A 111903-nucleotide genomic window follows, 5' to 3' on the forward strand; every position below is an offset into this window, starting at 1 on the left:
GGTTGGAGCGCAACAGAAGGCTTGTGATGCACCACGACCGCAAGCCGTTCTATGCACAGGCATGGGTTTGGCTCGCGCAGGCCCGGATGCTGCTGGGGCGATTGAAATAGATTTCTTCTACACCCTCCATGAAGTGCGCTACAAGCAGCCTAGGTACTGCATACGCACCCCACGTTCATGTCGCACTGCAGCATGACCGCGTGGGTTAGAGTAGCCATCAGAGACAACGCAACAACGACGTCAAACGACGCGAAGGGGCCCGCACACATGGTGAAGAAAGCGCCACGCCGCACCGCAGAACGCATTCTGGAAGTGACGCTGGACCTGTTCAATCGGTTCGGCGAACCCAACGTCTCCACCACCCTGATCTCGGCCGAGCTGCGCATCAGCCCCGGCAACCTGTACTACCACTACCCGGCCAAGGACGAGCTGATCAACGCGCTGTTTGATCGCTACGAAAGCTCGCTCACCGAACTGCTGGCCGCCGCCGATGGTGTGCGCAATGTGGAGGACGCCTGGTTCTTCATGCACTCGCTGTTCGAGCTGATCTGGCAGTACCGTTTTCTGTACCGCGATCTCAACGACCTGCTGTCCAAGAACCGGCGCCTGGAAACCCACTTCCAGGCCATCCTCAAGAACAAGACCCGCGCCGTGCGCGCCATGCTCGATGGCATGGGCCGCGCGGATACCCTGCACATCGACTCGCGCGAGCTGGAAGCCACCGCCACCAGCATGGTCGTGGTGCTCACCTACTGGCTCAGCTTCGAGTACGTGCGCGACCCGCGCCGCGCGCTGGAGCCCGAAAGCGCACAGGCGGCGCTGCTGCGTGGCGCCCACCACGTGCTCAACCTGCTCATGCCCTACCTCGAAAGCGGCCAGCGGGCCCACCTGCTGGAGCTGGTGGGCGCCTACGCCACCACGCCAAGCTGACGGCGTGCGCAGCTGCGCCCCCAAGCCACTCGCCAACAAAAACTTCCGGAGACATACACCATGGCCAAATGGACCCCCTTCCCCCACGCAGGTGACTACACCTTCGACGCTGCGGGCGTCAAGAAGCACTGGGCACGGCTGCATGGCGGTGATGCCGAACCCTGCCCCAAGGACGCTGCCGTGCTGGAAGCCTGGGCACTGTTCCACAACGGTGATTTTGAAAAAGCCGCCGCAGCGGGCCTGGCGGCCGGAGGCGCAGGCATTACCGCAGCCAACAAGGCCACCTCCATCTACGCCAACTACCTGGAGCCCAAGGAAAAAACCCGTCTCGATTTCTTCACCCAGGTGGCCGAGCGTGCCGAGACCCAGGCCGCCAAAGAGCCCGACAACGCCAACGCCTGGTACTGGCACGCCTATGCACTGGGCCGCTATAGCCAGGGCATCAGCGTGGCCAAGGCCCTGGCCCAGGGCCTGGGCGGCAAAGTGAAGGAATCCCTGGAAAAGGCCATTACCCTGTCACCCAAACATGCCGATGCGCGCATTGCGCTGGGGGCCTTCCATGCCGAAGTGATCGACAAGGTGGGCTCGCTGATTGGCGGCATGACCTATGGCGCCAAGAAGGACACCGGCCTCAAGCTGTTCCAGGAGGCGCTCAAGCTCAACCCGGGTTCGGCCATTGCGATGATCGAGTACGCCAATGCCCTCGTCATGCTGGAAGGCGACAAGAAAATGAAGGAAGCCACCGCGCTGTATGAAAAGGCCGCCGCCGCCGAACCCATGGACGCCATGGAACGGCTGGATGTGGAGATGGCACGGGCGGAGCTGGAAGAAGAGTAAATTCGGTACATCCCCCTGAGGCGCTTCGCGCCTTCCCCCTTCTCTCGCCTCGCTGGCGCGATGCGGGAAGGGGGACACCGCCAGCGCGGCGGGGCGGCCCTTGCGCGGCGGTCGCTGGCTTGGGCCGCGCCAGTTTATGCAGCAGCGCCAAGAGCAACCACTGAATCAGCGGTAGTCACAACACTGCATTGGCGCTGACCTGAGCCCTCAACCCCCAAACCGCTGCGAGGCAATCTCCAGCAACCCATCAAAAATCAGGTTGTCCACCAGCTCGAACGGGCGCGTCATGCTGGGCGCCATCTTCCAGCCCGCGCCGCCGGTCATCAGGCAGGCAGGCTCCTCGCCGCAGTGCTGGATGACGTGCTGGACCATGCGCTCTACAGCCCCCGCGATGGCATAGGTGCCACCGCTGGTGAGCGCATCGCTGGTGTTGGTGGGGAACATGCGCACCTCGCCCGTGGGTACATGCAGGCCAGCAGTGCCGGATTCGAGCGCACGCAGCATGATGCCGTGGCCCGGCAGGATGAGCCCGCCCATGAAGCGTCCCTCGGCGTCGATGCACTCCACCGTGACCGCTGTGCCCACCATCACCACCACCAGCGGCCGTGCAGGCCCCTGGGCCAACACACGGTGGCGCGCGCCGACCATCGCCACCCAGCGGTCGGAGCCCAGGCGCGAGGGGTGGTCGTAGCCATTGGTCAGCCCGGCCTCCTGCGCCGACGACACCACCCACGAAGGTGCGACGTCCCAGAGTTCCATCTGCTCTTGCACACGGCGCTTGACGGCGTCCCCCGCCACCACGCAGCCCAGCATGCGTTCGGGGTGGGGCAGCGCCGCCCAGCTGCCTTCGGCCAGGCGGTCGATGTGGTCCAAAAACTCGGCGCCATGCGCAATGAGCACAGCCCCGGGGCGGGGAGCGTCGTACAACGCCCATTTGAGACGGGTGTTACCGACGTCGATGGCCAGAAAAGTCATGCGGCGGATTATCCCGAGTTTTGCGATGCGACCCTGCCCGAGGGCGACAGCCCACCGCCGCATTACTCCTCCCCGTCCACAAATTGTGAAAAATCGTGTCGCGCCCACGTCCGACACGTTGCAGCCGCCCATTGCCGCTACAGTGGTCCTTCCTGTTTCTGCAACATTAGGAGGTACGACATGGGTCTTTTCAGTTTCATCAAGGAAGCCGGCGAAAAGCTGTTCGGCGGCAAAGAAGCACAGGCCGCCACGGCAGCCGCCCCCACGCGGGATGAACTCAACGCCAAGGCGTCCAAGGCCATCGAGACCTACATCGCTTCCCAGAACCTGGGCGCCAGCAATGTGCAGGTGGCCTTTGAAGGCCCCGAAGGCAAAGTCACCGTGAAGGGCACGGCCCCCACGCAGGCCGCCAAGGAAAAAGTCACCCTGTGCTGCGGCAACGTGGCCAGCGTGACCAGCGTCGAGAACCTGATGGAGGTGACCAATCCTGAGCCCGAAGCCCAGTACCACGACGTGGTGCGCGGCGACACGCTCAGCGCTATTGCCAAGAAGTTCTACGGCGACGCCAACAAATACCCTGCGATCTTCGAGGCCAACAAGCCCATGCTGAGCCACCCCGACAAGATCTATCCCGGCCAGAAGCTGCGCATCCCGGCGCTTAAGTGATCCCCCTGAGTCGCCTTCGGCGCCTTCCCCCGAGGGGGACGCACCCGGTGGCCCGGCGTGGCCGGTTCCACGGGTGCACTGGCGGGGACGGGGGTGACGTGACAGCCTGTGGAAAAGGGACTGCAACGAATGCGGCTCCCATGCCGTCGCAAGGCAAAATTTAAATCAAAATAGCTGCTACCGCTTGATAGACAAGCGCTGGCAGCTATTTTTTTAGGAGTATCAGCCCTGCTTCCACGGCAGGCCGTGGAAGCGCCAGCCGCCGCGTTGGCCGCGGTGGCCCTGGGCGTCCGCATCGCCTTCGAAGCCTTCGAGGATGTTGTAGGCGGTCAGGCCCAGTTCCGTGGCGCGGCGGGCGGCGGCGATGGAGCGCACGCCGCTGCGGCACAGCAGCACGGCGGGAGTGCCGGCAGGGACGGCGGCGCGCATCTGCGCATCAAAGTCGGCGTTCATCGCCATGCCTGGCCATTGTTTCCAGGCCACGGCGGCGGCGCCGGGCACCTGGCCCACCCATTCGCGCTCTGCATCGCTGCGCACATCGACCAGCACGGCCTGGCCGTTTTGCACCCATTGCCAGGCCTGCTGGGGTGTGATGTCGCCTGCATAGCCTTCGGCCGGGGGAATCGTTGGTTCGGTCATCGTCATGGTCCTTTCAATCCCACAAAGGGGCCGGTTCGTCACGCAAGCGGCTGCGCAGCTGCGCATAGTCCGGCACCACGGTGGCCACGGTGTCCCAAAAGCGCGGGCTGTGGTCCATCACGCGCAGGTGGGCCAGTTCGTGCGCCACCACGTAGTCGATGACAGCCGGGCGGTAGTGCAACAGGCGCCAGTTCAGGCGGATGGAGCCATCGGCCTTGGCGCTGCCCCAGCGGGTCTGCGCGCTCGACAGCCGCAGGCTGGCCCAACGCACGCCCAGCAGCGGGGCAAAGTGGTCCAGCCGGGCCGTGAAGTGGCGCCGTGCATCGCGCATCAGCCAGGCCTGCACGGCGTCGCGGATCTGCACCGGATTGGCACTGTGGGGCAGGCCGATCTGCAGGGTGGGCATGGCGGCACCACTTGGCTCGGCAGCCGCCACCAGCGCCCCGCCCTTGCCCGCAAAGCCGTGGCTGGGGTCCAGCACCACCGTCAGCGGTTCACCCAAATAAGGCAGCACGGCTCCGTTGGCCCAGACGATGCGCCCGCCCTCCAGGCGCTGCTGGCGCTCGCGCGCGTCCGACAGCTTGCGCAAGATCCAGTCGGACTTCTCGCGCAGCGCAGCATCCACCGCACCCAGCGTGACCCAGCTGGGCGCACGCACCGCCAAGCCATCGGCCCCCACGGTGAAGCCGATGGTGCGGCGGCGTGCCCGCGTCAGTGCATAGGCCACCACGGCGTCGCCCAGCAGCACTTCGCGGCTGGCCTGCGGGTGGCGAAATTCGGCGGGGGACAGCAGCGAGGGCCGAGGCACTGCGGGCGCCGCCGGCCGATTCACTATCGTTTTAGGAGCTACCAGCGCTTGTCCATCCAGCACTGGTGGCATTTTTTGCTTGAGATCTGCAGCATTCACGACCGGTGCTGCTGCCGGAGCCACAACCGGTGAGAGGGGCGGGTCGAAAAGGTCGAGCGCCAACTGCACAAGCCGCTGCATCACGGTGGGCTTACTTTCCGTTGGCCGCGTCGGTGGCCCGGGCGGGCGGGATGACCACGGCGGGGTATGCATCAGGGTCCAGGCGGCGCATCTCGGCCTCGATCCAGGCCTCCACCTCGCGCATCAGTTCGTCGGGCTTGCGGCCTGCACTGGGAATGGGCTTGCCGATGGACACATCCACCACGCCCGGGCGCTTGATGAAGGCCTTGCGCGGCCAGACCTTGGCCGAAGTAACGGCAATCGGCACCACGGGTGCGCCGGTGTCGATAGCCAGGCGGGTGCCGCCGGTCTTGTAGTTGCCCTTTTGGCCGCGCTCGATGCGCGTTCCTTCAGGGAACATGATGATCCAGATGCCCTGGGCCAGCAGGTCCTTGCCCTGCTGCACCACCTTGTGGAAAGCCTGCGTGCGCTGGTCGCGGTCGATGTGGATCATGTCCAGCCGGCCGATGGCCCAGCCGAAGAACGGTACACGCAGCAGCTCCTTCTTGAACACGTAGGCCAGGGGGTGGGGCATGATCGCGGGCATCAGAAAGGTCTCGTACGTGGACTGGTGCTTGACCAGCAGCACCGCCCCCGCGTTCTCGCCCTGCGGCAGGTTCTCCATGCCCATCACGTTGGTGCGGATGCCGAGGATCACGCGGGCACCGCTGATGCACAGCGAAAGCCACGCGCGCGCGATGCGGTACAGCGGCTTGCCGCGCACCCCCAGCAGCGTGCCCAGCATGATGGTCAGCGCGTAGGGCACCACGGTGATGCCCATCCAGAGAAGGTGAATGACAGAACGGATAAAGGCCATTTTTATGGTTATTTTGGCCGCCAGCGCTTTTCTACCAAGCGCCAACAGCTATTAAATGAATAGCATCAAGAAGTGGCGCCACCCGGCGTGGGCAGGGGCGTCGCAGCCAGCGGTGGCGCGGCGAACTGCACGGCGGGCAAAAGCTGGTCCACAAAATCCCTCAGGCTGGCATACACCCGCGTGCCCGGCGGGACCCCCGCAGGCAGGGGTCCGCCCGGGTGCACCTGCGCTGACTGCCCCGTGCACACCAGGTGCAGTTGTGCGCCCAGTGCGGCGCCTGCCTGCAAGTGCGCGATGCAGCTACCCACCACCTGCACATCGTCACGTTCGACCCCATAGCGATCACTGATCTGCTCAAGCAGGCCGGGGGCGGGCTTGCGGCACGCACATTCTTCATCGGCCGCGTGGGGGCAATAGAAGACGGCGTCGATGCGCCCGCCCACCGCCGCCACCTGCCGGTGCATCTTGGCGTGGATGGCATTGAGCGCCACCACATCAAACAAGCCCCGGCCCAGGCCCGGCTGGTTGGTGGCCACCACCACATGCCAGCCCGCATGGTTGAGCCGCGCAATGGCTTCGAGCGCACCCGGCACGGCGGTCCACTCGTCGGCAGCGGTGACATAGTCGTCCGCCAGCGGGTTGAGGGTGCCGTCGCGGTCGAGAATGGCGAGTTTCATAGGAGGGGTTTGCCTTGTGAGAACCGCCAGCCTAGCAGCTTGTGCAAACCGGTCAAACCGCCAGGCGCGAAAGGTCGGCCACGCGGTTCATGGCCTCGTGCAGGCTCTTGAGCAGACCCTGGCGGTTCAGGCGCAGGTCCATCTGCTCGGCGTTGACCATCACGTCGTCAAAGAACGCATCCACCGGTGCGCGCAGCACTGCCAGGGTCTGCAGGCTGGCGGTGTAGTCGCCTGCGTCGAACTGGACATTGGCCTCGGGCACGAAGCGCTGCAGCGCGGCGTAGAGGTCCTGCTCGGCCTTTTCCTGCAGCAGGTCGGGGTTGACGTGGGCATCCACCGGGCCTTCGACCTCGGCCTTTTTCAGGATGTTGCCCACGCGCTTGTTCGCCGCGGCCAAGGCCGGGCTTTCGGGCAGTGCGGCAAAGGCGCGCACGGCCGCGAGCTGCTTTTCGACCAGGGCCAGGCGCTGCGGGCGCAGGGCCATGACAGCGTCGACCTCCTGTGCGCGGTAGCCCTGCTCGCGCAGGCTACCGGCGAGGCGGTCGTAGATGAAGTCCTCAATTTGACCGACAACTTGCTCTTGAAATGGTGCTCGTGCCTGAAAAAGGCCCAAACCATCGCCAATCGATGCTTTAAATGCGGCCAGCTGTATTTCCGAGTCGTTGTGAACTTGCACAACGCTCGCCAGCAGGGCTCTCAAATCCAGCGACAAATCCTTCTCAACCAGCATGCGGATCACGCCCAGCGCATGGCGGCGCAGCGCAAACGGGTCGCGGTCGCCCGTGGGCAGGTTGCCGATGCCGAACATGCCCACCAGGGTTTCGAGCTTGTCGGCCAGCGCCACCACCACGCCGGCAGTGTTGCGCGGCAGCGTGTCGCCCGCAAAGCGGGGCTTGTAGTGGTCTTCGATGGCGTGGGCCACGGTCTCGCCCAGGCCGTCGTTCAGGGCGTAGTAGCCGCCCATGATGCCCTGCAGCTCAGGGAACTCGCCCACCATGTCGGTCACGAGGTCGGTCTTGGCCAGTTGTGCGGCTTTGTCGGCATCAGCGACCAGAGCAGCATCACCCAGTTGCGTGGCAATGGCCTTCGCGATGGCGCGCACGCGCTCCACGCGCTCACCCTGCGTGCCGAGCTTGTTGTGATAGACCACCTTGCCGAGGCCCTCGACGCGCGAGGCCAGGGTCTTCTTGCGGTCCTGGTCGAAGAAGAACTTCGCGTCGGCCAGGCGCGGGCGCACCACGCGCTCGTTGCCGCCGGTCACGAAGCTCGTGTCTTCGGGGCTGATGTTGCTGACCACCAGGAACTTGTTGGTGAGCTTGCCTGCGGCGTCCAGCAGCGGAAAGTACTTCTGGTTGGCCTTCATCGTGAGGATGAGGCACTCCTGCGGCACGTCGAGGAACTCGGTCTCGAACGAGCAGGTGACCACGTTGGGACGTTCGACCAGCGCGGTCACTTCGTCGAGCAGCGCCTCGTCTTCGATGGGGCGCGCGCCGTTGCCCACCTGGGCGGCGGCCGCGGCCAGCTGGCGGGCGATCTCGGCCTTGCGCTCGGCAAAGGAGGCGATCACGGCGCCGTCCTGCTTGAGCGTGGCGGCGTAGCTGTCGGCGTCTGCCAGCACCACGGGCGACACCGCGGCCTCAAAACGGTGTCCCTGCGTGCTGTTGCCCGCCGACAGGCCCAGGGCCTTCACCGGCACCACGGCGCTGCCGTGCAGCGCGACCAGGCCGTGCGCGGGGCGCACGAAGTTCACGCTGCTCCAGCCGGGCAGTTCGCAGTCGGTCTCGAGCTGGTAGCTCATGACCTTGGGAATGGGCAGCTTGGCCAGGGCTTCGAGCAAGCCCTTTTGCAGGCCTTCCTGCAGCGTGGCACCGGGCACCACGCTGTCGTAGAACAGGGCCTCGGCCTTGCCGTCTTGCGCGCGCTTGAGCGCCGCCACGGCGGCTGCCGGGTCGGACACATCCGCGCCCAGGGCCTGCAGCTTTTTCAACAGCGCCGGGCTGGCATTGCCGCTGGCGTCGAGCCCCACGGTCACGGGCATGAGCTTTTGCTGCACGGCCTTGTCAGCCGCCTTGTCGGCCACGGAGGTCACATGCGCGGCCAGGCGGCGGGGCGATGCAAAGGGCGTGACCACCGAGGCAGCCGTCGCCAGGCCCTGGGCCTTGAGCTGGTCGCCCAGCACGGTGGCAAAGGCATCGCCCAGCTTCTGCAGCGCCTTGGGCGGCAGCTCTTCGACAAACAGTTCTACGAGGAGATTTTGGGTCGTCATGTTCTTGTTCTCTTTCGTCCGCTCAGGCTGCTTTTTTGACCATCTGTTCTACCCATTCGCGCGGCGCCATGGGGAAGCCCAGGCGCTCGCGGCTCTCGTAGTAGCTTTGCGCCACGGCACGGGCCAGGTTGCGGATGCGGCCGATGTACGCGGCGCGTTCGGTCACGCTGATGGCGCCACGCGCGTCCAGCAGGTTGAAGCTGTGCGCGGCCTTGAGCACCTGCTCGTAGGCGGGCAGCGCCAGCTGCTGCTCCATCAGGTACTTGGCCTGCTTTTCGTGCGCATTGAAGGCGGTGAACAAGAAGTCCGCATCGCTGTGCTCGAAGTTGTAGGTGGACTGCTCCACCTCGTTTTGCTTGTAGACGTCGCCGTAGTTCAGGGTGTCGGTCCACTTGAGGTTGTAGACGTTGTCCACGCCCTGCAGGTACATGGCCAGGCGCTCCAGGCCATAGGTGATCTCACCCGTGGCGGGCTTGCAGTCGATGCCGCCGACCTGCTGGAAGTAGGTGAACTGTGTCACTTCCATGCCGTTGAGCCACACCTCCCAGCCCAGGCCCCAGGCGCCCAGCGTGGGGTTTTCCCAGTCGTCTTCGACAAAGCGGATGTCGTTCTTCTTGAGGTCGAAGCCCAGGGCTTCAAGGCTGCCCAGGTACAGCTCCAGGATGTTGGCTGGTGCGGGCTTGAGCACCACCTGGTACTGGTAGTAGTGCTGCAGGCGGTTGGGATTCTCGCCATAGCGGCCGTCCTTGGGGCGGCGGCTGGGCTGCACGTAGGCGGCCTTCCAGGGCTCGGGTCCGATGGCGCGCAGGAAGGTGGCGGTGTGCGAGGTGCCGGCGCCCACTTCCATGTCGTAGGGCTGCAAAAGAGCGCAACCCTGCGCGTCCCAGTAGGACTGCAGCTTCAGAATGATTTGCTGGAATGTCAACATGGCGTCTGTGGCGCTGGCAAGCCAGGGCCGGCAAGTAAGGGGGAAAGAAAAAGCGGTGCGTGTGCCAGGCCCACTGCCTGCAGCCACCAAAGGTTGCAAGCGCGGGCGTCGCGCGCGCAACCGGTCATTTTACGGCGCTGCGGCTAGGGCTCGACAAACAAGCAGCATCCGCCCTCCCATGAAAAAAGGCCGGAGCCCTTTTGGAGCCCCAGCCTTCCCAACCAGTCACGCGGGCTATAAGCCGGTGCGTACCGGTGACCACCTTTGCGGGCAGCCCGTCGGCGCACCTGTCGTGCGCCAAGTCTCGTTTCAAATATTCGCTGCGCGGTTCATCACCTATGGCGCTTCCAGAGGGCATGCCTTCAAGCCGGTGCACCCGTGGAACTGGCTCTGCCAGGCCACCGGGTGCGTCCCCCCTCGGGGGGAAGGCGCCGAAGGCGACTCAGGGGGGCTCAATACTCCCAGAAGATCCGTTGCAGTTCTTTGCTGTCGTTGGTCTTGGTAAGGGCCACCATGGCCAGGATGCGCGCCTTTTGGGGGCGCAGGTCGTGGGCAACCACCCAGTCGTACTTGTCGTCAGGCTGCTCGGCATTGCGCAGCACAAAACCGTCGGGCACGCGGGCCGAGCGCACGATCTGCACACCAGCCGCACGCAGCGCCTTGAGCGAATCCACCGCCTGCGCAGCCACCGAGCCGTTGCCCGTGCCGGCGTGGATCAGCGCCTTGACGCCCGCCTTGCCATAGGCTTCGATGCCCGTGGTGTTCATGTTGCCGTAGCCATAGACAATGTCCACCGCAGGCAGGGCCTTGATGTCGTCGATGTTGAACTCGGACTGGGCGGTATGGCGCTTGACGGGCGCGCGGAACCAGTAGTTCTTGCCTTCCACCACCATGCCCAGCGGGCCCCATTGGCTCTTGAAGGCCTCGGTCTTGATGTTGATGGTCTTGCTCACGTCGCGGCCGCTCTGGATCTCGTCGTTCATCGTGACGAGCACACCCTTGCCGACAGCGTCCTTGCTGGCGGCCACGCTCACGGCGTCGTACAGGTTCAGCGCGCCGTCGGCCGACAAGGCCGTGCCAGGGCGCATGGAGCCCACAACCACGATGGGCTTGGTCGTGCGCACAACGAGGTTCAGGAAGTAGGCGGTTTCTTCGAGCGTGTCGGTGCCGTGGGTGATCACGATGCCGTCCACATCGGCCTGCTTGGCCAGGGCCGAGACACGCTGGCCAAGGCGCAGCAGGTGCTCGTTGGTGAAGCTCTCGGAGGCGATCTGGAACACTTGCTCGCCGGACACCTTGGCCACACTGGCCAGCTCCGGCAGGCCTGCCAGCAGCTTGTCGACCGGCACCTTGGCGGCGGCATAGGTGGCGCTGTTGGCGGCCGAGGCGCCCGCACCGGCAATGGTGCCGCCGGTGGCCAGCACGACCACATTGGGCTTGGCAGCCTGGGCCATGGCCACGGCCGACGCAGCCGACAGCAACAGGCCCGCGAGCCAGCGGCTGGCGGTGGGGGAAGAGGAAATGCGCATGAAGATGTCTCCTGATTTTTGGGTTGGCAGCGCGCGTTGCGCCGCTCTGTGCAAACCCCGCCGTCGAAGCGGTGCCGCATCCTATGAGAAAGCAGAACACAGTCATGCGGAATAATTGACCCACCCTTATGAACTTCACTCACACCCCAGACGCCTCCGCCGGGCCCCAGTTTTTAGGCCACACAGGCAAGCACCCCGGAGCAGCGCCGAAATGAACCTGCGGCAACTGGAAGTTTTTCAGGCCGTGCTGCAGACCGGCAACATGAGTGCAGCGGCGCGCCTGCTGTGCATCACGCCTTCGGCGGTCAGCAAGGCGATTGCGCACACCGAGCTGCAGCTGGGCTACCGGCTGTTCAACCGCACGCCTTCGGGCCTGACACCCACACCCGAGGCCCAGGTGCTGGCGGCCGAATCCACCGGCATCTACCGGCAGCTGGACGCGCTCAAGCGCACTGCCCGCAACCTGGCCACCAGCGATTCGGGCGATGTGCGCCTGGGCGCCATCCCGTCGATCACCCACGAATTTCTGCCGCGCCTGCTGCAGCACCACGCCGAGCAGCACCCGCAGGTGGGCGTGGAAGTGCGCACCATCCACCAGGACCAGATGACACAGGCACTGCTCACGCGCAGCGTGGACTTCTGCCTGGGCTTCTACAAACACCCCCACCCCCAGATTGCCAGCGACCTGCTGGTCAGCGGCAGGCTGTATCTGGCGGTGGCGACCAGCGTGTGGGCCCGCGCGCCCCGCGCCGCCACCCCGGGGGCGCGGCTGGCGCAAGTGCCCGTGATCCGCCTGGTGGGCGACGACCCCATGCGCCAGGCCATTGACGAGATTGCGCAACGGCTGGGATCGCCCGCCGGACCAGGGATTCAGGTGCAGACCTCGCGCTTGGCGCTGGAGCTGGTACGCCGGGGCATGGGCTGGACGGTCGTGGACTTCCTCACTGCCAAGGGACTCGACCCCGCGCAAATGGTGGCGCAGGAGCTGCACGAGCTGGCGCCCATGTCGCTGTACAGCTACCACGCACGGGCCTTGCCGCCGGGCCTGCAGGCCACGCGCATGCTGGCCATGCTGCCCACCCTGCTGCACGAAGCCCTGCAACCCAACCCCAAGCCCGCACGGCGCTGACGGCCCGGTAGCCCATGACATGACTGGTGCAAAACAGGGCTCAGGCCAGCGGTTCGCCCCAGGGCGAGGCTGGTGCCACATCCCAATTTGCGCAAGTCCCACGTGAAAACGGCCTGCCTGTCCGGAGACAGGCAGGCCGTTTGGTGTGGGAAGGCTGCGGTCAGTCGTTCCAGCGGCGCAGCACCAGGCTGGCGTTGGTGCCACCAAAACCGAAGCTGTTGGACAGCACGGTGGTCAGCTGCGCGTCGCGCGTCTGGGTGACCAGGGGCATATCGCCCAGTGCCGGGTCGGGCGTCTCTACATTGGCAGAACCGGCGATGAAGCCCTTGTTGAGCATGATCACGCAGTAGATCGCCTCTTGCACACCCGTCGCACCCAGCGAGTGGCCGGTGAGCGACTTGGTGGACGAGAACGGAGGCACCTTGTCGCCAAACAGGGCACGCATGGCGCGCACTTCCTGCATGTCGCCCACCGGCGTGGAGGTGCCGTGGGTGTTGATGTAGTCGATGGGGGCGTCGAGCCCTTCCATGGCCTGCTGCATGCACGCAATGGCACCGTCGCCCGAAGGGGCCACCATGTCCTCGCCATCGCTGGTGGCGCCAAAGCCCACCACTTCGGCCAGGATGGTGGCGCCGCGCGCCTGGGCGTGTTCGAGGCTTTCCAGCACCACGGCGCCGCCGCCGCCCGCGATCACAAAACCGTCGCGGTTCGCGTCGTAGGCGCGCGAGGCCTTCTCGGGCGTGGCGTTGTATTTGCTGGACATGGCGCCCATGCCGTCAAACAGCAGCGACATACCCCAGCTCAATTCTTCGCCACCACCCGCAAACATCACATCCTGCATGCCCCAGGCGATCTGCTGCGCGGCCACACCGATGCAGTGGGCCGAGGTGGAGCAGGCCGAGGTGATGGAGTAATTGATCCCCTTGACCTTGAAGTTGGTGGCCAGGCACGCGGACACGGTGGAGCTCATGCAGCGCGTGACCTGGTAGGGGCCGACGCGGCGAATGCCCTTTTCGCGCAGGGTGTCGGCTGCTTCGATCTGGTTGGCGGGAGAGCCCCCACCCGAACCCATGATGAGGCCGGTGCGCGGATGGCTCACCTGTTCGGGCGCAAGGCCTGCCTGGGCAATGGCGTCTTCGAGCGCGATCTGCGCATACGCGGCCGCATCGCCCATGAAGCGCAGTTGCTTGCGGTCGATGCGCGTCTCGATGTCGATCTCGGGCACGCCACCCACCTGGCTGCGCAGGCCCAGCTCGGTGAATTTTTCGACGGCCTTGATGCCGCTTTTGCCTTCACGCAGTGAGGCTTCCACGGTGGCCAGGTCGTTGCCAATGCACGAGACGATGCCCGCGCCGGTGATGACTACGCGCTTCTTGGTGCTCATGCTGCGTCCTTGCCGTCTTCCTCGCGCTTGAACAAGCCCACGCGCAAGTCATTGGCTACATAGATTTCCTTGCCATCGGCCAGCAGGCGGGCATCGCCAATGGCCATGACCAGCTTGCGCTTGATGACACGCTTGATGTCGATTTCGTAGGTGACCAGTTTCACATCGGGGCCCACTTCGCCCGTGAACTTGACCTCACCCGCACCCAGCGCCCGGCCACGCCCTGGCAGCTGCAGCCAGGTCAGGTAAAAGCCGATCAGCTGCCACATGGCATCCAGTCCCAGGCAACCGGGCATGACCGGGTCGCCCTGGAAGTGGCAGGCAAAGAACCAGAGATCGGGCTTGACGTCCAGCTCGGCGCGGATCCTTCCCAGCCCGTGCGCGCCACCATCGCTGTCGATGTGCGTGATGCGGTCAAACATCAGCATGGGCGGCAGCGGCAGGCGCCCGCTGTCAGCGCCGAACAGCCGGCCCTCGCCCGAGGCGATCAGTTGTTCGTAGGAAAAGGAATCAGCCATCTTCAGTCGTGCTCCAGAACAGCGGTGGGCCCGCTTCAAATCATCGTTGTATGTCAACACAAGCCCCCGCTTGTGGGGCTCCATTATCAAGGCAGAGAAAGACACATCCCGGTTTTGGCCCGGCAAGGCGCCGGGACACCCCGGCGGCGCATGACCTGGATCAATTTCCGCGCAGTGTCTGCAGCCTCCTTGCCACCAGGGCAAAAAACAGGGCCACCCCCCCGAAAATCCACAGGGGCACCAGCCCCCAGCGCGACACCCACCACGCATACGGCGTGATGTGCCAGCCACTTTGCGCATCCAGCCCCCGGCCCTGCACCTCGCCCTTGAGCACCCCCCGCGTGTAGCGGGCCAGTTGCTGCGTCACCACACCCCGGTGGTCGATGATGGCCGTGGCGCCGGTATTGGTCGCGCGCACCATGGGGCGCTCGAACTCCAGGGTACGCATGCGGCTGATGTTCAGGTGCTGGTCAATGGCCACGGTGTCGCCGAACCAGCCGATGTTGCTGAAGTTGACAAACACCGTGGGCGCCTGCGCCGGGTCGATGAAACGCGCCCCCAGCTCTTCCCCAAAAAGGTCTTCGTAACAAATATTGGGCGCAATGCGCTGGCCCGCCCAGGCAAAGGAGGGTTGCCCCACCAGGCCCCGGTTGAAGTCCCCCAGCGGGATATTCATCATGGCCGTGAACCACTTGAAGAACGGCGGAATGAACTCGCCAAACGGCACCAGGTGGTGCTTGTCGTAGCGGTAGGGGGTGGCCTGGGTGGCGGGGCTCAGGCCGAGCACCGAGTTGGTGTAGCCCAGCGCTTCATTGCCCAGGGGAATGCCCAGCAGCGCGGCCTGCGGGCCCTGTGCATAACGCTGCTGGATGCCCTCCAGGTAGCCCGGAATGAGCTGCTGGGGAAGCAGCGGGATGGCGGTTTCGGGCGCCACCACCAGGTCGGCCTTGGCGTCGCGCAGCGCTTCGGCATACCACTTCAGTGCCAGTGGCACACCGCTGCCCGACTGGAATTTCTCGTCCTGCGGGATATTGCCTTGCAGCAGTTCCAGGGTCATCGGGGGCACCTTGCTGCGGACAGTTGAACTGCATGCACAAAGTAGCTGCGGACTTAACCCAGCGGAGACCACAACCAATACCAATACCCAGGTGCGCCAGCGACCAAGATCCGCGCCACGCAACTGCACCCCATACATCGCCAGCACCGCAGCCACGGCCCCGATGCCGTAAACGCCGACGTAGCGCGCCAGCGCCGCCAGCGGCCCGTCAACATGGGCGTAGCCACCAGCCCCCCAGGGGAACCCCGTCCACCAGATGCCGCGCGCCAGCTCGGCCAGGAGCCAGAACGCTCCAAAAATGATAGCTGCTAGCACCCTATTGGCAAGCGTCAGGCGGCAAAAAAGCCCCACCATCGCCGCGTAGTAGCTGGCCAGGAACGCGGCCAGCCCCAGCACCGCGGCCACGGCCAAGGGAGCGGCCAGCCCGCCGTAGGAGTGCATGGAGATGAACAGCCACCAGAAGGTCCCGGCGAGCCAGGCCGTGGCAAACAAGCCTCCGATGACCACGCCGCGCTGCCAAGGGACAGACACCGTGGCACGTGGGCGCACCAGCCAGGCCAGTACCACCATGGATACGATCTGCAGCCACCACAGGGGTTCGCCGCCCCAGGGCCAGGCCAGCGAGGCCGCCTGCGCAACGCCGGCAGCCACGGCCAGCAGCGCCTGCAGGGCCAGTGGCAGCCCCGGCGTCGAGGAAGCGCGGGTCATCAGTCGCTGGCGCTGGCTTCTTCGATCCGCGACACCTTGAACCAGCGCACGGCGCCGCCCTTGGTGTGCAGCACGACGAAGTGCAGGCCGCCCAACTGCAGGTGCTCGCCGCGCTTGGGCACATGGCCCATTTCGTGGGCAATCAGGCCGCCGATGGTTTCGAAGGTTTCGTCGGGGTCGCTGCCCTGAACCAGCACATCAAATGCCTCGCAAACCCGCTCCACCGAGGTGTCGCCGCTCACGCGGTAGGTGCGGTCGGCCAGGCCAAAGATGTCGCCGTCGTCCTCGGGGATGTCGAACTCGTCCTCGATCTCGCCCACGATCTGTTCGAGCACATCTTCAATGGTGATGAGCCCGGCCACGCGGCCAAACTCGTCGATCACGATGGCCAGGTGGTTGCGGTTGCCGCGGAATTCGCGCAACAGGTCGTTCAGGCCCTTGCTTTCGGGCACGAAGACGGCGGGGCGCAGCAGGGCGCGGATGTTCAGCTCGGGCGCCCGCTGCAGCTTGAGCAGGTCCTTGGCCATGAGGATGCCGATGATGTTCTCGCGCTCGCCCTGGTACACCGGAAACCGCGAGTGCGCGGTGTTGATGACAAGGTGCAGCATCTCGTCAAACGGTGCATCGATGTTGACGAGGTCCATGCGGGGTGCAGCCACCATCACGTCGCCCGCCGTCATGTCGGCCATGCGGATGACGCGCTCGAGCATCACGCGCGACTCGGCCCCAATGACCTGGTTGTCTTCGGCTTCGGCCAGGGTTTCGATGAGTTCTTCCGTGGAGTCCGGCCCCGGATGGATGAACTCGGCCACTTTCTGCAGGAAGGTGCGCTTGTCTTCCCTCTCGGGCGGGCGCCCGGGGTGCGCGGGGTGCGGGTCAGACACTGTCTTGACGTGCGGTAGTGGATCAGTCCCCTAGGATAGCGGATTGTTGTGACGGCCCGCTACGCAATCCCCGCAGCCCGCACACCGCGAGCGTGGGGATGGATGGATTATTCGGCCGACTGGTGGCGCGCGTGCTGCACGCCACTGCGCACTTCCTGCACACCGGCCAGGAAGTCCCAGAACTGCTTGGCCTGCTTCTTGAGCTGGTAGTCCACCTCGGCAAACTGCTGTTCCACGATCTCGGCCATGCGTGTGTCCAGGCTGGCTGGCTCGATCTGGAGGTAGGCCTCGGACTCTGAGCCGTCGCGGCGCACGGTGGCTCCCGCCTTGCGGGCAATTTTGAGCATCGCGGTGTTTTCGGAGAGCGCATGGATAAAGACCATGTTCACGCCTTCATTGCGCGCATGCATCACGGCCCGCTCGAAAAGGCGTGCCCCGAAACCTCGCCCGCGCGCCTGCTTGAGCACGGACACACCGAATTCGGCGCAATGTTTGTACTCAGGGTGCTCCGAGAAAGCCAGGTGCGCCATCGCGATGAGTTCAAGGCGGCGGTTGTAGATGCCAAAGATCTCGTCACGATTGAAGTCGAGCTGCGCGGCATAGCGGCGGATCTGCTCATCATTGGCGGCATAGCCAAAACGCAGGTAACGGTCTGCGGGCTCCAGTTGGAGCAAATGCTGGGTGATCCGCTCCCGGTAGGAAGGGCCCAAAGCGCGAATGGGGACCATCACGGGCACCTCCTTCTTGACGCGAATTTCATGGCCAGACGGGCCACCTGTGACGGGGCGCAGCAGATCCCTGCCTGCATACCAGGAAGCCTTGAGCCAGTCTTTCGTTGCGATCATGGCTACAAATATAAGGGTTTTCCCTCATTATTTCCAGTCCAATTTGCTGCGTTGCAGCAAAATAAGAGGGTGGCATCCAATATGAAAGAAAACAGCTTCCAGCGCTTATCCGAAAACGATTTTTAGCTACCATTTTGATAACAAAGCCCGCCACTCCACGGGGAACGTGGTCGCTTCCGCGACTTTTTTGCGGGGCACCCGGGGCATGGCCCAGACCTGTCCGGGAAGAGGCGCCCCCATCCCCACCCTCTGTGCCCAGGGTATAGCGATGGCACCTTGGCAACAAGCTGAAAAACGAGGCAACCGGGCGTTAGCGGGCGGCAACCAGCTCCAGGGGGCGGGACGCGCCCGGTGCGCTGGCCATGGCTGCCGTGTCTGCACAAGCCTTTGCGTCCGTGGCACCCACCAAGGCCGCACGCCCGGGAGGCAGATCGAGCGCTGCCACGCGGTCCAGCGACAGTGCCACGGTGTCGCCCAGCCGCAGTTCCAGGCGCTGCAACCCTTCGGACCGTTGCAGGCGCACCCGGCCGGTGTGCGCCTGCACGCGCACGGCCCGCATGTTCTCGGCTTGAACCTCCAGGCCATCCTCGCGCGGCCCGTTCCGGTGCTCGCTGGGGCCGCACAGGGACGAGCGCAGATCCAGTTCCCTCACAAAGCCTGCCACCGTAATCTGTTCGCCCAGAATTGCCAGGCTCTCCACAGGCTCCCGGACCTCGATGGAGGCCCGCTCGATATGCAGGTGCCGGAAATGCGCGGGCAATTCGATTTTTTGAATCCATGCCAGGGCCCGATGGCCCTGCCTGGCCTCTGCGCGCGGCGCACGGGCCCGCAGCACCAGCGTCTCTCCTTCGCGAAAGGCGGTGATCCATCGGGCGGGCTCGGGGGCGTCAGGCGCTGTATCCCGGTCGGATACGCGGGGGTGGATGCTGACATCCGAGGCGAACCCCACCCGCACCGAAACGTCAGGCCGGTAGCCCCCGGCCTCCCCGTCTTCCTCCAGGCGCAGGCGCGTCACCCCCACCAGGTCTGCCGCACGAATCAACTGCACCCGCTCGGCGGTCGAGGAGGGCTTGAGCCGGCTCCAGCCGCTCAAGGCCACCAGCGCCCAGAATCCCACAAGCACCAGCGCGAAAAGCCACACACCTTTTTGGCGCTGCACATGGATTTGCAACCAATAGCCCATCAGTGCAGCTCCTTGTCACGGAGGTGGAGATAGGCTTGCAGCCACAGCAGCGTGGGCAAACCCAGCCACAGCACGCCGTTGAGGATCTGCACGCTCGCGGGCGAGGTCACCGGCCTGCGAAGCCACCACGCAAAAAGCACCGCATCGCTGGCTCCTGCCAGGGCGGCGATCAGGAGCGTTGCCAGGAAAAGCACAAAACCCAGGGCCAATGTCTTGAGCATGGCCACACGCTGAAAGTACAACGAGCCCGCGACTGCCAGGGCCTGCAAGGCCCACAGACCAATGAACCAGCCCATCTGCTGGCGCGCCAGCAGCGCAGCCGAAGCCCCGTCGGAGGGCCACAGCGGTACAAACAGCGCGTGGTCCGCGGCGCTAAAGCCCCCTGTCGGCGGGTACAGCGCGCCAATGGCCAGCACGATGTGCTGGACGGGCCACGAGATCGCCAGATACAGCACGCTGTAGCCCAGCGGGTACAGCACGCCCACCACCAGCATGCACAGCAGCCATTTCTCGAACACGGATGCGGGGCGCATGAGCATCAGCAGTGCGGACTCACGCCGCGTCATCGCGTCGAAATAGCGGGCAGCAAACACAAAACCCGTGAGAAGCAGGCCCCAAAAATAGAACAGCTGCTGTGTCCAGGTCTGAAACTCGCGCCCCGACGAGAGCGCGAGCATGAACAACAAGACCACCACATAAAGAATGCCCACGACCAGCAGATGGCCCAGATACTGCCTGCGCTGCTCGGCCCAATGTGCCCGCGCCAGCCGCAAGAAACGCGGTGCGTTGAAGAAGGCGGAGGTGCCCTGGTCCGGGGCTTTTCCGACCGCCGATTTTGCGGACGCTGTCATGCAGCCTCCTTCACATCCGCAGGAAGCACTGCGAGCAAAGCGTCGCGGCCCAGGCTGAGCGCCTTGTACAAAAGCTCCAGCTGCACGGCGCCTTGAGGGCCCGGGCTTTCTGCCCCGCGTGCCGCCACGTAGGCCGTGTGGGCACCAATGGACTCCTGGAAAACGATGCCACGAATGGCATCCAGCTCCTGGGCACTGCGGGCAACCCCCATGTGCAACCACTGCGCCAGATCCTCCATGCGAGCCGACAAGGCCAGCCTGCCCTGATCGATGAACCAGATGTGGCTCAGGATGCTCTCCAGGTCGTGCGCCTGGTGGGTGCTGATGAGCACCACCCGATCGGCATGCTCGGGCCGCTGCATCAGCTGCCGAAACTGGCTCCGCCCCACGATGTCCAGCCCGTTGGTGGGCTCGTCCATCAGCAGCAGCGGCGTGCCGGTGGCCAGCGCGAAGGCAATGGCGGCCTTCTTTTTCTGGCCCAGGCTCATGGCCTCGAAGCGGCTCGCGCTAGGGACCTCCAGCTCTGCCAGGTATTCGCCAAACCGCTGTGCAGAAAACCGAGGGTAAAACACCCCTTGTGTGGCGGCCAGTTGACCGGGGGTCAGATTGGGCAGGTGGAACTCTTCCGGCACGATGCAGATGGACGCCAGCAGCTGCGGCGCACGTTGGCGCGGAACCTGCCCCAACACCTGCACCTGCCCGGCCCAGGGCGTGAGCAGGCCACAGATCAGCTTGAGCAAGGTGGACTTGCCACTGCCATTGCGCCCGAAAAGACCGTAGATGCCGGGCTGATCGATCCGCGCACCAAAGCCTTGGTAAAGCGCATGGCGGCCATAGCCGAATTGCAGGTTATCGATGGCGACCATGAACAATCCGTAAGAACCTGTTCAAGGTCTTTTCGGGGTCGCACAAGTACTTTGCCCGAAGGGTTGGGGTGAAATCGGGCGATTGGACGCCCCGCTGCTTGCATGGGCATGAGCCCATGCGGCGCATCCGAAACATCCACTCATCCCGATTGCACTCCAATGCGATCCCCGAAAAGACCTTGAACAGGTTCTCCCCCACCATCGAGGGCGCGCGGATTGTCACACAGGCACCGCCGTGGTCGCCTTCACACGGTCCAGCACAAAACTGGTCTTGCAGTCCTGCACGCTGGGGTGCTTGAGCAGCGTGTCCATGATGAACCGGCTGTAGTGCGCCATGTCGGCCACCACCACGCGCAGGAGGTAGTCCATTTCGCCAGTGAGCGATGCGCACTCCACCACTTCGGGCCAGGTTTGCACGCTGGCACGGAACAGGTCCATGGGGTTGCGCTTGTGGCTTTCGGTGTGTTTTTCAAGCCGGACGTTGAGGTAGGCGGTCAGCCCCAGGCCCACGGCCTCGGGGGGCACCAATGCAACGTACCGGTCGATCACGCCGCTCTCTTCCAGGCGCTTGACGCGGCGCAACACCGCACTGGGCGACAGGCCCACCTGTTCTCCGATGACGTCGTACGTCTCACGGCCATTTTCTTGCAGGCGGCGCAGGATGGCCCTGTCCAGCTTGTCGAGTGCGTTTAAAGCTTGCATGGCGCAAGATTTTATGAAGTTTTTACTTTTTGCGCTTTTTGAATTGCAGGCTGGGGTATGTCCCGATAGTGACTCCGCACGAAGAAAAGAAGAATAAACCCTGCAAAAACGAACGGTCGTTCTTTTTTGTAGGCACAAAAAAACATATTTATGGAGACAACTGCATGACCGGATTTCTCAGCCGCTTGTCGAGGCGATTTTTTCTGGCCGCGACGGCCGCATTGCTGCTCGTCGGCGCCAGCGCGCAGGCCCAGACGGGCACCACCCAGACCCGCTACCCCATCGTGCTCGTACATGGACTCTTCGGGTTTGATTCGGCCCTGGGCGTCGACTACTTCTACGGCATCCCCGACGCCCTGCGCCAGGGCGGCGCGAAGGTCTACGTGGCCCAGGTGTCGGCCGCCAACAGCACCGAGGTCCGGGGCGAGCAACTGCTCGCGCAGGTGAACACCATCCTGGCCATCACGGGCGCGGCCAAGGTGAACCTGGTGGGCCACTCGCACGGTGGGCCCACGGCGCGCTATGTCGCCGGGGTGGCACCGGGCAAGATCGCCTCGGTGACCTCGGTCGGTGGGGTCAACCGTGGATCGCGGGTGGCCGACATCATGCGCGGCGTGGCGCCCGCAGGTTCAGTCTCCGAAACCATCGCCAGCGGGGCCGCATCGGCGCTGGTCGCACTGATCAACCTGACCTCGGGCGGCTCGGGCCTGCCGCAGATGCCCACCGCAGCGCTGGACTCGCTTACCACGGCCGGCTCCGCCGCTTTCAACCGCCGCTTTCCACAAGGCGTGCCCACCTCGGGCTGCGGCAGTGGCGCAGAACTCGTCAACGGCGTGCGCTACTACTCCTGGACGGGCACCAAGACCCTAACCAACGTGCTGGATGCAAGCGACGCGCTGCTGGGCGTGCTGGGCCTGGTGTTCGGCGAAGCCAACGATGGCCTGGTGTCGGCCTGCTCCTCGCGCCTGGGAAAACACCTGGGCGACTACCGCCAGAACCACCTCGATGAAGTGAACCAGTTGCTGGGCCTGCGCGACTGGTTCTCGACAGACCCGGTGACGCTGTACCGCCAGCAGGCCAACCGCCTCAAGACGCAGGGCCTGTAAGCCGTGAAACGCGCCCGTGCCTTCGCGGCAGGAGCGGCCCTGGTCGTCGCCACGGCCGCCGTGGTCTGGTGGCTGGGTTCGCAGCAAGGCTTGCCGGGCGCGGCGGGCCTGCGCCCGGAGCCCGGCGCCGCTGCCGCGCAGGCCACCGGGGCGGGCCAGCCCCCGTCGGCACGGCCCATGGAGAGCAGCTTCTTTGCCACCCGCCGCGCCTCCGACCCCGACCGCAGTGAAGACCCCTTGCTGGTGCACGGCCTGCGCGACACGCTGGAGGCGCTGCTCACAGAAGCCCTGGAGGACGGCGCGACAGACCCCGCCGCACTCAAACAACGCCTGGCCGGGCTGGTGGGCAAGCACTTCCCCGCAGCCCTGGCCACGCGCGCATTGGCACTGGCCGAGCGCTACGTGGACTACCGCGTGGCGCTGGGCCAGCTGCGCATGCCCCAGGACCCGAACGACCCCGCTGCCCTGCGCGAGGCGCTGGAAGCGCGCCACAAGGTGCGCCAGCAGTTTTTTGACGGCCCCGAGCACGACGCCCTGTTCGCCCGCGAGGCGGAACTGGACCGATACACCCTGGCGCGCCTGGAAATCGAACGCAACCCCCAGCTCACCGCCGAGCAACGCGCCCAGGCCTTGCGCGATGCAGAGAACGAACTGCCCCAAGCACGCCGCGCCGAGCGCGCCGCGACCACCGAACATATGAACGCCGCCGCCCAGACCGCCGCGTTCAACGCACAAAACACCGACGAGCGCACCCGCCATGCAGCACGCAGCGCGCAATACGGCGAGGCCGCTGCCCACGCCATGGCCCAGCTCGACCGGGAAGAACAACACTGGCAGCAGCGGCTTGACCAGTACAACCAGGCGCGCGGCCAACAAGGCGAAGGCCCCGCATTGCAGCAACTGCGCCAGCAGCTTTTCTCCGCCGAGGAGCAGCAACGCATCGACGCCGCCCTGGCGCTGCGGCGCCTGCCACCTGCTGCGTCAGGCTCCTGAGCTCCCCTGGCCCCACGCAAGAGACAGCCGCCACATACCGGGGTAGCGCCCTCGTCTTGCGCTGAAATTTGATCATTCACAACATTCCTGCAAAGCGGAGGCCAAAGCCTCTTGATTTCGCCAGAAACATGAGGCAGGGCGCGCCTACAGTCCATGACATTCCTCAACGAATGCCGGAGACACCCCATGAACGCCGCCTTGCCGCAACAAACCGCCGCCCAGCTCGAAGCCTGGGACAACCCCATGGGCCTGATGGGGTTCGAATTCGTCGAATTCACCTCGCCCACCCCTGGCGTGCTGGAAGCTGTGTTCGAGAAGCTGGGCTTTACGCTCGTGGCCAAGCACCGCTCCAAGGATGTGGTGCTGTACCGCCAGAACGGCATCAACTTCATCCTTAACCGCGAGCCCCACAGCCAGGCCGCCTACTTTGGCGCCGAGCACGGCCCTTCGGCCTGTGGCCTGGCCTTCCGCGTGAAGGACGCCCACAAGGCCTACAACCGCGCGCTGGAGTTGGGTGCCCAGCCCATCGAGATCCCCACCGGCCCCATGGAGCTGCGCCTTCCCGCCATCAAGGGCATTGGCGGCGCACCGCTGTATTTGATTGACCGCTTTGAAGACGGCAAGTCCATCTACGACATCGACTTCGAATTCATCGAAGGCGTGGACCGCCGCCCTGTGGGCCACGGCCTGAACCTCATCGACCACCTCACGCACAACGTGTACCGCGGCCGCATGGGTTTCTGGGCCAACTTCTACGAGAAGCTGTTCAACTTCCGCGAGATCCGCTACTTCGACATCCAGGGCGAATACACGGGCCTCACGTCCAAGGCCATGACCGCGCCTGACGGCAAGATCCGCATCCCGCTGAATGAAGAATCCAAGCAGGGCGGCGGCCAGATCGAAGAATTCTTGATGCAATTCAACGGTGAAGGCATCCAGCACATCGCGCTGATCTGCGACAACCTGCAGGACGTGGTGGACAAGCTGGGTATGGCCGGCGTCTCGCTGGCCACCGCGCCCAACGACGTCTACTACGAAATGCTGGACACCCGCCTGCCCGGCCACGGCCAGCCCGTGCCCGAACTGCAGGCGCGCGGCATTCTGCTGGACGGCACCACCGCCGATGGCACGCCGCGCCTGCTGCTGCAGATTTTCTCCACCCCCATGCTGGGGCCGGTGTTCTTTGAATTCATCCAGCGCGAAGGCGACTACCGCGACGGTTTTGGCGAAGGCAACTTCAAGGCGCTGTTCGAATCGCTGGAGCGCGACCAGATCCGCCGCGGCGTACTGAACACGTAAGACATCAGACATCCAGGGTTAACCCTGAACAGATGCCTATACTGCGCGCTCCCCGGAACTCAAAAGGATCCCGATGTCGCTCCGTAGCACCCTGTTCAGTGTTGGCCTGACCTGTGTGGCCACCATTGCCATGGCCCAAAGCCCCTCTGCCCCGCTCACCATCGTGGTGCCCTACCCCGCTGGTGGTCCGCTGGACATCTCGGCCCGCATCGTGGCCGAAGGTGCTGCAGCCCAGCTTGGCTCCATTACCGTGGAGAACAAACCGGGGGCGGGTGGTAGTACCGGCGCCGACCAGGTCGCCAAAGCCGGGAAGACCAGCAACCAGGTGCTGATGGGCGCCGTGGCCACCCACGCCGTCAACCCCTGGCTGTACAAGAACTTCCCCTACAACGCGCTCAAGGACTTCAAACCCATCGCCCTTGTGGCACGCACGCCCAACGTGCTGGTGGTGAATGCCGAGCAGGCCGCCAAGCTGGGCATCAAGACGACGCCGGAGCTGGTGCAGTACCTCAAGAAGAACCCGGACCAGGCCAAGTACGGCTCGGGCGGCAACGGCAGCATCGGCCACATCTCGGCCGAGATGTTCAAGTCGCTCACCAACACCAGGATGGGCCACACGCCGTTCCAGGGCTCCAAGCCCGCACTGGCTGCGCTGGAGTCCGGCCAGGTGCTGATGGTGTTTGACAACCTGGCATCGGCGCTGCCGCAGATCCAGTCGGGCAAGCTGCTGGCTCTGGGCGTGACCACCTTGAGCCGCAACGAGGCGCTGCCCAACGTGCCGAGCATCAACGACAGCGTGCAGGGCTTCAACGTGTCGACCTGGTTCGGCCTGTTTGCGCCCGCCTCGCTGCCCGACGCAGATGCGCGCCGCTACGCCAACGCGTTCACCGCTGCCATGCACTCGCCAGCCGGCAAAGAGAAGTTCAAGAAGATGGGTATCACGCCCGAAGAGCTCACGCTCGACGGGTTTGCGCAGTTTGTGCGCTCGGAAAACAGCAAGTACGAGTTCCTGATCCGGGCCGCAAAAATCAAGATCGATTAGCAGCCGCGTGGGCTGGTGCGCACCCCCGTCGCGGTGCGCCGACCATGGCGGCAAAGGAGAAAAAAATGGGACAAGCCCCTGTCGTCTATGGCCAATCCACCCGCCCACCGCGTGGCGACTATTCGCGCGCCAACGCGGACTACACCTGCCCGCAGGATTACGCGAGCTACACCGCCGCCGACCACGACACCTACCGCCGCCTGTACGAGCGCCAGCGCGCCCTGCTGCCGGGCCTGGCCAGCCAGGCGTTCATCGACGCCCTGCCTTCCCTGGGCGCGAGTGACCGCATTCCACGGTTTGAAGAGGTGAACGAGCGCCTCTACAAAGCGACCGGCTGGGAGTTGGTGGGCGTGCCCGGGCTGATCCCGGAGGTGCCCTTCTTCACCCTGCTGGCCAACCGCAAGTTCCCGGTGACGGACTGGATCCGCAAGCCCGAGGAGTTCGAGTACATCGTCGAGCCTGACATTTTTCATGACCTGTTCGGCCATGTGCCGTTGTTGTTCAACCCGGTGTTTGCGGACTATGTGCAGCGGTATGGGCAGGGCGGGCTGAAGGCGCAGGGGCTGGGGTCGTGCGAGATGCTCTCGCGGCTTTATTGGTACACCATCGAGTTCGGGTTGATCCGCGAGGCGGGGGAGCTGCGGGCATACGGCGCGGGCATTTTGAGTTCGTCGGGCGAGCTGGCGTATTCGGTCCAGAGCCCGGAGCCGCAGCGGATTCCGCTGGCGCTGGAGAGGACGATGCGCACGAAGTACAAGATTGATACGTACCAGCAGACGTATTTTGTGATCGATAGTTTTGAGCAGTTGTTTGAGATGACGGCGGCGGACTTTGCGCCGATCTATGAGCGGCTGCGGGGGTTGCCGGAGTTTGCGGCGGATGAGCGGGATGCTGTGGCGGCTTGAGTTTTTCGAATGAAATTGGCTTCTACCGCCCTTCTACAAAGGACCAAAAGCTACTATTTTCATAGCATCCCAGCGACCGTGCGGGCTGAACCTCTTGAAGCCTTGGCGTGCTCGTTTGGAGGGCGTGCATGGGTTGAGGGCGGAGGCCGGGTTGTGCGCCCGGCCTCCGCCCTCAACCCGAACATGCTTGCCAAACGAGCATGCCAAGGCTTCGACATGCTCAGCCAGAACGGCTGTTCATACGCCATGAAAATGATAGCAATCAACACCCTACAGACAGGCGGAAGAGGCCAAAACAATCAAAAAATCACCCCCGCCCCATCTCCTCAAGACAAGCCTTCATCACCTCCGGATCAAACGCCATCTGCACATGCGCCACCCCCTCCACCAACCGGTTGTCCGCCCCCGGCAAACTGGCGGTACTCGCGGGAAACACAATGTTGTCGCAGTTCGAATACCAGCACGTAAACAGCACCGCCCGCCCCGCCGGCTCCGCCCGGTGCAACGCCACCACCCAGTCCCCCGCCAGGCTCATCTGCCGCCCATTCACAGCGCGACTGAAACGCCCCAGCCACGTGCCTCCGTGGGGCGTGCCCAGCGTCAACACCCGATGCACCCGCCCATCGGCCTGGTGCGCCCGCAGCCACGCCCGCACCGCCAGCCCGCCCATGCTGTGGCACAACAACACCGGCGCCTGGCCCGTGGCGGCCGTCACCCGCAACACAGCGTCTTCAATGATGTCGGCGTATTCGTCAATCGAGCCCATCACCGGCTCCAGGTTCACCGCCACATGGGCATGGCCCCCAGCGCGCAGACCCGCGAACCAGGGCAGCCACAGCCCCCGGTTGCACATGAAGCCATGCACCAGCACCACACCACGCTTGCCCGTTGGCGTGGCGGGCAGCCAGTCGGGCAGTGACTGGTGGCGAAACGGCTGGCGCCAGCAGAACACCAGCAACGCCACCCACACCTCGGCCCACCAAGCGTCCAGCACCTGCGAGGGGCGCGCACGCGGCGCGGCATCGGCACGGTTGGTGTGGTGCATCAGCACAAACTCCACCGCCATCACAAAGAGGTAAATGCCCAGCGGCAACAGCGCTCCCAGCACGGCGCGCAACGGCGAATGCGGCCATTGCCACACCAGCCAGGCGGCCATGGCCAGCAGGATGAACAGGAGAAGGACTCTTTGCCAGCGCGCGATCATGGTGGTGATGGGCAGATGTTGTAATTCACCAGCCGCATTGTGCTGCCTGGGCTCCGCCCTGGCGCCTCCCGCAAGTAGAAAGGACCCAGCCCCATGGATGCCGCCCAGACCATCCGCGACTGCATTGCCGACGTGACCGCCCTGCGCCTGCACCGCACGGGCGACCCGGCGCTGGGCGCGGCGGTGGGCAGCGTGAAGACCCTGCAAGCACGGCGCTTTCGGGGCACTTATGCGGACCTGATGGGCTCGCCCGCGTTTGGCCCGGCGGCCCGGTTCTTTCTGGAAGAGCTGTACAGCGACACCGACTACACCGACCGCGATCTGCAGTTTGGCCGCATCGCAGGCACGCTGCAGACCATGTTCCCCCAGCCCGTGGTGGCCACGGCCATGGCCCTGGCCGTGCTGCATGCACAGACCGAGGGGCTGGACCAGGACATGGGCCGCGCGTGGCTGCTCCACGCCGACGCAGGCAGCGATGCCGCCCGCTACACCGCTGCCTGGCGCACCGTAGGCCAGCGCCATGCGCGCCATGAGCAGCTGCAGCGCGTGCTGGCCATGGGCACCGACCTGGCGCGGCTGACCCGCACGCCGGGCCTGCGGATGATGCTGCGCATGATGCGCGGCCCCGCGAACGCTGCCGGCATGGGCGCGCTGCAGCGGTTTCTGGAGGCGGGGTTTGACACCTTCGGCCAGCTCGCGCGCCAGCGCGGCGGGGTGGAGCAGTTCCTGGCCACCATCGAAGCGCGTGAACGCAGCCTGATGGAACAGCTGTTCGACGCGGATACTGTCACCTGCGGGACCCAACTCGCAAACACACTAGGACAAGCCCGGTAACCAATCATCCCCACCTGCTTCCACAATCTGTGCCCACCTATCAATGGCATTTGGCGAGCACAAGCGAAGGAAACAAGCGCATGGAAAAGATCTGGCTCAAGAGCTACCCCCCGGGCGTACCGCACGACGTGCAGCCCGAGCAATACCGCTCTGTGGCCCACCTGCTGGAAGAGTCCTTCCGCAAACACGCATCGAGCCCGTTTTCGGTCTGCATGGACCAGTGGATGAGCTATGGCGAACTGGAACGCCACTCGGCGGCCCTGGGTGCCTACTTGCAAAGCCTGGGCCTCGCACCCGGTGCGCGCGTGGCCATCATGCTGCCCAACATTCCGCAATTCGGCGTGACCATGGCCGCCGTGCTGCGCGCGGGCTACACCTGCGTCAACGTGAACCCGCTGTACACCGCCCGCGAGCTGGAGCACCAGCTCAAGGACTCGGGCGCCACGGCCATCGTGATCCTGGAGAACTTTGCGCACACGCTGGCCGAGGTCATTGACCACACGGCCGTCAAACATGTGGTGATGGCGTCCATGGGCGACCTGCTGGGCTTCTGGTTCGGCAAATGGATCACCTTTGCCGTGCGCCATTTGGCCAAGATGGTGCCCGCCTACGAACTGCCACTGACGGGTGGCCGCAAGGTCGTCACGTTCAAGAAGGCGTTGTCGCTGGGCGAGCACAAGTCGCTCACCCCGAGCCAGGCCACGCTCGATTCGATTGCCTTCCTGCAGTACACCGGCGGCACCACGGGCCTGTCGAAAGGGGCGGTGCTGACCCACCGCAACATCGTAGCCGCCACGCTGCAGGCCGAGGCCTGGTTCACCCCGGCGCTGTCCAAGGTGGGTGACCTCAGTAAAGCCAACTCCATCGCCGCGCTGCCGCTGTACCACATCTTCGCGCTCACGCTGTGCCTCTTGGCCATCCGCCAGGGCTCCAGCCTCACGCTGATCCCCAACCCACGTGACATTCCCAAGTTCATTGCCGAGCTGAAGAAGCGCCCCTTCCACATGCTGCCCGCCGTGAACACGCTGTTCAACGCGCTGCTGCAGAACCCGCAGTTCAAGACACTCGACTTCTCGCACCTGTGCGTGTCGCAGGCTGGCGGCATGGCGGCCAGCGAAGGCACGGCCAAGCAGTGGCAAAAGGCCACGGGCAGCACCATGATCGAAGGCTGGGGCATGAGCGAAACCTGCGCCATCGGCACCAACAACCCGGTGACCAACACCGAGTTCAGCGGCACCATCGGCCTGCCGCTGCCGGGCATCGACATCGCCATCAAGGACGACGCAGGCAACAGCCTGGCCCAGGGCGAGTCGGGCGAGATCTGCATCCGCGGCCCCAACGTGATGACGGGCTACTACAACCAGCCCGAAGAGAATGCCAAGGCTTTCACGCCCGACGGCTTCATGCGCACGGGCGACATCGGCATCATGGACGCGCAGGGCTATACCCGCATCATCGACCGCAAAAAGGACATGATCCTGGTGAGCGGCTTCAACGTGTTCCCGAACGAGCTGGAGCAGGTCATCAGCCTGTGCCCTGGCGTGGTGGAATGCGCGGCCATCGGCATCCCCGACGAGAAACAGGGCGAGGCGATCAAGGTGTTCATCATCAAGAACGATCCCACGCTCAGCGAGGAAGACGTGGCCCGCTACTGCCAGGAAAACCTCACCGGCTACAAGCGCCCCAAGTACATCGAGTTCCGCGACGAGCTGCCCAAGAGCAATGTGGGCAAGATCTTGCGGCGCGAGCTGCGCAAAGCATAGCTCCTGAACGGATGAGCGGCTGCACCGCTCCAACTCCGCAGCCGCACGACCCACACAACAGGCCCAGCGGCGAAGGCAGGCACACCGCTTGATCCTGCCGACCTTGTCGGCGAGATGGCTACCCCGGCATCGTCAAAGCAGTGCACGCTGGGCTCCACCAGCCCCTAGCCGCAATGGACTGCCCCCCCTCCCGACCGGACTGGCGTTTGCGGGTCTTGTTTTGAGCCACGCTGCAGCTGGTGGGGAGAACCCGCATGCGGCCCAGGTGACACCTCGCACCCAAAGATAGCCCGCCAACACCACAGGTTCTCGTTGGAAGCCAAGGCCAGACCGGGGCATGCCGATCGGACGCTGCGGCCAAACCCGTCCTTGTGGCTCCAGTGACGCCACCCCTCTCACAAAATCACGCCCCTGCGGCACCTCACGGCGCAACCAATGCTACATTGCGCACGCTTGACGGCGAGTCCCCCGGCATTGTCATCAAGCCCGCTTCGACCACCCGAACCATCCCGCCAGACAAGCCGCAGTCTCCGCATCGTGAAGTTCCTTCTTCTGGACGACCATCCCCTGTTCCGCCAGGCTCTTAAGTCCATCACACAGCGGCTCGACCCCGCTGCGACAGTGTTCGAATGCGCGTCGTACGACGAGGCGCGGCCTTTGCTCGGCGACGATGTGGACCTGGTGTTGCTCGACCTGCGTCTGTCCGGGCTGGATGGGATGCAGGTCCTCGCAACACTGCGATCACAGCACCCGGCTTTGCCGGTGGTGGTGGTGTCGGCTTCGGAGGACAAGCACGAAGTCATGGAAGTGGTGCGCCTTGGCGCCCTCGGCTTCGTTCCGAAAGCATCTTCTGCCGAGGTCATGGAGCATGCCCTGCGACTGGTGCTGTCAGGCAGCATCTACCTACCTTCGCACATCATGCCGGACTTCGAGGTACCAGCCGCCCCGCAGAGGGACAGCGCACTCGACCTGACCGAGAGGCAGATGCAAGTGATGCGGCTGATGGCGCAAGGCGAGTCGAACAAGCAGATCGCGCGCAAATTGAACCTTGCCGAGAACACCGTCAAGGTACATGTCACAGCCATTTTGCGCGAGCTGAACGTCAGCTCGCGGGCCCAGGCCATCGTGGCGCTGTTCCAGCGCGGTGATGGCCCGTCCTGAAAATCGGGGCATGCACAACGCCACTGGGTCAGCACGGATACGCGCCGAGCAGGTGCGGCTGATTTACCGAAACTACCCGTTCACGCTGAGCGCGAATTTTGTCTTGAGCGTGCTCATGATCGGAGCACTGTGGGGTGATGTGCCAGCGGGGGTGCTGCTCGGATGGGGTGCGTTCAGCGGGACCATCACCATGAAAGGCGCCTGGGACTTCCTGCACTACCGGCGCGCACTCTCAGGCCCAACACCGACCGCCGTCGACGTCGCAGCGCGCCGTTTCGGGGAAATCGCGTGGTGCACGGGGGCGATGTGGGGGGGCGCCGGCCTCTCGCCATTTCTTGTGGCATCCCCCCACGTCCACCAGGTCCTTTTCCCGGCCATCACAGGCATGGCCTTCGGCGGTGCTGCGTTCCTGTCCACCGACCGGAGGCTGTTCTATGGCTACATCGTGCCCATGTTGGGACTCACGCTGGTTGGCGTGGCAGGCATGGACGAGGGCAACAGACCGCTTTTCATCGGGCTGACGCTGGCGCTGGCTTTTGCCACGCTGGCCTTCGCACACAACGTGCACGCCATGATCCAACGCTCTCTGGTGCTGCGGTTCGAAAACATGGACCTCATCGACGCCTTGAAGCTGCAGAAGGAACAGGCCGACTACGCCAATTTGTCCAAGTCCCGCTTTCTCGCGGCCGCAAGCCATGACCTGCGCCAGCCAATGCACGCTCTCGGCCTGCTCTTCGAATCATTGCGGCCACACATTGCCGACGAACCCTCGCAACACCTGGTGCAGAGCATCACGACCACCATCCATACGCTGGAGGACCTGTTCAACGCCCTGCTCGACATCTCCAAACTGGACGCCGGCGTGATCCAGTGCGATGTGCAGGCAGTGCTCCTGCATCGCACATTGGCGCGGATCGAGGCCGAGTTCCGTCCTGTGGCCGAACGCAAGGGCCTGCGTTTCGCGATGCACGCACCGGCGCAAGGTGTCGCCGTCCGCAGCGACCCGGCGCTGCTCGACCGCATGGTGCGCAACCTCGTGAACAACGCCATCCAGCACACCAGGCAAGGGACGGTCCTCGTGGCCTGCCGCCCACGGGCAGGCACCGTGCTCGTCCAGGTACGCGACAGCGGGCCGGGCATTCCCCCGGAGCTGCACAAGGAGATCTTCCAGGAGTTCTACCAGATCCAAAACCTTGAGCGGGACCGCAGCAACGGGGTGGGGCTCGGCCTGGCGATCGTGGAGCGCCTCAGCCGCATGCTGAACCACCCGGTATCGCTGCGCTCATCCCCCGGCTGCGGCTCGACCTTCACGGTCGAACTGCCGCGCTCCGCACCAGGCCCGGCGGCCGCAGCAACGCCGATGGCGCAGGCCATCGACAGTCTGCAGTCGCTGCGCGGGAGGTCGATTGCCGCAATCGACGACGACCCCATCGTGCTCGACAGCATGCGCGAGCTCTTCGTGCACTGGGGCTGTTCGTTGACGGCGGCAGCCAGTGCGGACGAGCTACTGGCAAAGTTGACAGCGGAGGGCATCGTGCCCGAAGTCGTGATCAGCGACTACCGCTTGCGCAATGGGGAAACCGGTGCACAGGCCATCGCCAGGGTTGTGTCCTTTTGCGGACACCCCATCCCCGGTGTGCTGGTCACAGGGGATACCGCGCCCGAACGGCTTCGGGAAGCCGCGCAAAGCGGCCACGCAGTCCTTCACAAGCCAGTGCGCCCCGGAAAGCTGCGCGCGCTGCTGCTGCACTTGCTCGATGGCCCATTGCCATGACGTGGTCGGGCTGTTTTTTCAGCCTTGCAAGGGGGCTAAGACTTAAGTAGTAACCGTTCAGTGCAATGGTTTCGCAGGCCGCTTTCGTCTGAAATGCGGGCATGAACAACTCATCCCACGCGCCCCGCTGCCTCCTTGCCCAACTTGACGCTCTGAACGAGAGCCTCGCTGCCGGGCACAGCCCACAAGCCGCAGGGCGTGGCACCGGTGGGGACCGCAGCGCACGTCGACGTCCCACGTACACCATGGGCCGGTGTCTGCCCTCGCAGTCACCAGCGCGCGGCGCGCAATGACAAGCGGCGTGCGCGGCGCTCCCGGGCGCGCGGTGGTCGCCACCAGCCTTGCCCTGACTCTGCTCCAGATCAGCACCATCCACGCCTCATGGTTGCTGGCCATTGTGTTGCCGGTGCAATGGGCGTTGATATTCCGTCCCATCGAACGCAGTGAATGGGCCATGTTCGCCATCGTCGGCCCCTTCTTCATCGCACAGAACTACATGGCGCTGCGCGCGGGCGCGTTCGCATTCCAGCAGCAGGATTTCCTGCTCATGCCCTGGCACGAACCCCTGCTGTGGATGGGCTGGTACCTGCACATCGTCCGCTTCGTGGCCCCGCCTGCTCAGGAGGTCCCGCTCAGCCGGTCCGCATGGTTGGGGTTGCTGGCCACCGTGCTCGCGTTCTCCGTGTTCGGTGGCGACGTCCGCGCCCTGACCATCGCCACTTCGGTCTCCTGCGCGGTCTTGATCGCCTTGTTCCACACCCGCGGCGATTTGTTCTACGGCGTATGTGCAGTGTTGCTCGGCGTGCTGGTCGAAGGGGTCGGCGTGGCGAATGGTCTGTGGTCCTACCCCGATCCAGGGTCCACGCCGATCCCCTTGTGGTCATTCATGATGTGGACGTCGGTTGGCGTGCTGGGCCGCCGCTTCGTCGTGCCTTTGGCCGAATGGCTGGCGTCCAAGGGAGAACGGCATGCACAGCCGTGACGACACCATGACCCTCCAACACTGGGTCCACGCCCTCAAGAAGCGCTGGCAACCGCTGGGGGGCACCGCTACACGCACCCCACCCCACAACCCCGCTGGTGAAGCTCCGCAGAGTACGCTGTTCATGCGTTCGGGATTCTCGGCGGAGCTCAAGAGCAAAGGCTTCAAGATCAGGATCGCCAGACGCCCTTCGGTGCTGCAGGATGCCCTGGGCTTGTTGAATCGCCGCTATCGGCAACGGGGCTACGGATTCCAGACTCTGACCATGTCACCCGAGCGCATGACCATCGTGGCGTATGAAGGCCAACAAGTGATCGGTACGCTCACGGTCCAGCTCGACCACGGCCGGGGCTTGTTGTCTGACGAGTGTTTCCGCGAGCAGCTGGACCGATTCCGCGCCGACGGCGCGGCCCTGTGCGAATTCACCAAGCTAGCCACCGCGCCCCAGGCGCCAGCGCCTGCCACGCTGGCCTCCATGTTTCATGTGGCATTCATCTTCGCGCACCAAGTCAGCGGCGCCACGCACGCGGTGGTCGAAGTCAACCCCAGGCACGTGAGCTTCTACACGCGGGTGCTGGGCTTCGCCCCGCATGGCACACCACAAAGCAATCCCCGCGTGAAGGCGCCAGGCGTCTTGCTGGTCGCCGACTTTCAGCACATCGGCCAACAGCTTCTCGCGCGCAATGCCCACGGCAGCGGCTCGGGCGAGACGCCGCCGTTTTTCTCGCACAGTTTCTCCAATGCGGAAGAAAAGGGCATCCGAAACCGCATCAAGACCTCGCTGACGAGGCTGGAGAACGAAGTATGAGTGCGCTACCGCAGGCCGTGGCGGAGTGGCGCACCTTGCTGGGAGCCAACTGCGTGCTGCCAGCACAGAGCGCGGACGCACTGTACGGAGGGGGCGGCGCGCTGAGGATCCCGGCGGCTTTGCGCCCGACACAGGCGCAAAGCGTGCAGGAGATTGTTCGCATTGCATCAAGGCACCGCATCAGCCTCTATCCCGTCAGCACCGGAAGGAATTGGGGCTATGGGGGCGCCAGCCCCCCTTCGGAGCACTGCGTCATCCTCGATCTCTCCTTACTCAACCGCATCATCGCGGTGGACGCAGAGTCCGGCACCGTCACCATAGAGCCCGGCGTTACCCAAGGGCAGCTGCGCGCGCATCTGGACGGGTTGGGTTTGCCTTTCATGGTTCCCACCACCGGTGCCGGTCCCAGCGCCAGCCTGGTGGGCAATGCCCTGGAGCGGGGGTATGGAATCACCCCGCGCGCGGACCATTTCGACGCGGTGATGACGATCGAAGCCGTCCTCCCGGATGGCCGCCTCTACCGCCCCCGCCTCGCAGCCCTCGGCGGCAAACGCATCGGGCAAGGCTACAAGTGGGGCATTGGCCCTTACCTCGACGGGCTGTTCTCACAGTCGAACTTCGGAGTCGTCACGCAAATGACGATCGCACTGGCTCAGCGCCCCCCGCATGTGGAAGCTTTCTACGTCTTCCTCAACAAGGAAGAACAATTGCAGCCAGCACTGCTGGCGTTGCGCGGGCTGCTGCGCACAACTGGCGGAGTCATGGGGGGCGTGAACATCCTCAACGGCTACCGCCTGGCGTCTATGACCTGCCCCTACCCTGCGGACGTGCTGGCGCGTGGCACACCGCTGCAGGCAGACGAACTGGCCGGACTGCTGCAAGCCCACGGTCTGGGTGCGTACGTGATCATCGGCAGTGTCTATGGTGAAGCGCCCGTCGCCCGCGCGGCCGTCGCGGCGATCATGCGTGGCTTTGCCCATTGCAGCAGCCGCCGCGTCAGCCTGACCCGCCGCAAGGCCGACATCCTCTGCCGCCTGGCCAGCCGCTTCCCGCGGATCGCCTCGCGCCTGGGCTTGGGTCCAGACCATGCATCGCGCATGCTGAGCGCATTGAATTTGATGGAGGGCATTCCCGACGATGTGGCGCTGCGCCTTCCCTACTGGAAATCGGGCGCTGCGCTGCCCGGCGACCTCCCACGCGCCCTGCTGAGCGGCGAACGTGGCCTGATCTGGTATTCCCCGCTGGTCCCGATGACACCCGAGGCCGTCGTCGCCTTTCAGGTCATGGTCACCCGGGTCTGCCTGCTGCACGGCTTTGAGCCCCTGATCACCCTTACCAGCCTTTCTGACCGCTGCTTCGACAGCTCTGTCCCCCTGCTCTTCGACGGCCGCTCAGCCGCCCAGAAAGAACGCGCCCACCGCTGCTTCGACATGCTGTTCGACGAAGGGCGCCAACTCGGCTTTGTGCCCTACCGCATGGGCTCACAGTTCTTCCACAAACTGGAAGCGGAAAACGACCCCGCGCTGGCCCTGGCCCGCAGCCTCAAGCAGTGGCTGGACCCTGACAACATCATTTCCCCGGGCCGCTACAACCTCTGACCCGTCCGTCCTTGCTCAGCGCCGGGCTGCACGGCTGGTGCCCTCTCAAAGAATCATGGATCCATCAATATTCATGCGACCCCATCAGCGCGGCAAGACTCTCTACAAACTCCTTGGAGCGATCGTCGGCCTGTTCTTGATCATCTCGGGCTTCAACGAACGCTCTGCGCTCTCCAGCGTTCAAAAGCATGGCAAGCGAGCCATCGTGGACTCCATCTCGCAGTACACGGAATTCAGGAAAGGCGGCTCATCGACGTACACAGCCGAGTTCCGCTTCAAAACGGAAGATGGCCGACAGATCACGATGAAACACAGTTTTCCGGAGGAGGTTCTGGCGGGCTTCAAGGCATCCAAACCCGTAGAAGTCGTGTACCTGCCGTCTGATCCGAACACCTTTGTCTTTGCGCACCAGAAGGCCTCCTGGACACTCGTGTCCATCGGTACGGCAATTTTCCTGGCCGCACTTCTTTTGGTTTGAGCGACGACGGGATGGCAAGCGGCCGCAGCGTTTTGGCAAGACAAAAGCGCCTTGTGTCTACCCGATCCGCACCAGCTGCGCCAGGCGACGTCTGCGCAACAGGCCGCCGCTGACTGGCTTTTCTTTGGAGCCTCCACCGGCCTGCACATGAACCGCACTCTTCAGATCGCCCCACGGATTCGGGTTTTTACCCATTAGCAAACGTTTGCGCAAACGTTTGCTTTAGATATGATCACCGGGCGACAAGACAACCAGATCGCAAAACCGGTGCTTTTCGTCGGTCAACGCACTGCGCCCGCCGCGGTCCGGCCGCCTTTCTCGTCCACCATTCCAACAGGAGACAACCCATGCAGTTCACCCGCCGTTCCGTTCAGACCGCCGCCGCCCTTGCCGTTGTGGGCAGCCTGCTGGCCAGCCCTGCGTTTGCGCAGGACAAGCCCAAGATCGCGCTTGTCATGAAGTCGCTGGCCAACGAGTTCTTCCGCACCATGGAAGACGGCGCCAAGGCGCACCAGAAGGCGCACGCCAGCGAATACACGCTGGTGGCCAACGGCATCAAGAACGAGACCGACACCGCCGCGCAGATCAAGATGATCGAGCAGGCCATGGCGCAAAAGGTCAGTGCCATCGTGCTGGCCCCGGCCGACTCCAAGGCCCTGGTGCCCGTGGTCAAGGCCGCCATCGACAAGGGCATCATCGTGGTCAACATCGACAACCAGCTCGATACCGATGCGCTGAAGGAAAAGAACATCACCGTGCCGTTTGTGGGCCCGGACAACCGTGCGGGCGCCAAGTTGGTGGGCGACCACCTGGCCAAGACGCTGAAGGCTGGCGACAAGGTCGGCATCATCGAAGGCGTGTCCACCACCTTCAATGCGCAGCAGCGCACCCTGGGCTACCAAGACGCCATGAAGGCCGCGAACATCACCGTAGTGGGCGTGCAATCTGGCAACTGGGAGATCGAAAAAGGCAACACCGTGGCCGCCGGCATGATGCGCGAGCACCCTGACCTTGTCGCCCTGCTGGCCGGCAACGACAGCATGGCCCTGGGTGCCGTGGCCGCCGTGAAGGCTGCAGGCAAGACCGGCAAGGTGCAGGTGGTGGGCTACGACAACATCGGCGCCATCAAGCCCATGCTGGCCGATGGCCGCGTGCTGGCCACCGCCGACCAGTACGCCGCCAAGCAGGCCGTGTTCGGCATCGAGCTGGCCCAGAAGGCCCTGGCCGCCAAGACGCCCCAGGCGCAGTTGCCTGCAGCCGTCAAGACGGATGTGGTGCTGGTGACCAAGGGCAGCAAGTAAGTAGCAACCAGCAGAGAAGCCAGAGAGCGGCGAAAAAAACGCTTCTGGCGTTGTTGCCGTGTCTTGTCGTACTACCCGTACTGACTGCGACACGGTGCCTCGCCAGCACCGTTTCGCTGAGCTTTGTTCGCCGCCCAAAGAATGAACGCCACTCCGCGGCCCGCCTCAGCGAACCCCACCATGCCAATCCCCTCCCCCGCTTCCCAGTCCACGCCCTTGCTCGCCATCCAGGCCGTGGGCAAGGACTACACCGCCACGGTGCTTGATGGCGTGAATGTGGAGCTGTTTGCGGGCGAGGTGCTGGCGCTGACCGGCGAGAACGGCGCAGGCAAGAGCACGCTGTCCAAGATCCTGTGTGGGCTGGAGCAGCCCACGCGCGGCGGCATGTTGCTCGGCGGCCAGACTTACACGCCCACCTCGCGCCGCGATGCCGAGCGCCAAGGCGTGCGCATGGTGATGCAGGAGCTGGGCCTGGTGCCCACGCTCACCGTGGCCGAGAATTTGTTGATGGGCCGCATGCCCCACCGCCTGGGCTGGCTGCAGCGCGATGCGCTGCATACGGCTGCACGCGCGCAGCTGGCCAAGATCGGGCTTGACAGCATCGACCCCGCCACGCCCGTTTCGCAGCTGGGCATTGGCCAGCAGCAGATGGTGGAGATCGCGCGCAACCTGCAGGACGACACACGCATCCTGGTGCTGGATGAGCCCACGGCCATGCTCACGCCCCGCGAGACCAATTACCTGTTCGAGCAGATCGCACACCTCACCGCACGCGGCGTGGCCATCGTCTATGTGTCGCACCGGCTCGAAGAGCTGCGCCGCATTGCCGACCGCGTGGCCGTGCTGCGCGACGGCCGCCTGGTGGACGTGCGCCCCATGGCCGGCATGAGCGAGGACGACCTGGTGCAGCGCATGGTGGGCCGCGTGGTGAGCGACCTGGACCACCGCCCACGCCGCCCCGTCGGCCCGGTGGTGATGAGCGCCGAAGGCTTGGGCCGAGGCAGCGCCGTGCAGGACGTGAGCCTGGAACTGCGCGCGGGCGAGATCTTTGGCATTGCCGGGCTGGTCGGATCGGGCCGCACCGAACTGATCCGGCTGCTGTTTGGCGCCGACCGGGCAGACCGGGGCAACGTCACTCTGCACCCCGAATTTGAACAAAAACAGGCCCTGGCGCTTGATGAACAAGCGCCATCAGCTACGAAAAACATAGCAAACAAAAACCTGAGGGCTTCCCAGGCCGCACCGCGCACGATCCCGCGTGGTTTCGCCTCCCCTCTGCAGGCCATCGCGGCAGGCGTGGGTCTGGTCACCGAAGACCGCAAATCCCAGGGTTTGCTGCTGGCGCAGCCTATTCGCATCAACGCCACGCTGTCCGACCTGTCGGCCGTCTCGCGCGGCGGCTGGCTGCAGCGTGGGCTGGAAAACCGCCTGGTGCAAGGCTTTGTGCGCACGCTGGGTATCCGCTGCCGCAGCGCCGAGCAGCCCGTAGGCCAGCTCTCGGGCGGCAACCAGCAAAAGGTGGTGTTTGCCCGCTGGCTGCACCGAGAAGGCCGCGTGCTGCTGCTGGATGAACCTACGCGCGGCGTGGACGTGGGCGCACGCGCCGAGCTGTATGGCGAGCTGGACCGCATGGCCTCCGAAGGCCGCGCGCTGCTCATGGTGTCATCCGACCTGCGCGAGTTGATGGCCATGGCCGACCGCATCGGCGTGATGAGCGCCGGCCGCCTGGTGGCGGTGTTCGAGCGCGGTGAGTGGTCTGAACAATCCCTGCTGGCGGCGGCGTTTTCCGAGCCCGGTGGCCGCACCGGCACAACCCCGCCAACCCCTTCCACCCCTTCTCCTGTCACCGCATGAACGCCCCCACAACGTCTGCCGTACCCGCCACGGCACCTTCGTCCGCCTCGGTTTGGCGCAGCCAACTGGGCACCTACCTGGGCCTGCTCGCCGTGCTGGCAGGCATGGTGGCGCTGTTCTCGTCGCTGTCCGACTACTTCTGGAGCGCCGAGACCTTCATCACCATCGCCAACGAGATCCCGGCCCTGGCCGTGATGGCCGTGGGCATGACCTTTGTGCTCATCATCGCGGGCATCGACCTGTCGGTGGGCTCGGTGATGGCACTGGCCGCCGCCACCTCAGCCGCCGCCATCCTGCAATGGGGCTGGACCGTGCCTGCCGCCGCCGCCCTGGCGCTGGCCACGGGCCTGGTGTGCGGCACCATCACGGGCGCCATCTCGGTGGCCTGGCGGCTGCCGTCGTTCATCGTGTCGCTGGGCATGCTCGAAGCCGTGCGCGGCAGCGCCTATGTGGTCACCGATTCGCGCACGCAGTACGTGGGCGACGCCATCTCGTGGCTGTCGGCACCCTTCTTTGGCGGCATTTCGTTCGCGTTTCTGCTGGCCGTGGTGCTGGTGGTGGTGGCGCAGCTGGTGCTGTCGCGCACCGTGTTCGGCCGCTGCGTGGTGGGCATCGGCACCAACGAGGAAGCCATGCGCCTGGCGGGCGTGGACCCGCGCCCCATCCGCATCATCGTGTTTTCCATGACCGGCCTGCTCGCGGGGCTGGCAGGGCTGATGCAGTCGGCCCGGCTCGAAGCGGCCGACCCTAACGCAGGCACCGGCATGGAGCTGCAGGTGATCGCCGCCGTGGTGATTGGCGGCACCAGCCTCATGGGCGGGCGCGGCTCGGTGATCAACACCGCCTTTGGCGTGCTCATCATCGCGGTGCTGGAGGCAGGCCTGGCCCAGGTGGGCGCCAGCGAGCCCAGCAAGCGCATCATCACGGGTTTTGTGATCGTGGCGGCCGTCATCGTGGACACGCTGCGCCAGCGCCGCGCCGCCAGCTGAACCTGTTTCAACACACCGATTTTTCTTCTTCCTGCATGGCTACTATCAAGGACGTTGCGCGCCACGCCGAGGTGTCGGTCACCACGGTGTCGCACGTGGTCAACGGCACACGCCGCGTGAGCCCCGAGGGGCGCGAGCGGGTCGAGGCCGCCATCCGCGCCCTGGGCTATGTGCCCAGCGCCATTGCGCGCAGCTTGAAGAGCAACAACACGCGCACGCTGGGCATGCTGATCCCCAACAGCTCCAATCCCTACTTCGCCGAGATCGTGCACAGCGTGGAAGACCGCTGCTTTGGCGCGGGCTACAACCTCATCCTGTGCAACACCAACGACGAGGCGCACCGCCAGGGCACGTATTTGCAGGTGCTGGCCGAGCGGCGCATCGACGGGCTGATCGTCGTTTCCACCGGGCACGACGCCACGCTGCCCACGCAACTGGCGGGCCTGTCCATCCCCACCGTGCTGGTGGACCGCGAGATCGAACTGGCCGAGCAGCAGCCCTGCGACCTGGTGGAAACCGCCCACATGCAAGGCGGCCTGCTGGCCACGCGGCACCTGCTGTCGCTGGGCCACCAGCGCATTGCCTGCATTGGTGGCCCGGCCGGCATTGCCCCCAGCGAGCAGCGCATTGCAGGCTGGCGCACCGCATTGGCCGACGCAGGCTGCGGCACGGGCGACGGCCTGCTGTGGCATGGCAACTTCACCAGCCAGGGCGGGTATGAAGCCATGCACGCGGTGCTGCGCGCGCCCGAGCCGCCCACCGCCGTCTTCGTGTGTAACGACCTCATGGCCATGGGCGCACTGTGCGCGGCGCACGAACGCGAGCTGCGCGTGCCCGAGGCCCTGTCCATCGTGGGCTTTGACGACATTGAACTGGCCGCCTTCACCAGCCCGCCGCTCACCACCGTGGCCCAGCCCAAGCAGCGCATCGGCGCGCTGGCGGTGGACATGTTGCTGGAGCGCATCGACGGGAAGCGCCAGGACGCGCGCAAGGTGATGCTGCAGCCCGAGCTGCGCGTGCGCTCTTCCACGGCCCCCGCCACCACGGTCGCCCCCGATGCCCGCCGTGGAGGGAAGCCTGCATGACCGCCGTGACTGCTGTGACCGCCAACCTCCCGCCCCCCCGCATCGCCGTGGTCGGCAGCCTGAACATGGACCTGGTGCTGCAGGTGCAACATGCCCCCGGCCCCGGCGAGACCGTGCTGGCCGATGCCCTGCTCCTGGTGCCTGGCGGCAAGGGCGGTAACCAGGCCGTGGCCTGCGCCCGCCAGGGCGCCCAGGTGTTTCTGTTCGGCCGCGTGGGCGACGATGGCTACGGCCACACGCTGCGCGCCGGGCTTGACGCCGATGGCATTGACCACCGTGGCGTGCAGACCGATACCGAAGTCACCACCGGTGTGGCCGCCATCACCGTGGAAACCACGGGGCAAAACCGCATCGTGGTAGTGCCCGGCGCCAATGGCAGGTTTATGCTGAATGCAGAGGCCTTGCGCGGCAGTGTGCAAGGCGCGGGCGGCCTGGTGTTGCAGCTGGAAATCCCGATGTCGCAGGTGCTGGCCGCCGCCGACGTGGCCCATGCCGCAGGCTGCCCGGTGCTGCTCAACCCCTCTCCCATCCAGCCTCTGCCCGATGCGCTGTGGCCGCTGGTCAATATCTTGGTCGTGAACGAAGTGGAGGCCGCAGCATTGGCAGGCCAAAGCGTCGCCACCCCCGCAGACGCCGCGCAGGTCGCACAAGCCCTGCGCTCCAAGGGCCCCGCCCAGGTGGTGGTGACCCTGGGCGCCGCCGGCGCCGTGGCGGCGGATGCCACTGGCTGCCGCTACCACCCCGGCCTCGTCGTGCAGGCCGTGGACACCACTGCCGCAGGCGACACCTTCCTGGGCGCACTGGCTGTGGCGCTGGCACGCGGCGAGCCGCTTGATGCCGCCGTGCGCGATGGCATCCGCGCGTCCGCGCTGTGCGTCACGCAGCCCGGCGCCCAGCCCTCCATTCCCGCCCGCGCCGCCGTCGCGCACAGCCCGCAACCACCCGCCTGGAGCCCCCTGTGAAACGCACCTCCCTGCTGCACGCCGAACTCTCCCACGCCATCGCCAGCCTGGGCCATGGCGAAATGCTGGTGATCGGCGACGTGGGCCTGCCCATTCCGCCCGGCCCGCGCCGCATCGACCTGGCGCTCACCCCGGGCATCCCGGCCGTGGCCGATGTGCTTCGGGTGGTGCTGGAAGAAATGCAGGTCGAAAAAGCGCTGATCGCCACCGAAGCCGTGGAGCGCAACGGGGGGCAGCTGCCCGCCTGGTGCCACTTGCCGGTGGAGCCCCAGGCCGTATCGCACGAGGAGTTCAAGCGCCTCACCCAGCAGGCCCGCGCAATGGTGCGTACCGGCGAGTGCACGCCGTATGCCAACGTCATCCTGGTGGCGGGCGTGACGTTCTGACGCCATGGCGTTGAGCCACTCTACGGCGCTCGGTAGGCCAACACGCTAAACCCGGGCTGGAGTTGCGGCAGCGGAAAAAAGCACAGCCTACATTCCGCCAACCCATACGCTTCCCCATGACTGCGGCGGCGCCTTTTTCCCGACCGGCTCCTGCGGCCTTGCACCACGGCTGGCTTTGGCCTGTGTAGTTAGTCGGCGCGACCCGGAACGACGGGCCAGGGGGCTGGCGCTGCATTTGCAACTGGTTGAAACAAAGACGCACTTTCATGCTCGGTACGCATAATCAAACGGCAGCGAGAAAGGCCCATCCTTGGCGCAGGTCCGCTTCCAGTTCGTCAGGGAGGAACTACGTATGAAACCCATGTCGCGACCACCTCGGCCTGCCCGCTTCTGGCTGGCAGGTTTACTCAGCCTTTCCATCTTTGCCACGTCCTGCGGGGGTGGTAGCGGGGGTAGTACGGGCGCAGGCAACCCAGTTACGCCCGCCCCCGAGCCTACGCCTGCACTCAGTCTGCTGGCCGGTGCCTCCCACGGTTCCGGTTACCTCGATGGCGCCGCTGCCGACGCACTTTTTTCCGGGGCACCCGCGCTCTCGCTTTCACCCACAGGTGACTTGCTGATGGCAGATGCAGGCAACCATGCCGTCCGGAAATGGACAACCTCTGGTCTCGTCAGCACCGTCGCAGGCGGCCAAAGTCCGGCCCCTGCACCTTCCGTCAATGTCCATTACGCCGATGGCATGGGACCAGCTGCACGTTTTTTCTATCCATCAGCGGTCGCAGCAGACGCTTCGGGCAATACCTACGTGGCGGATACAGCCAACCACCTGGTGCGCAAGATTGACAGCATCGGTGCCGTCACCACCATCGCAGGCAAACCCGGCGTGTGTGGCAATGCCGACGGTCCCTCCCAGGACTCCACGCTCTGTGCTCCTCGCGAAATAAGGCTGGACAGCGCCGGAAATCTCTATGTCGGCCCGGGCAACTACGCCTATCCGAAGATTCGCAGGATCACCCCTGCCGGCGTCACGGGCACCCTGCCCATGGAGCTGCCGGAGCCGGAGCGCTCCAAGTTCATTGTGGATGCCTCCGGCACCGTCTACTTCACACACGGGAGTTCTATCAAGAAATCTACCCCCACCGGCGAAGTGACCCATGTCGCTGGCAACCAAGACATCCAGGGTGCTGCCGATGGCGACGCAGTGACTGCCAGGTTCAGCATCCTCCACGATTTGGCACTGGATGCCACCAACGAGCTGTATGCGCTGGATGGACATGACCCGGTCACCATTCGCCATATCGCCAAGAGCGGGGCCGTGTCCACCCTGGCCCACACAGCCCCTGCGGCTTCGGGGGGTAGCAGCCTGGTCGTTGATCGCAGCGGCAACTTCATCGTCAGCCTCGCCAATTTCCAATCCACGTGGATTCAGAAATACCACCGCGATGGCACCCGGTCCACCTTGGTCGGGAAGCCCACGGTGGCCAATCCAGAGGCCGTCGCTGCAGACGGTCCGGGCACAGAGGCGCGGTTCAAGGCTCCTCAGGCAATGGCTCTGGCGAAGTCAGGAGCGCTGTACGTGAGCGACTACGACGCTGGCAGGGTGCGCATCGTCCGCCCAGACGGCACCACAAGCACACTCCCGCTCCAATGGCCTGCAGGTTTTGCGAACCCCTCCTGGCGGGCCATGGCGGTAGATGGGCGGGACAACATCTACACGGCCTCCACGGCAATGTTCCCCGGTGAGCCCAATCTGGTTTTCAGGATCAGCCCCACCGGCCAAGCCTCGGTTCTGGCAGATGTGTCCAAATGGGTTCCCCCATTCGTCCATGGTGGCAACACCTACAGATATGCCGCCGCCATCAATGGGGTTGCCGCCGACGCTGCAGGCACTGTCTATGCGGCAGGCGTCAATGGCGCGGTCCTCAAGATCACCGCTGCAGGCGAGGTCACAGTGCTGGCCGGCAGTCCCGGCGCTTTGGGCCACGTGGACGGACAGGGCAGCGCCGCACGCTTTGCCATTCTGGGGAATATGACGCTGGACCAGACGGGCAACCTGTACGTGGTGGATGGGCTCAATGATGCGTTCACCGGGATTGGCCCCACCATCCGCAAGATCACCCCTGCCGGCATGGTCAGCACCGTCGCCGGCAGGGCCGACCTGCCTGCGGGTCTGGTGGATGGACCGGCCAGCAGCGCGCGCTTTGCAGCCGCCAGCTACAGCAGCTACTCGGCTGGCGGGGTTTACATCGGGCAAGATTTTGGTTCTCTCAATGGAGAAAACGGCGGCACAGCCAGCCTCGCAATCGATGCCAAGGGCAATCTGTACGTCACTGATCCTGTCAACAGCGTGGTTCGCAAGATCGCCACAGACGGCCAAGTCAGCACGCTGGTCGGCCGTGCCGGGCGGCGAGGCTTTCTGGGAGGAGATCTTCCGGGCACCATTCACACGCCGATCGGCATTGCCGTGCGGGATTCAAAGCTGTACTTCACGACACGCAATGCAGTAGCGCAGGTGACGCTGGCCCCGTAGCGAACGGCGTCCTCGGCCCTCACGGCCGGCGCGAACAGGGCCGGCCGTGACGTTCTGATACAGCTTGGGGCTTGCGAAGCCATGGCTGCACCTTCGTTTGCGGGTTTTGGAGGACTTCGGGCAGGCACTACCTGCGGTACGCTGGACCGCAGCCCACGGCGCGGCACGGATGATGCCCGCCACCGACGCCCCGAATTCCTGCACCCATGCCCACCATCGCGCCCCACGATCTCCTGCCTCCTGAAATCACCGTCCTCGAACGCGGCTGGCTGTCGGCCAATAACATCCTTTTCATCGGCCAGCACGACACGGCCATCGTGGACACCGGCTATTGCAGCCATGCCGAGCAGACCGTGGAGCTGGTGCGCGGCACGCTGCAAGGCCGCCCGCTGGACCGCGTGCTCAATACCCACCTGCACAGCGACCACTGCGGCGGCAATGCGGCGCTGCAAAAGGCCTGGCCCGGCGTGCTCACGGCCATTCCGCCCGGCCAGGCCGACCATGTGCGCCAGTGGGATGCCTACGCACTGAGCTACACCCCCACAGGACAGGAATGCCCGCCCTTTCGGGCCGATACGCTGCTCATGCCCGACTCCTGCGTGCTGCTGGGCGACAAGCCCTGGCAGGTGCATGCCGCGCCGGGGCACGATCCGCATTCGGTGGTGTTGTTCGAGCCCCAGGGCCGTGTACTGATCTCGGCCGATGCGCTGTGGGAAAACGGCTTTGGTGTGGTGTTTCCCGAGCTGGAAGGCGACGACGCATTCGCACACGTTGCAGCCACGCTGGATGTGATCGAAAAGCTGGCGCCGCAAGTCGTCATACCGGGCCACGGGCCGGTGTTTGCCGATGCCCCGCGCGCCATCGACGGTGCCCGCCGCCGCCTGGACGGCTTTGTGCGCAATCCCTCCAAACATGCGCTCTATGCAGCCAAGGTGCTGCTCAAGTACAAACTGCTGGAGTGGCAGCAGATCCCCATGGCCGAGCTGACGGGCTGGGCGCAGGCCACGCCGTACTTCGGCATGCTGCGCGAGCGCCACTTCGCCGATCAAGCCGAGGCCGAATGGCTCGGCAGCCTGGCCGACGAACTGGTGCGGTCCGGTGCGGCCACCCGCCAGGGCGACATGCTGCACAACACCTAGACACGGCTTCCCCCGGAATCCTGGTGTTACGCATTGCCCGCTGCAGCTGGCCAGCCCCCCAGGATCAGTGTCACCGTGGACCCGGCTTAGCGGGCCCGCAGCGCCTCAGCAGGCCTTCAATGCTTGTGCTGCTTGTCGCAGCCCATCACATGGTTGTTGCTGCTGGACATGCACTGGTAAAACGCCTTCTTGTTGCCCGACGCACCCTGGCAGTCCGACATGCTGTACTTGCCCTTGGCTTCGCGGATCTTGGGTGCGGTCTTGTCGAAGTCGGCCTGGGCCATGTAGCCGTCACGCACGTTCTTCTGGCCCACCTCCAGCATCTGGTCGGCCTGGTAGTGGATGTTGTCCACGGCGGCGGAGCAGTTCAGCGTCACCGGCTTGCTGTCCACCGTCTCCAGGGCCTTTTTCATGCCCTGGCCAAATTCTTCCACGTCCTTCGAGATCTTCTTGGTGCCGTCGGCGTTGTACTGCTGGCCCGGCTTGCCGGACGAGGATGACGAGCTCGTGGTCGTGCCGTTGCTGCCCTGGAGCTTCAGCGGCTCAGCGTCTGCCTTGGACGGCGGGGGCTGCGAACCGTAGTGGGTCTTGCCCTCGGCATCCACCCATTTGTAGACGGGCTGCGCCTGCACGCCCACCCCCAGCCCCGACACCAGGGCGGCTATCGCCAGCCACGACAGCTTCTTCATCATCTCCATCCCTCCATTCATGGTCAAAAAGGCATCCACCGCTTACTCAACAAGCGGTAATAGCTATTATTTTTATAGCAATTTTTTTACAAACGTGGCACAAAGACTCAAGGCAGATCCTTGTTCACCTCGGGCGCCGCCGCGTCGCGTGGGCCGATGGTGCCCAGGCGGCTCTTGAGCGACTGGGGTTGGCCGGTGAGCATGGCGGCGTAGTTGGTGGTGTTGGCCAGCACCTTTTTCACGTAGTCGCGCGTTTCGGCAAAGGGCACGTTTTCGGCCCAGATGGCGGCGTCGAGCACCGGGCCGTTGCGCCAGCTGCGCGGGCGGCCGGGGCCGGCGTTGTAGGCGGCGGCGGCCATGGGCATGGAGCCCGCGAAGTCGTCCAGCGCGAGCTTGAGGTAGGCCGTGCCGATGGTGATGTTGGTGTCGCGGTCGTTGATCTGGTCGGCGGTGAAGTTGTTCAAACCGATCTTCTTGGCCGTCCAGCGCGCGGTCGCGGGCATGACCTGCATCAGGCCCGAGGCGCCTACATGGGAACGCGCGTCCATGATGAAGCGGCTTTCCTGGCGGATGAGGCCGTAGACATACGCCGGGTCCAGGCCGATGCCGTTGGCGCGCTCCACCACCGCACTGCGAAACGGTGTGGGGAACCGCTGGGTGGTGTCCACCACGCTCTTGGTGCGTTCGCTGGTGTTGATGCAGCGGTCCCACACCTCACGCTGGCAGGCGAAGTCGGCGGCGGCCAGCAGGTCGCGGTCGGGCATGCCGCCGCTCTGGTGCAGGTTGGTGGTGTAGTTCCACTCGCGCACGCCTTCGGTGCGCAGGCCGAGCAGGATGGCGTACAGCGCGCGGTTCAGGCCCGGGTTGGCGCGGGCGGCGGCTTTTTCTTCGGCGGTGAGGGGTGCGGGCGCGGGCGGCACGGTGATGCGCTGGCCAATCTCTTCCAGGGCCAGTTGCTCGTAGAAGCCGCGCGTGCTGGCGATGCCTTCGAGCAGCTGGCGGGCTTCGGCGCGTTCGGCGTCGGTCACGCGGCCTGTGAGCAGCGAGCGCGCCTTCCAGTACACCCAGGTGCTGTCCTGGCGGGCTTCGGGGCCCATGGCGTCCACCGCCTTGCCGACGGCCTTCCACTGGCCGGCGCGCAGGGCGGCACGCACCTTCCAGCCCAGCAGGTCGTCGTTGAGGTCGCTGTCCTTGGTCACATTGGCAAAGTAGCTGTGGGCATTGCTGGCCAGCTTTTGCGCAGCGGTCTTGCCGATCACGGCCCAGGCCCAATTGCGCTCCTCGGACGAGAGGTGCACGCTCCACTTGCTGTCGAGCTGATAGGCCGCGCCGTCCGGGTCGCCGGTGGCCAGTTTCAACAGGGCCAGCAGCACCAGTTCCTGCTTGGCCTTGCCGGCGGCCGTGGCGCGCGACAGCAGGTATTTGCTCGGCGCATCCAGCACGTCCTTGACCTGCGGCAACGATTCGGGCGAGACGATCTCGACCGCCGCGCGCACCACGCGGGGGCGATTGGCCTCTACCCCAAGGCGGGCCTTACGCCACACATCCAGGGCTGAGAGTTTCTTGTAGCCATGCAGCTCGCGTGCGGCGTGGGTGCAGCCGTCGTCGCCGTCGCGCTGGGCGTACCAGTTGCTGCGCACATCCTCGGCCACGGTGGGGCTGGCTGTGCCCTTGATCTGGTCGATCAGCAGCGCGTAGCAGCGCACTTCGCGGTCGTCCGACATGCGGTAGCTCGGGTGCTGCTCGGCGAACTGGCTCCAGTCGCGGCGCTGGCCCAGTAACAAGAGCCAGTCATTGCGCAGGCGGTCTTCCTGGTAGCTGCCGGCGTAGCGCTGCAGGAAAGACTGGATCTCCTGTGGTGACGCCTCGCCCAGGCGCACCCGCAGCTCCCAGTAGGCGGCCCAGGGCTCCAGTGCATGACCACGCGCAGTGGGCAGCAGCTGCGCGAGCTTGTTGCGGTCGCCTTTGCGGAAGGCCTGCTGCATCTCCAGCAGGGTATCGTCCCCACGGTTTTGCGCCATGACAAGGGGCGCGGTGGCTGCCAGCACGGTGGCGGCGACAAGGGGTGTCAGAATCGCTCTGAGAAATTGCATGGGGGAATTATCTGATGGACAAAGCAGCCCTTCGGCGCGCGTTGATAGAAGAACGCCTCAATCTGCCCGACCGCCTACAGCGGGCCGACCTGTTACAACAGGTGATGCGCATCTGGCTGGTGAACCGGCCGGATACGGTCATTGGAGCCTATTGGCCCATCAAGGGCGAATTTGACCCCCTGCCCGCGCTGCACCGCTGGAAGGAAGATGGCGAGTTGCTGGACGAACCCCAACTGCGCCGCATCGGGCTGCCGGTGGTGAACAAGCTGCACAAAACCCTCACCTTCCACGCCTGGTACCCCGGCTGCCCCATGGAGGAAGACGCCTACGGCATCCCCAAGCCCAAGGACACCGAGGTCATCGTGCCCACCCTGCTGTTCGTGCCCTGCGTGGGCTACGCCCCCGGGGGCTATCGGCTGGGCTATGGCGGCGGCTTTTACGACCGCACGCTGGCCACCCTGCAGCCCAAGCCGTTCACGGTGGGTCTGGGCTTCACCAATGGCTACCTGGACGACTTCGAGCCCGAAGAGTTCGACCTGCCGCTCGATGCCATCCTGAACGACAACGGGGTGGTCTGGCCGGTCTGAACCGCTGCGCCATTGCCCGTGATGCGTGCCACGCATCATTCAGGCCGTGTTTTCGCATCGCTGGCGCGCGCCACTGCCGCTAGCATGGCGGGCTGACTTTCTTTTCTCTGTTTTCCATCGGCAGGTGCCCCATGCTCAAGCTCTATATCGGCAACAAGAACTACTCCTCCTGGTCCATGCGCCCCTGGGTGCTGCTCAAACAGGCGGGCATCGTGTTTGAAGAAGTGCGCGTGCGCTTTGACAGCTTCGACGCCGATTCAGAGTTCAAGCGCGCGATTGGCGCCGTGAACCCCACGGGCAAGGTGCCCGTGCTGGCAGATGGTGACCTGGTGGTGTGGGACACGCTGGCGATTGCCGAATACGTGGCTGAAACCCACCCTGACAAAAAGCTCTGGCCCACGGACGCCAAGGCCCGTGCGCGCGCCCGCAGCATTTGCGCCGAAATGCACAGCGGCTTCACCGCCCTGCGCAGCAACTGCCCCATGAACATCGAGGCGAACCTGGCAGACACCGGCGCCCTGATCTGGCGCGACCAGGCCGGCGTGCGCGCCGACGTGCAACGCCTGGTGGACATGTGGAGCGCGCTGCTGCAGGAACATGGCGGCCCCATGCTGTTTGGCGAGTTCACAGTGGCCGACGCCTACTTTGCCCCCGTGTGCATGCGCCTGCACACCTACGCCCTGCCCGTGCCACCCCACATCGCCGCCTATGTGCAGCGCGTGCGCGCCCTGCCCGGCGTGAAGGCCTGGATCGACGACGCCCTGGCCGAGAAGGACTTTCTGGACTTCGAAGAACCCTATCGCCTGCGCCATACCGAAGGCTGAGCACCACCATGGCCGTCACCATCTACCTGCGCTACGTGCTCAACACCAGCAAGCTCAAGGAGTTTGAGCACTACGGAAAACTGTGGATACCGCTGGTCGAGAAGTTCGGCGGTAAACACCACGGCTATTTCATGCCCAGCGAGGGCGCGAACAACATCGCACTGGCATTGTTCACCTTTGACAGCCTTGCGGCCTACGAGGTGTACCGCCAGCAGTCGATGCAGGATGCGGAATGCCAGGCGGCGTTCCGCTATGCCGAGGAGACGGGGTGCATCGCGAGCTACGAGCGGAGTTTTTTCAGGCCGGTGTTTGGCTGAAGGGGCACGGGCAGCCCGGCCACGCTACCGAAACTGCTTGCGCAAAAACGGCTTGTGCCGCGCGATGTGCGCCAACTGGGCGGGGGCCACGGTGCCGCCCAGGTCTTCCTCTTCCGCGTTGAGCACCTGGTTGGCATAGGCCAGCGCACGCGCCACCACCTCTTCCTCGCTCACCCCCTGCTGCGCGGCCAGGTCCAGCGCCACGCGCTTCATGGCGCGCTGCGACAGCATCCACATGGCGCCAAAGGCATCCCACGCGGCCATCGCTTCCTTGAACTTGTCGCGATCGGCCAGGATTTCGTTCAGCGGCTTGGCCAGGATCTCCTGCAGGTCGTCCACCTTGGCTTTCAAAGCTTCTAACTGCGCCTCGCGCTGCAGGGCTTCCGCTGCAGCGTTGGCGGCTGCGTCGGGCGCCGTAGGCACGGGCACGCTGCCGTCGGGGTTGAGCTGGGCAATGGTGAGGTCAGACGATAGGGGCATGGTGGGCTGGAATATACGGCCGGGGGCCCGGCCTAAACTACACCGATGCAAATCTACATGGTGGGCGGCGCCGTCCGCGACAAGCTGCTGGGCCGGCCCGTGAACGACCACGACTGGGTGGTCGTGGGCGCGACGCCCGAGCAGATGCTGGAACTGGGCTATCTGCCCGTGGGGCGCGACTTCCCCGTCTTTTTGCACCCCGACACGCGCGAGGAGTACGCACTGGCCCGCACCGAGCGCAAGAGCGGGCGCGGCTACCGGGGCTTTGTGGTGGAAAGCTCGCCCGATGTGACGCTGGAAGAAGACCTTTCGCGCCGCGACCTTACTATCAATGCGATAGCTACCAGCGCTTATGAGATAAGCGCTGGAGGCATTTTTGACCCCTATTTTGGTGCCAAAGACATCGAGGCGCGGGTGCTGCGGCATGTGACCGACGCCTTCCGCGAAGACCCGGTGCGCATCCTGCGTGTGGCGCGGTTTGCGGCGCGATTCACCGACTTCACGGTGGCGCCCGAGACGATGCAGCTGATGCGCGAGATGGTGCAGCACGGCGAGGCGGACCATCTGGTGGCCGAGCGCGTGTGGCAGGAGCTGGCGCGCGGGCTGATGGAAGAAAAACCCTCGCGCATGTTCGAGGTGCTGCGCGAGTGCGGCGCGCTGCAGGTGCTGCTGCCCGAGGTGGCGCGCCTGTGGGGCGTGCCCCAACGGGCCGAGTACCACCCCGAGGTGGACACGGGCGTGCATCTGATGATGGTGCTGGACATGGCCGCGCGGCTGCAGGCGCCACTCACTGTGCGGTTTGCCTGCCTGGCGCACGACCTGGGCAAGGGCACCACGGCCACCGACGTGCTGCCGCGCCACATCGGGCACGAGGAGCGCAGTGCCGAGCTGCTGAAGGACGTGGCCGAGCGCCTGCGCGTGCCGGTGGACTGCCGCGAGACAGCCGATGTGGTGGCCCGCGAGCACGGCCACATCCACCGCAGCCACGAACTGTCGGCCGCCGCCCTGGTGCGGCTGCTGGAGCGCTGCGATGCCATTCGCAAGCCCGAGCGTTTTGCCGACATACTGTTGGCATGCGAATGCGATGCGCGCGGGCGGCTGGGATTTGAAGAATCGGCCTACCCCCAGCGCCAGCGGCTGGCCGCCGTGCTGGCGGCGGTGCAGTCGGTGGTCACGCGCGACATTGCAGCGCGGGCAGCGGCCAAGGGCATGAGCGGGCCGCAGGTGGGCACGCTGATCCACCAGGCGCGGGTGGAAGCGGTGGCGCAGTGGACAGGCAACAACAACGCCACCTGACCCAGGGCCGCGGAAAACAAGGCACACCCGTCAAAAACCGAGGGCAAAACTTCCTACAATCCGCGTCCGCTTGCGCCCCGCCCCGGGGTGCACCTTTGCAAGTTCCTGGCGCATGATCGCGCCCTACAGCCATTCCAACGCCTCCATGACCGCTGTGCACATCCGCCCCGCCGCCCCGGCCGACGCCGACACCATCGCGCCGCTGTTTGATGCCTACCGGCAGTTCTACGAGCAGGCGCCAGACCTCGCTGGAGCCCGGACATTCATCGCACAGCGGCTGGAGCGCGGGGAGTCCGTGGTGCTGCTGGCACTGGATGCATCGGGAGCAGCGATAGGTTTTTGCCAGCTTTACCCAACCTTCTGCTCGGTGGAGGCAGCGCCCATCTACACGCTGTACGACCTGTTCGTGGCCCCCGCAGCACGCAAGACCGGCGCCGGGCGCAGCTTGCTGGTGGCGGCGGAAGCCACGGCCCGCGCGCACGGCAAGGTGCGCATGGATCTGACCACGGCACACACCAACACCACGGCGCAGTCGCTCTACGAATCGCTGGGCTGGACGCTGGACACCGTCTTTCGCGCCTACAACAGGCGGGTAGCGGCCTGACCTGACCGCCACCTCGCCGCTGCCCAGATAGCCATTACCAGCGCAGCAGGCGCGGCCCCAGTACGGCCCCCAGCGCCGTCGGGATGGCCATGCCCACCAGGTACCAGACCGCCAGGAACGGCGTGGCCATCTCGGGGCAATGCAGGGCATACACCAAAGCACCCAACGCGCCCGCCAGCAACCCGGCGCCCGCGCCCGCCCAGGCCAGGCGCGTGGGCGCGGCCCCCTTCAGGGCCCAGAAGCCCGCAGCCAACGCAGGCACCGACAGCGCCGCAATATTGAACGGACAGGTGCGCCAGGTGCTGCCCAGGATCAGCGGCACACGCTCTGCCGCAGTCACCTGCGACAACGCCCACAATGCCATGGCCCACAGCACCAGCGGCGGCACTGCCAGCAGCAGCGCCGCAGGCCCCACCGCCATGCCGGGGCGGGCCATGCGGCGCAGCAGCGCCAGCCCGGCTGCGGCCAGTGCAGCGGCAAACACCAGCTTGCCCCAGAACATGGGCAGCGCCATGGTCGCCAGCAGGTCGGGGCGCAGGCCGAACAGGGCCAGCATCAGCACCCCGGCACCGGCAATGCCCACTGCGGCGGCCACGGCAAACCGTTGCTCTATCGCGTTGTGCTGCACCGGCCGGTCATCGGCGGCGAGCAGGTGGATCAATTCATCGGTTTTCATGCTATTTCCCCTGGGACTTACGCACATCAGAATGCAACAACGACCGGCCTTCTGTACCCGGCGGCTTCCCTGACCCCTGTTGCGCGTAAGTCATGTCCCTGATCTTGGCGGCCAGGGCCTTGAGCCCCCGGTGCACGCCGACTTTGACGGCCGACTCCGACAGCCCCGTGAGGCGCGCCGTCTCGACCACCGACAAACCTTCCAGCTTCACGCACTCGATCGGCAGACGCTGCTTGTCGGGCAAGGTGCGCAACAACTGCCCCAGATCGCGCCGGGCTTCGGCGGCCTCGCTGTCGCTGCTGGCAAACAACTCATCGGCATCGTCCAGCGGGTCGTTGCGCCCTTCCTTCACGGCGTGCGAGCGCAGCCAATCGATGAGCTTGTAGCGCGCAATCGCATGCGCCCAGGCCGTCACCGGCATCTCGGGCCGATAAGTGTGGCGCTGGTTGTGCACCGCCAGCAGCGTCTCCTGCACCAGGTCCTCCACCTCGTCGGGCCGCTGCATCAGGCGGCGGCGCAAAAACGCACGCAGGTGTGCGCTCAGCTCTTTCAAAAAGCGCTGGTAGGCGGCTGCGTCGGCGTCCAGCCCTTGCAGCAGCAAACCGCGCAGGCGCTCTTCCACTATCTCCATGGTGTCTCCCTGCAAGGAATTCGTACTCCGAGGCCAATGGGTTACAGGCAACAGAAAAAATATTTACGCCATGCCGCCACGATTTTTTTGCGCAGCGCTGTAACCCGCCTGCTGCACAGCGCGAATTACAACGCAGATCGGGCCATTCAACGCGACCTCTGTGTCGCAACCCGGTCGGATTCAACCACTACCCAACTCTTGGAGAACCGTACCATGACCACTCGCACCCTCAGCCTCGGCGCACTCGCCCTCGTTGCCCTGACTTCTGGCGCCGCCATGGCCCAGACCGCCCCCATGGAAGGAGCCAAGCCCGCCAGGGAGAAGTGCTACGGCGTCTCGATGGCTGGCAAGAACGACTGCGCAGCAGGCCCCGGCACCACCTGCGCCGGCACCTCCAAGATGGACTACCAGGGCAACGCCTGGAAGTTCGTGCCCGCAGGCACCTGCGCGTCGATCAAGACGCCCAAGGGCATGGGTTCGCTGGCACCCGCCAAGGCCTAAGAGGCTGATGCCATGACTCCGCGCCCCCTCACCGCTGGTCTGGGCCTCAAGCCCCAGCACTATGGCGAGGCGCTGCAGTGCACCGCCCCCGGCCTGTGGTGGGAGGTGCACCCCGAGAACTACCTGGCCGATGGCGGCCCGCGCCTGGCGTATCTGGATGCGATCCGCGCACGCCACCCCATGGCGCTGCACGGCGTGTCCCTGTCCCTTGCGGCCGATGCACCGCCCGATGCGGCGCACCTGGACCGCCTGGCGGCACTGGCGCGGCGCGTGGAGCCTGTGATCATCTCGGAGCACCTGGCGTGGTCCACCTGGCGCGGGCAGTATCTGCCCGACCTGCTGCCGTTTCCCCGCACGCACGCGGCGCTACACCGCATTGCAAGCAACATCGCCCGCACACAGGATGTGCTGCAACGGCCCATCGCCATCGAGAACCCCACGCACTATCTGCACATCGATGGCCACGCATGGGCCGAGACCGACTTTCTGGCCGAATTGGTGCGGCGCACCGGTTGTGCCCTGCTGCTGGACGTGAACAACGTCCATATCAGCGCGAACAACCTGGGCTTTTGCGCGCAGGCGTACCTGGATGCGTTTCCCCTGCACGCCGTGGCCGAGATCCACCTGGCGGGCCACCATGCCGACCCGGTGCATGGCAACGCCTTGCTCATCGACAGCCACGACGCCCCGGTGGCGCCCGCCGTGTGGGCGCTGTACCAACGCGTGATCGAGCGCGCAGGTCCCATCCCCACCCTTATCGAGCGTGATGACAACCTGCCCGACTTCTGTGAACTGCTGGGCGAGCGTGGCCAGGCTCACCATGTACTCATGGCTGCGCACACCGAGGAGTCCGCATGCAGCTGACCGACTTTCAGGATGGTTTCTCGGCCGCTCTGCTCGGCGCGGGCCATGCCCCAACCACTGCGTGGCTAGTGGCCCTGGAGGCCCAGCCCGGCTTTGCCGTGTACCGCAACACCGTGCTCAAGGGCTGTGTCGATGCCCTGCAGGCCAGCTACCCCACGGTATGCCAGCTGGTGGGCGAAGGCTGGTTCCGCGCCGCCGCAGCGGTGTATGCGCGCCAGCAACCGCCTTGTGACGGACTGCTGGTGGACTACGGCGCTGGGTTTGGCGACTTTCTGGCCGGGTTTGAACCTGCGGCCGGGTTGCCCTACCTGCCCGCCATAGCGCGCCTGGACCGCGGCTGGACCGAGTGCCATCTGGCAGCCGACGCTACCGCCGTGGACCGAGCCTGGTGGGCCCGGCAAGCGCCCGAAACGCTGCCCGCCTTGCAACTGCATCCCCACCCCGCTGCGCACTGGACCTGGTGCAATGGGCATCCGGCCTATCGCCTGTGGCAGAGCCACCGTGAAGGCTTGGCCCTGCCCGAATCGATGGCCTGGGCGGGTGATGGCGGCCTGCTCACCCGGCCCCATGCGGAAGTGACCTGGCGCCCGCTTTCGCGCGCCGGGGTTGCCTTGATGGACGCGTGCGCAGAGGGCCTGGCCCTGGAAGCCGCCGCCACCCGCGCCTTAGACACCGATCCCGCCACTGACTTTGCCGCGCTCATGGGCAACCTGCTGGACGCGGGGGCCCTGGTCCCACCCCGTTCACATCCACATTCACATCCACAGGCTGAGGAGGCCCCATGACCACCCACACCCAATCCCCCCACTTCCCCACAGCACCCACCAAAGGCCCCCGCGTTCTGCTGGCCCGCCTGGCCGATGCCGCTGCCTGGCTCACCCCCCACAGCCTGCTGGCCCTGGTCAACCGCGTGGCCATCGCGGGCATCTTCTGGCTGTCTGCCCGCACCAAGGTCGATGGCTGGTTCACGATCTCCGACAGCGCCTATGCGCTGTTCCGCGAAGAATACAAATTGCCGCTGTTGCCGCCCGAGCTGGCGGCACAGATGGCCACCGCGGCCGAACATGTGTTTCCCATCCTGCTCGTGCTGGGTCTGTTCACGCGCCTGTCGGCTGTGGCCTTGTTGGGCATGACACTGGTCATTCAGGTTTTTGTGTATCCGGATGCCTGGCCCACGCACCTGTCGTGGGCAGGGCTGATGCTGTACCTAGCAGGGCGCGGTGCGGGCAATGTGTCGCTGGACCGCGTGCTGGGAATTCGCTGAAACCCTTGCATCAGCCCGCGGCCGTCTGCACCCAGCGCACGATGTCCGCAGCACCCAGCGCGCCCGAGATACGCGCCACCTCACGCCCCTGCTGAAAAAGGACCATGGTCGGAATGCTGCGGATGGCATAACGCGCTGCGATGGCCTGGTGTTCTTCGGTATTGAGCTTGGCCAGGCGCACACGCGGCTCCAGCTCACGGGCCGCCTGGGCAAAGGCGGGCGCCATCTGGCGGCACGGCCCACACCAGGGCGCCCAGAAATCCACCAGCACCGGAATGTGGCTGCGCCCCACATGTTTGTCAAAACTCGCCCCATCCAGTTCCAGCGGGGCGCCCACAAAAAGCCCCTGGTGGCACTTTCCGCAATCGGGTGCATGGGCCAGATCTGCGCTTTGCACGCGATTGGTGGTGTGGCAGTGCGGGCAGACGATGTGCAGGGCTTCGGTCATGGGGTGAGATCAGGTTCAAGCAAGAGCAAGAGCGGGTTTTTACACATTGCGGCAGAAGCTTTGCGTTTCAAGGGTGGTCCTGCCAGACCAATGGCAATGGCGGCCCGATGTTGCAATGGGTCGCACACCTTGCGCGCGTTTACCAACGCTGAATCACCCTTTTCCCCCGGTCAGTTTCACGGCGTCTGCTAAGGTTTGACCCATGCAGCTGCTCCCCCTACTGACAACTGCCCACGCGCTTTTTCTGGACTTCGATGGCACGCTTACCGAGCTGGCACCACGCCCCGAGGCGGTGCGCGTCGCCTCCGGGCTGGTCCCTACGCTGCTATCGCTGTACACCCACCTGGAGGGCGCACTGGCCATCGTGACCGGACGACCTGAGGCCGACATCGACGGATTCCTGGCGCCGCTGCGCCTGCCGCTGGCGAGTGAGCATGGAGCCCAATACCGCCTGGCCGACACCTCGCTTCCGGCCGTTCTACCGCCGGATCTGGAGCCCGTTCTTCGGGCTGCGTACGACCTTGCAGCGCGCAACCCCGGGCTGCTGGTGGAGCCCAAGCGCGTCAGCGTGGCCCTGCACTACCGCCAGGCCCCCCAACTGGCCGCGTTGTGCCACGACACCCTGGTGCGCGCCATGCGCCATGTGGAGGGCGTGGAACTGTTGCATGGCAAATGCGTCTTTGAAGTGAAGCCCCGTGGCGTCGACAAGGGCCAGGCCATTGCTGATTTCATGACCCAGGCACCCTTTGCAGGACGTTTGCCAGTCTTCGTGGGCGATGACGTCACCGACGAAGCTGGCTTTGCCGCCGTGCAGGCGCTGGGCGGCTGGGGCATCAAGGTGGGCGAAGGGCCGACCATGGCACAACACCGCTGCATGACACCCGCTGCATTGCGTGGCTGGCTGTCGGCCACGCGAACCCATTGGAACCACCTGAACCCGGAGCGCGAACCATGAACACAGCCGCCAACGACCCCCAAGCGGGATCGCTCAACCTGGGGATGATCGGCAATTGCGCCATCAGCGCACTGATCGACAACCACGCCCGCATGGTGTGGTGCTGCCTGCCGCGTTTTGATGGAGACCCGGTGTTCAACGCCCTGCTGCAGCCCGGCGACGAAGGCAGCCACTTCGCGATCGAACTCGAAGACCTCGCCTCGGCCCACCAGTGGTATGAGCCCAATACCGCCATCCTGCGCACGCAGCTGTTCGACAAGGCCGGCCACGGCATCGAGATCACCGACTTCGCCCCGCGCTTCTACAGCCGCTCGCGCTACTTCCGGCCCATGACGCTGGTACGCCGGGTGCGCCCCATCCAGGGCGCGCCTCGCATCCGTGTGGCGCTCAAGGTGCGCTACGACTGGGGCCAGACCACGCCCGAAATCACGCGCGGCAGCAATCACATCCGCTATGTGGGCGAGGGCATGACGCTGCGCCTGTCCACCGATGCACCGGTCTCGCACGTGTTGTCAGGCCAGGCGTTTGTACTCACGCGCGAACACAACTTTCTGCTGGGGGCCGACGAAACGCTGGTGGAGGGCATTGCCGACACCGCGCGCCTGTTCGAGCAGGAGACCACGGCCTACTGGCGCAGCTGGACCCGCGCCCTGGCCGTGCCGCTGGAGTGGCAAGAAGCCGTCATCCGTGCGGCCATCACGCTCAAGCTCTCACTGTACGAGGACACCGGTGCCATCGTGGCCGCCATGACCACCAGCATCCCCGAGTCCGCCCACAGCGGCCGCAACTGGGACTACCGCTACTGCTGGCTGCGCGACGCGTTCTTCGTGGTGCGCGCGCTCAACAGCATCTCCGAAGTGGGCACCATGGAGGACTATCTACGCTGGCTCAGCAACGTGGTGGTGGAAGGCGGCGATGGCCACATCCAGCCGCTGTACGGTATTGGTCTGGAGCAAGAACTGCCCGAGAGCCTTGTGCCCCAGCTGGCGGGCTACCGGGGCATGGGCCCTGTGCGCGTGGGCAACCAGGCGGCAGAGCATTTCCAGCATGACGTGTACGGCAACATCGTGCTGGGCGCGGCCCAGGCCTTTCACGACCACCGCCTGTTGCACCGCGCGGGCCTGGCCGAATTCACGCGGCTGGAACAGGTGGGCGAGAACGCGGTGCGTGTCTACGGCCAGCCCGATGCAGGCATGTGGGAGCTGCGCACACGTGCCCGGGTGCACACGTCGTCCGCCCTGATGAGCTGGGCCGCCTGCGACCGGCTGGCCAAGATCGCCGCCACCCTGCAGCTGGCCGACCGCGCCAGCCACTGGCAGCAGCATGCGGACCGCATGCGCGCCGAGATCCTCGACAAGTCGTGGTGCGAAGCGCGCCAGGCGTTTGCCGAAAGTTTTGGCGGCCATGAACTCGATGCCAGCGTATTGCTGATGGCCGAGGTCGGCCTCATCGACCCGAAAGACCCGCGCTTCGTGAGCACCGTGGAGGCCATGGAAAAGAGCCTGTGCGACGGCCCCTACATGCGCCGCTACGAGGCGGCCGACGACTTCGGCAAGCCCGAAACAGCCTTCAACATCTGCACCTTCTGGCGCATCGATGCCCTGGCGCGCATTGGCCGCAAGGCCGAGGCGCGCGCCATCTTCGAGACCATGCTGGCCGCCCGCAACCCGCTGGGCCTGCTGTCCGAAGACACGCACCCCGAAACGCGCGAGATGTGGGGCAACTTCCCGCAGACCTATTCGATGGTGGGCGTGATCAACGCTGCCGTGCGCCTGTCAGCCCCCTGGGACAGCGTGATTTGAGGTCCTGTCCGACAACGGCCTGGGGCGATCCACAACGATGATCGACCCATGAGCCGCCTTGTCGTCATCTCCAACCGCCTCGCCGATCCCCGCAAACCCGCTGCTGGCGGCCTCGCCGTCGCCCTCGGAGAGGCCCTGAACCAGACAGGCGGGCTGTGGTTTGGCTGGAGCGGCAACGTGGTCGAAGGCGGGACACCCGGCGAGGGAGAACTGCACACGCGGCAGGCTGGTGCCGTCACCCTGGCCACCGTAGACCTGTGCCGCGAAGACCATGACAGCTACTACCATGGCTACAGCAACAGCGTGCTGTGGCCGGTGTTTCACTACCGCCTGGACCTGGCCGATTTCAATGCCAGCTACATCGCGGGCTACCGGCGCGTGAACCAGATGTTTGCGCGCAAGCTGCTGCCGCTCTTGCGCGACGATGACATCCTCTGGGTGCACGACTACCACCTGATTCCGCTGGCCGCCGAGCTGCGTGCCATGGGCTGCAAGCAGCGCATCGGTTTTTTTCTGCACATTCCCATGCCGCCACCGCTCATCATGGCGGCCATTCCGCAGCACGAGTGGTTGATGCGTTCGCTGTTCGCCTACGACCTGGTGGGCCTGCAGAGCGAGGCCGACGTGTCGCATTTCACACGCTACGTGCGCAACGAAGGCAGCGCCGAGGAGGTGGACGCCCAGCGGCTTCGCGCGTTCGGCGGCACGGTGCAGGTGCAGGCCTTTCCCATCGGCATCGACGTGGACGAATTCACGCGCCTTACGCACGCCCCCGATGCGGTCGAAACGTACGAGAACATGCGCGACGAGTATTCACGCAGGCGCCTGCTGCTGGGCATTGATCGGCTCGACTATTCCAAGGGCATCCCGCACCGCGTGCGCGCGTTCCGCGAGCTGCTGGACCGCTACCCGGAAAACCGCGACAGCGCCACACTCATCATGATCGCCTCGCCCACGCGCGACGACGTCAACGCCTATGCCGACCTGCGTCAGGAGCTGGAGGGCCTGTGCGGCGCGGTGAACGGCGACTATGGCGAACTCGACTGGATGCCGGTGCGCTACATCCACCGGATGGTGGCGCGCAAGCGGGTGCCGGGTCTGTGCCGCGCCGCCGCCGTGGGCTTGGTCACGCCACTGCGCGATGGCATGAACCTGGTGGCCAAAGAGTATGTGGTGGCGCAAGACCCAGACGACCCGGGCGTGCTCGTGTTGTCCCGCTTCGCGGGTGCGGCCGAGCAACTGAAAGAAGCGCTGCTGGTGAACCCCTACGACACCCAAGGCATGGCCGACAGCATCCAGCAGGCGCTGCAGATGCCACTGGCCGAGCGGCAGGCACGCCACCAGAAACTCATGGCTCGCCTGCGCGAGCACGACGTGCACTGGTGGCGAAAGTCGTTCCTGAACGCACTCCAGGCGGCAGACGACTGACGACCTCCACGCGCCGCCAGGCTAGCCCCGTCGCGCGCAGCGAGGCTCAGAGCAACTTCGTCAGCAGGCTCAACACAAAGCTCAGAAGCAGCGTCGAAGCCAAAGGCACGTCCCAGTCCCGGCCCAGCCAGCGAAAGCGCAGGTCGCCAGGCAAGCGGCCAAACCCCATGCGCCGGAGCAGGGGCGAGAGCCAGCTCAGCAACATCAGAGCCAGAAAGACGACAAGAAGCCAGCGGATCATGCCCACAGTGTAGGGCGGCAGGTCCTTTCAGCGCCTCTCGACGCACATGCAGGCGCAGCGCTGCCGCACTGGGGTCTTCCCCCTTGAGGAAGGAAGCCCCACAAACGAATCAGGGGCCTTCGTTCTTTCAGCGCTGAACGCCCCAGCGCCGCACCGTCAGCCGCTCCAGCGTATGGAACCCCAGGCTCTCCACCGCCAGGCCGATCAAAATCACCAGCACCAGGCCCGCGAACACCTTGTCGGTGTAAAGCTCGTTGCGGTTCTGGAAGATGTACCAGCCCAGGCCGCCCTTGCCCGACGAAGCGCCGAACACCAGCTCGGCCGCGATCAGTGTGCGCCAGGCAAAGGCCCAGCCGATCTTCAGACCCGACAGGATGGAGGGCAGCGCGGCCGGCACCAGGATCTGCAGCACGTAGCGGATGCCGGCGAGGCCGTAGTTGCGCCCGGCCATGCGCAGCGTCTCGGGCACGGACTGGAAGCCTGCGTAGGTGTTGAGCGCCAGCGGCCACAGCACCGAGTGGATGAGCACGAACACCAGGCTGCCCTGCCCCAGGCCGAACCACAAGAGCGCCAGTGGCAGCAGCGCGATGGCGGGCAAGGGGTTGAACATGGAGGTCAGCGTGGACAGCAGGTCGCGCCCGAACTGGGTGGACACGGCCAGCGTGGTGAGCACGAAGGCCCCTAAGATGCCCGCAAGATAGCCCTTGAGAAGCACCGACAGCGAGATCGCCGTCTTGGCGATCAGCTCGCCCGAGGCCAGGCCCTCCACCAGCGCCTTGGCGGTCTGCAGGAAGGTGGGCAGCAGCAGGTCGTTGTCCTGCCAGCGCGCCACCACCTCCCACAGCACGGCCAGCACCGCCAGGATCACGAGCTTGCGCACCCAGGCCTGCTGCCAGATGCGCGCCGCCAGCGGCAAGGGTTGCACGGGCGCGATACCGCCCAGCGGCTCCAGGCTGCGCTCGAACTCGGGGCGCACGGGAGGGGTCAACAACGAAGCGCTCATACGGAAATCTGGAAAGGCAGCGCGCCCGCGGGCCGCTGGGGGAGGATGAGCGGCACGCCACCTTGGCGGCCGGGCGCCAGGGCCTCGGCATCGGCCTGTACCGACCCCGGCACGGCCCCGGCATCGGGCTCGTCGAACAGCAGCCGGTGGATGCGCTGGGCCGTGGCCTGGAACTCGGTGCCGCCCAAGCTGTGCAGGCCGAACTGGTGGCTGTTGACCTCGGCGCGCAGCCGTCCCGGATGCGGCGACAGGATGGCGATGCGGTTGCCCACCACCAGCGCCTCTTCGATGGAATGAGTGACGAAGATCAGCGTGAAGCGGAATTCGTCCCACAGCAAGAGCAGTTCTTCCTGCATGCGCCGGCGCGTGAGGGCGTCGAGCGCGGCAAAGGGCTCGTCCATCAGCAGCACCTGGGGCTGCATGGCCAGCGCGCGCGCAATGGCCACCCGCTGCTTCATGCCGCCCGAGAGCTGGTGCGGGTGCACGTCGGCGAACTTTGTAAGGCCCACCTTGTCGATGTAGAGCGCCGCGCGCTCGCCCGCCTCCTTGCGGCCCACGCTGCGCGAGGCCAGCAGCGGGAACATCACGTTCTCGCGCACCGTCTTCCAGGGCGGCAACTGGTCGAACTCCTGGAACACCACCACCCGGTCGGGGCCGGGCCGCGTGACGGCGCGGCCATCCAGCAGGATCTGGCCTTCGCTGGGCGCAATGAATCCGGCAATCGACTTGAGCAAGGTGGACTTGCCGCAGCCCGAGGCCCCGAGCAGCACGAACCGGTCGCCCGCATGCACGTCGAAGCCCACGCGGTGCGTGGCGCGCACCACGCGCTCGCGCGTGCGGTAGTCGATGCTGACGCCCTGCACCTGCAGCAGGGCGGCGGGTACAGGGCCGGGCACCACGCGGGCATCAACACCCGCCGCCGGGTGGCCCGGGACTCGCGCCTCGCCGTCCTGCAGCGCCGCACGCTCGCTTTGCAGCGGCGGCGAGAAAGGCCCCATGCGGATGGTGTGCTCGCTCATGCCCTACGCTCAGTTGCCCGACGCCGTGTGCGCGTCTTCGAAGAAATAGTCCTTGAGCGCGGTCGGCTGGTTCTTGATGGCGCCCACGCGGTGCAGGAACTGGCCCATGCCCAGCGTGTTTTCGGGGCGCACCTTGAACTGCACCTCGGGGTTCTGGATGATCTTGAGCAGCAGCGCGCGGTCGGTGTTGCCACCAGTCACCTTGAGGTAGATGTCGGCCGCCTTCTCGGGGTTGGCGGCGACGAACTTGGCGGCCTCGTCGAGCGCATCGACGAAGGCCTTGTAGGTCTTGGGGCTCTCGGCGCGGAATTTCTCGGTGGCGTAGAGCACGGTGGCCGATGCCGGGCCGCCCAGCACATCGTACGAATTGAGGACGATCTTCGCCCTGGGGTTGCCGGCCAGTTCCTGCTCCTGGAAGGGCGGGTTGCCGAAGTGGCCCGTGATCTCGGTGCCGCCCTTGATGATGGCCGCCGCCGCATCGGGGTGCGGCAGTGCCACCTGGTTCTTGTCCAGGCGGTTGAACTCCTTGTCGCCCCAGAGCTTGGCCGAGGCCATCTGCAGCACGCGCGACTGCACCGAGACACCGACGGCCGGCAGCGCGATGCGGTCCTTGTCGGTGAAGTCGGCAATGGTCTTGACGGCCGGGTTGTTGCTCACCAGGTAGTAGGGAAAGTTGCCCAGCGAGGCCACGCCCTTGACGTTCTGGCGGCCCTTGGTGCGGTCCCACAGCGTGAACAGCGGACCCACGCCGGCACCGGCGATGTCGATGTTGCCCGACAGCAGCGCATCGTTGACGGCCGAACCGCCCGACAGTTGCAGGAACTCGACCTTGATGTCCACGCCCGCGACCTTGCCGTGCTTCTCGATGAGCTTGTTCTCCTGCGCCACGTTGAGCAGCAGGTAGACGATGCCGAACTGCTGCGCAATGCGCAGCTGGCCTTCAGCGGCATGGGCAGTAGCGCTCAACCCGCCGGCCAGCAGCAGGCCCGTGACAGCGAGCCACGCGGCGGTCTTGCGGCCGAGGCTTCGGCGGTCAAAACGGTGGTGGGTGGAGGTGATCATGGAAGCCCTTCAAGTCAAAAATCAAACAAAATATGGCCCCAGCGCTTATCTACTAAGCGCTGAGTGCTATCGAAAACAGAGCGCACTCAGAAAGGCCGGTCGCCCTCGATCGTGGTTCTGTACAGCTTCCGGCGTTCGGTGTCTGGCGTGCCCGCCGCCAGGTGCATGACAGACCGGTTGTCCCAGAACACCAGGTCGTGCGGCTGCCACGGGTGGCGGTAGGTGAACTCGGGGCGCACGCTGGCGGCGAACAACTCGGCCAGCAGGGCCTGGCTTTCGTCCTCGGGCAGGCCGACGATGCGCGTGGTGAAGTGCTCGCTCACGAACAGGGCCTTGCGCCCTGTCTCAGGGTGGGTGCGCACCACGGGGTGGATGGAGGGCGCCACCTCGTCGATCTGCGCCTGGGTGAGCTTTGGGCGCCAGGGGCTCCTGGCGCGCAGTTCTTCGTACTTGGCCAGGTAGCTGTGCTCGGCTTGAAGCGGCGCGATGCGCGCCTTCAACGCTTCGGGCAGGGCGTCGTAGGCGGCGTGCTGGTCGGCGAACAAGGTGTCGCCGCCTTCGCCCGGCAGCTCCTGCGCGTGCAGCAGCGAGCCCAGGCTGGGCTTGTCCTTGTACGACAGGTCAGAATGCCAGTAGTGGCCCGCGTCGCCCAGGCCGATAGGCTGGCCCGCAGCGTCCTTGATGTTGGAGACGATCAGGATCTCGGGGTGGCCCGCCAGCTGGAAGTTCTTGAGCACGTGGATCTGCAGCGGCCCGAACAGGCGGCTGAAATCGATGTGCTGCTGCGGTGTGATGCGCTGGTCGCGGAACACCAGTACGTGGTGGTCCAGGTGCGCGCGGTGGATGCGGGCAAAGTCCTCGCGGCCCAGCGGGCGCGACAGGTCCAGCCCCAGCACCTCAGCGCCCAGTGGGCCGGCTGCGCCCGCCACAGTGCGGATCACCAGGCCTTGCGGCGGCGCGTCGCCATCGGTGGCTGTGGCGGTAGGGGGCGGAGAAGACAGAACGGCCGACATGGGAACCTCGTGGGGAATGGGGGCAGGTGTGCCCCGAGGTCTGCACTCTAGGCCGCGTTGCTTATTCAGAGAACGAAGGTTTTCTCAGTTGTTAACAACCAAAACAGCTAACACCTGCCACAGGGACACCACCCTCTCTGGCGCTCTGCGGTTCGCACATGCCATCATCGCCACTGGGCCCACTTCCATCCTTGCCGATGCCTGCGACCTACCACCACACCGTCAGCGGCCAGCACTGGTCGTTCAGCGACCTGCGCGAGGTGATGGCCAAGGCCACGCCCGCACGCTCGGGCGACACACTGGCTGGCATCGCGTCCGGCTCGGCGGTGGAGCGCATGGCGGCGCGCATGTGTCTGGCCGATGTGCCGCTGGCGCGCTTCCTGAGCGAAGCGCTGGTGCCCTACGAGGTCGATGAGGTCACGCGCCTTATCATCGACACACACGACGCGATGGCGTTTGCGCCCATCGCCCACCTCACCGTGGGCGGGCTGCGTGACTGGCTATTGGCCGCAGACACGGCCGCCCTGACCGCCGTGGCACCGGGCCTGACGCCCGAGATGGCGGCCGCCGTGAGCAAGCTCATGCGCAACCAGGACCTGATCGCCGTGGCGCGCAACTGCCGCGTGGTCACGCGCTTTCGCAACACCCTCGGCCTGCCGGGCCACCTGGCCGTGCGCCTGCAGCCCAACCACCCGACCGACGACCTGCGCGGCATCGCGGCGTCGATGGTCGATGGCCTGCTGTACGGCGCGGGCGACGCGGTGATCGGCATCAACCCGGCCACGGACAGCATTGCAGCCCTCACGGGGCTGGTGCACATGCTGGACGAAGTCATCACCAAGCTGCAGATCCCCACGCAGTCGTGTGTGCTCACGCACGTGACGAACACGGTGCAGATGATCGAGCAGGGCGCGCCGGTGGACCTGGTGTTCCAGTCCATCGCCGGCACCGAAAAAGCCAACGCCGGCTTCGGCGTGAACCTGGCCTTGTTGCACGAGGCGCGCGAGGCCGCCCTGTCCCTGAAGCGCGGCACGCTGGGCGACAACGTGATGTATTTCGAAACCGGCCAGGGCAGCGCGCTGTCGGCCAACGCCCACCATGGCGTGGACCAGCAGACCTGCGAGGCCCGGGCCTACGGCGTGGCGCGTACGTTCTCGCCGCTGCTCACCAACACGGTGGTCGGCTTCATCGGGCCAGAGTACCTGTACGACGGCAAGCAGATCATCCGCGCCGGCCTGGAAGACCATTTCTGCGGCAAGCTGCTGGGCGTGCCGCTGGGCTGCGACGTCTGCTACACCAACCATGCCGAGGCCGATTCGGACGACATGGACACGCTGATGACGCTGCTGGGCGTGGCGGGCCTGACCTTCATCATGGGCGTGCCCGGGGCCGACGACATCATGCTCAACTACCAGAGCACTTCCTTCCACGACGCGCTGTACCTGCGCGAGGTGCTGGGCCTGCAGCGCGCGCCCGAGTTCGAGGCCTGGCTTGCGCGCATGCACCTGGCCGATGGCACGGGCCGGCTGCTGCCCGCCGCACAGCAGCGGGCGGCCATTGCGCAGCTGCGGCAGATCGGGATGCAGAGATGAGCGAGTCAACCCCTATCACCGGCCCTTTACCCGACCCCTGGGATGACCTGCGCGCCCACACCGCCGCGCGGTTGGCGCTGGGCCGCGCGGGCACGGCCGTCCCCACGCGCGAGCTGCTCAGCTTTGGCCTGGCCCACGCCCAAGCGCGCGATGCGGTGCACCTGCAGCTCGACGCGGACGCGCTGGCGGCGCAACTCAGGGAGTTGGGCTGCAGCACGCTACAGGTCGCCAGTGCCGCACCCGACCGCGCCACCTACCTGCTGCGGCCCGACCTCGGCCGACGGCTTGGCGATGCGGATGCGGAGCGGCTGCGCAATCTGGGAGACGGCCACACACGCTGCGACCTGCTCCTGGTCGTGGCCGACGGGCTCTCGTCCCTGGCCGTCGAACGCAACGCCGTGCCCCTTGTGGAAACCATCGTGCGCACCGCGCCGCAGGGCTGGCAGATCGGTCCGGTGATCGTCGCCACCCAGGCCCGCGTGGCGCTGGGGGACGAGGTGGGCGCGCTGCTGGGCGCACGCATGGTCGCGGTGCTGATCGGCGAACGCCCGGGCCTGAGCTCGCCCGACAGCCTGGGCGTCTACCTCACCTGGCACCCGCAGGTGGGCCGCAGCGACGCCGAGCGAAACTGCATCTCCAACGTGCGGGCCGAGGGGCTGGCGCCGTCGGCTGCCGCAGCCCGCCTGTGGTGGCTGTGCCAGGAGGCCCGGCGCCTTGCCCTGACGGGCGTGGGCCTTAAAGACCGCAGTGATGCGGTGACGATCCCGGCAGCGGGCGTTCCTGGCGCACTGGGCGCACCGGGCGACCAGGGCTGCGATCCGGTTACGTGAAGCGGATGAAATGCGCCGATGACCACGCCTTGCTGTCGTCGCGCTGGCGCCCGTGGAAGTACACCGGCCGAAAGCCAAAGGCGGCGTTGTCGGGCGACACCGGCACCACACCCTCCACCGACTGCGGCAGGGTCACATCGGTCAGGCGCTCCAGCGCCACAAAGAGTTCGGTGCCGCCCAGGTCAAGCTGCAGGCGCCCGGCTTGTACCAGCTCGGCCCCCGAGACCTCCCAGTGGAAATCCGGGCGGTGCACGAACGGGTTGCGCTGTAGCGGATCACCCACCTTGATGAAGCTGTCGATGGTGCCGCTCACGACGATGCGCAGGTTCGCCAGCTGGCTGACCTCGATCTCGATGCTGTCGGCGTCGCCATAGGTGTCGCTGCGAAATCCCAGTTCCGTGGGCCCTGCGCGCCAGGCCGATTCTTCGGCATGCTCGAAGCCGTGGCTGCGAAAGCCCAGCACCGTGCCGCCCAGCACCTGGATGCGCCCCTGCCACGCGGCCCAGCGGTAGCGGTCGGGGATGCGTGCACCGCCCCAGCGCAGGCGGATGCGCCGCTCCGAGTAGCCCAGCTCGCGGTGCAGGTCGCGCTCCCAGATGCGGCCCGTGTGGTCGTAGGCGGCCAGGTATTCCCAGCCGCTCTGGCCCAGGAACTGGTATTCCACCGGGGCCTCGCCCTGCCAGTCGAACGCATCGCCCTGGCGGTGCGGCCCCACGCGGGTGATGACCGCAGCATGCTCGCCCGTGGTGGCCCAGGTATGGCGCGCGCGCAGGGCGCGCCCCACGCTGGCGCGGTCGAGCTGGTCGGCCAGCACACCGGTGAGCCCACCGTGCACGCCAAACACCTGCACCCCCGGGGCGCCGCCGCCGGGGCGCCCCCGGTGCTCATCGCTGCTGGCGGCCACGCCCAGCTGGTAGCCGCGCCGGATCACGTCCTGGTAGAGCCAGCCGAAATGCCCCCAGGTGGAGGCGATTTCCACCAGGCGTTCGAGGCCCGGGTGGTGCCAGTCGGGGATGTAGCGGCGCCCGCCCACATGGGGCATGACGAGGTGGTTTTCCGCATCGTCCGCGTACGCGGCCCACAGCTCCTGCACCGGCCAGCGCCCCAGGCTCACACCCGTGCCCTTCATGTCTTCGTTCCACACAAAGGTGCGGTTGTGCTCGCCGCGTTCGTTGTGCGGAAAGCCTGGCGTGGCATCGCCCAGGAACACCACGTTGTGGTCACCCCCCGCCGTGGAACTGCCGCACCATTCCTGCACCGCATAGGCCACGAACTCGCCGGGCACGTTGGCGGCCTGCACGGCCTCCAGACCCACACGCCAGTTGTGGTCGGTGATCTGAAAATCGTTGGCCGTGTAGCCAAAGATGTCCACGCCGCCGATCTCGCGGGCGTAGGCCGCGTTGTAGCCCGGGCTGTTGGTGCCCACGGTGTCGTGGGCATGCACGTGCAGGTCGGCATAAAAAGGCCGTGCCGTGGGGAAGGCGGCAGACACATCCACCGCAAACCGCGCGGCCGGCACCTGGCGTGCGCCGGGCAGGTGCGCTTCGATCTCGTAGCGCCCCTCGGGCAGGCGCAGCGCCTGCTCGCCCGCCAGGCCGGTGCTAGCCCAGCCGTCGGCGGCAAAGGCGAGCGGCACCTCCTGCACCGTGGCGCCGGCCTGCAGCACCCGCACCTGCAGGGGCTGCGGCCAGTCGCGCACGATGTTGCCCCAGCGGTCGAGTGCCGACACGCGCAGCGGCAGCGGCTGGCCGGGCTGGGCGTAGCGTGGCGCGTTCAAAAAGAGCTGCGAGGCGGGGCCGTGCGCGACGCGCAGCACCACGTCGTCGGGCACCGCCACAAACCGCGAGGTGCCCAGCGGGTCCACGTAGAAACGCACATGGAAAGCGTCTTCCACAAAGGTCTGTACCCGCGTTCCGGGGCCACCCCGGCGCCGGTCGCCCAGGCGGATGATGATGTGGTCCCCAGCGTTGAGGTAGCCGTCCACCACGTCCACGATCACGGCCTTTTGGTACGGGCGCTCGTGGCCTTTCTGGTCGAAGCGCACGGCCAGCGACTGCACGGATGCGGGGCTTTGGCCCGGCAGCAGCGGGCCGGCCTGGTATTCGGCGCTGATGAAGTTGGCGCCAGTGGGGTCGCTGGTCTGGAACAGCGCCCAGTCCGAATAGAACTTGAACGTGGCCTTGATACATGCGCCGTCGGCCACGCCGGAGGCGCCAACCTCGAAGTCCAGGATGATTTCCTGCCAGCTGCCCGCCTCGACGGCCGTGGTGTGGCAGGTGACGCGGCCGATGAACGGCTGCGCCTTGCTGTGGGCATACAGGCCGGTGGGTGCAAAGTGCGGCCCGGCGGCGGGGATGTGGGGGTCCTGCTGCGGCACAGAAAGAAGAAGGTCGGCGGGGGGCACTGAACGCATGTTGCTTACTCCGACCGGATGCCCGCGGTCTTGACCAACGCGGCGTATTTGCGGGACTCCTGGCCCACAAACGCCGTGAAGCGGCCCTGCGGGTAGCCGGTGGCCCGGATACCCTGCGCGGCCAGATCGCTGCGCACCTTGGGCTCGGCCAGCACACGGGCCACCTCGGCGCCCATGGCTTCCAGCACGGCCGGCGGCGTGGCCGCAGGTGCAAACAGCCCGAACCAGGTTCCAGCGCGCAGGCCGGGGTAGGTTTCCTCCAGGGTCGGCACGGCCGGCAGCAGCGGGTGGCGGGCCTCCCCGCCGCTGGCCAGGGCCACCAGGCGCCCCGCCTGCACGTGGGCCAGCGCGGGGCCCACGGCGATAAACATCACATCCACCTGCCCCGCCACCACGTCGGCCAGGCCCACCGGGCCACCCCGGTAGGGAATGTGTGTGACGTAGATGCCGGCCTGCTGCTTGAGCAGCTCGGCCGCAAAGTGCTGGGGGCTGCCGTTGCCCGCAGAGGCGTAGTTGTACTGGCCCGGGCGGGCCTTGGCGGCGCGTACCAGGTCGGCCACGGTCTTGAAGCCTGTTTTGGGGTGGGCCACCAGCAAAAAGTCCGTCTCGCCCAGGGACACCACGGGCACGAGATCACGTCGGGGGTCGTAGGGCAGGCTGGCCGAGAGCGTGGGCAGGATGGTGATGGGGCCATCGGCCCCTGCGAGGAGGGTGTAGCCGTCGGGTGCCGCCTTGGCCACAGCATCCACGGCAATCACGCCGCCCGCACCAGCGCGGTTGTCCACAACCACCGGCTGGCCGAGGTTTTCTGCCAGGCGGGCGCCCACACGCCGCGTCACCACATCGAGGGCACTGCCCGGCGTGTTGTGCACCAGCACGCGGATGGGTTTGTTGGGGTAGCCATCGGCGTGGGCCGATGTGAAAACCACGGTGCTGGCCAGCAGGCACAGCGGCAGGAGGGGGCGGAACAAAGCGCGCATGGCGGACGCCGGTGGAGCACCGGCCGTGGAAGCAAGAAGCCACCGAGCGTAGGCAGCGCCCCGCCGCCCACCAACGAAGTTTCTCGCAGACCCTTATGCGCCGAACAGATATGGCAGGAAAACGCCGCGTGGCGCACGCCTGGCGGCTACAGCCGGTGCGACCGGTCCCCGTGCACAAACCCCACAGGTTCCCACGCCTCGCCCGCGCCCAGGGCCAGCACCTTGAAAAGCTCGCCCATTTCATGTTCCATGATCAATTTGGCCGCTGTCGCCCGCTGTGCTTGCGGCAGCAGCTCCATTTTTGGTAGCAGGCCACAGTTGATGAGAAAGTGGGCCTGCGTGGTGTAGCCCAGCACGTTCAGCCCTGCGTCCTGCGCGGCCAGGGCCATGGCGGTGAAGTTGACGTGGGCGGTGATGTCTTTGAGCCCCACCGCCACCAGCGGGTCGCCATCGGCCAAGTGCCCCTGGTGGCACATCACGGTGCCCATGTGGCGCTGGGGGTGGTAGTACTCGCTTTCGCCAAAACCGTAGTCCAGCAAAAAGGCCGCGCCACGCGTGAGCCGGTCGGCCAGCGTGCGGATGAAGCCCTCGCCCTGGGCGTGGATCTCGGTCAGGTAGTCCTGCGGGCCTTCGATGTCCACGGGCGGGCGCAGGCCGGTGGGGTGGTCGGCCCAGGCAAAGCTGCCATCGCCTTGCACCACCACGCCGCGCTCGTGCCACACCCCACCCTGCTGGCCGCCGTGGCGGGCGAGCAGCTGCACGGGCATCGCATCGAGCACCTCGTTGCCCACCACCACACCGCTCAATTGCTCGGGCAGTGCGTCCACCCAGCGCAGCTTGTGGGCATGCGCCACCAGCTTGGCCTGCTGGCGCGCCCGCAGGCTGCCCGACAGATCGACGATGGTGTAGCGCTGCACCTGGTCGCCCAGGGCGTCCAGCAGTTGCAGCGCCAGCGCGCCCGAGCCCGCACCAAACTCCCACACCTCGTCGGTACCGGTGTGCGCCAGGGCCTCGCCCACCTGCACGGCCAGCGTCTGGCCGAACAACGGGGTCATCTCGGGCGCGGTCACAAAGTCGCTGCCGGACTCGGGCATGGCGCCGAATTTGGTGGAATCGTTGGCGTAGTAGCCCAGGCCCGGGGTGTACAGGGCCAGCGCCATGAAGCGGTCAAAACCCAGCCACCCGCCCTCGGCGGCAATGGCCTGGGCAATGTGCTGGTGCAGGGCGGTCGTTAAACTGTCGGGTCTTTGGGTCACGGCCCGCATTGTCTCCCACCCCACATGTCTGCCCCCTCCCATCCACGCACCGTTCTGGTCACAGGCGCCGCCAAGCGCCTGGGCCGCAGCATTGCGCTGGCCCTGGCAGCGGGCGGCTGGCAGGTGGCGGTGCACTATCGCTCATCGGAGCAGGATGCTATCGATACCGTAGCTGCTTGCGCACAACTGACAAGCGCTAGTGCTCATTTTGATGCTGATTTTGAGGATGAGGCTGCGGTGCGCGGCTTGTTGCCCCGCGTGGTGGCGCACTTTGGCCGTGTGGATGCGGTGGTCAACAGCGCTTCGCTGTTCGAGCATGACAATGCCGCCACCTTTGGTTTTGCCGCGCTCGAAAAGCACCTGCGCAGCAACACCGCTGCCCCCGTGCTGCTGGCCCAGGCGCTGCACCAGCACGTGGCCGACCGCGTCGCCCAGGGCGAGGCCGACGCACAGGGCGCCGTGGCCAACCTGCTGGACCAGAAGCTCTGGAACCAGAACCCCGATTTTGTGAGCTACACGCTCTCCAAGGCCGCGCTCGAAGCCGCTGGCACCATGCTGGCCCTGGCCCTGGCGCCGCGGGTGCGCGTGGTGGGCGTGGCACCCGGCCTCACGCTGACCAGCCACATGCTCAGCGACGACAAGTTTGCCCAGCTGCACGCCCTCTCCCCGCTGGGCCGCTCGTCCACCGCCGAGGATGTGGCCGCCACCGTGAAGTTTGCGCTGGAAAATCGGTCCATCACCGGCACCACACTGCTGGTGGATGGCGGCCAGCACCTGATGAAGTTTGACCGAGATTTCTCGTTGATGTGAGCGCACGCACACACGCTCACTCAATCCAGGACCTATTCATGACCACCGCTGCAGGCACCCAGATCCTCACGCTCACCGGTTTGCGCTTTGACGCCAACCTGGGCATCCTCGACCACGAAAAAACCGCGCCGCAGCCCATCCAGGTCGATGCCGAACTGAGCCTGGGCGTGCAGCCGCTGGCCCCGCGCGACGACGACATCGGCCATGTGCTGGACTACCGGCGTGTGCGCCAGATCATCATTGACGAATGCACCGCAGAGCATGTGAACCTGTTGGAGAGCCTGATCGGCAAGCTGGCCAACCGCCTGATGCAGCTGCCCGGCGTGCTGGGCGTGCGGGTGAAGATTGCCAAACTCGAAATTTTTGACGACTGCGAAGTGGCCATTCGCATCGAGACAGGACAGTGGTGACCCCATGAGCGCAGTATTGAACCAAGCCCCCACCTCGGCACAGTCTGTCGGATGGACTGAAGAGCCCCTTGATGCGACGAGCGGCGCCGCCCGCATGAAAATCGAGCGCGAAACCCACAAGCTCGAAAAACGCCTGTGCCGCGAGGTTGGCAAGGCCATCGTCGACTTCAACATGATTGAAGAAGGCGACAAGGTCATGGTGTGCATGTCGGGCGGCAAGGACAGCTACGCCCTGCTCGACATCCTGCTCAAGCTCAAGGCCCGCGCCCCCATCCACTTCGATCTGGTGGCGGTGAACCTGGACCAGAAGCAACCCGGTTTCCCCGAGCATGTGCTGCCCGAGTACCTGGCCAGCACCGGTGTGCCCTTCCACATCGAGAACGAGGACACCTACAGCATCGTCAAGAAGCTGATCCCCGAGGGCAAGACCACCTGCAGCCTGTGCAGCCGCCTGCGCCGGGGCATTTTGTACCGCGTGGCCGATGAGCTGGGCTGCACCAAGATCGCGCTGGGGCACCACCGGGACGACATCCTGCAGACCTTGCTGCTCAACATGTTCTTTGGCGGCAAGATGAAGAGCATGCCACCCAAACTGGTGAGCGACGACGGCAAGCATGTGGTGATCCGCCCGCTGGCCTACGTGGCCGAGAAGGACACCACCCGCTGGGCTGCACACCGCAACTTCCCCATCATTCCCTGCAACCTGTGCGGCAGCCAGGAGAACCTGCAGCGCAAGCAGGTGGGCGAGATGCTGCGCGAGTGGGAAAAGCGGTTCCCGGGCCGCGTGGAGAACATGTTCAACGCGCTGCAGAACGTGGTGCCCTCGCACCTGCTGGACGGCAGCCTGTACGACTTCAAGAACGCCAGGGCCACGGGCATCGCCAGCGAAGACGGCGACAAGGCGTTTGACAAGGAAGAGTTCGTGGCGCCTTCGCCATCGCTGCCGGGCGTACAGGTGGTGCAGCTGTCGTGAACCCTGACGGGCTTCGGCACTCTCACAGAGATCTCTTTTTCTGGAGCCTCTGACCATGACGCAACGCCGATGGATTCCCGTCCTTTTGTTGGGCCTTGCCGCAGCCCTGCTCGCGGGCTGCAGCACCACGCGCCTGGTGGACGGCCAGGTGCAAAGCTTCTCGACACTGACTGCCGTGCCCGCGCCAGCCACCTACCGCATCGAACGCCTGCCATCGCAGCAGACCCCCTCGTTTGACGCCATCGCCACGCTGGCAGAACAGTCGCTGGCGCGCGCCGGCCTGCAGCGCGACGATGCCGCGCCCCGCCTGCTGGTCCAACTGGGCGTCCAGGCCGATGCCGTGCCACGCAATGACCCCTTCCGGCCATACGGCGCATACGGCCCGGGCCCCTGGGGCTTTGGCGGCTGGGCGGGCCGGGGCTGGGGCGTGCATGGAATGTGGCGTTTTGGCGAGCCCACGCCCCTGCACCGCCGCGCGGTCAGCATCGTGATGCGCGACGCCAGCACCCAGGCCGTGGTGTACGAGACTTCTGCCGTGCACGAGGATGTGTGGGTGAGCGACCCGGCCGTCTACGGCGTGCTGTTCGACGCCGCGCTCAATGGCTTCCCGAAGCCGCCCCAGGGGCCCCGGCAAGTGCGCCTGCCGCTGGTGCATGCCGCTCCCTGACATCGCCCCACTCCCCTTTTCATCACCTGCATGCACGCCACCCGCATCGTTGCCATCCGCCACGGCGAAACCGCCTGGAACGTGGACACCCGCATCCAGGGCCACCTGGACATCCCGCTCAACAACACCGGCCTGTGGCAGGCCAATCAGGTGGCACAGGCCCTGGCGGGTGAGCCGATTGCCGCCATCTACACCAGCGACCTGCAACGCGCGCACGCCACGGCCCAGGCCGTGGCCCGCACTACGGGCGCGCCTTTGGTGACCAATACCGGCCTGCGCGAGCGCAGTTTTGGCCACTTTCAAGGCCGCACGTTTGCCGAGATCGAAGCCGAACTGCCCGAAGACGCGCTGCGCTGGCGCAAGCGCGATCCGCACTACACGCCCGAAGGTGGAGAGTCGCTCGTCACACTGCGCGAGCGCATCGAACACACGGTGACCGCCCTGGCGCAGCAGCATGTGGGCGAGCAGGTGGTAATGGTGGCGCACGGCGGCGTACTCGACGTGCTGTACCGCCTGGCCACGCGCCAGGACATCCAGGCGCCGCGCACCTGGCAACTCTCCAACGCCGCCATCAACCGCCTGCTGTGGACACCCGACGGCCTGACCCTGGTCGGCTGGGCTGACACCCAGCACCTTGACAACAACGCCCTCCGCGATGAAACCCATTCCTGAAGCACTCCAGGCCTGCATCGGCCAACGTGTGGACCTGATCGACACCCCGGCCCTCGTGGTGGACCTGGACGCCATGGACCGCAACATCCAGCGCATGGCCGAATTTGCGCGCAAGCACCAGGTACGCTGGCGCCCCCACGCCAAACTGCACAAGAGCGCCGAACTCGCGCTGCTGCAGCAGCGCTCTGGCGCCCAGGGCGTGTGTGTGCAGAAGGTCTCCGAGGCCGAGGCCCTGGCGGCCGGCGGGGTGGATGACATCACCATCACCAACCAGGTCATCGCCATGCCCAAGCTGCACCGTGTGGCGCGGCTGGCTGCGCAGCTCGCGGCACGCGGCGGGCGCCTGGGCGTGGCCGTGGACCACGTGGAGGGCATCGAGCGTCTGGCCGAGGCGATGGCGCAAACCGGCAGCGATGCCGGCATCGATGTGCTGGTGGAGATCGACGTGGGCCAGGGCCGCTGCGGCGTGCCCCCCGGCAAGGCCGCACTGCCACTGGCGCTGGCCGTGGCGCGCAGCCCCCGCCTGCGGTTTGCGGGGATCCAGGCCTACCATGGCCGCGCGCAGCACATGGCCAGCACCGTGGGCCGCAAGGAAGCCATCGCGCAGGTCGTGCGTGCGGCCAGCCACACGCGGCAGCTGATCGAGGCGGCGGGGGTGCCCGTGCCGCTGATCACAGGCTCGGGCACCGGCACGCTGGTGCACGAGGCCGCCAGCGGCATCTTTGGCGAGTTGCAGGCAGGCTCGTTTTTGTTCATGGACGCGGATTACGCACGCAACGAACGCGAACCGGCGCAACCTGCCTTTGAACACGCGCTGTTCGTCAAGACCCAGGTGGTGTCGGTGCGCGAGAGCCATGCCGTGTGCGACGCGGGCCACAAAAGCCACGCCATCGACTCCGGCCTGCCCACCGTGGCCCTGCTGCCAGCCGACCGCGCCCTGCGCTTTGCCAACGGCGGCGACGAGCACGGCCTGATCTACGCCGACGGCCCCAAGGCCCGCCTGCCCACCCTGGGCCGCATGCTGTGGCTCATCCCCGGCCACTGCGACCCCACGGTGAACCTGCACGACTTCCTCATCGGAGTGCGCGGGGGGCTGGCCCTGGGCACGGTGGAGCGCATCATCAGGGTTGATGCCAGAGGCGCGCTGACCTGATCAAGGCAAGAATTGGCGGACATTTTGGTGTCCCCCATGAGCCCCAGCCAGATCATCGTCCTTGCCACACCCGTCTTCTTCGTCCTGATCGCCATCGAACTGGCGGTCGGCTACCAGCGCCGGCGCAACACCTACCGGCTGGCCGACGCGGTCAGCAGCATCAGCCTGGGGATGCTGAGCCAGACCAGCGCGGTGTTCACGCGGCTGTTGCGCATCGGCATCTACACCGCGTTGTTCGAACACGTGGCACTGTGGCGCAGCGATGCGTTCTGGACCAGCCTGCCGGGTTGGCTGCTGGCGCTGGTGTTCTACGACTTTTGCTACTACTGGCTGCACCGCATGGGGCACGAGTCGGCGGTGCTGTGGGCGGCGCATGCGGTGCACCACCAGAGCCAGGACTACAACCTGTCCACCGCGCTGCGCCAGACCAGCTCGGGCGCGCTGCTGGGCTGGGTGTTTTATGTGCCCATGGCGCTGGCGGGCGTGCCACCGCTGGTGTTTGCGGTGGTGGCGCTGGTCGATTTGCTCTACCAGTTCTGGGTGCACACCGAACAGGTGGGCAAGCTCGGCTGGTTCGACCGCTGGTTCTGCAGCCCCAGCAACCACCGCGTGCACCACGCCGTGAACGACGCGTATCTGGACAAGAACTACGGCGGCATCCTCATCGTGTGGGACCGGCTGTTCGGCACCTTCAAGGAAGAAGACGACCAGGACCGCTGCGTGTACGGCACGCGCGGCCTGCTCAACAGCTGGGACCCGCTGTGGGCCAACGCCCAGGTGTACGCGGGCCTGGCGCACGACAGCTGGCATGCGCGCAGCTGGGCCGACAAGCTCCGGGTGTGGATCAAGCCCCCGGGCTGGCGGCCGACTGATGTGGCAGCGCGCTTTCCGAAGCCCGCATTCAGCATGGCACAGATGGTGCCCTACCACCCGCCGATGTCGCGCACGGTGCAGTGGTTTGCGCTGGTGCAGTTCGCGCTGATGCTCGCGGGCGTGGCAGCTTTTCTGTGGCGGGCCGACAGCGCCCCGCTGGCCGAGAACGCGGTCTGGTTTGCCACGCTGCTGGTCGCGCAGTGGGCGCTGGGCGCGGCGATGCAGGGACGCATCGGCATGCTGATGGCGCTGGTACTGCAAAGCGGCGCGCTGGCCACGGCCACCAGTGCGTTGGGATTCGTGCAGTGGCACTGGGTATTCAAGCCGCTCACCATGGTGATTGCTATTGTTTTGGTAGCCTCTACCGCTTACCAGTTGCGCGGTAGAAGCCGATTTGATTCAAAAACTTGGGTACTGCTGGGCGCCGCACTGGCGGGGTCGCTGGCGGGCGATGTGTTCTTGATGGTCGAGGGCTTTTTCATCCCGGGGCTCGTGAGTTTCTTGATCGCCCACTTGTTCTACGTGGCGCTGTTCAAGACCGGGCAGCGGTGGTTTCCACACCGCGGGGCTCTCGCGGCCACGCTGGGCGTGGGCGTGGCGATGTATGCCTTCTTGTGGACGAGCGGGCTACCGGCCGCGCTGCGGGCGCCGGTGGCAGCCTATGTGCTGGTGATCGCGCTGATGGCCGCGCAGGCCATCGGGCGCGCGAGCGTGCTGTGCGATGGAGGTGCGGTGCTGGTGGCGGTGGGGGCGGCGTTCTTCATGCTCAGCGATTCGCTGCTGGCCACGCACCGCTTCGTGTCGCCGCTGCCGTGGTCGCAGGTGTGGGTGCTGGGCACCTACTACGCGGCGCAGGCGTGCATCGTGGCGGGGGTGTTGAAGGCGGCAACGGCGCCTGACGGCCTGCCAGTCGTTGCGCCTGTTCCTGCCGTGGCTAATGCGACCACGTGCGGGCCAGCGCTGCAGACGGGACATACGCCGCACCCGCAATGAACAGAACGCCCGCCAGGGTGAAAAAGCCCCCACTGAGCAGCCACAGTAGCGTGTCGGCGTTGTACCAGCCGGGCCGCGCCTGCAGCAGGGCGACCAGGGCTGGTTCCTGCACCGCGATCAAGCCCCGCCCTGCGGTGTAGTGGTACACGGCGCCGCCCAGGGCCCAGAACCCGGTCAGCACGCACGCCAGGCCATAGAACGCATACCCGGTGCGCCAGCGCTTGGTGCTGCCCGCCGTACACCACACGCCCAGGCAGCCCGCCAGCACCGCAACGGCCACCGACAAGCCCTGAATCCGGTCGCTGGCCACCGGCAGCAGCCAGTGCCAGGCCCAGGGCAAGGGCGTCAGCAGCCATTCCGATGGGGCCGCCAGCCCCGGCCAGCGCTGTGGGGGCAGGTCCATGGAGAAGCGCGGTCGGTCCACCATGGCCAGCACGAATGTCACCGGCACCAGCACGGCGAACAGGATGTACGCACTGGCGCGGCCCACCAACAGGCGGTGCGCCCACGCGGTGGTCGCCCCGCCCTGCCTGTGGCCGCCGATCAGGTGCGATGCCAGGCCCGCCGCCAACGCGGCTTCGGCGATCGCGCCGCACACGGCCACGCGGCCGCGCAGGTCGGCAAAGCCTTCCAGCACAAACACCGAGAGCTGGCCATAGACGAGCGCGCCCAGCGCATGCAAGGCCACCGTGCCCGCCAGCAAGGCCACGGCACAGGACCGCAGGAACTGTTGCTCGGGCACGGTCACGCGCCCGTCCGACCCGGCCCCGCCGCGCGCGGCGCGCAGCTGGCGGCGGCGGTCGTTCTTCTTGGACGGTTTGCGCGGTGGGGCCATGGCGGTGCTGCGTGGCCTGAGCGGCAACGGGCGTGGAGAAAGGGTTCTCAGGCCCCGAAAAGCCCTGGCGCTCCGGCGCTGGGCGGCGTCACGCCCAGGTGCCGAAACGCCGCCAGCGTCGCAATGCGCCCGCGCGGCGTGCGCTGCAGGAAGCCTTGCTGGATGAGGTAGGGCTCGATCACGTCCTCGATGGTGCCGGCCTCTTCGCCGATGCTGGCAGCGATGTTGTCCAGCCCCACGGGGCCGCCGTCAAAGCGGTGGATCACGGCTTCGAGCAGCTTGCGGTCCATCACGTCAAAGCCCTGCGGGTCCACGTCCAGCATGGCGAGCGCCTTGTCGGCGATGGTTTTGGTGATGCGGCCGTCTCCCTTGACCTCGGCATAGTCGCGCACGCGGCGCAGCAGCCGGTTGGCAATGCGCGGCGTGCCGCGCGAACGGCGGGCGATCTCGAAGCCACCTTCATCGTCCATGGGTGCGTTGAGCAAACCGGCGCTTCGCTTGACGATGCGCGCCAGCTCTTCGGACGTGTAGAACTCCAGCCGCGCCACGATGCCGAAACGGTCGCGCAGCGGGTTGGTCAGCATGCCGGCGCGCGTGGTGGCACCCACCAGCGTAAAGGGCTGCAGGTCGAGCTTGATGCTGCGCGCAGCCGGCCCTTCGCCAATCATGATGTCGATCTGGTAGTCCTCCAGCGCGGGGTAGAGGATTTCCTCGACCACGGGCGAGAGGCGGTGGATTTCGTCGATGAAAAGAACGTCGTTCTTCTCCAGGTTGGTGAGCAGCGCCGCCAGGTCCTTGGGCTTTTCGAGCACAGGGCCGCTGGTCTGGCGCAGGTTCACACCCAGCTCAGCCGCAATGATGTGGCTGAGCGTCGTCTTGCCCAGGCCTGGCGGACCGAACAGCAGCACATGGTCCAACGCTTCGCCCCGTTTGCGCGCCGCGCCGATGAAGATCTCCAGCTGCTCGCGCGCCTTCACCTGGCCCACGTACTCCTGCAGCAGTTTGGGGCGCAGGGCGCGCTCGATCGCCTCCTCTTGGGGCGATGCAGGCACGGCGGAGATGACGCGTTTGGCGGGTGCGGGGGCGAAGTCGTCGGTCTGGATGGTCATGCAGCCCTGTTATTTGTCAGCCCAGACGTAGAAGCCGATGCCCTCTTCAACGTACTGCTGACTCATGTTGGCATTGAGGTAGCTGCGCTCGGCAGGGCTTGCCGTGTAGAGGTAGGTTCCGACAGTGCGGTTGCGGTAGCGATAAACCGGCACGGCTCCATTGCCCGGCGCAGCTTGGCCCCACCATGCCGTGCCTTCCAGAGCCACGGACGGGAAGACCTGGCGCAGACCGTCACGCTCCGCAGGGTTTGCCGTGTAGATATGCAGTTTGCGCGCCAAATCCACCAGGCGGTACACCGGGAACAGGTTCGACCCCTCAATGGGGTACGCATAGAAGATCGGACCTTCATAGACGAAGTTCGACGCAAACTGGTTGATCAACAGATCCCGCTCGCCCACATTGCTGGTATAGAAATGCTCCAGCCCCGCGATGTTGTAGAAGCGATAGACAGGCACCCGGCCCGTGGGGCCGGTGGGCGGCGTGGCGGACGACAGCCAGTTCTTCAGCGCAGCATTGAACGCCACGTCAAAGCGGCCATAGAAATCGGGCGACGCAATGGCCGCGCAGCTGGAACTGCCGCCATACAGCGTGCCGATCACATAGGTGCCATCCCTGAACAAGGCGGAGCCACTGCTGCCGCCTTCGGTGGTGCCCTCGCTCCAGCTCACGCGGTAAAAGTTACCCGACGAACCGCTGCACTGAAACTCGGTGCCACTGGTGGCCGTGCAGGAAGTCAGACTCGTCAACGAGCCCAGGCTCACCTTGAGCAAATCGCCCCGGGGATGGTGCAGGCCCACCACCGACGAGCTCAGTGCCTGGGTGCCGGCATCCCACCCGGCAAAGACAGCGCCCGTTGGAGGCGTGTCGTTGAGCCGCAGGAAGGATGTGTCCGTACCCGCCGAAGCGTAGAGCAGCGAAGCGCCATTGACGCGCTTGGTGGTCGTGCTCGACAGGGTGCGGCTGTTGCACACAGGGGCGCGGTAGAACCAGTCGGTCTGCAGCGAGGAGGCTTCGGCCTGCTTGGAAATGCAATGGTTGGCCGTCAGAAAATACGGCGTGCCCGACGACTGGCTGTCATTGAGCAGTGTACCGGTGCAAAGAAAGGAGTTGGCTCCGGACGTGAAGATCATGCGGGCCACGGCATTGCGCTGGTTCGCGTAGGCTTCGTAGCAGCTGGCGTCCAAGTGGCAGGATGCCGATTCGTTGATCTTGGTGGAAAGCTCTTCCTCGGTGGGAATAGACAGGTTCTCGAAGATGTGCGAGACGCGCGGCACCGAAAGGTCTACCGTGCCGGGGTTAGCACCCGCAGGCAGCTCCAGCTCCAGCGTGGCCTCGTTCGACCCCACGTCTGGCGTCCACCAGGTCTGACCGTCCAGGGTGGTGTCGCCAGCCTGCGCATTGCGCTGAATGCGCTGCAGCACTTCCTGGCCGGAAATCTGGAACACCGTGGTCGTATCCGCCTGGCTGTAGACACGCAGCACGGCCCCCGGGGGCAGCGCGCGGGCCACCACGCCCAGGCGCAACCCATGCGCCCCTTCGGCAGAAAAACTGATGGCAGCCACCTGGCCGCCGCTGGGGGTCGGCTTCCACTGCAACTGCTGCAGGGTCTGCTCCACAGTACGTGTGGCCGCCACATCGCGCGCCATCCCCACCTGGCGTGGCCCAATGCCACCGCCAAGCGATGCGGTCTTGGACTCTTCCAAGGCACCCAGACTCACCTTCGAAGGCGTGGGCGCCGCGACGAGCGCGCTGCGGGACTTGACGTTCGACACGCCCTGGTCCACGCTGGCGGGCTGCACCCAGCCATCCACCATCAGCACAGAGGCGGCTTTCTGCGCGCTTCCTTCTGTCCCGCCTCCGCCGCACCCCGCCAGCAAAGCAATCGCCGCAATCCAGGCGACACCCATGCGCAACATCACTCTAAATTTCATTTCTTTCCCCCACTCCGGTCAAAACCGCCATTGAACACGAAAACAACTGCTACAACAAACCCGCGTACGCCTTACTTGGCCAACGCCTTCAGTGCCAATTTGATGCCATCGCTCACGCCCACCTCTGAGGGCAAGGCCTTGAGGGCCGCAGCGGCCTCCTTGTCGTTGTAGCCCAAAGCCAACAGTGCCTGCAGAATGTCGGCCTGCGCATCGCTGGCGGCGGGGCCGTGGGCAGCGCCCATGTCTGCGCCCAGCTTGCCCTTGAGTTCCAGCAACAGCCGCTCAGCCGTCTTCTTGCCGATGCCCGGCACCTTGACCAGGCGGCCCGCCTCCTGCAGCGTGATGGCCTGGGCCAGATCGGCCACCCCCATGCCCGACAGTATGGACAGTGCCGTGCGCGGGCCCACACCCGATATCTTGATCAGCTCGCGGAACGCCTGGCGCTCGGGCGCCGTGGCAAAGCCATACAGCAGCTGCGCATCCTCCCGCACAATGAACTGGGTGAGCAGGCTCACCCGCTCGCCCACGGCGGGCAGGTTGTAGAACGTGCTCATGGGCACATTCACCTCATAGCCCACGCCATGGCAGTCCAGCAGCACCTCGGGGGGATTCTTCTCCAGCAGGGTGCCGGTCAATTTGCCTATCATTGATGTCCTTTGCCGCGCACTGCGGCGATCCAACGGGAATTATCCGCGTGATCCTGCGCCACACCTTCACCCCCCACAACAACACCCGGCTCACCCACCTGTGCGGCCCGGCCGACGCACACCTGCGCACCATCGAAGTGGCCCTGCAGGTGAGCATTGCGCACCGGCATGAGCAGTTCAAAGTGGACGGCCCCAAAGCCAAGGCGACCCAGGCCATGGAGTTGCTGCAAGCGTTGTACGAGATGGCCGAGCGCCCCGTCACGGAAGACTACCTGCAGCTCATGCTGGCGGGCGACACCGCGCTGGTGGAGGCGCCCGAGGGCGCCATCGTGCTCAACACCCGCCGGGCCGACCTGCGGGGCCGCACACCCACGCAGAACCTGTACCTGGAAAACATCGCCAGCCACGACATCACCTTCGGCATCGGCCCTGCCGGCACCGGCAAGACCTATCTCGCCGTGGCCTGTGCCGTGGATGCCCTGGAGCGCAGCGCCGTGCAGCGCATCGTGCTGACCCGCCCGGCAGTCGAGGCGGGCGAACGCCTGGGTTTCCTTCCCGGCGACCTGGCGCAGAAGGTGGACCCGTATTTGCGCCCGCTGTACGACGCGTTGTACGAGCTGATGGGCTACGACAAGGTGCAGAAGGCCTTCGAGCGCAATGCCCTGGAAATCGCACCGCTGGCGTTCATGCGCGGGCGCACGCTGAACAATGCCTTCGTGATCCTGGACGAGGCGCAAAACACCACGCCCGAGCAGATGAAGATGTTCCTCACACGCATCGGCTTTGGCGCCAAGGCGGTCGTCACAGGGGATGTGAGCCAGATCGACCTGCCCAAGGGGTCGATGAGTGGCCTGATCGATGCCGAGCGGGTGCTCAAGCGGGTCAAAGGCATCTCCGTGACCCGCTTCACCACGGCTGACGTAGTGCGCCACCCGCTGGTCGCGCGCATTGTGGATGCCTACGACGCGCCGCGCCGCGCCCCGGCTTCTCGCAGTCGAGACTAAAACTATCATTTTGATAGCTTTCAGCGCTTATCCATCAAGCGCTGGCGGCAGAAAAAGCAAAAATGTCCTTGAACCAACTCTCCCTGTCGCTGCAGTTCGGCACGTTTGACGGTGCGGCCGCGCACCGCGCCGTGCTGCCACGCCACAAGGTCACCCGCTGGATTCGCCACGCGCTGGCCACCGATGCCGAGATCACCGTACGCATCGTGGGCACCGAAGAAGGCCAGCAGCTCAACCGCGAGTACCGCAAGAAGGACTACGCCACCAACGTGCTCACCTTCGACTACACGCAGGAACCCGTGGTGACCGCCGACCTAGTGCTGTGCGCCCCGGTGATCGAGCGCGAGGCCAAAGAGCAGAACAAAAGCCTGGAAGAGCACTACGCCCACATGCTGGTCCACGGCACACTGCATGCGCAGGGCTGGGACCACGAGACCAGTGAAGAAGATGCGCAGGCAATGGAGTCGTACGAAACCGACATCCTGCAGGAGTTGGGCTTTGCCGACCCTTACGCGACCTCCTGAACGCCATCCCGACTGCCGAGGGCAGTGGCGCAGTTTTTACTATTTGGTACATAGTGCTCGCATCTGCCGGGGCTCGGCGTTGTCTTGATAAGCGACGATTGACTCCTCCAGTGCGCGTCTCGCAGACCTGTTGGCACTCCCGCCGCGCGCCCTGCCTGTCTTACCCCTTGCTTTCAGGAGTCTTCTCTGTGACCAATTCCCAGCGACACCCTGCCCCCGTGGCGAACTCGGGCCTGCCATCCTTGCATCGCGCTTTGCTGCTGGCAGTGCCACTCGTTCTGGTGGCCTGCGGGGGCGGCAGTGGCGAATCGGAGCCCGCCGGACTCCCGGCCCCTTCCGGCTTCAGCGTGGCGAGCTACGGCCCCAAGACCTACAACTTGGGCTGGACCGTCACCCCGGGTGCGATGCGCTACGAACTGTTCGAGGACCCTGATGGCGCGGGAGGCCCCCAACCCGAATCGCTATTCGGCGTCGGCGCCGCCAACAACGTTACCAGCTTCCCTGTACAGATTCAGGTGCCGCTGCACGAGCGGGTGAATGCCAGCTACCGGCTGCGCGCCTGCGACGCAAGTGGCTGCGGCCCGTTCACTGCTGCGGTAACACCCGACCTCACCCAGGCCATAGGGCGCTTCGAGCTTGCTGGCGGCGATCCGACCAAGCGATTTGGAGCCTACGAAAACGCAATGGCCCTGTCGGCCGACGGTTTAACGCTGGCCGTAGGTTCCCCCCGCGAGGGCAGTTCGGGTGACCTGGCAGGGGCGGGCGCGGTGTACATCTTCAGCCGCAGCATGCCAGGGGTTGGCATGCCAACCCCTGCCTGGGGTCTGCGGGCGCGACTGGAAGGCAGCAGTCCGGCCGCAAAGATGGCCTTTGGCGCCAGCCTCGCACTGTCGGCCAACGGTCGCACGCTGGCAGTGGGTGCACCAGAGGAAAGAAGCAATGCACGCGGCATCAACGGCGATGCGGCCAACCGCGACGCGTATGGCGCGGGGGCTGCGTATATCTTCATGGACAACGGCAGCACCTGGAGCCAGCAGGCCTACATCAAAGCCCGGAACACGCCTGCGAAAGTCGAGACCTGCAGCCACCTGGACATCACGGGCACGGCTGTATTTCCATGCACCCCCCAGCACTTCGGCTTCAGCGTAGCGCTGTCGGCCGACGGGAACCTGCTGGCGGTGGGAGCGCCTGAAGAAGGCGCTAACTTCACCCCGGGGTCTACCGCCGTGTTGGGTGGGCTCTCCTTCACCAGCGAAACCATTTTTGGGGGCGGCGTGGGAGCCGTTCACACCTTTGCCCGCAACAGCAGCGGCTGGGCCGAGCAGGCGCACCTGCCAGGCAGCAGCGCCGACCCGACCATGGCCCGCTTCGGGGCGGTTGTAGCCCTGTCCAGCGACGGAACCGTGCTTGCGGCGAACACCGACAAGGACGTCTCCGTCCTGACACATCTCAGCGGTGCCTGGAGTGCACCAACACAGGTGTGGCGCGTTCCCGCCGCCGGTGCGCTGACGGGTTCGCACAATCCCTTTGCAATGTCCAGAGACGGAGGCACACTGGCTGTCTTGGACCGATCTGCAGGTACTGACGTTCAGCTGCGAACATTCACACGCACGAGGGACGCCTGGACGCAGCAGCCCGCACTGCCGGTCAAGGCTGCCGGCGGGATCTTTACAAACAGTGTCATGTTGTCGCTTTCTGCGGACGGCCGCATGCTCGCCGTGGGCAACCTCGACGATGCTAGCAACGCCTCTGGCATCAATGGCAACCCCAACAACCAAGCCGTATATTCAGCCGGAGCCGTCAATGTCTACCGCCGCGACGGCACCACCTGGGTGCACAGGGCCTACCTCAAGGCCCCCCAGCCGCGCGCACTCGCGCGCTTCGGCGCTGGCGTAGCGCTTTCCGGTGATGCCAGCACCTTGGCCGTAGGCACCAGCAGCGCTACGGATGGCGTAACACCCGCCGCGCCCAATGCAGCCTATCTGTACTGATTGCGCTGACGGTAGCCCTCTCACATTGACCAGCCCCGGTACCTGACAGAAGCCAGGGAAGGCAAAAGTATTGCACCCGCGCCGTCGCCAATGGGGGCGGCGCCACCACCTACTATCGGTGGATGTTCGACACCCCTTTGCTGCTCACCGCTGCCTTCGTCGCCGGCGCCCTCAATGCCGTCGCCGGAGGCGGCAGCTTTCTGACTTTGCCCGCCCTCGTCTTCACCGGCGTGCCGCCTGTGGTGGCCAATGCCACGGGCACGGTGGCCCTGCTGCCCGGCTACATGGCAGGCGCATGGGGGTTCCGCGAAGACACGGCCCCGCCGCCGGGGCTGTCGATGCGCCTGTTGGTGGTGCTCTCGCTCATCGGGGGCGCGGCGGGTGCGGCGCTGTTGCTGGTCACGCCCGACGCCACCTTCCGCCGCGTGGTGCCCTGGCTGCTGCTGGCGGCCACGGCGCTGTTTGCCTTCGGGCCACAGTTGCGCAAGGCCATGGCGGGTGGCCACCCCTCCACCACCAAAGCCACCGTGGGGGTGCTGGCCGTGGCGGCCTATGGCGGCTACTTCAACGGCGGGCTGGGCATCCTGCTGCTGGCGCTGTTCGGCCTGCTGGGGCAGACCAACCTCCACGCCATGAATGGCCTGAAGAACTGGGTGTCGGCCCTGCTCACCGCCATTGCCGTGGCGATCTACGCTGCTGGCGGCGTGGTGCTGTGGCAGCAGGCGCTGATGATGATGGTGGCAGCAACCGCTGGCGGCTACGGCGGCGCGCGGGTGGCGCGGCGCATTCCGGCGCAGTGGCTGCGCTGGGGGATTGTGGCCACGGGGCTGGTGATGGCGGGGCTGTTTTTCCTGCGCGGCTGAGGAACTACACGGCGGCGCGCTGCAACAACGGCGAGCGTGGCAAGAAGCGAAAAGCGGTGGAAGCGGCGGCCAGCATGCTGGCGATGCCGATCATGACAGCTTGATAAGGCTCATATCCATGGCGCTGCGCCCACGCGGCCAGCAGGCCGGTGAGCCACTGCATCAGCGCCACGCCCAGGAACATCGACATGGTGTACAGCGACAGCGCACGCCCCGTCATTTCAGCGGGATACGAGGAGCGCACGTCCGCATACTGCAACACGCCATAGCCAGACAGCAGCCCCATGAGGAAGATAAGCGCTACATTGGCGGTGGCATGGTGCAGAAAGGCCATCAGCAAGAACAGGCTGCCCATGAGCAGCGAGAAGTTGGTGATCCAACGCCGCCGCCGGGCAGGCCCCGGATCAATGCGACCGAACGCTGCAGGCACGAACAGCGCGATCAACGACAGCACCAGGGCAACATTGCCGCTTTCGATGAGCGAAAACCCGTAGCGCCCCATCAGCAAAGGTCCCAGCCACAAACCCCGCAAAGTCAGGAAGGCCGCGTAGCAGGACATGCCCAGGACCAGGATGCCCCAGGTGTGCGGCACCTTGAACAAGCTGCCGAATCGGCCCGCCGCCTGCGCCCATGACTCGCGGGGGCGCTCCGATGCAAGCGTCAATGTGGGCTCATGCACACGCAGAAAAATCAGCAGCCACGACAGCAGCGAAAGCACCGCCAGCACCGCAAAACCCGCGCGCCAGCCCCAATGCTGAACCATCCAGGCCAGCGGGGTGCCGGTAAAGAGAAGCCCCAACCCGCCCACGCCCATGCCCACACCCGAGAAAAATGCGAAACGCTGCGCGGGAAAGTGGCGCGAGATGAAAACAGTGCAGGCCAGGAACGCGGGAGAACAGCCCACACCGATCAGCAGTTGCCCCAACATCAGCCAGCCGTAGCTGGGCGCCATGGCCGACATTGCTGCCCCCAGCACCGCCAGAGGGAAAGCCACCAGCACAGTGCGGCGCAGGCCATACAGGTCCATACCGATACCCATGAGGAGTTGGGCCACGCCGAAGGAGAGGCCAAACAAAGCTGCGAACGCGCCCAAAGAGTCCGGTGAAATGCCAAAGTTTGCCTGCAGGCCCGTGGCGATGATGCTGGTCACAGTGCGGTAAGCCTGGCTCAGCGCAAAGGCCGACAGCAGACACAGGTACATGGCCCATAAGGTGCGCGGAGGCGGCAGAGGCCCGACAGACGGGTGAGTGGTGGATTCAGTCACGGCTGGGCAGGCAGATGGTTCAGAAGATAGGAAAAGCGGTTGCCCGAGCCTACAGACATTGCGCAGGACGCACCGGCGGCGCCCCGAACACGCACCCTTTCACGAGGGGTATGTGCGCTGCAGGAATGCAGCAGCTGGCCACTCTCATGCCACAGCGGCGGGTGCCATGCGCAACGGAATGGTGATCGGCCCGTCATTGATCAGGTGCACCTGCATCTCGGCGGCGAACCGGCCCGTCTGCACGACGGGATGCGCGGCGCGGGCACGCTCCACCAAGTAGTCAAACAACCGCCGCCCCTCTTCGGGCGCAGCGGCCTGTGTGAAGCTCGGGCGGTTACCGCCCGTGGTATCTGCCGCCAGAGTGAACTGACTGACCAGCAGCAGGCCGCCCGCCACGTCCTGCACGCTTTTGTTCATCTTGCCTGCCTCGTCCGAAAAGATGCGCAGCTTGAGAAGCTTGGCCAGCAGCTTGTCGGCCTCGACCTCGGTATCGCCGCGCTCGGCACACACCAGCACCAGCAGGCCCATGCCAATGGCGCCCACGGTCTGCCCTTCCACGTCGACTCGCGCTTCGCGCACACGTTGCAAGACACTGATCACTTCATTTCATCCTTCGGGTCGTCAAAATGCGCTTCCACATCGGTGGGCAGCAGCTCGATGGTGGCACGCAAGCCAGGCACGGCCGTCATCAGCGCGCGCTCGACCTGGCTGCGCAGTTCGGCGGCGTGGCCCAGGGTCCAGTGGGCGGGCATGTGCAGGTGCATGTCTACAAACTGGCGCTGGCCAGCACGGCGGGTGGAGACATGGTCAAACCGCACGGCGCCGGGCGGTTGCGCCAATACGAACTGCTGCAGCGTGGCGTCGATGGTGGCTTGCACCTCGGGTTCCACCGCCGAGTCCATGAGGCCCTGGGACGAGCGCCAGACCAGCTCCAGGCCCTCTTTCAGGATATTGAGCGCCACAGCGATCGCCGCCAGGGCATCGAGCCACAGCCATCCCGTGACGGCTGCACCGGCAATGCCTACCAGCACGCCTGCCGAGGTCCACACGTCGGTCACGAGATGGCGGGCATCGGCCTCCAGCGCGATGGAGCGGTACTCGCGCGCCGAGCGGAACATGAGCCATGCCAAAAAGCCATTGAGCGCCGAGCTGAGCACCGACAGGCCCAGACCCCAACCCACCTGCTCGATGGGCTGTGGGTCCATCAGCCGATGGCCCGCCGCCCACAAGATGCCCGCCGACACCCCCACGATGAGGATGCCCTCGAACCCCGAAGAAAAATATTCGGCCTTGTGGTGGCCGTAGGGGTGGTCGTCGTCCGCAGGCCTTGCGGCCACCGTCACCATCGCCAACGCAAACATGGCACTGGCAAGATTCACAAACGACTCCATGGCGTCGGACAACAACCCCACCGAGCCGGTAACCACCCAGGCCAGCGTCTTGAGCGCGATGGTGACCACCGCCACCGCAATCGACGCCCACAGCAAGTTGCGAGGTGTGAGCCAGTGGTGTGACTTGGTGGGGGAAGGAGCCATTGGAAGTATTTGAAGAGCGCAAGGAACCGGATTGAGAATTACACCAGAGCCGTCTTAAGAACTGCTTTAACCGTTGGCACCACAAGCTCTCCAAAACATCCCCATGCCAGAATCCGCGCATGACCCCGGCATGGCGCAGCCTTCTTTCGCACCGCACCCTGCACCTCCCTAGCCTGTTGCTGTGGGTCGTGGTCGCCTGTGCGGGGGCCAGTTGGCTGGCGGTGGCCCGATTGCAGCAATTGCAGGCAGCGTTCGAGACCGACGCCCGCATCGTGCACCGGCTTCTGAGCCAGCGGGTGGTGCAGCACGACGCCATCATGGCCACGCTGGCGCTGCTGCAGCCTGCCGCAGCAGCAGGTGACAACAGCACATCACCCTTGCCTCGCCTGACCTCGGTGTACCCCCAGATCCTGGCGGTGCTGCAGCGCACGGCGCAACGCGACTGGCCCGACGCGCTGCAGGCGGAGCTGGCTACGGCAGAAGCAACCTCGCGCCGCACCGGCCATGCCGCCATGGCGGGGCTGAACCTGGCTGCGGGCCACTACTACCTGGTGCTGGCAGGCGTGCCCGCCAGCTATGCGCTGTACATCGACCTGCGCACCACCACTCCGGCCGACGAGTGGCCCATGGACATCACTACCAGCCCCGTGCGCGTGACACTGGAGCGTGGTGGCGATGCCTTTGTTGTGCAGCCGGGCCGGGGAGACCTGGACAGCGGCATCCGCACCTACGACTTCCACAAACTGCTGGCCGCGCCCAGCCAACCGCTGGACGTGGTGGCCCGCCGCAGCGTGGGCCCGCCTGAGCTGCCCTGGTGGGGCATGCTCGGCTGGTGCCTGCTGACGGCAGCCCTGTGGGCGGCAGGCCGCGCCCTGTGGCGCCAGCGCGTGGCCCGCCAGCGCGCGGAAGAACTGCTGCGCCTGGGCCAGGTGGCGCGGCTGAACACGCTGGGCGAACTGGCAGCGGGCATGGCGCACGAGCTGAACCAGCCCCTGACCGCCCTGCTGTCCAGCACCCAGGCCGCCCAACGCCTGGTGGCGGATGACCCGCCCGATCTAAACACCGCCCAGACCGCCATGGCCCGTGCCGTGGAGCAAGCGCGCCGCGCCTCCACCGTGGTGGGCCGCCTGCGCCGCCTGGTGGAACGCCCTGATCTGGCGGGCCAGGCCCAGCCACTGGCCCTGCCTGCGGCGGTGCACGACGCACTGCACCTGCTGGAGCCCGAGCTGACACAACGCGGTGTGGTGCCCGACATAGCCACTGCCACCGACCTGCCCACCGCGCTGGCCGAGCCCGTGGCCCTGCAGCAGATCGTCCACAACCTGCTGATGAATGCACTGCAGGCGCTGGAGCAGGTGCCGCCCGCCGAACGCCAGCTGCACATCACCATGGTGCGCGCGGATGCCGGGCACGTGACCCTGTCGGTGCGCGACCACGGCCCTGGGATACCGCCAGAGGCACGCCAGCACCTGTTCGAACCTTTCTACACCACGCGCGCCGGTGGACTGGGGCTGGGCCTGACACTGTGCGAAAGCCTGGCGCAGGCCATGGGTGCGCAGTTGACCTTGGCACCTGAAGCACCTGTGCCCACCCAAGCCCAACGGGGCGCCGAGTTTGTGCTGACCTTGCCCACAGCGCCGCCCACCAATGACCGATAGCGCCCCCTCCCTCTCGCCCCTGATCCACCTGGTGGACGACGACGCCGCCGTGCGCGACGGCCTGGGCCTGCTCATCAGCACCGTGGGCCTGCGCGTGCAGACCTGGGCCGACCCGCAATCGTTCATGGCGGGGTTTGACCGCGCGAGCATTGGCGCCATCGTGCTCGACGTGCGCATGCCCGGTATCAGCGGCCTCACGGTGCTGGAGCAGTTGCTGGCGCAGGGCGTGGACCAGCCGATGATTTTGCTGACCGGCCACGGCACGGTGGAGATGTGCCGCCGCGCGTTCAAAGCCGGGGCGGCGGAGTTTCTGGAAAAACCCGTGGACGACGAAGTGCTCATCGAAGCCCTGCAGAACGCGGTGCGCCAGCATGTGCGATCCCGCGAGCGCCACCAGGCCGACCAGCAGGCGCGCGAGCGCTTTGCGCAACTGTCGGCCCGCGAACGCGAAGTGCTGGGCCTGATCGTCGAGGGCCTGACCAACAAGGAAATCGGCCGGGCGCTGGAGCTTTCGCCCCGCACGGTAGAAACCCACCGCGCCAACCTGTTTGGCAAGCTGGGGGCGGAGTCGCTGGCACAGCTCATCCGGCGCTATGCGGCGCTGGTGGATGCGTCCTGACCCCACCAGCACTGCGTAGTTCTACGGAGGGGTGAACGTAGCGGCACGAATAGCCGGAAACGGCGGCAATTTCTACAGTTCTCCCACGGCGCCACAACGGGTGGCGCCGACACACAAACACCGGAGAACACCATGCAAAACCGCCTCACCACCGTAGCCGCCCTCACCCTGTCCCTGATCGCCACCGCCGCAGCCCATGCCGAAGGCGTGCGCACCGAAAAGAACATGTCGCTGGACCTGGCCACACAGATCGCCGCCCAGACCGTAGCCACCTGCAGCGCCAACGGCTACAACGTGACCGCTACCGTGGTGGACCGTGCAGGCACCGTGCGCGCCGTGCAGCGCGCCGACAACGCAGGCCCCCACACGCTGGAAGCCAGCCGTTTGAAGGCCTACACCTCGGCATCTGCCAAGAACACCACGCTGGCCATCATGGAAGGCTCACAGAAGAACCCCGCAGCCGCCAACCTGGGCCAGATCCCCGGCTACCTGCTGCTGGGCGGCGGCGTGCCTGTGAAGGTGGGCAATGAAGTGATTGGCGCCGTGGGCGTGGGCGGCGCGCCCGGCGGCCACCTGGACGAGCAATGTGCCGTGGCGGGTATCGCCAAGGTGCAGGATCTGCTGAAGTAATTTCCTACCCGCATCTACAACGCACGCCATCGGAAGCACCCATGAAGCACTGGAACCTTGCATACGCGCTGGCCATTACGCTGGCCTGCGCCGGACCCACCATCGCCCAGGTGCCGCCCACGGCTGCCGAAACAGCGGCCTACCAGGGCCTGCATGCAGCCGCAGCTCGGGGCGACTTGCCCGCGCTGAACAAGCTGATTGCCGCAAAGGGTGACCTGAACGCCCGCGACGCGCAGGGCCGCACGCCGTTGCAAGTGGCCACGTACGCACGGCAGGCCGAGGCGGTTCGCGCCCTCGCCAAGGCCGGCGCCCAGCTGGACCTGCTGGAAAACGACCGCTACGACGCCGTGACCATTGCGGCCGTGGCCGACGACGAAGCCACGTTGCGGCTGCTGCTGCAACTGGGCGCCAGCGCGAAGCAGGTGACCAGCCGCTACGACGGCACCGCCCTCATCGCGGCGGCGCACCTGGGGCACGACGGCGTGGTGCGGCAGCTGGTTGCCGCCGGCGCCCCGCTGGACCATGTGAACAACCTGCACTGGACGGCACTGATCGAATCCATCGTGCTGGGCAACGGCGGCCCGCGCCACCAGGCCACCCTGCAGGCCCTGCTGCAAGCGGGTGCCAGCCACACGCTGACCGATCGGCAGGGCAACACGCCACTGCAACTGGCGCGCCAGCGGGGTTTCAGCGCCATGGTACGAATGCTGGAAGCAGCAGGCGCCAGGTAGGTTTGCGGGACGCGTCCGCGCCGATGCACTCCCCCACTTCAGCGGTACAACTCTGCGCCCGCAATGCGCACCCTGCCGGCGCGCGCCGCGCCCAGGGCATTCACCACCGGCTCCCACACACTCGTGTAGGCGGGCATCGCGTCCGGTGCAAATGCAGTATGTGGCCAGTCCGAACCCCACACCAGCCGCTCGCCCATTAACCCGGCCACGCGGCGGATCGCACCGTGCAATTCAGCATAGGGTGCCGCGGCCTGCAAGCGGTACCAGCCCGACAGCTTGACCCACGCGCCCAGGTCGGCCAGCCTTGCCAGCGCCCGCCAGGCCGTAGCGTCCTGCGCCAGGGCCGCATGCATTCCGGCCAGATGGTCCAGCACGCAGGGCAGGCCCGTTTGCGCATGCAGCTGGGCAATCTGCGCCAGTTGGGCGGGTGCTGCATACCACTGCACATGCCAGCCCAGCGCCTTCAGGCGGGGCGCCAGCGCCTGCATGGCCTGCGCCCCGTTGCCCACGGGGGACACCAGATTGAAACGCACGCCGCGCACGCCCAGTGCGTGCATGGAGTGCAGTTCGCTGTCGGCAATGTCGGTATCCACCACCACCACCGCGCGGTGCCGACCCGGTTCGCGCGCCAGGGCGTCGAGCACCAGCCGGTTGTCGGTGCCGTACACACTGGGCTGCACCAACACGAGGTGGCCCACACCGAGCTTCCCGGCTTCTGCCTCAATGCGTTCGAGGGGCTGGTGCGCAGGCTGGTAGTGCCCAGCCTGGACCGGGGCGGCGGCATCAAACACATGGACGTGCGTATCCCATCCCTCCAGGGCATCCCGCAACGGTGCGGATGTGGCCAGCGCACCCATGGGTCAGCCCACCACGATCTTGCGCTCACGGATGACCTTGCCCCACTGCGCTTGCTGGGCCTGGATGAACTTGCCCGCACTGGCCTGGGTGGCATCGGGAAAGGCATCGCCGCCCAGCGCGCGGATGCGGCCCAGCACCTCAGGGTCTGCCAGCGCCTTGCGGATGGCGTTGACCAACTGCGTGCGCACCTCGGGCGCAATGCCCGCCGGAGCCAGCACGGGGTTCCACTCCAGCACTTCGTAGTCGGCCACGCCGGCCTGCGCCATGGTGGGTACATCGGGCAGCGAACGGGCGCGCACGGCGCTGGTCACTGCCAGCGGCCGCAGCTTGCCCGCCTGGATGTGGCCCAGGGACGAGGCCACGTTGGCAAAGAACAGCGGCACCTGGCCGCCCATCACGTCGTTCATGGCAGGGCCGCCTCCACGGTATGGAATGTGGGACAGGCGCACGCCCGTGCGCTCTTCAAACAGCGCCCCGGCCAGATGCTGGGCCGAGCCATTGCCGGACGACGCATAGGCCACGTCCTCGGGCTTGGCTTTGGCGCGTGCAATGACCTCCTTGACGGAGTTGACGCCGAAGCCTGGATGGCACACCAGCACGTTCGGAAAGGTCGCCAACACGGCCAGCGGCACAAAGGCGGTGTTGCTGTCGTAGGGCAGCTTGGGATACAGCGATGGATTGACGGCGAACGACGACGCATCGAGCAGCAGTGTGGTGCCATCGGGCGTGGCACGGGCCACGGCCGATGCAGCCAGCTGGCCGCTGGCGCCGGGCCTGTTGTCCACCACCACGCCCTGCCCCAGCGCTTCGGCCATGCGGGGCGCGATGATGCGGGCCATCAGGTCGGCACCGCCGCCTGCCGGGTAGGAGACGACCAGGGTCACGGTGCGTCCGCCGCCAACGCCCGCTGCGCGGGTGTGCGCCCAGGGGGCGGCCAAGGTGGCGCCCACGGCAGCCAGTGCCGCGCGGCGCGACAGGCCAGGGGAGTTCAGAGGATCGGATCGACGGTGCATACAGGTCTCCTTGGTTGAGTCTTCAGTCGTTCGGGGGGCCGCACCTGAAGCTGGGGAACCCCAAGCCAGTAGGGGCTGTGGAAGTGGCTTGCCAGGCCCGGGCAGTGCTCAGGGGTTGCCGCTCACGTAATGGTCACGGTGTAGTGAAAGGCATGTGCATCGCCGCGCGTGGTGCGCCATTCGACACAGCGCCCTCCCAGGTCGTAGGCGGCCCGTTGCACCACCACGCCCGGATGGCCTGCGGCCAGCCCCAGGTGGCTGGCCTGCGGGGCTGTCAGCACAGCAAAACCAATATCGTCCACGGCGCGGTGCACATGCACGCCGCAGCGGCGCGCGAACATGGGGTACAGCAGGTCGTCCCAGTCGGCGGTGCTGCCTTCGGCCAGGGGCGCGAACACATCCAGCGGCAGCCACAGGTCCTCCAGCAGACAAGGCAGGTCGGCCAGCAGGCGCAAACGCTGCAACCGCAGCACCATCTCGCCCGTGGCCAGGCCCAGCCTGCGGGCCACGGCGGCCGGTGCCGCCACGCGCTGGCGCGACAGGATGCGCGAGCGCGGCATTTCGCCACTGCCGCTGTCAAACCGGAAAAACCGCAGCATCGACGCACCGGCAATGCCCTGGCGCACAAAGGTGCCCCGGCCGTGCACGCGCTCGACCAGGCCTTCCGCCACCAGAAGTTCCAGTGCACGGCGCATGGTGCCCAGCGCCACCTGGTGCTCCGTGGCCAGCAGGCTTTCTGCCGGCAGGGCCGAGCCGGGCGGCCATTCCCCGGCCACCACGCGGGCACGCAGTGCAGCAGCCAGGGCGGCGTAGCGGCTCAGGCCCGGGGCACGGTCAAAGGCAACAACTTTGTGGGATGTGGTCATACCAAGAACCATAGTCCTCTATAGGTCTTGATGCAACGCGTAAATACCGCAGACGGTGTAAAAAAACAGCTGCGGGAATGATCCGTCGCCGGGCAGGACTTATTTACTATCGAATAGATAGCAACAAATGACGACCATCAAGCGCTGAAGGCCGTTTTCACCCAAATATTCACCTACTACCAGCGCAGCCAGCCTCCGCGCAGCGGCGCTGGCCCCACGTTGGCGACTCAGTCCGTGACGAGCCGCGCCTTCACGGTCTTGCCCTTCACGCGGCCCTGGTTCAGGCGCTGCGCCGCCTGCGCGCCGATGGCGCGGTCCACCGCCACGTAGGTGGAGAAGTCGTTCACGTTGATCTTGCCGATCTGTTCGCGGGTGTAGCCCATCTCTCCGGTCAGCGCGCCCAGCACGTCGCCCGCACGGATCTTCTCCTTGCGGCCACCGATGATCTGGATGGTGACCATGGGCGGCACCAGCGGGCCGCTGCCGGTGGGTGTCAGTTCCGCCACCGGGAACCAGCGCGACTCGCGGCCCTGCAGCACTTCGATCTTGCCCACAAAACCCATCTCGTCCATGCTGGCCAGGTTGAGCGCCAGGCCCTCGGCATCGCCCCGGCCCGTGCGGCCGATGCGGTGGATGTGCACCTCGGCGTCGGGCGTCACGTCCACGTTGATCACGGCGGCCAGGTTGGCAATGTCGAGGCCGCGCGCGGCCACGTCGGTGGCCACCAGCACCGAACAGCTGCGGTTGGAAAATTGCACCAGCACCTGGTCGCGCTCCCGCTGTTCCAGCTCGCCAAAAAGCGCCAGCGCGCTGAAGCCCTGGGCCTGCAGCACGCCCACAAGGTCGCGGCACTGCTGCTTGGTATTGCAAAAGGCAATGGATGATTCAGGCCGGAAGTGGTTGAGCAGCTGCGACACCGCGTGCAGGCGTTCGCTGTTTTTCACCTCGTACCAGCGTTGCTCGATCTTGCCCTCGGCATGCTGGGCCTGCACGGTGATCTGCACGGGCGACTTCATGAACTGGGCGCTGAGCTTGGCGATGCCCTCGGGGTACGTGGCCGAAAACAGCAGCGTCTGGCGCTCCTTGGGACACTGCTTGGCTACCACGACGATGTCGTCGAAGAAGCCCATGTCGAGCATGCGGTCGGCCTCGTCGAGCACCAGGGTGTTCAGGGCTTCCAGGCTCAGGTGCTGGCGCTCCAGGTGGTCCATCACGCGGCCGGGGGTGCCCACCACGATGTGCGCGCCATGCTCCAGGCTCAGCGTCTGCGCACGCAGCGGCACACCGCCGCACAGGGTCACGACCTTGATGTTTTCTTCGGCCCGCGCCAGGCGGCGGATTTCGCTGGTGACCTGGTCGGCCAGTTCGCGTGTGGGGCACAGCACCAGGGCCTGCACCGCAAAACGGCGGGGATTGAGGTTGGCCAGCAGCGCCAGAGCAAAGGCCGCGGTCTTGCCGCTGCCGGTGCTGGCCTGGGCGATCAAATCCTTGCCCAGCAAGGCAGGGGGCAGGCTGGCCGCCTGGATGGGCGTCATCGTGGTGTAGCCCAGCTGCTGCAGGTTGGCCAGCGTGGCGGGGCTCAGGGCCAGCGCGCTGAAATCAGTGCTGGCTTGGTTTTCTTTGGAGGTCATGGGCCGATTATCCGGCCCCAGCGATTGAGGCCCCGGTATCCGGGCAACTACCTTACGCACGCGTAAGGCGTATCGGCTATAACCGAAAGAACGTATTTTCGGCCTGCACGGGGCCGCTTTGACGTGCAATCGGGATGGGACACGCTCTCAGCATCGGGTGGGATATGCCAGATTCAACCAACGCAGCCAATCCCCCCGGGCAAGGGGGCTCTAGCGACTCGCTGCTGCGCCTGATCGCCGACTCCATACCCGCGCTGATGGCCTACTACGATGTGCCCGCACTGCGCTGCCAGTTCGCCAACCAGGGCTACGCGGCCTACAACGGCCACACGACCGAATCCATCCTGGGCCTCACGGTGCAGCAGGCCATTGGCGACAAAGCCTGGCAGGCGATCCAGCCGCATGTGGAGCGGTCCACCCGCCGCGAACACGTGAAGTACACGCGCGAGCAGACGCTTCCCAACGGCGAGGTCCGCATGATCGAGGTCAACTTGATCCCGCACTTCGACGCCACCTCGGCACAGTTGGGTTCGTTTGTGCTGATCACCGATATCACCGAACGCTGGCGCGCGGAACGCCAGGTGCGCCAGAGCGAAGAGCGCATGCGCAAGTTCACCGAGGCTACGGACGAGGCCATCGTGTTCCACCGCGACGGCATCATCACCGACGGCAACGAGGCACTCACCCGCCTGACAGGCTATGCGCTGCAGGAGGTGGTGGGCGTCTCGATCTTCCACTTCATCAGCCCCGAATGGCGGGCCGTGGCACTCGACTACACGCGCACCGGGCGCGAAGACTCCTACGAGGTCACCATCCGCCACAAGGATGGCCACGCCATTCCCGTGGAAGTGGTGGGCAAGACCATGCCGATGCACCATGCGGACTACCGCATCGTGGTGGTGAGGGACATCACCGCGCGCAAGCAGGCGCAGGAGCGCGAGGCCTTCATTGCGCTGCACGACACCCTCACGCAATTGCCCAACCGGCACTTCCTGATGGAGCAGCTGTCGCAGGTGCTTTCGCTGGCCCGCAGGCGCCATGGCCGTGCAGCCGTACTTTTTGTGAACCTGGACCATTTCAAGACGGTGAACGATTCTCTGGGCCACCATGCGGGCGATCAGTTGCTGTGCAATGTGGCCGAACGCCTGCGCCAGGGCGTGCGCGACGCCGACGTGGTGGCGCGGCTGGGCGGCGACGAGTTTGTGGTGGTACTGACCGATGTGCAAGGCCCCGACGATGCCGCCCGGGTGGCCGACAAGCTGCTGGAGTCCATGCACGGCGTGTTCACCCTGGGCCAGGTGCCGCTGACGGTATCCCCCTCGATCGGCATCAGCCTTTTCCCGGAACATGCCGCCACCGGTGATGCGCTGCTGCGCTGCGCTGATGCGGCCATGCACCACGCCAAGGAAAGCGGGCGCGGCAACCGCCAGTTCTACACCCCCAGCATGGAGGCCAGCGCCATCGACGTGCTGCAGCACGAGCGCCTGCTGCGCGAGGCCATTGTGGACAACGCCTTTGTGCTGCACTACCAGCCGCAGATCTGCCTGGAAGACGGCTCCCTGCAGGGCCTGGAGGCGCTGGTGCGCTGGCGCCACCCGCAGCGCGGCCTGGTGGGGCCAGACGAGTTCATCACGTTTTCGGAATCGCGCGGCCTCATCACCCCGATTGGCCGCTGGGTGATGCGCGAAGCCTGCCGCCAGCTCAAGGCCTGGCAGGACAAGGGCCTGGCCCTGGTGCCGGTGGCGATCAACCTGTCGGCGCTCGAATTTCGCCAGCGCGATGTGGCTGGCGAGATCGCGGCCGTGCTGCGCGATACCGGCCTGGCGCCGCAGTACCTGGGCATCGAGCTGACCGAATCCGTGCTGATGCACCAGACCGGCCAGGTGCTGGACACCCTCAACGCCCTCAAGGCGCTGGGCGTGGGCATCTCCATCGACGACTTTGGCACGGGGTATTCGTCGCTGGCCTACCTCAAGCGCTACCCCATCGACAGCCTCAAGATCGACCGGTCTTTTGTGGTGGACACGCCCGGCAACCCCGACGACGTGGCCATTGTCACGGCCATCATCCAGATGGCCCGCAGCCTGCAGCTCAAGACCGTGGCCGAGGGGGTTGAAACCCCGGCACAGGTGCAATTGCTCAAGGACCTGGGGTGCGACCTGATCCAGGGGCATGTGGTGTCCGTGCCACTGGACGCCGAGGCGCTCCAGCGCTGGATGCGCGATTTTTCGGCGTGAGGACCTGTTCAGCTCCCTTTCCCGAGGTCCGTCACACAAACACGTTCCCGGCTTGTGGACAATAGGGGCATGCCCCTCATCCCCGACTTCATCGCCCCCACCCGCCACACCGACCCGGCCGACGCGCTGGCCCAGGTGCAGCGCATCTATCAGCAACAGATTGGCCACCTGCGCGATGCCATGCAGCGTTTTGTGGCGGGTGAAACGCCCGAAGGCGCCGTGCGCGCGTTCTACCCCTTTGTGCGGGTGCACACCACCACGGTGGCGCGGGCCGATACCAAGCTGGCCTATGGCTTTGTGGAGGGCCCCGGGCGCTACGAAACCACCCTCACCCGGCCCGACCTGTTTGCCCACTACTACGCCGAGCAGTTCCGTCTGCTGCGTGCCAGCCACAATGTGGAGCTGGAAGTGGGTACCAGTGCCCACCCCATTCCGATCCACTTCTCATTTGCCGAGCACGACCACATCGAGGGCACGCTGACACCCGAGCGCCGCATGCTGATGCGCGACGTGTTCGACCTGCCCGACCTTGCCGCCATGGACGACGGCATTGCCAACGGCACCTGGCAAGCCCGCCCGGGCGAGGCACAACCCCTGTCGCTGTTCACCGCACCACGCGTGGACTACTCGCTGCACCGCCTGCGCCACTACACCGGGACGGCACCCGAGTGGTTCCAGAACTTCGTGCTGTTCACCAACTACCAGTTCTACATCGACGAATTCGTGCGCCTGGGCCATGCCGAGATGGCCAAACCCGACAGCGAATACATCGCCTTCATCGAGCCGGGCAATGTCGTGACCCGCCGCGTGGGATTGAGTGCCCAGCCCGGCGACGAACTGGGCGTGGCCCCGCCGCGCTTGCCGCAAATGCCCGGCTACCACCTCGTGCGCGCGGACAGCAGCGGCATCACCATGGTCAACATCGGCGTCGGCCCCGCCAACGCCAAGACCATCACCGACCACATCGCCGTGCTGCGCCCGCACGCCTGGATGATGCTGGGCCACTGCGCGGGCCTGCGCAACAGCCAGCGGCTGGGCGACTACGTGCTGGCCCACGCCTACGTGCGCGAAGACCATGTGCTCGACGAAGACCTGCCGCTGTGGGTTCCCATCCCGGCGCTGGCCGAGATCCAGCTGGCACTCCAGCAGGCCGTGGCCGACATCACGCAGATCAGCGGCGCGGACTTGAAACGCGTGATGCGCACCGGCACCGTGGCCAGCACCGACAACCGCAACTGGGAGCTGCTGCCCGACAACACGCCCCAGCGCCGCTTCAGCCAGAGCCGCGCCGTGGCGCTGGACATGGAAAGCGCCACCATCGCCGCCAACGGCTTTCGCTTTCGCGTGCCCTACGGCACCCTGCTGTGCGTGAGCGACAAGCCCCTGCATGGGGAGATCAAACTGCCCGGCATGGCCAACCACTTCTACCGCGAGCGTGTGGACCAGCATCTGCGCATCGGCATGCGCGCCATCGAAATCCTGCGCAACGGTGGCGTGGACCGGCTGCACAGCCGCAAGCTGCGCAGTTTTGCCGAAGTCGCCTTCCAGTAAACACCCCGAATCACGGGGCCGATTCGACCCATGCCACTGGATTTTTTGACGCTGATGGCCGTCATGGCGGCCAACCTGTTCATGATCTCGGCCGCGCTGCCCATGATCATGGGCCGGGATGTGAGCCGCGCGGCCCGCCATGTGCAGGCCAGCATGCTGCTGCAGGCCGTGGCCTGGGCGGCCATCATTGCCTCGTCCACCCTGTGGGACCAGGCGCTGTCCACCGTGTCGATTGCCTGCAATGCAGCTGCGCAGTGGATGCTGTACCGGGCCCTGGAAGAGTGGCTGGGCCCGCGCCCCCTGCGGCGCGTGCTGCTGGCATTGGTGGTCCTGGCACCACTGGGCTACACGCTGGGGTTTGGCCACTACGCATGGCGCGTGGGCTGGGCCAACGGGCTGATGGCGGTCATTCTGTGCATCGTGGCGCGCGCCACGCTGTACCCGCGCGTGCTGGCAGATGGGCGCTGGCGCGCGCTGCTGCTGGGCTGCCTGCTCACGTCGGCCGCTTTCACGCTGGCGCGCGGGTTGCTAGGTGCCTTTACCGACCAATACCCGAGTTTCCGCACCCCCCACCCAATCAACCTGGCCGCAGCCCTGGCCACCAATGTGAGCCTGGTGCTTGGCACCGTCGCCGTGCTGGTGGCCTGGCGCTACGAGGCCGAGCAGAAGCTGCGCACGCTGGCCATGACCGACGGCCTGACGGGCCTGCTCAACCGGCGCGGCTTCACCACGCAGGGGGGCAGCCTTCTGGCCCACGCCATCCGCCACCAGTTGCCCATGACTGCATTGATGCTGGACCTGGACCACTTCAAACGCGTCAACGACACCCAAGGACATGAGGCCGGGGACCGAGCACTGCAGCTATTTGCGCGGCTGCTGGGCGACACGAGCCGCAGCGGCGACCTGGTAGGACGACTGGGCGGCGAGGAGTTTGGCGTGCTGCTGTTGCACAACAGCGCCCCGGCAGGCCTGTCGTTCGACCGGCGCCTTCGTCGGCGTCTGCATGCGGCCAGCGTGGCAGAACTGGGCTTTGCGCTGGACTACAGCGCCGGAATGGCCGTGATGGAGCCTGGCGAATCGGGCCTGGCCGAACTCATGGCCCGTGCCGACGGCGCGTTGTACGAGGCAAAAACCGCAGGCCGCGGCCGGTTGATGGCGGCATCCTGAGCCTTGCACCAGCAGGTGAATGCTATTTTTTGAATAGCAAAGAGCGTTTGACAAATAAGCGCTAGCAGCCATTTTTTCATGCCCCTCACGGAACCACCAGCCGGGCCACATCGTGCGCGGCGCCCGAGCCCTCCTTGGACAGGTGTTCGATCAGGCTACGCCGATCCACCTCGGTGCGTTGCTGCGACAGGAACCGTTTTCCCGTCAGATGATCGATATCGATTTCAAAACCCCGCAAACGCCGGGCGGCCTCTTCCACAAACCCGGAGTCGGCATGCTCCAGCAGCCACGGCGCGTCGCGCCGGGCCTCCTGCGAGAGCGTGAGCGCCTGCAGGTGGGCCTGCAGCCAGTCACGGCAATCGACGCAGCGCAGGCGCCCCCGCGCCTCGACGGCCGCATAGTTCCAGCTGGGTGCCAGGCGGCCGCTGCGCTGGCCATTCACATACCAGCGCGGTGAAATGTAGGCGTTGGGACTCTGAAAAACGGCCAGCACCTCGGCGCCGTCCATCCCCGGCTGCAGCAGCGGGTGCCCCCGCGCCGCATGCCCCCGCAGCCGTGTGGGTCCACCCTCTTCGGTGCAGAGTTCCAGGGGCAGCAGATTCGCCTCCAGCCCCTGGCGCGTCACGGCCACCACCGTGGCCAATGGATAGGCGCGCATGAGGTGGTGAATGGCATGGGGGTCTTCCAGCTGGAAAAGGGGTTGGCTGTGCATGGCATTGGGGCAATCAGAAACCCACAGTCTGGCCCTGGGCAAGGTTTGCGTCTTGAACGTTTCGGCCACGCTCCAATCGCAGCCCGAGGAAGGCCCTACCGATTAGGAGCCGTTTTTATCCGAACAAGCGGACCAGCGGAGCCGGTGACGGCACTGTGGGCGTAAAGCCGCCAAACCGGCGGAACTCCCGGGTCATGTGCGCCTGATCGGTGTAACCAGCCGCCACGGCCACCCCGCTGAGCGGGCCACCTCCGGCATCCAGCAGCTCCAGGGCCCGCTGGAAACGCAAAACACCCGATAGGGTCCGAAGGGGGAAGCCGGCCACCGCCACAATGTCCCGGCGCAGGGTGCGCGACGAACTTTCTGCACCCGGCACATCGCCATAGGCTCCCGCCTGAATGCGCCTTTTCATCTGCGCGATGGCCTGGAGTGCCCGGCCATGCGCGGCAGTGACCACCGCCCGCGCAGCCAACGCACTGACCGCAGCACACAAGGCGGCCTGGGCACGCGGCACGGTGTCTGCGCGCACCACCGCATCGGCCAGCGGACCGAGCAGCGCCAAGGCACATGGCCCCGTGAGGGCCTGGTTGCGCAGCGTGTGGGGCACAACTCCCAGGCACACACCGCCCCAGCCCATGTGAAAGCGCACGCCCACCAGCACGGTGTTGGCGCGCAACACCACCTGCGTGGCCGTGTCGGCGGGGCCCGCCACTACCAGCCGGACCGACGCCACAGAGCTGTCCGGATGCAGCACACAATGCGCGACCAGGTCCATGCGGCCGTCTGGCAGCACCCGCTGCGGCTCCCCCGCAGCCAGGCCATAGCGCCACACCGCTTCGATCCGGGTGGCATCCAGTGTGCCCAACGGCAGCTCTACATAACCGCTGTCCAGCACAGCAATTCCCATATCCCCTTTCGTTCCGTCATGCGCCTTGCGCGACAAAGCCTTGCCCCACACCATGGCGCGGCAACCGGCCAATGGGCTCTTGGCACCCCGCCGCCCTGGGAGCGCCAGCATCGCACACAATCAACCCATGACCGTACTCTTTGAAGCCCTGAACCTGCGCAAACGCTATGGCGAAACCACCGTGGTCGACGACGTGTCGTTTGCCATTGCCCCCGGCGAATGCCTGGGCGTCATCGGCCCCAACGGCGCAGGCAAGACCACCACCATCCGCATGTGCCTGGGCCTGGCGGCGCCCGATGGAGGTGCGGTGCACTTCCATCCGAAAGCGGGTGGCACCCCGCTGCACATGCCGCGCGATGCGCTGGCCATCAAGGCGCAGCTGGGCGTGGTCACGCAGTTCGACACACTGGACCCAGACTTCACCTGCGCCGAAAACCTGCGCGTCTTCGGCCGCTACTTTGGCATCAAGGGTACGGTGATGGACGAAAGAGTGCCTCAGTTGCTGGAGTTCGCTGCCCTCACCCACAAGGCAGATGCCAAGCCGGGCGAGCTGTCGGGCGGCATGAAACGGCGCCTGTCGCTGGCTCGCTCGCTGGTCAACAACCCGCGCCTGCTGTTGCTGGACGAGCCCACCACCGGCTTGGACCCGCAGGCCCGCCATCTGATGTGGGAGCGGCTGCAACTCCTGCTGCAGCAAGGCAAGTCGATTCTGCTGACCACACACTTCATGGACGAAGCCGAGCGCCTGTGCTCGCGCCTTCTGGTACTGGACCATGGCAAGAAGATCGCCGAAGGCCGCCCGCGCGAGCTGATCGCCCAGCACTTGGAGCCCGATGTGGTGGAGGTGTTTGGGGTGGGCGCCGTCCAGATGGCCGAGGATGCCGCGCTGCGCGCCTTGGCCGCCCGCGTGGAAATCAGCGGCGAGACCGTATTTTTCTACACCCAGAACGCCCAGCCGCTACTGCAGGCGCTGGCCACCCACGGCCACCTGCGCACGCTGCACCGGCCTGCCAATCTGGAAGATCTGTTCCTCAAACTCACGGGGCGGCAGATCCGGGAGTGAGTCCGCCTGCCGGTGGCAGGTTGCGCTCACGCAGCACTTGTTCCAGTGCCTCGGGCGTGCACGGCTGGGAGAACAGATAGCCCTGGAATTCGTCACACCCCTGCCGCGCCAGCCAAGCCGCCTGGTACTCGGTCTCCACCCCTTCGGCCACAGTGCGCAGGCCCAGCTTCTGGGCCAACGCCACGATGGCATCGACCAGCACCTCGCCACTACCATCGTGCCCCAGGTCCCGCACGAAAGACCGGTCGATCTTCAGCTTGCGCACCGGAAACCGTTTGAGCTGACTGAGCGACGAATAGCCGGTGCCAAAGTCATCAATCGCGAGTTGCACCCCCAGTGCTGTGAGCCGGTCCATGGTTTGCAGGGCCTGCTCCACGGGGTCCATGATCGAGCTTTCGGTGATTTCGATCTGCAGCAACCCAGGCGGGCACCCCGTGGACTGCAGGGCGTGCGCCACGGTCTGGTCCAGTGAAGGCTCCTGGAACTGGCGGGCCGACAGATTGACTGCCACGGGAATTGCACCCCAACCCGCCTCCATCCAGCCGCGGGCCTGCGCACAGGCCTCGCGCAGCACCCAGTCTCCCAGTGGGACGATCAGGCCCGTTTCTTCGGCGATACCAATGAACTGCAGCGGTGACACAAGGCCCCGCTCGGGATCCTGCCAGCGCACCAGCGCCTCGACGGAAGAAACGTGACCCGTGCGCGCATCTATGATGGGCTGGTAATGCAGACGCAGGCCTCCGTGCTCGATGGCATGGCGCAGGCCCGCTTCGATGTGCAAACGTTCGGTCAGCGCTTCGGTCATGTGCTGGCTGAAAAACGCCAGCCGATTGCCTCCCTGGTTCTTGGCACCGTACATGGCCACATCGGCGTTGCGCAGCAGCACATCGCCCGACTCGCCGTCGCGCGGGAACATCGCAATGCCCAGGCTGGTGCTCAGCAGCCAACTGGTGGAGCCCGTCTCCACAGGCAGGGTCAACGCCTGCAGCATCTGCTGGGCCATGGGCTCCACGGCAGAGACCCCAGGCAGGTCGGGCAGCACCACCACAAACTCGTCCCCGCCCAGCCGCGCCACGATGCCGCCATCGCCCACACACGCCTGCAGCCGCGTCGCCACCTCCTGCAGCAGCAGATCGCCCCGGCTGTGGCCCAGGCTGTCGTTCACACCCTTGAAGCGGTCCAGATCCATCACCAGCACACCCACCATGCGGCCGGTGTCGCGTGCCCTGACCAGGGCGGCGTCCAGGCGCTCGGACAGGCAATAACGGTTGGCCAGCTGTGTCAGCGGGTCCACGCGGGCCTGGCGCTCCAGGGTCTCGGTGTGCTGGGCAATGGTCTGCTGCTGGCGCAACAGCGAGGCGGCCATGCGGTCCAGGGCCCGCGCCACCTCGCCCAGTTCGCCGGGGGGATAGGGCGCACCGATGGGTTCGGCATAGTTGCCCACATCCATCCTCCCGATCGCCCGGATCGCACGAGTGGCATAGCGGCGCACCGCAAACTCCACCAGCAGCAGCGCCGCCGCGAACACCACGGCAGCCAGTGCGAGCAAGCCCCCCAGCGCCCAGCGGAACTGGCTCTCCACCGGACCTTGGAGGTCGTCCTCGGGAACGGCCAGAGCCAGGCGCAGCTCGGCATCGTGCGAGCGGGGAAGCTGTGCGCGCACCCAGACGCGGCGCACTCCGTCAGCGCCTTCGATCAGATCGTGCCCGCCCTCGGGGCGACCCATGAAGTCGCGCTCAACAGACTGCAGAGACAGCGGGCTGCCGCCGGCGCGCTGGAAGTCCATGACCACCGAACCATCTCCATTCCACACCTGAAGGTGCATGCGCTCGTAGCGCTGGGCCTGCACCATCGCGCTGCCATAGGCCTGCATATCGAGCGATGCGAGAAGGATGTAGCGCAGCGCACCATCGGCCTCGCGGACCGGGTAGGCCACCTGCAGCACGCCCTTGCCCGTCAGGCGCCCGATGACGGCTTCCATGACGGGCTTGGTGGCCGTCAGGGCACGCTGGAAGTAGTGTCGGTCCCGCAGATCGAGCTGGCGGCCGCTGCGCAGCGAATCGCAAAACAGGGATCCGTCCGGCCGGATGGTGAGTAGGCCCGTGTACTGCGGGTGCTCCTTGAGCACGTCGGCCAGAAAGTCGGAACAGGCCGCCTTGTCATTCCCGCTGAGCAGGGGCACCCGGCCCAGGCCAAACAACAATTGCCCGGTGCCCGCGATCTTGTCATCGAGGTCGCTGGCGATGATGCCGGCGCGCGCAACCAGCCGCTCACGCGCCTGTGCAGTTGTGACCGAACGGATCTCCAGCAACAGCCACAAAATGGCAGGCACCGGCAGCAGCGACGCCGCCAACACCAGCCACAGGATACGCGCACGCAAGCTCAAAAGAGACCTCTTGAAAGATCTGGCGGCACCGCAACCCCGGTGCCACGTATTTCCAACAGTATGCAGCGCCGTCGGAACGGCGGCCCGCCTTCACACCTTGCGCGGTTTGACCTTGCAGGCCGCGAGCTTGGCATTGCCGCGCGCCGTCTCAACATCGGCCGCACGCGCCAGCGCCACACCCATGCGGCGCTTGGTGAAACTCTCGGGCTTGCCAAACAGGCGCAGGTCCGTGTCGGGCACACGCAGGGCTTCTTCCACGCCGTCGAAAACGATGCCCACGGCGTCCACTCCGCCGTAGATCACCGCGCTCGCGCCGGGGTTGCGCAGGCGGGTGTCCACCGGCAGGCCCAGGATGGCGCGGGCGTGCAGCTCGAATTCGCTCTGGTGCTGGGTGCACAAAGTGACCAGGCCCGTGTCGTGGGGGCGGGGGCTCACTTCGCTGAACCACACGTCCTGGCCCTTGACGAACAGCTCCACGCCGAAAAGGCCAAGCCCGGAGGGCTTCCCGTCAAAGCCCTGGCCCAGGTTGTCGGTCACGGCCTTCGCAATCTGGCGCGACTTCTCGAGCGCCGCCGGGTGCATGGGGTGGGGCTGCCAGCTTTCCACATAATCGCCGCTGATTTGCACGTGGCCGATAGGGTCGCAGAAGCTGGTGGCGATCTGGCCATCCGCCCCCACCGAGCGCACGGTGAGCTGGGTGATTTCGTAGTCGAAGTCGATGAAGCCCTCGACGATCACGCGGCCGCGGCTCACGCGGCCGCCGGCCATGGCGTAGTCCCAGGCCTTCTTGACGTCAGCCGGGCCGTCGATCTTGCTCTGGCCCTTGCCCGAGCTGCTCATCACGGGCTTGACGATGCAGGGGTAGCCAATCCCCGCATCAATCGCGGCCTGTAGTTCTTCGAGCGAATTGCAGAATTTGTAGGGGCTGGTGGGCAGGCCCAGCGTTTCGGCGGCCAACACGCGGATGCCTTCGCGGTCCATCGTCAGGCGGGCGGCGCGGGCGGTGGGAATGACGCGCACGGTGCCTGCGGCCTCCAGCTCCTCGAGCATGGGGGTGGCGATGGCCTCGATCTCGGGCACCACCAGGTGCGGGCGCTCGGCCTCGATCAGGGCCTTCAGCTGGGCCGGGTCGCTCATGGTGATGGTGCGCGCATGGTGGGCCACCTGCTGGCCCGGGGCGTTGTCGTAGCGGTCCACCGC

General features: G+C 65.9%; 105 protein-coding genes (1 of these 105 only partly in view). 58 read left to right on the top strand and 47 right to left on the bottom strand.

Annotated features, from left to right (window positions below; genetic code table 11):
* The first annotated feature begins 267 nt into the window (after positions 1-267).
* Positions 268-930 carry a TetR/AcrR family transcriptional regulator gene (locus IB243_RS19485; RefSeq protein WP_010462619.1) on the top strand — a complete coding sequence of 221 codons (663 nt, stop codon included), beginning with the start codon at positions 268-270 and terminating at the stop codon, positions 928-930.
* Between the two features lie 60 nt (positions 931-990).
* On the top strand, positions 991-1767 hold the full coding sequence (locus tag IB243_RS19490) for a hypothetical protein (RefSeq protein ID WP_192428824.1): 777 nt from the start codon (positions 991-993) through the stop codon (positions 1765-1767).
* Between the two features lie 207 nt (positions 1768-1974).
* On the opposite strand, the gene IB243_RS19495 is transcribed toward IB243_RS19490, so the two are convergent.
* Positions 1975-2742, bottom strand: coding sequence for a type III pantothenate kinase (locus tag IB243_RS19495; protein WP_192428825.1), 768 nt, complete (start codon positions 2740-2742; stop codon positions 1975-1977).
* A gap of 180 nt (positions 2743-2922) precedes the next feature.
* Here IB243_RS19495 and lysM point away from each other — a divergent pair, with 180 nt between their 5' ends.
* Positions 2923-3408 carry a peptidoglycan-binding protein LysM gene (gene lysM, locus IB243_RS19500; RefSeq protein WP_192428826.1) on the top strand — a complete coding sequence of 162 codons (486 nt, stop codon included), beginning with the start codon at positions 2923-2925 and terminating at the stop codon, positions 3406-3408.
* Between the two features lie 222 nt (positions 3409-3630).
* Here the strand turns inward: lysM and IB243_RS19505 are convergent, their stop codons facing one another.
* From IB243_RS19505 to IB243_RS19535, 7 genes are all read right to left on the bottom strand, one after another.
* On the bottom strand, positions 3631-4047 hold the full coding sequence (locus IB243_RS19505) for a rhodanese-like domain-containing protein (protein ID WP_057271958.1): 417 nt from the start codon (positions 4045-4047) through the stop codon (positions 3631-3633).
* Positions 4048-4060: 13 nt separating this feature from the next.
* Positions 4061-5035, bottom strand: a complete 975-nt coding sequence (locus IB243_RS19510; protein ID WP_192429075.1) for a M48 family metallopeptidase — start codon at positions 5033-5035, stop codon at positions 4061-4063.
* A gap of 10 nt (positions 5036-5045) precedes the next feature.
* Positions 5046-5831: a 1-acyl-sn-glycerol-3-phosphate acyltransferase gene (locus IB243_RS19515; protein ID WP_029413983.1), complete on the bottom strand. Its 786-nt coding sequence runs from the start codon at positions 5829-5831 to the stop codon at positions 5046-5048.
* 65 nt (positions 5832-5896) lie between these two features.
* Positions 5897-6508, bottom strand: a complete 612-nt coding sequence (gmhB, locus tag IB243_RS19520; protein WP_192428827.1) for a D-glycero-beta-D-manno-heptose 1,7-bisphosphate 7-phosphatase — start codon at positions 6506-6508, stop codon at positions 5897-5899.
* Between the two features lie 52 nt (positions 6509-6560).
* Positions 6561-8774 carry a glycine--tRNA ligase subunit beta gene (gene glyS, locus IB243_RS19525; protein WP_192428828.1) on the bottom strand — a complete coding sequence of 738 codons (2214 nt, stop codon included), beginning with the start codon at positions 8772-8774 and terminating at the stop codon, positions 6561-6563.
* 22 nt (positions 8775-8796) lie between these two features.
* Entirely contained in the window at positions 8797-9702 is a 906-nt protein-coding gene (gene glyQ, locus IB243_RS19530) for a glycine--tRNA ligase subunit alpha (protein WP_192428829.1), read from the bottom strand.
* Between the two features lie 452 nt (positions 9703-10154).
* Complete coding sequence (locus IB243_RS19535; protein ID WP_010462639.1) at positions 10155-11231, bottom strand: asparaginase; 1077 nt, start codon at positions 11229-11231, stop codon at positions 10155-10157.
* Positions 11232-11442: 211 nt separating this feature from the next.
* Between IB243_RS19535 and IB243_RS19540 the strand changes: the two genes are divergently transcribed.
* Complete coding sequence (locus IB243_RS19540) at positions 11443-12360, top strand: LysR family transcriptional regulator (protein ID WP_010462640.1); 918 nt, start codon at positions 11443-11445, stop codon at positions 12358-12360.
* Positions 12361-12520: 160 nt separating this feature from the next.
* Here the strand turns inward: IB243_RS19540 and fabB are convergent, their stop codons facing one another.
* The 9 genes from fabB to IB243_RS19585 form a co-directional block, all read right to left on the bottom strand.
* The gene (gene fabB, locus IB243_RS19545) at positions 12521-13744 is read right to left on the bottom strand and encodes a beta-ketoacyl-ACP synthase I (protein ID WP_192428830.1); all 1224 of its coding nucleotides are present in this window, start codon (positions 13742-13744) and stop codon (positions 12521-12523) included.
* Positions 13741-14262, bottom strand: a complete 522-nt coding sequence (gene fabA, locus IB243_RS19550; RefSeq protein WP_192428831.1) for a 3-hydroxyacyl-[acyl-carrier-protein] dehydratase FabA — start codon at positions 14260-14262, stop codon at positions 13741-13743. Before fabA ends, fabB begins: the two co-directional genes overlap by 4 nt.
* Before the next feature lie 160 nt (positions 14263-14422).
* Positions 14423-16027 (bottom strand): apolipoprotein N-acyltransferase, encoded by a 1605-nt coding sequence (gene lnt / locus IB243_RS19555; protein ID WP_192428832.1) that lies wholly within the window; start codon positions 16025-16027, stop codon positions 14423-14425.
* Complete coding sequence (locus IB243_RS19560; protein WP_192428833.1) at positions 16027-16911, bottom strand: CBS domain-containing protein; 885 nt, start codon at positions 16909-16911, stop codon at positions 16027-16029. Before IB243_RS19560 ends, lnt begins: the two co-directional genes overlap by 1 nt.
* Before the next feature lie 107 nt (positions 16912-17018).
* Positions 17019-17756, bottom strand: a complete 738-nt coding sequence (locus IB243_RS19565; RefSeq protein WP_192428834.1) for a GNAT family N-acetyltransferase — start codon at positions 17754-17756, stop codon at positions 17019-17021.
* Between the two features lie 310 nt (positions 17757-18066).
* A complete protein-coding gene (locus tag IB243_RS19570) occupies positions 18067-18939 on the bottom strand; it encodes a hypothetical protein (protein ID WP_192428835.1) in 873 nt (290 codons plus the stop codon).
* On the bottom strand, positions 18939-19790 hold the full coding sequence (locus IB243_RS19575; protein ID WP_192428836.1) for a hypothetical protein: 852 nt from the start codon (positions 19788-19790) through the stop codon (positions 18939-18941). The genes IB243_RS19570 and IB243_RS19575 overlap by 1 nt, the downstream gene beginning before the upstream one ends.
* A complete protein-coding gene (locus IB243_RS19580; RefSeq protein ID WP_192428837.1) occupies positions 19787-20656 on the bottom strand; it encodes an ABC transporter ATP-binding protein in 870 nt (289 codons plus the stop codon). The genes IB243_RS19575 and IB243_RS19580 overlap by 4 nt, the downstream gene beginning before the upstream one ends.
* Before the next feature lie 219 nt (positions 20657-20875).
* Positions 20876-21358, bottom strand: coding sequence for an Lrp/AsnC family transcriptional regulator (locus IB243_RS19585; RefSeq protein WP_010462660.1), 483 nt, complete (start codon positions 21356-21358; stop codon positions 20876-20878).
* Between the two features lie 164 nt (positions 21359-21522).
* Here IB243_RS19585 and IB243_RS19590 point away from each other — a divergent pair, with 164 nt between their 5' ends.
* The 5 genes from IB243_RS19590 to phhA all read left to right on the top strand — a co-directional run bounded on the left by IB243_RS19590 (position 21523) and on the right by phhA (position 26703).
* Positions 21523-22464, top strand: coding sequence for a triacylglycerol lipase (locus IB243_RS19590; RefSeq protein WP_225585091.1), 942 nt, complete (start codon positions 21523-21525; stop codon positions 22462-22464).
* 3 nt (positions 22465-22467) lie between these two features.
* Positions 22468-23457 (top strand): lipase secretion chaperone, encoded by a 990-nt coding sequence (locus tag IB243_RS19595; protein WP_192428838.1) that lies wholly within the window; start codon positions 22468-22470, stop codon positions 23455-23457.
* Between the two features lie 186 nt (positions 23458-23643).
* On the top strand, positions 23644-24756 hold the full coding sequence (gene hppD, locus IB243_RS19600; protein ID WP_192428839.1) for a 4-hydroxyphenylpyruvate dioxygenase: 1113 nt from the start codon (positions 23644-23646) through the stop codon (positions 24754-24756).
* 73 nt (positions 24757-24829) lie between these two features.
* Positions 24830-25798, top strand: coding sequence for a tripartite tricarboxylate transporter substrate binding protein (locus IB243_RS19605; protein WP_057229271.1), 969 nt, complete (start codon positions 24830-24832; stop codon positions 25796-25798).
* Between the two features lie 65 nt (positions 25799-25863).
* The gene (phhA, locus tag IB243_RS19610) at positions 25864-26703 is read left to right on the top strand and encodes a phenylalanine 4-monooxygenase (protein ID WP_192428840.1); all 840 of its coding nucleotides are present in this window, start codon (positions 25864-25866) and stop codon (positions 26701-26703) included.
* Between the two features lie 307 nt (positions 26704-27010).
* Here phhA and IB243_RS19615 read toward each other — a convergent pair whose 3' ends face one another.
* On the bottom strand, positions 27011-27907 hold the full coding sequence (locus IB243_RS19615; RefSeq protein ID WP_192428841.1) for a triacylglycerol lipase: 897 nt from the start codon (positions 27905-27907) through the stop codon (positions 27011-27013).
* Positions 27908-28000: 93 nt separating this feature from the next.
* Between IB243_RS19615 and IB243_RS19620 the strand changes: the two genes are divergently transcribed.
* From IB243_RS19620 to IB243_RS19695, 16 genes are all read left to right on the top strand, one after another.
* Entirely contained in the window at positions 28001-28741 is a 741-nt protein-coding gene (locus IB243_RS19620; protein ID WP_192428842.1) for a hypothetical protein, read from the top strand.
* A gap of 80 nt (positions 28742-28821) precedes the next feature.
* Positions 28822-30504, top strand: coding sequence for an AMP-binding protein (locus tag IB243_RS19625; protein ID WP_057271970.1), 1683 nt, complete (start codon positions 28822-28824; stop codon positions 30502-30504).
* Between the two features lie 537 nt (positions 30505-31041).
* Positions 31042-31665, top strand: a complete 624-nt coding sequence (locus IB243_RS19630; RefSeq protein ID WP_192428843.1) for a response regulator transcription factor — start codon at positions 31042-31044, stop codon at positions 31663-31665.
* 10 nt (positions 31666-31675) lie between these two features.
* A complete protein-coding gene (locus IB243_RS19635; protein ID WP_192428844.1) occupies positions 31676-33439 on the top strand; it encodes a hybrid sensor histidine kinase/response regulator in 1764 nt (587 codons plus the stop codon).
* 253 nt (positions 33440-33692) lie between these two features.
* Positions 33693-34421: a DUF2878 family protein gene (locus IB243_RS19640; protein ID WP_192428845.1), complete on the top strand. Its 729-nt coding sequence runs from the start codon at positions 33693-33695 to the stop codon at positions 34419-34421.
* The gene (locus IB243_RS19645; protein WP_192428846.1) at positions 34408-35229 is read left to right on the top strand and encodes an N-acetyltransferase; all 822 of its coding nucleotides are present in this window, start codon (positions 34408-34410) and stop codon (positions 35227-35229) included. The genes IB243_RS19640 and IB243_RS19645 overlap by 14 nt, the downstream gene beginning before the upstream one ends.
* Positions 35226-36827 (top strand): FAD-binding oxidoreductase, encoded by a 1602-nt coding sequence (locus tag IB243_RS19650; RefSeq protein WP_192428847.1) that lies wholly within the window; start codon positions 35226-35228, stop codon positions 36825-36827. The genes IB243_RS19645 and IB243_RS19650 overlap by 4 nt, the downstream gene beginning before the upstream one ends.
* Positions 36828-36882: 55 nt before the next feature.
* Positions 36883-37305: a DUF3592 domain-containing protein gene (locus IB243_RS19655; protein ID WP_192428848.1), complete on the top strand. Its 423-nt coding sequence runs from the start codon at positions 36883-36885 to the stop codon at positions 37303-37305.
* A gap of 347 nt (positions 37306-37652) precedes the next feature.
* The gene (locus IB243_RS19660; protein ID WP_192428849.1) at positions 37653-38606 is read left to right on the top strand and encodes a sugar ABC transporter substrate-binding protein; all 954 of its coding nucleotides are present in this window, start codon (positions 37653-37655) and stop codon (positions 38604-38606) included.
* Between the two features lie 180 nt (positions 38607-38786).
* Positions 38787-40460, top strand: coding sequence for a sugar ABC transporter ATP-binding protein (locus tag IB243_RS19665; protein ID WP_192428850.1), 1674 nt, complete (start codon positions 38787-38789; stop codon positions 40458-40460).
* Positions 40457-41449, top strand: a complete 993-nt coding sequence (locus IB243_RS19670) for an ABC transporter permease (protein ID WP_192428851.1) — start codon at positions 40457-40459, stop codon at positions 41447-41449. Before IB243_RS19665 ends, IB243_RS19670 begins: the two co-directional genes overlap by 4 nt.
* 35 nt (positions 41450-41484) lie before the next feature.
* On the top strand, positions 41485-42534 hold the full coding sequence (locus IB243_RS19675) for a LacI family DNA-binding transcriptional regulator (RefSeq protein WP_192428852.1): 1050 nt from the start codon (positions 41485-41487) through the stop codon (positions 42532-42534).
* Entirely contained in the window at positions 42531-43496 is a 966-nt protein-coding gene (gene rbsK / locus IB243_RS19680; RefSeq protein ID WP_192428853.1) for a ribokinase, read from the top strand. Before IB243_RS19675 ends, rbsK begins: the two co-directional genes overlap by 4 nt.
* Entirely contained in the window at positions 43493-43882 is a 390-nt protein-coding gene (rbsD, locus tag IB243_RS19685; RefSeq protein ID WP_192428854.1) for a D-ribose pyranase, read from the top strand. The genes rbsK and rbsD overlap by 4 nt, the downstream gene beginning before the upstream one ends.
* 352 nt (positions 43883-44234) lie before the next feature.
* Positions 44235-46412, top strand: a complete 2178-nt coding sequence (locus tag IB243_RS19690) for a hypothetical protein (protein ID WP_225585093.1) — start codon at positions 44235-44237, stop codon at positions 46410-46412.
* Between the two features lie 206 nt (positions 46413-46618).
* A complete protein-coding gene (locus IB243_RS19695) occupies positions 46619-47551 on the top strand; it encodes an MBL fold metallo-hydrolase (protein WP_192428856.1) in 933 nt (310 codons plus the stop codon).
* A gap of 116 nt (positions 47552-47667) precedes the next feature.
* Here the strand turns inward: IB243_RS19695 and IB243_RS19700 are convergent, their stop codons facing one another.
* Together IB243_RS19700 and IB243_RS19705 are read right to left on the bottom strand one after the other, a co-directional pair.
* Positions 47668-48279: a DUF4124 domain-containing protein gene (locus tag IB243_RS19700; RefSeq protein WP_370540366.1), complete on the bottom strand. Its 612-nt coding sequence runs from the start codon at positions 48277-48279 to the stop codon at positions 47668-47670.
* A 68-nt stretch (positions 48280-48347) separates the two neighbouring features.
* Positions 48348-50333, bottom strand: a complete 1986-nt coding sequence (locus IB243_RS19705) for a lytic transglycosylase domain-containing protein (RefSeq protein WP_192428857.1) — start codon at positions 50331-50333, stop codon at positions 48348-48350.
* A gap of 14 nt (positions 50334-50347) precedes the next feature.
* On the opposite strand from IB243_RS19705, the gene IB243_RS19710 reads away from it, so the two are divergent.
* The 3 genes from IB243_RS19710 (at position 50348) to IB243_RS19720 (ending at position 52061) form a co-directional block, all read left to right on the top strand.
* Complete coding sequence (locus IB243_RS19710; protein ID WP_010462696.1) at positions 50348-50920, top strand: 5-formyltetrahydrofolate cyclo-ligase; 573 nt, start codon at positions 50348-50350, stop codon at positions 50918-50920.
* A 131-nt stretch (positions 50921-51051) separates the two neighbouring features.
* Entirely contained in the window at positions 51052-51744 is a 693-nt protein-coding gene (locus tag IB243_RS19715) for a glutathione S-transferase family protein (RefSeq protein WP_057271977.1), read from the top strand.
* Between the two features lie 8 nt (positions 51745-51752).
* Positions 51753-52061, top strand: coding sequence for an NIPSNAP family protein (locus tag IB243_RS19720; protein ID WP_010462698.1), 309 nt, complete (start codon positions 51753-51755; stop codon positions 52059-52061).
* Positions 52062-52085: 24 nt separating this feature from the next.
* On the opposite strand, the gene IB243_RS19725 is transcribed toward IB243_RS19720, so the two are convergent.
* Complete coding sequence (locus IB243_RS19725; RefSeq protein ID WP_192428858.1) at positions 52086-52541, bottom strand: hypothetical protein; 456 nt, start codon at positions 52539-52541, stop codon at positions 52086-52088.
* A 45-nt stretch (positions 52542-52586) separates the two neighbouring features.
* On the opposite strand from IB243_RS19725, the gene IB243_RS19730 reads away from it, so the two are divergent.
* Together IB243_RS19730 and IB243_RS19735 are read left to right on the top strand one after the other, a co-directional pair.
* Positions 52587-53837 carry a multifunctional CCA addition/repair protein gene (locus IB243_RS19730; RefSeq protein WP_192428859.1) on the top strand — a complete coding sequence of 417 codons (1251 nt, stop codon included), beginning with the start codon at positions 52587-52589 and terminating at the stop codon, positions 53835-53837.
* 145 nt (positions 53838-53982) lie between these two features.
* Positions 53983-54441 carry a GNAT family N-acetyltransferase gene (locus IB243_RS19735; RefSeq protein WP_192428860.1) on the top strand — a complete coding sequence of 153 codons (459 nt, stop codon included), beginning with the start codon at positions 53983-53985 and terminating at the stop codon, positions 54439-54441.
* A 34-nt stretch (positions 54442-54475) separates the two neighbouring features.
* Here IB243_RS19735 and IB243_RS19740 read toward each other — a convergent pair whose 3' ends face one another.
* Complete coding sequence (locus tag IB243_RS19740) at positions 54476-55117, bottom strand: NrsF family protein (RefSeq protein WP_192428861.1); 642 nt, start codon at positions 55115-55117, stop codon at positions 54476-54478.
* 1 nt (position 55118) lies between these two features.
* The gene (locus tag IB243_RS19745) at positions 55119-55748 is read right to left on the bottom strand and encodes a sigma-70 family RNA polymerase sigma factor (protein ID WP_010462707.1); all 630 of its coding nucleotides are present in this window, start codon (positions 55746-55748) and stop codon (positions 55119-55121) included.
* 213 nt (positions 55749-55961) lie between these two features.
* On the opposite strand from IB243_RS19745, the gene IB243_RS19750 reads away from it, so the two are divergent.
* Genes IB243_RS19750 through IB243_RS19765 form a run of 4 tightly spaced genes read left to right on the top strand, consistent with a single transcriptional unit; the run spans position 55962 to position 58377 of the window.
* Complete coding sequence (locus IB243_RS19750; RefSeq protein ID WP_192428862.1) at positions 55962-56249, top strand: DUF2282 domain-containing protein; 288 nt, start codon at positions 55962-55964, stop codon at positions 56247-56249.
* Between the two features lie 12 nt (positions 56250-56261).
* Positions 56262-57113: a DUF692 domain-containing protein gene (locus tag IB243_RS19755; RefSeq protein ID WP_192428863.1), complete on the top strand. Its 852-nt coding sequence runs from the start codon at positions 56262-56264 to the stop codon at positions 57111-57113.
* Complete coding sequence (locus IB243_RS19760) at positions 57104-57898, top strand: DNA-binding domain-containing protein (protein WP_192428864.1); 795 nt, start codon at positions 57104-57106, stop codon at positions 57896-57898. Before IB243_RS19755 ends, IB243_RS19760 begins: the two co-directional genes overlap by 10 nt.
* Entirely contained in the window at positions 57895-58377 is a 483-nt protein-coding gene (locus tag IB243_RS19765; RefSeq protein WP_192428865.1) for a DoxX family protein, read from the top strand. Before IB243_RS19760 ends, IB243_RS19765 begins: the two co-directional genes overlap by 4 nt.
* 10 nt (positions 58378-58387) lie before the next feature.
* Here the strand turns inward: IB243_RS19765 and trxC are convergent, their stop codons facing one another.
* Entirely contained in the window at positions 58388-58825 is a 438-nt protein-coding gene (trxC, locus tag IB243_RS19770) for a thioredoxin TrxC (RefSeq protein WP_010462715.1), read from the bottom strand.
* Between the two features lie 202 nt (positions 58826-59027).
* Between trxC and otsB the strand changes: the two genes are divergently transcribed.
* The 3 genes from otsB to otsA are packed head-to-tail and all read left to right on the top strand — an operon-like array spanning position 59028 to position 63010.
* On the top strand, positions 59028-59780 hold the full coding sequence (otsB, locus tag IB243_RS19775; protein WP_192428866.1) for a trehalose-phosphatase: 753 nt from the start codon (positions 59028-59030) through the stop codon (positions 59778-59780).
* The gene (locus tag IB243_RS19780; protein WP_192428867.1) at positions 59777-61582 is read left to right on the top strand and encodes a glycoside hydrolase family 15 protein; all 1806 of its coding nucleotides are present in this window, start codon (positions 59777-59779) and stop codon (positions 61580-61582) included. The genes otsB and IB243_RS19780 overlap by 4 nt, the downstream gene beginning before the upstream one ends.
* A gap of 48 nt (positions 61583-61630) precedes the next feature.
* Positions 61631-63010: an alpha,alpha-trehalose-phosphate synthase (UDP-forming) gene (gene otsA, locus IB243_RS19785; RefSeq protein WP_192428868.1), complete on the top strand. Its 1380-nt coding sequence runs from the start codon at positions 61631-61633 to the stop codon at positions 63008-63010.
* A 46-nt stretch (positions 63011-63056) separates the two neighbouring features.
* Here otsA and IB243_RS19790 read toward each other — a convergent pair whose 3' ends face one another.
* The 5 genes from IB243_RS19790 to IB243_RS19810 all read right to left on the bottom strand — a co-directional run bounded on the left by IB243_RS19790 (position 63057) and on the right by IB243_RS19810 (position 67348).
* The gene (locus IB243_RS19790) at positions 63057-63251 is read right to left on the bottom strand and encodes a DUF2905 family protein (RefSeq protein WP_010462719.1); all 195 of its coding nucleotides are present in this window, start codon (positions 63249-63251) and stop codon (positions 63057-63059) included.
* Positions 63252-63378: 127 nt separating this feature from the next.
* Positions 63379-64254, bottom strand: coding sequence for an ABC transporter permease (locus tag IB243_RS19795; protein WP_192428869.1), 876 nt, complete (start codon positions 64252-64254; stop codon positions 63379-63381).
* A complete protein-coding gene (locus IB243_RS19800) occupies positions 64251-65273 on the bottom strand; it encodes an ABC transporter ATP-binding protein (protein ID WP_192428870.1) in 1023 nt (340 codons plus the stop codon). The genes IB243_RS19795 and IB243_RS19800 overlap by 4 nt, the downstream gene beginning before the upstream one ends.
* A 9-nt stretch (positions 65274-65282) precedes the next feature.
* Complete coding sequence (locus IB243_RS19805; RefSeq protein WP_192428871.1) at positions 65283-66335, bottom strand: ABC transporter substrate-binding protein; 1053 nt, start codon at positions 66333-66335, stop codon at positions 65283-65285.
* Positions 66336-66421: 86 nt separating this feature from the next.
* Positions 66422-67348 (bottom strand): TauD/TfdA family dioxygenase, encoded by a 927-nt coding sequence (locus IB243_RS19810; RefSeq protein ID WP_192428872.1) that lies wholly within the window; start codon positions 67346-67348, stop codon positions 66422-66424.
* Positions 67349-67545: 197 nt separating this feature from the next.
* Between IB243_RS19810 and IB243_RS19815 the strand changes: the two genes are divergently transcribed.
* Both IB243_RS19815 and eutC read left to right on the top strand, forming a co-directional pair.
* Positions 67546-68940 carry an ethanolamine ammonia-lyase subunit EutB gene (locus tag IB243_RS19815; RefSeq protein ID WP_192428873.1) on the top strand — a complete coding sequence of 465 codons (1395 nt, stop codon included), beginning with the start codon at positions 67546-67548 and terminating at the stop codon, positions 68938-68940.
* Positions 68937-69770, top strand: a complete 834-nt coding sequence (eutC, locus tag IB243_RS19820; protein ID WP_192428874.1) for an ethanolamine ammonia-lyase subunit EutC — start codon at positions 68937-68939, stop codon at positions 69768-69770. Before IB243_RS19815 ends, eutC begins: the two co-directional genes overlap by 4 nt.
* Here the strand turns inward: eutC and IB243_RS19825 are convergent.
* From IB243_RS19825 to IB243_RS19835, 3 genes are all read right to left on the bottom strand, one after another.
* Positions 69763-72183: a hypothetical protein gene (locus IB243_RS19825; RefSeq protein WP_225585095.1), complete on the bottom strand. Its 2421-nt coding sequence runs from the start codon at positions 72181-72183 to the stop codon at positions 69763-69765. The two genes, eutC and IB243_RS19825, sit on opposite strands and share 8 nt — an antisense overlap.
* A gap of 5 nt (positions 72184-72188) precedes the next feature.
* Positions 72189-73163, bottom strand: a complete 975-nt coding sequence (locus tag IB243_RS19830; protein WP_192428875.1) for a tripartite tricarboxylate transporter substrate binding protein — start codon at positions 73161-73163, stop codon at positions 72189-72191.
* A gap of 146 nt (positions 73164-73309) precedes the next feature.
* Positions 73310-74428: a class I SAM-dependent methyltransferase gene (locus tag IB243_RS19835; protein ID WP_192428876.1), complete on the bottom strand. Its 1119-nt coding sequence runs from the start codon at positions 74426-74428 to the stop codon at positions 73310-73312.
* Positions 74429-74443: 15 nt separating this feature from the next.
* On the opposite strand from IB243_RS19835, the gene IB243_RS19840 reads away from it, so the two are divergent.
* The 7 genes from IB243_RS19840 to IB243_RS19870 are packed head-to-tail and all read left to right on the top strand — an operon-like array spanning position 74444 to position 80970.
* Entirely contained in the window at positions 74444-75229 is a 786-nt protein-coding gene (locus IB243_RS19840; RefSeq protein WP_192428877.1) for an SDR family oxidoreductase, read from the top strand.
* 38 nt (positions 75230-75267) lie between these two features.
* Positions 75268-75639, top strand: a complete 372-nt coding sequence (locus IB243_RS19845) for a dihydroneopterin aldolase (RefSeq protein WP_057229338.1) — start codon at positions 75268-75270, stop codon at positions 75637-75639.
* 4 nt (positions 75640-75643) lie between these two features.
* Entirely contained in the window at positions 75644-76612 is a 969-nt protein-coding gene (ttcA, locus tag IB243_RS19850; RefSeq protein ID WP_192428878.1) for a tRNA 2-thiocytidine(32) synthetase TtcA, read from the top strand.
* 55 nt (positions 76613-76667) lie between these two features.
* Complete coding sequence (locus tag IB243_RS19855; RefSeq protein WP_192428879.1) at positions 76668-77279, top strand: DUF4136 domain-containing protein; 612 nt, start codon at positions 76668-76670, stop codon at positions 77277-77279.
* Between the two features lie 30 nt (positions 77280-77309).
* A complete protein-coding gene (locus IB243_RS19860; protein WP_010462747.1) occupies positions 77310-77951 on the top strand; it encodes a histidine phosphatase family protein in 642 nt (213 codons plus the stop codon).
* Positions 77935-79104 (top strand): DSD1 family PLP-dependent enzyme, encoded by a 1170-nt coding sequence (locus IB243_RS19865; RefSeq protein ID WP_192428880.1) that lies wholly within the window; start codon positions 77935-77937, stop codon positions 79102-79104. Before IB243_RS19860 ends, IB243_RS19865 begins: the two co-directional genes overlap by 17 nt.
* Positions 79105-79140: 36 nt before the next feature.
* The gene (locus IB243_RS19870) at positions 79141-80970 is read left to right on the top strand and encodes a lysoplasmalogenase family protein (RefSeq protein WP_192428881.1); all 1830 of its coding nucleotides are present in this window, start codon (positions 79141-79143) and stop codon (positions 80968-80970) included.
* Here the strand turns inward: IB243_RS19870 and IB243_RS19875 are convergent.
* The 4 genes from IB243_RS19875 to ruvA form a co-directional block, all read right to left on the bottom strand.
* Positions 80912-81805, bottom strand: a complete 894-nt coding sequence (locus IB243_RS19875) for a hypothetical protein (protein WP_192428882.1) — start codon at positions 81803-81805, stop codon at positions 80912-80914. The two genes, IB243_RS19870 and IB243_RS19875, sit on opposite strands and share 59 nt — an antisense overlap.
* 47 nt (positions 81806-81852) lie before the next feature.
* Entirely contained in the window at positions 81853-82914 is a 1062-nt protein-coding gene (gene ruvB / locus IB243_RS19880; protein ID WP_010462755.1) for a Holliday junction branch migration DNA helicase RuvB, read from the bottom strand.
* A gap of 9 nt (positions 82915-82923) precedes the next feature.
* Complete coding sequence (locus IB243_RS19885; protein WP_225585097.1) at positions 82924-84846, bottom strand: trypsin-like peptidase domain-containing protein; 1923 nt, start codon at positions 84844-84846, stop codon at positions 82924-82926.
* A gap of 71 nt (positions 84847-84917) precedes the next feature.
* A complete protein-coding gene (ruvA, locus tag IB243_RS19890) occupies positions 84918-85493 on the bottom strand; it encodes a Holliday junction branch migration protein RuvA (protein WP_010462759.1) in 576 nt (191 codons plus the stop codon).
* A gap of 47 nt (positions 85494-85540) precedes the next feature.
* On the opposite strand from ruvA, the gene IB243_RS19895 reads away from it, so the two are divergent.
* The 4 genes from IB243_RS19895 (at position 85541) to IB243_RS19910 (ending at position 89875) form a co-directional block, all read left to right on the top strand.
* Positions 85541-86497 (top strand): PhoH family protein, encoded by a 957-nt coding sequence (locus IB243_RS19895; RefSeq protein ID WP_010462761.1) that lies wholly within the window; start codon positions 85541-85543, stop codon positions 86495-86497.
* A 62-nt stretch (positions 86498-86559) separates the two neighbouring features.
* Positions 86560-87021 (top strand): rRNA maturation RNase YbeY, encoded by a 462-nt coding sequence (gene ybeY / locus IB243_RS19900; RefSeq protein WP_057229357.1) that lies wholly within the window; start codon positions 86560-86562, stop codon positions 87019-87021.
* Positions 87022-87209: 188 nt separating this feature from the next.
* Positions 87210-89012, top strand: a complete 1803-nt coding sequence (locus tag IB243_RS19905; protein WP_192428883.1) for a hypothetical protein — start codon at positions 87210-87212, stop codon at positions 89010-89012.
* A 122-nt stretch (positions 89013-89134) separates the two neighbouring features.
* Positions 89135-89875: a sulfite exporter TauE/SafE family protein gene (locus tag IB243_RS19910; RefSeq protein ID WP_057229361.1), complete on the top strand. Its 741-nt coding sequence runs from the start codon at positions 89135-89137 to the stop codon at positions 89873-89875.
* Positions 89876-89879: 4 nt separating this feature from the next.
* Here IB243_RS19910 and IB243_RS19915 read toward each other — a convergent pair whose 3' ends face one another.
* From IB243_RS19915 to IB243_RS19925, 3 genes are all read right to left on the bottom strand, one after another.
* Positions 89880-91076, bottom strand: coding sequence for an MFS transporter (locus IB243_RS19915; RefSeq protein ID WP_225585101.1), 1197 nt, complete (start codon positions 91074-91076; stop codon positions 89880-89882).
* A gap of 207 nt (positions 91077-91283) precedes the next feature.
* On the bottom strand, positions 91284-91739 hold the full coding sequence (dtd, locus tag IB243_RS19920; RefSeq protein WP_192428885.1) for a D-aminoacyl-tRNA deacylase: 456 nt from the start codon (positions 91737-91739) through the stop codon (positions 91284-91286).
* Entirely contained in the window at positions 91736-92674 is a 939-nt protein-coding gene (locus IB243_RS19925; RefSeq protein ID WP_192428886.1) for a cation diffusion facilitator family transporter, read from the bottom strand. Before IB243_RS19925 ends, dtd begins: the two co-directional genes overlap by 4 nt.
* 119 nt (positions 92675-92793) lie before the next feature.
* On the opposite strand from IB243_RS19925, the gene IB243_RS19930 reads away from it, so the two are divergent.
* From IB243_RS19930 to IB243_RS19945, 4 genes are all read left to right on the top strand, one after another.
* On the top strand, positions 92794-94332 hold the full coding sequence (locus IB243_RS19930; RefSeq protein WP_192428887.1) for a sensor histidine kinase: 1539 nt from the start codon (positions 92794-92796) through the stop codon (positions 94330-94332).
* Positions 94322-94951, top strand: a complete 630-nt coding sequence (locus tag IB243_RS19935) for a response regulator transcription factor (protein WP_010462777.1) — start codon at positions 94322-94324, stop codon at positions 94949-94951. The genes IB243_RS19930 and IB243_RS19935 overlap by 11 nt, the downstream gene beginning before the upstream one ends.
* 132 nt (positions 94952-95083) lie before the next feature.
* A complete protein-coding gene (locus IB243_RS19940) occupies positions 95084-95581 on the top strand; it encodes a heme-binding protein (RefSeq protein ID WP_057272007.1) in 498 nt (165 codons plus the stop codon).
* 41 nt (positions 95582-95622) lie between these two features.
* Positions 95623-96312, top strand: a complete 690-nt coding sequence (locus IB243_RS19945; RefSeq protein ID WP_192428888.1) for an ankyrin repeat domain-containing protein — start codon at positions 95623-95625, stop codon at positions 96310-96312.
* Positions 96313-96350: 38 nt separating this feature from the next.
* Here IB243_RS19945 and IB243_RS19950 read toward each other — a convergent pair whose 3' ends face one another.
* The 4 genes from IB243_RS19950 to dbpA form a co-directional block, all read right to left on the bottom strand.
* A complete protein-coding gene (locus tag IB243_RS19950) occupies positions 96351-97169 on the bottom strand; it encodes an amidohydrolase (RefSeq protein ID WP_192428889.1) in 819 nt (272 codons plus the stop codon).
* 3 nt (positions 97170-97172) lie between these two features.
* Positions 97173-98183, bottom strand: a complete 1011-nt coding sequence (locus IB243_RS19955; RefSeq protein ID WP_192428890.1) for a tripartite tricarboxylate transporter substrate binding protein — start codon at positions 98181-98183, stop codon at positions 97173-97175.
* 122 nt (positions 98184-98305) lie between these two features.
* On the bottom strand, positions 98306-99049 hold the full coding sequence (locus tag IB243_RS19960; RefSeq protein ID WP_192428891.1) for a GntR family transcriptional regulator: 744 nt from the start codon (positions 99047-99049) through the stop codon (positions 98306-98308).
* Positions 99050-99276: 227 nt separating this feature from the next.
* Positions 99277-100680: an ATP-dependent RNA helicase DbpA gene (gene dbpA, locus IB243_RS19965; RefSeq protein WP_192428892.1), complete on the bottom strand. Its 1404-nt coding sequence runs from the start codon at positions 100678-100680 to the stop codon at positions 99277-99279.
* Between the two features lie 164 nt (positions 100681-100844).
* On the opposite strand from dbpA, the gene IB243_RS19970 reads away from it, so the two are divergent.
* The 3 genes from IB243_RS19970 to IB243_RS19980 all read left to right on the top strand — a co-directional run bounded on the left by IB243_RS19970 (position 100845) and on the right by IB243_RS19980 (position 105635).
* On the top strand, positions 100845-102917 hold the full coding sequence (locus IB243_RS19970) for a bifunctional diguanylate cyclase/phosphodiesterase (RefSeq protein WP_192428893.1): 2073 nt from the start codon (positions 100845-100847) through the stop codon (positions 102915-102917).
* A 69-nt stretch (positions 102918-102986) separates the two neighbouring features.
* Entirely contained in the window at positions 102987-104468 is a 1482-nt protein-coding gene (locus tag IB243_RS19975) for an AMP nucleosidase (protein ID WP_010462791.1), read from the top strand.
* Positions 104469-104498: 30 nt separating this feature from the next.
* Entirely contained in the window at positions 104499-105635 is a 1137-nt protein-coding gene (locus IB243_RS19980; protein ID WP_192428894.1) for a sensor domain-containing diguanylate cyclase, read from the top strand.
* 85 nt (positions 105636-105720) lie between these two features.
* Here the strand turns inward: IB243_RS19980 and IB243_RS19985 are convergent, their stop codons facing one another.
* On the bottom strand, positions 105721-106347 hold the full coding sequence (locus IB243_RS19985; protein WP_192428895.1) for an FMN-binding negative transcriptional regulator: 627 nt from the start codon (positions 106345-106347) through the stop codon (positions 105721-105723).
* A 115-nt stretch (positions 106348-106462) separates the two neighbouring features.
* Positions 106463-107254, bottom strand: a complete 792-nt coding sequence (locus IB243_RS19990; RefSeq protein ID WP_192428896.1) for a helix-turn-helix domain-containing protein — start codon at positions 107252-107254, stop codon at positions 106463-106465.
* Positions 107255-107381: 127 nt separating this feature from the next.
* Here IB243_RS19990 and IB243_RS19995 point away from each other — a divergent pair, with 127 nt between their 5' ends.
* The gene (locus tag IB243_RS19995) at positions 107382-108317 is read left to right on the top strand and encodes an ATP-binding cassette domain-containing protein (RefSeq protein WP_057229706.1); all 936 of its coding nucleotides are present in this window, start codon (positions 107382-107384) and stop codon (positions 108315-108317) included.
* Here the strand turns inward: IB243_RS19995 and IB243_RS20000 are convergent.
* The gene (locus IB243_RS20000) at positions 108292-110703 is read right to left on the bottom strand and encodes a bifunctional diguanylate cyclase/phosphodiesterase (RefSeq protein ID WP_192428897.1); all 2412 of its coding nucleotides are present in this window, start codon (positions 110701-110703) and stop codon (positions 108292-108294) included. The genes IB243_RS19995 and IB243_RS20000 overlap by 26 nt on opposite strands.
* Positions 110704-110793: 90 nt before the next feature.
* Positions 110794-111903: the 3' portion of a formate-dependent phosphoribosylglycinamide formyltransferase gene (gene purT / locus IB243_RS20005; RefSeq protein ID WP_192428898.1), read on the bottom strand. The gene runs 117 nt beyond the window's last position; 1110 of the gene's 1227 nt are visible here — the last part of the coding sequence; its start codon lies beyond the right edge, outside the window; it ends in the stop codon at positions 110794-110796.

Origin of the sequence: Acidovorax sp. ACV01 (assembly GCF_014851495.1) — a bacterium.
Taxonomy (GTDB): Bacteria; Pseudomonadota; Gammaproteobacteria; order Burkholderiales; family Burkholderiaceae_C; genus Acidovorax; species Acidovorax radicis.

What these genes read in the sequence shown, in the direction of transcription:
- IB243_RS19485 (WP_010462619.1), top strand. Translation starts at nt 268, where the DNA reads ATGGTGAAGAAAGCGCCACGCCGCACCGCAGAACGCATTCTGGAAGTG.
- IB243_RS19490 (WP_192428824.1), top strand. Translation starts at nt 991, where the DNA reads ATGGCCAAATGGACCCCCTTCCCCCACGCAGGTGACTACACCTTCGAC.
- IB243_RS19495 (WP_192428825.1), bottom strand. Translation starts at nt 2,742, where the DNA reads ATGACTTTTCTGGCCATCGACGTCGGTAACACCCGTCTCAAATGGGCG.
- lysM (WP_192428826.1), top strand. Translation starts at nt 2,923, where the DNA reads ATGGGTCTTTTCAGTTTCATCAAGGAAGCCGGCGAAAAGCTGTTCGGC.
- IB243_RS19505 (WP_057271958.1), bottom strand. Translation starts at nt 4,047, where the DNA reads ATGACCGAACCAACGATTCCCCCGGCCGAAGGCTATGCAGGCGACATC.
- IB243_RS19510 (WP_192429075.1), bottom strand. Translation starts at nt 5,035, where the DNA reads ATGCAGCGGCTTGTGCAGTTGGCGCTCGACCTTTTCGACCCGCCCCTC.
- IB243_RS19515 (WP_029413983.1), bottom strand. Translation starts at nt 5,831, where the DNA reads ATGGCCTTTATCCGTTCTGTCATTCACCTTCTCTGGATGGGCATCACC.
- gmhB (WP_192428827.1), bottom strand. Translation starts at nt 6,508, where the DNA reads ATGAAACTCGCCATTCTCGACCGCGACGGCACCCTCAACCCGCTGGCG.
- glyS (WP_192428828.1), bottom strand. Translation starts at nt 8,774, where the DNA reads ATGACGACCCAAAATCTCCTCGTAGAACTGTTTGTCGAAGAGCTGCCG.
- glyQ (WP_192428829.1), bottom strand. Translation starts at nt 9,702, where the DNA reads ATGTTGACATTCCAGCAAATCATTCTGAAGCTGCAGTCCTACTGGGAC.
- IB243_RS19535 (WP_010462639.1), bottom strand. Translation starts at nt 11,231, where the DNA reads ATGCGCATTTCCTCTTCCCCCACCGCCAGCCGCTGGCTCGCGGGCCTG.
- IB243_RS19540 (WP_010462640.1), top strand. Translation starts at nt 11,443, where the DNA reads ATGAACCTGCGGCAACTGGAAGTTTTTCAGGCCGTGCTGCAGACCGGC.
- fabB (WP_192428830.1), bottom strand. Translation starts at nt 13,744, where the DNA reads ATGAGCACCAAGAAGCGCGTAGTCATCACCGGCGCGGGCATCGTCTCG.
- fabA (WP_192428831.1), bottom strand. Translation starts at nt 14,262, where the DNA reads ATGGCTGATTCCTTTTCCTACGAACAACTGATCGCCTCGGGCGAGGGC.
- lnt (WP_192428832.1), bottom strand. Translation starts at nt 16,027, where the DNA reads ATGACCCGCGCTTCCTCGACGCCGGGGCTGCCACTGGCCCTGCAGGCG.
- IB243_RS19565 (WP_192428834.1), bottom strand. Translation starts at nt 17,756, where the DNA reads ATGATCGCAACGAAAGACTGGCTCAAGGCTTCCTGGTATGCAGGCAGG.
- IB243_RS19570 (WP_192428835.1), bottom strand. Translation starts at nt 18,939, where the DNA reads ATGGGCTATTGGTTGCAAATCCATGTGCAGCGCCAAAAAGGTGTGTGG.
- IB243_RS19575 (WP_192428836.1), bottom strand. Translation starts at nt 19,790, where the DNA reads ATGACAGCGTCCGCAAAATCGGCGGTCGGAAAAGCCCCGGACCAGGGC.
- IB243_RS19580 (WP_192428837.1), bottom strand. Translation starts at nt 20,656, where the DNA reads ATGGTCGCCATCGATAACCTGCAATTCGGCTATGGCCGCCATGCGCTT.
- IB243_RS19585 (WP_010462660.1), bottom strand. Translation starts at nt 21,358, where the DNA reads ATGCAAGCTTTAAACGCACTCGACAAGCTGGACAGGGCCATCCTGCGC.
- IB243_RS19590 (WP_225585091.1), top strand. Translation starts at nt 21,523, where the DNA reads ATGACCGGATTTCTCAGCCGCTTGTCGAGGCGATTTTTTCTGGCCGCG.
- hppD (WP_192428839.1), top strand. Translation starts at nt 23,644, where the DNA reads ATGAACGCCGCCTTGCCGCAACAAACCGCCGCCCAGCTCGAAGCCTGG.
- IB243_RS19605 (WP_057229271.1), top strand. Translation starts at nt 24,830, where the DNA reads ATGTCGCTCCGTAGCACCCTGTTCAGTGTTGGCCTGACCTGTGTGGCC.
- phhA (WP_192428840.1), top strand. Translation starts at nt 25,864, where the DNA reads ATGGGACAAGCCCCTGTCGTCTATGGCCAATCCACCCGCCCACCGCGT.
- IB243_RS19615 (WP_192428841.1), bottom strand. Translation starts at nt 27,907, where the DNA reads ATGATCGCGCGCTGGCAAAGAGTCCTTCTCCTGTTCATCCTGCTGGCC.
- IB243_RS19620 (WP_192428842.1), top strand. Translation starts at nt 28,001, where the DNA reads ATGGATGCCGCCCAGACCATCCGCGACTGCATTGCCGACGTGACCGCC.
- IB243_RS19625 (WP_057271970.1), top strand. Translation starts at nt 28,822, where the DNA reads ATGGAAAAGATCTGGCTCAAGAGCTACCCCCCGGGCGTACCGCACGAC.
- IB243_RS19635 (WP_192428844.1), top strand. Translation starts at nt 31,676, where the DNA reads ATGCACAACGCCACTGGGTCAGCACGGATACGCGCCGAGCAGGTGCGG.
- IB243_RS19645 (WP_192428846.1), top strand. Translation starts at nt 34,408, where the DNA reads ATGCACAGCCGTGACGACACCATGACCCTCCAACACTGGGTCCACGCC.
- IB243_RS19650 (WP_192428847.1), top strand. Translation starts at nt 35,226, where the DNA reads ATGAGTGCGCTACCGCAGGCCGTGGCGGAGTGGCGCACCTTGCTGGGA.
- IB243_RS19655 (WP_192428848.1), top strand. Translation starts at nt 36,883, where the DNA reads ATGGATCCATCAATATTCATGCGACCCCATCAGCGCGGCAAGACTCTC.
- IB243_RS19660 (WP_192428849.1), top strand. Translation starts at nt 37,653, where the DNA reads ATGCAGTTCACCCGCCGTTCCGTTCAGACCGCCGCCGCCCTTGCCGTT.
- IB243_RS19665 (WP_192428850.1), top strand. Translation starts at nt 38,787, where the DNA reads ATGCCAATCCCCTCCCCCGCTTCCCAGTCCACGCCCTTGCTCGCCATC.
- IB243_RS19670 (WP_192428851.1), top strand. Translation starts at nt 40,457, where the DNA reads ATGAACGCCCCCACAACGTCTGCCGTACCCGCCACGGCACCTTCGTCC.
- IB243_RS19675 (WP_192428852.1), top strand. Translation starts at nt 41,485, where the DNA reads ATGGCTACTATCAAGGACGTTGCGCGCCACGCCGAGGTGTCGGTCACC.
- rbsK (WP_192428853.1), top strand. Translation starts at nt 42,531, where the DNA reads ATGACCGCCGTGACTGCTGTGACCGCCAACCTCCCGCCCCCCCGCATC.
- IB243_RS19690 (WP_225585093.1), top strand. Translation starts at nt 44,235, where the DNA reads ATGAAACCCATGTCGCGACCACCTCGGCCTGCCCGCTTCTGGCTGGCA.
- IB243_RS19695 (WP_192428856.1), top strand. Translation starts at nt 46,619, where the DNA reads ATGCCCACCATCGCGCCCCACGATCTCCTGCCTCCTGAAATCACCGTC.
- IB243_RS19705 (WP_192428857.1), bottom strand. Translation starts at nt 50,333, where the DNA reads ATGCAATTTCTCAGAGCGATTCTGACACCCCTTGTCGCCGCCACCGTG.
- IB243_RS19710 (WP_010462696.1), top strand. Translation starts at nt 50,348, where the DNA reads ATGGACAAAGCAGCCCTTCGGCGCGCGTTGATAGAAGAACGCCTCAAT.
- IB243_RS19715 (WP_057271977.1), top strand. Translation starts at nt 51,052, where the DNA reads ATGCTCAAGCTCTATATCGGCAACAAGAACTACTCCTCCTGGTCCATG.
- IB243_RS19720 (WP_010462698.1), top strand. Translation starts at nt 51,753, where the DNA reads ATGGCCGTCACCATCTACCTGCGCTACGTGCTCAACACCAGCAAGCTC.
- IB243_RS19725 (WP_192428858.1), bottom strand. Translation starts at nt 52,541, where the DNA reads ATGCCCCTATCGTCTGACCTCACCATTGCCCAGCTCAACCCCGACGGC.
- IB243_RS19730 (WP_192428859.1), top strand. Translation starts at nt 52,587, where the DNA reads ATGCAAATCTACATGGTGGGCGGCGCCGTCCGCGACAAGCTGCTGGGC.
- IB243_RS19735 (WP_192428860.1), top strand. Translation starts at nt 53,983, where the DNA reads ATGACCGCTGTGCACATCCGCCCCGCCGCCCCGGCCGACGCCGACACC.
- IB243_RS19740 (WP_192428861.1), bottom strand. Translation starts at nt 55,117, where the DNA reads ATGAAAACCGATGAATTGATCCACCTGCTCGCCGCCGATGACCGGCCG.
- IB243_RS19745 (WP_010462707.1), bottom strand. Translation starts at nt 55,748, where the DNA reads ATGGAGATAGTGGAAGAGCGCCTGCGCGGTTTGCTGCTGCAAGGGCTG.
- IB243_RS19750 (WP_192428862.1), top strand. Translation starts at nt 55,962, where the DNA reads ATGACCACTCGCACCCTCAGCCTCGGCGCACTCGCCCTCGTTGCCCTG.
- IB243_RS19755 (WP_192428863.1), top strand. Translation starts at nt 56,262, where the DNA reads ATGACTCCGCGCCCCCTCACCGCTGGTCTGGGCCTCAAGCCCCAGCAC.
- IB243_RS19760 (WP_192428864.1), top strand. Translation starts at nt 57,104, where the DNA reads ATGCAGCTGACCGACTTTCAGGATGGTTTCTCGGCCGCTCTGCTCGGC.
- IB243_RS19765 (WP_192428865.1), top strand. Translation starts at nt 57,895, where the DNA reads ATGACCACCCACACCCAATCCCCCCACTTCCCCACAGCACCCACCAAA.
- trxC (WP_010462715.1), bottom strand. Translation starts at nt 58,825, where the DNA reads ATGACCGAAGCCCTGCACATCGTCTGCCCGCACTGCCACACCACCAAT.
- otsB (WP_192428866.1), top strand. Translation starts at nt 59,028, where the DNA reads ATGCAGCTGCTCCCCCTACTGACAACTGCCCACGCGCTTTTTCTGGAC.
- IB243_RS19780 (WP_192428867.1), top strand. Translation starts at nt 59,777, where the DNA reads ATGAACACAGCCGCCAACGACCCCCAAGCGGGATCGCTCAACCTGGGG.
- otsA (WP_192428868.1), top strand. Translation starts at nt 61,631, where the DNA reads ATGAGCCGCCTTGTCGTCATCTCCAACCGCCTCGCCGATCCCCGCAAA.
- IB243_RS19790 (WP_010462719.1), bottom strand. Translation starts at nt 63,251, where the DNA reads ATGATCCGCTGGCTTCTTGTCGTCTTTCTGGCTCTGATGTTGCTGAGC.
- IB243_RS19795 (WP_192428869.1), bottom strand. Translation starts at nt 64,254, where the DNA reads ATGAGCGCTTCGTTGTTGACCCCTCCCGTGCGCCCCGAGTTCGAGCGC.
- IB243_RS19800 (WP_192428870.1), bottom strand. Translation starts at nt 65,273, where the DNA reads ATGAGCGAGCACACCATCCGCATGGGGCCTTTCTCGCCGCCGCTGCAA.
- IB243_RS19805 (WP_192428871.1), bottom strand. Translation starts at nt 66,335, where the DNA reads ATGATCACCTCCACCCACCACCGTTTTGACCGCCGAAGCCTCGGCCGC.
- IB243_RS19810 (WP_192428872.1), bottom strand. Translation starts at nt 67,348, where the DNA reads ATGTCGGCCGTTCTGTCTTCTCCGCCCCCTACCGCCACAGCCACCGAT.
- IB243_RS19815 (WP_192428873.1), top strand. Translation starts at nt 67,546, where the DNA reads ATGCCTGCGACCTACCACCACACCGTCAGCGGCCAGCACTGGTCGTTC.
- eutC (WP_192428874.1), top strand. Translation starts at nt 68,937, where the DNA reads ATGAGCGAGTCAACCCCTATCACCGGCCCTTTACCCGACCCCTGGGAT.
- IB243_RS19825 (WP_225585095.1), bottom strand. Translation starts at nt 72,183, where the DNA reads ATGCGTTCAGTGCCCCCCGCCGACCTTCTTCTTTCTGTGCCGCAGCAG.
- IB243_RS19830 (WP_192428875.1), bottom strand. Translation starts at nt 73,163, where the DNA reads ATGCGCGCTTTGTTCCGCCCCCTCCTGCCGCTGTGCCTGCTGGCCAGC.
- IB243_RS19835 (WP_192428876.1), bottom strand. Translation starts at nt 74,428, where the DNA reads ATGCGGGCCGTGACCCAAAGACCCGACAGTTTAACGACCGCCCTGCAC.
- IB243_RS19840 (WP_192428877.1), top strand. Translation starts at nt 74,444, where the DNA reads ATGTCTGCCCCCTCCCATCCACGCACCGTTCTGGTCACAGGCGCCGCC.
- IB243_RS19845 (WP_057229338.1), top strand. Translation starts at nt 75,268, where the DNA reads ATGACCACCGCTGCAGGCACCCAGATCCTCACGCTCACCGGTTTGCGC.
- ttcA (WP_192428878.1), top strand. Translation starts at nt 75,644, where the DNA reads ATGAGCGCAGTATTGAACCAAGCCCCCACCTCGGCACAGTCTGTCGGA.
- IB243_RS19855 (WP_192428879.1), top strand. Translation starts at nt 76,668, where the DNA reads ATGACGCAACGCCGATGGATTCCCGTCCTTTTGTTGGGCCTTGCCGCA.
- IB243_RS19860 (WP_010462747.1), top strand. Translation starts at nt 77,310, where the DNA reads ATGCACGCCACCCGCATCGTTGCCATCCGCCACGGCGAAACCGCCTGG.
- IB243_RS19865 (WP_192428880.1), top strand. Translation starts at nt 77,935, where the DNA reads ATGAAACCCATTCCTGAAGCACTCCAGGCCTGCATCGGCCAACGTGTG.
- IB243_RS19870 (WP_192428881.1), top strand. Translation starts at nt 79,141, where the DNA reads ATGAGCCCCAGCCAGATCATCGTCCTTGCCACACCCGTCTTCTTCGTC.
- IB243_RS19875 (WP_192428882.1), bottom strand. Translation starts at nt 81,805, where the DNA reads ATGGCCCCACCGCGCAAACCGTCCAAGAAGAACGACCGCCGCCGCCAG.
- ruvB (WP_010462755.1), bottom strand. Translation starts at nt 82,914, where the DNA reads ATGACCATCCAGACCGACGACTTCGCCCCCGCACCCGCCAAACGCGTC.
- IB243_RS19885 (WP_225585097.1), bottom strand. Translation starts at nt 84,846, where the DNA reads ATGAAATTTAGAGTGATGTTGCGCATGGGTGTCGCCTGGATTGCGGCG.
- ruvA (WP_010462759.1), bottom strand. Translation starts at nt 85,493, where the DNA reads ATGATAGGCAAATTGACCGGCACCCTGCTGGAGAAGAATCCCCCCGAG.
- ybeY (WP_057229357.1), top strand. Translation starts at nt 86,560, where the DNA reads ATGTCCTTGAACCAACTCTCCCTGTCGCTGCAGTTCGGCACGTTTGAC.
- IB243_RS19910 (WP_057229361.1), top strand. Translation starts at nt 89,135, where the DNA reads ATGTTCGACACCCCTTTGCTGCTCACCGCTGCCTTCGTCGCCGGCGCC.
- IB243_RS19915 (WP_225585101.1), bottom strand. Translation starts at nt 91,076, where the DNA reads ATGTACCTGTGTCTGCTGTCGGCCTTTGCGCTGAGCCAGGCTTACCGC.
- IB243_RS19925 (WP_192428886.1), bottom strand. Translation starts at nt 92,674, where the DNA reads ATGGCTCCTTCCCCCACCAAGTCACACCACTGGCTCACACCTCGCAAC.
- IB243_RS19930 (WP_192428887.1), top strand. Translation starts at nt 92,794, where the DNA reads ATGACCCCGGCATGGCGCAGCCTTCTTTCGCACCGCACCCTGCACCTC.
- IB243_RS19935 (WP_010462777.1), top strand. Translation starts at nt 94,322, where the DNA reads ATGACCGATAGCGCCCCCTCCCTCTCGCCCCTGATCCACCTGGTGGAC.
- IB243_RS19940 (WP_057272007.1), top strand. Translation starts at nt 95,084, where the DNA reads ATGCAAAACCGCCTCACCACCGTAGCCGCCCTCACCCTGTCCCTGATC.
- IB243_RS19945 (WP_192428888.1), top strand. Translation starts at nt 95,623, where the DNA reads ATGAAGCACTGGAACCTTGCATACGCGCTGGCCATTACGCTGGCCTGC.
- IB243_RS19950 (WP_192428889.1), bottom strand. Translation starts at nt 97,169, where the DNA reads ATGGGTGCGCTGGCCACATCCGCACCGTTGCGGGATGCCCTGGAGGGA.
- IB243_RS19955 (WP_192428890.1), bottom strand. Translation starts at nt 98,183, where the DNA reads ATGCACCGTCGATCCGATCCTCTGAACTCCCCTGGCCTGTCGCGCCGC.
- IB243_RS19960 (WP_192428891.1), bottom strand. Translation starts at nt 99,049, where the DNA reads ATGACCACATCCCACAAAGTTGTTGCCTTTGACCGTGCCCCGGGCCTG.
- dbpA (WP_192428892.1), bottom strand. Translation starts at nt 100,680, where the DNA reads ATGACCTCCAAAGAAAACCAAGCCAGCACTGATTTCAGCGCGCTGGCC.
- IB243_RS19970 (WP_192428893.1), top strand. Translation starts at nt 100,845, where the DNA reads ATGCCAGATTCAACCAACGCAGCCAATCCCCCCGGGCAAGGGGGCTCT.
- IB243_RS19975 (WP_010462791.1), top strand. Translation starts at nt 102,987, where the DNA reads ATGCCCCTCATCCCCGACTTCATCGCCCCCACCCGCCACACCGACCCG.
- IB243_RS19980 (WP_192428894.1), top strand. Translation starts at nt 104,499, where the DNA reads ATGCCACTGGATTTTTTGACGCTGATGGCCGTCATGGCGGCCAACCTG.
- IB243_RS19985 (WP_192428895.1), bottom strand. Translation starts at nt 106,347, where the DNA reads ATGCACAGCCAACCCCTTTTCCAGCTGGAAGACCCCCATGCCATTCAC.
- IB243_RS19990 (WP_192428896.1), bottom strand. Translation starts at nt 107,254, where the DNA reads ATGGGAATTGCTGTGCTGGACAGCGGTTATGTAGAGCTGCCGTTGGGC.
- IB243_RS19995 (WP_057229706.1), top strand. Translation starts at nt 107,382, where the DNA reads ATGACCGTACTCTTTGAAGCCCTGAACCTGCGCAAACGCTATGGCGAA.